This is a genomic window from Mesorhizobium sp. L48C026A00 (assembly GCF_000502375.1).
Lineage (GTDB): Bacteria > Pseudomonadota > Alphaproteobacteria > Rhizobiales > Rhizobiaceae > Mesorhizobium > Mesorhizobium muleiense.
In genome coordinates this window covers 1-115,343 of the sequence record NZ_AYWU01000012.1, presented here as the reverse complement: position 1 = coordinate 115,343, position 115,343 = coordinate 1, and the positions used below count along the sequence as shown (strand labels likewise).

General features: G+C 63.5%; 97 protein-coding genes, 8 pseudogenes and 1 riboswitch (1 of these 106 running past the window's edge). Of the genes and pseudogenes, 51 read left to right on the top strand and 54 right to left on the bottom strand.

The genetic code is table 11. The features are described 5' to 3' along the window. Positions 1-753: the 3' portion of an S-methyl-5-thioribose-1-phosphate isomerase gene (mtnA, locus tag X738_RS62435; protein WP_023800215.1), read on the top strand. Its footprint begins 342 nt before the window's first position; 753 of the gene's 1,095 nt are visible here — the last part of the coding sequence; its start codon lies beyond the left edge, outside the window; it ends in the stop codon at positions 751-753. 227 nt (positions 754-980) lie between these two features. Next, positions 981-1,808 (top strand): phosphogluconate dehydrogenase C-terminal domain-containing protein, encoded by an 828-nt coding sequence (locus X738_RS62430; RefSeq protein ID WP_023800214.1) that lies wholly within the window; start codon positions 981-983, stop codon positions 1,806-1,808. A 52-nt stretch (positions 1,809-1,860) separates the two neighbouring features. Here the strand turns inward: X738_RS62430 and X738_RS62425 are convergent, their stop codons facing one another. Together X738_RS62425 and X738_RS87155 are read right to left on the bottom strand one after the other, a co-directional pair. Continuing rightward, on the bottom strand, positions 1,861-2,619 hold the full coding sequence (locus X738_RS62425) for a hypothetical protein (RefSeq protein ID WP_031255366.1): 759 nt from the start codon (positions 2,617-2,619) through the stop codon (positions 1,861-1,863). Between the two features lie 62 nt (positions 2,620-2,681). Beyond that, positions 2,682-3,518 carry a hypothetical protein gene (locus X738_RS87155; RefSeq protein WP_245277699.1) on the bottom strand — a complete coding sequence of 279 codons (837 nt, stop codon included), beginning with the start codon at positions 3,516-3,518 and terminating at the stop codon, positions 2,682-2,684. A 39-nt stretch (positions 3,519-3,557) separates the two neighbouring features. Between X738_RS87155 and X738_RS87150 the strand changes: the two genes are divergently transcribed. After that, the gene (locus tag X738_RS87150) at positions 3,558-3,818 is read left to right on the top strand and encodes a hypothetical protein (protein WP_245277698.1); all 261 of its coding nucleotides are present in this window, start codon (positions 3,558-3,560) and stop codon (positions 3,816-3,818) included. 291 nt (positions 3,819-4,109) lie between these two features. Here the strand turns inward: X738_RS87150 and X738_RS89100 are convergent. After that, positions 4,110-4,364, bottom strand: a pseudogene (locus X738_RS89100) (polysaccharide biosynthesis/export family protein); the annotation flags it as partial. On the opposite strand from X738_RS89100, the gene X738_RS89095 reads away from it, so the two are divergent. The 7 genes and pseudogenes from X738_RS89095 to apnL all read left to right on the top strand — a co-directional run bounded on the left by X738_RS89095 (position 4,363) and on the right by apnL (position 12,206). After that, entirely contained in the window at positions 4,363-4,605 is a 243-nt protein-coding gene (locus X738_RS89095) for a hypothetical protein (protein WP_198032835.1), read from the top strand. The pseudogene X738_RS89100 and the gene X738_RS89095 overlap by 2 nt on opposite strands. Before the next feature lie 437 nt (positions 4,606-5,042). Continuing rightward, positions 5,043-5,984 (top strand): D-ribose ABC transporter substrate-binding protein, encoded by a 942-nt coding sequence (locus tag X738_RS62415; RefSeq protein WP_031255363.1) that lies wholly within the window; start codon positions 5,043-5,045, stop codon positions 5,982-5,984. A 93-nt stretch (positions 5,985-6,077) separates the two neighbouring features. Then, positions 6,078-6,722: a DUF2291 family protein gene (locus X738_RS62410; RefSeq protein WP_023800210.1), complete on the top strand. Its 645-nt coding sequence runs from the start codon at positions 6,078-6,080 to the stop codon at positions 6,720-6,722. After that, positions 6,719-8,275: a sugar ABC transporter ATP-binding protein gene (locus X738_RS62405; RefSeq protein WP_023800209.1), complete on the top strand. Its 1,557-nt coding sequence runs from the start codon at positions 6,719-6,721 to the stop codon at positions 8,273-8,275. Before X738_RS62410 ends, X738_RS62405 begins: the two co-directional genes overlap by 4 nt. Continuing rightward, the gene (locus X738_RS62400; protein ID WP_023800208.1) at positions 8,268-9,332 is read left to right on the top strand and encodes an ABC transporter permease; all 1,065 of its coding nucleotides are present in this window, start codon (positions 8,268-8,270) and stop codon (positions 9,330-9,332) included. Before X738_RS62405 ends, X738_RS62400 begins: the two co-directional genes overlap by 8 nt. A gap of 3 nt (positions 9,333-9,335) precedes the next feature. Continuing rightward, positions 9,336-10,370: a Gfo/Idh/MocA family protein gene (locus tag X738_RS62395; protein ID WP_023800207.1), complete on the top strand. Its 1,035-nt coding sequence runs from the start codon at positions 9,336-9,338 to the stop codon at positions 10,368-10,370. Then, positions 10,367-12,206, top strand: a pseudogene (gene apnL, locus X738_RS62390) (D-apionate lactonase). The gene X738_RS62395 and the pseudogene apnL overlap by 4 nt, the downstream one beginning before the upstream one ends. 1 nt (position 12,207) lies before the next feature. Here the strand turns inward: apnL and X738_RS62385 are convergent. Continuing rightward, the gene (locus tag X738_RS62385) at positions 12,208-12,921 is read right to left on the bottom strand and encodes a transcriptional regulator NanR (RefSeq protein ID WP_023800204.1); all 714 of its coding nucleotides are present in this window, start codon (positions 12,919-12,921) and stop codon (positions 12,208-12,210) included. A 140-nt stretch (positions 12,922-13,061) separates the two neighbouring features. Between X738_RS62385 and oiaX the strand changes: the two genes are divergently transcribed. The 8 genes from oiaX (at position 13,062) to dhaL (ending at position 22,571) form a co-directional block, all read left to right on the top strand. After that, positions 13,062-14,312, top strand: a complete 1,251-nt coding sequence (oiaX, locus tag X738_RS62380) for a 3-oxo-isoapionate-4-phosphate decarboxylase OiaX (RefSeq protein WP_023800203.1) — start codon at positions 13,062-13,064, stop codon at positions 14,310-14,312. Positions 14,313-14,316: 4 nt separating this feature from the next. Then, the gene (locus tag X738_RS62375) at positions 14,317-15,651 is read left to right on the top strand and encodes a four-carbon acid sugar kinase family protein (RefSeq protein WP_023800202.1); all 1,335 of its coding nucleotides are present in this window, start codon (positions 14,317-14,319) and stop codon (positions 15,649-15,651) included. A 168-nt stretch (positions 15,652-15,819) separates the two neighbouring features. Beyond that, a complete protein-coding gene (locus tag X738_RS0142000) occupies positions 15,820-16,704 on the top strand; it encodes a helix-turn-helix domain-containing protein (RefSeq protein ID WP_031255358.1) in 885 nt (294 codons plus the stop codon). Between the two features lie 90 nt (positions 16,705-16,794). Beyond that, complete coding sequence (locus X738_RS62370; protein ID WP_031255357.1) at positions 16,795-17,454, top strand: 2Fe-2S iron-sulfur cluster-binding protein; 660 nt, start codon at positions 16,795-16,797, stop codon at positions 17,452-17,454. Positions 17,455-17,457: 3 nt separating this feature from the next. Further along, a complete protein-coding gene (locus X738_RS62365; RefSeq protein WP_023800199.1) occupies positions 17,458-18,444 on the top strand; it encodes an FAD binding domain-containing protein in 987 nt (328 codons plus the stop codon). A 9-nt stretch (positions 18,445-18,453) separates the two neighbouring features. Further along, entirely contained in the window at positions 18,454-20,739 is a 2,286-nt protein-coding gene (locus X738_RS62360; RefSeq protein WP_031255355.1) for a xanthine dehydrogenase family protein molybdopterin-binding subunit, read from the top strand. A 173-nt stretch (positions 20,740-20,912) separates the two neighbouring features. Then, the gene (locus X738_RS62355; protein ID WP_023800196.1) at positions 20,913-21,920 is read left to right on the top strand and encodes a dihydroxyacetone kinase subunit DhaK; all 1,008 of its coding nucleotides are present in this window, start codon (positions 20,913-20,915) and stop codon (positions 21,918-21,920) included. Positions 21,921-21,932: 12 nt separating this feature from the next. Then, positions 21,933-22,571: a dihydroxyacetone kinase subunit DhaL gene (gene dhaL / locus X738_RS62350; RefSeq protein ID WP_023800195.1), complete on the top strand. Its 639-nt coding sequence runs from the start codon at positions 21,933-21,935 to the stop codon at positions 22,569-22,571. 112 nt (positions 22,572-22,683) lie between these two features. Here dhaL and derI read toward each other — a convergent pair whose 3' ends face one another. The 3 genes from derI to X738_RS62335 all read right to left on the bottom strand — a co-directional run bounded on the left by derI (position 22,684) and on the right by X738_RS62335 (position 25,006). After that, complete coding sequence (gene derI / locus X738_RS62345) at positions 22,684-23,127, bottom strand: D-erythrulose-4-phosphate isomerase (protein WP_023800194.1); 444 nt, start codon at positions 23,125-23,127, stop codon at positions 22,684-22,686. A 246-nt stretch (positions 23,128-23,373) separates the two neighbouring features. Next, a complete protein-coding gene (locus X738_RS62340; protein ID WP_084833758.1) occupies positions 23,374-24,159 on the bottom strand; it encodes a triose-phosphate isomerase in 786 nt (261 codons plus the stop codon). 79 nt (positions 24,160-24,238) lie between these two features. Beyond that, positions 24,239-25,006, bottom strand: a complete 768-nt coding sequence (locus tag X738_RS62335) for a DeoR/GlpR family DNA-binding transcription regulator (RefSeq protein WP_023800192.1) — start codon at positions 25,004-25,006, stop codon at positions 24,239-24,241. A gap of 291 nt (positions 25,007-25,297) precedes the next feature. Between X738_RS62335 and fba the strand changes: the two genes are divergently transcribed. Then, positions 25,298-26,362, top strand: a complete 1,065-nt coding sequence (gene fba / locus X738_RS62330) for a class II fructose-bisphosphate aldolase (protein ID WP_031255351.1) — start codon at positions 25,298-25,300, stop codon at positions 26,360-26,362. A gap of 43 nt (positions 26,363-26,405) precedes the next feature. Here fba and X738_RS62325 read toward each other — a convergent pair whose 3' ends face one another. The 10 genes from X738_RS62325 to X738_RS62280 form a co-directional block, all read right to left on the bottom strand. After that, on the bottom strand, positions 26,406-27,347 hold the full coding sequence (locus X738_RS62325) for a sugar phosphate isomerase/epimerase family protein (protein ID WP_023800190.1): 942 nt from the start codon (positions 27,345-27,347) through the stop codon (positions 26,406-26,408). Next, complete coding sequence (locus X738_RS62320) at positions 27,347-28,864, bottom strand: glycerol-3-phosphate dehydrogenase (RefSeq protein WP_023800189.1); 1,518 nt, start codon at positions 28,862-28,864, stop codon at positions 27,347-27,349. The genes X738_RS62325 and X738_RS62320 overlap by 1 nt, the downstream gene beginning before the upstream one ends. A gap of 49 nt (positions 28,865-28,913) precedes the next feature. Next, the gene (locus tag X738_RS62315) at positions 28,914-29,954 is read right to left on the bottom strand and encodes a 2-hydroxyacid dehydrogenase (protein ID WP_023800188.1); all 1,041 of its coding nucleotides are present in this window, start codon (positions 29,952-29,954) and stop codon (positions 28,914-28,916) included. Between the two features lie 10 nt (positions 29,955-29,964). Then, positions 29,965-31,518 carry an FGGY-family carbohydrate kinase gene (locus X738_RS62310; RefSeq protein WP_023800187.1) on the bottom strand — a complete coding sequence of 518 codons (1,554 nt, stop codon included), beginning with the start codon at positions 31,516-31,518 and terminating at the stop codon, positions 29,965-29,967. Continuing rightward, positions 31,518-32,642: an ABC transporter ATP-binding protein gene (locus X738_RS62305; RefSeq protein WP_023800186.1), complete on the bottom strand. Its 1,125-nt coding sequence runs from the start codon at positions 32,640-32,642 to the stop codon at positions 31,518-31,520. The genes X738_RS62310 and X738_RS62305 overlap by 1 nt, the downstream gene beginning before the upstream one ends. Then, entirely contained in the window at positions 32,639-33,757 is a 1,119-nt protein-coding gene (locus X738_RS62300; RefSeq protein WP_023800185.1) for an ABC transporter ATP-binding protein, read from the bottom strand. Before X738_RS62300 ends, X738_RS62305 begins: the two co-directional genes overlap by 4 nt. Positions 33,758-33,762: 5 nt before the next feature. Then, positions 33,763-34,620, bottom strand: coding sequence for a carbohydrate ABC transporter permease (locus tag X738_RS62295; RefSeq protein WP_023800184.1), 858 nt, complete (start codon positions 34,618-34,620; stop codon positions 33,763-33,765). A gap of 9 nt (positions 34,621-34,629) precedes the next feature. Continuing rightward, positions 34,630-35,553, bottom strand: coding sequence for a carbohydrate ABC transporter permease (locus tag X738_RS62290; protein ID WP_023800183.1), 924 nt, complete (start codon positions 35,551-35,553; stop codon positions 34,630-34,632). Positions 35,554-35,741: 188 nt separating this feature from the next. Continuing rightward, on the bottom strand, positions 35,742-37,187 hold the full coding sequence (locus tag X738_RS62285; RefSeq protein ID WP_023800182.1) for an ABC transporter substrate-binding protein: 1,446 nt from the start codon (positions 37,185-37,187) through the stop codon (positions 35,742-35,744). A 44-nt stretch (positions 37,188-37,231) separates the two neighbouring features. Further along, positions 37,232-38,206, bottom strand: coding sequence for a sugar-binding transcriptional regulator (locus X738_RS62280; RefSeq protein ID WP_027152561.1), 975 nt, complete (start codon positions 38,204-38,206; stop codon positions 37,232-37,234). A 25-nt stretch (positions 38,207-38,231) separates the two neighbouring features. On the opposite strand from X738_RS62280, the gene X738_RS0141990 reads away from it, so the two are divergent. The 6 genes from X738_RS0141990 to X738_RS62255 all read left to right on the top strand — a co-directional run bounded on the left by X738_RS0141990 (position 38,232) and on the right by X738_RS62255 (position 46,092). Further along, positions 38,232-38,513: a hypothetical protein gene (locus X738_RS0141990; RefSeq protein ID WP_156942610.1), complete on the top strand. Its 282-nt coding sequence runs from the start codon at positions 38,232-38,234 to the stop codon at positions 38,511-38,513. Between the two features lie 310 nt (positions 38,514-38,823). Continuing rightward, positions 38,824-40,056, top strand: a complete 1,233-nt coding sequence (locus X738_RS62275; protein ID WP_245277696.1) for an SWIM zinc finger family protein — start codon at positions 38,824-38,826, stop codon at positions 40,054-40,056. Continuing rightward, positions 40,053-41,498 carry a DUF5691 domain-containing protein gene (locus X738_RS62270; protein WP_023800178.1) on the top strand — a complete coding sequence of 482 codons (1,446 nt, stop codon included), beginning with the start codon at positions 40,053-40,055 and terminating at the stop codon, positions 41,496-41,498. Before X738_RS62275 ends, X738_RS62270 begins: the two co-directional genes overlap by 4 nt. Before the next feature lie 18 nt (positions 41,499-41,516). Continuing rightward, entirely contained in the window at positions 41,517-42,596 is a 1,080-nt protein-coding gene (locus X738_RS62265) for an ATP-binding protein (RefSeq protein ID WP_023800177.1), read from the top strand. A gap of 6 nt (positions 42,597-42,602) precedes the next feature. Continuing rightward, the gene (locus X738_RS62260; protein ID WP_023800176.1) at positions 42,603-44,858 is read left to right on the top strand and encodes a DUF5682 family protein; all 2,256 of its coding nucleotides are present in this window, start codon (positions 42,603-42,605) and stop codon (positions 44,856-44,858) included. Then, positions 44,851-46,092, top strand: coding sequence for a VWA domain-containing protein (locus X738_RS62255; RefSeq protein WP_023800175.1), 1,242 nt, complete (start codon positions 44,851-44,853; stop codon positions 46,090-46,092). The genes X738_RS62260 and X738_RS62255 overlap by 8 nt, the downstream gene beginning before the upstream one ends. 83 nt (positions 46,093-46,175) lie before the next feature. Here X738_RS62255 and X738_RS62250 read toward each other — a convergent pair whose 3' ends face one another. Together X738_RS62250 and X738_RS62245 are read right to left on the bottom strand one after the other, a co-directional pair. Then, positions 46,176-47,102 carry a pseudouridine-5'-phosphate glycosidase gene (locus tag X738_RS62250; protein WP_036269942.1) on the bottom strand — a complete coding sequence of 309 codons (927 nt, stop codon included), beginning with the start codon at positions 47,100-47,102 and terminating at the stop codon, positions 46,176-46,178. A gap of 31 nt (positions 47,103-47,133) precedes the next feature. After that, a complete protein-coding gene (locus tag X738_RS62245; RefSeq protein WP_023800173.1) occupies positions 47,134-48,243 on the bottom strand; it encodes a carbohydrate kinase in 1,110 nt (369 codons plus the stop codon). 169 nt (positions 48,244-48,412) lie between these two features. On the opposite strand from X738_RS62245, the gene murQ reads away from it, so the two are divergent. The 3 genes and pseudogenes from murQ (at position 48,413) to X738_RS62235 (ending at position 50,636) form a co-directional block, all read left to right on the top strand. Continuing rightward, positions 48,413-49,336, top strand: a complete 924-nt coding sequence (gene murQ / locus X738_RS62240) for an N-acetylmuramic acid 6-phosphate etherase (RefSeq protein WP_031255346.1) — start codon at positions 48,413-48,415, stop codon at positions 49,334-49,336. Positions 49,337-49,369: 33 nt separating this feature from the next. Then, positions 49,370-49,499 (top strand): annotated as a pseudogene (locus X738_RS87140) (esterase); the annotation flags it as partial. 6 nt (positions 49,500-49,505) lie between these two features. Next, on the top strand, positions 49,506-50,636 hold the full coding sequence (locus X738_RS62235) for an anhydro-N-acetylmuramic acid kinase (RefSeq protein WP_031255345.1): 1,131 nt from the start codon (positions 49,506-49,508) through the stop codon (positions 50,634-50,636). On the opposite strand, the gene X738_RS62230 is transcribed toward X738_RS62235, so the two are convergent. Together X738_RS62230 and X738_RS62225 are read right to left on the bottom strand one after the other, a co-directional pair. Next, a complete protein-coding gene (locus X738_RS62230; protein WP_023800170.1) occupies positions 50,637-51,062 on the bottom strand; it encodes a GNAT family N-acetyltransferase in 426 nt (141 codons plus the stop codon). It lies immediately after the preceding gene. Positions 51,063-51,186: 124 nt separating this feature from the next. Continuing rightward, positions 51,187-52,365 carry an MFS transporter gene (locus tag X738_RS62225; RefSeq protein WP_023800169.1) on the bottom strand — a complete coding sequence of 393 codons (1,179 nt, stop codon included), beginning with the start codon at positions 52,363-52,365 and terminating at the stop codon, positions 51,187-51,189. A 48-nt stretch (positions 52,366-52,413) separates the two neighbouring features. Between X738_RS62225 and X738_RS62220 the strand changes: the two genes are divergently transcribed. Beyond that, complete coding sequence (locus X738_RS62220; RefSeq protein ID WP_023800168.1) at positions 52,414-52,953, top strand: Lrp/AsnC family transcriptional regulator; 540 nt, start codon at positions 52,414-52,416, stop codon at positions 52,951-52,953. A 71-nt stretch (positions 52,954-53,024) separates the two neighbouring features. On the opposite strand, the gene X738_RS62215 is transcribed toward X738_RS62220, so the two are convergent. From X738_RS62215 to X738_RS62185, 7 genes are all read right to left on the bottom strand, one after another. Beyond that, entirely contained in the window at positions 53,025-53,951 is a 927-nt protein-coding gene (locus X738_RS62215; RefSeq protein ID WP_023800167.1) for a manganese catalase family protein, read from the bottom strand. Positions 53,952-54,254: 303 nt separating this feature from the next. Further along, positions 54,255-55,091: a GNAT family N-acetyltransferase gene (locus X738_RS62210; RefSeq protein ID WP_023800166.1), complete on the bottom strand. Its 837-nt coding sequence runs from the start codon at positions 55,089-55,091 to the stop codon at positions 54,255-54,257. Between the two features lie 4 nt (positions 55,092-55,095). Beyond that, on the bottom strand, positions 55,096-55,842 hold the full coding sequence (locus X738_RS62205) for an aspartate/glutamate racemase family protein (RefSeq protein WP_031255343.1): 747 nt from the start codon (positions 55,840-55,842) through the stop codon (positions 55,096-55,098). A gap of 10 nt (positions 55,843-55,852) precedes the next feature. Then, complete coding sequence (locus X738_RS62200; protein WP_023800164.1) at positions 55,853-56,671, bottom strand: ABC transporter permease; 819 nt, start codon at positions 56,669-56,671, stop codon at positions 55,853-55,855. 4 nt (positions 56,672-56,675) lie between these two features. Then, positions 56,676-57,587, bottom strand: a complete 912-nt coding sequence (locus tag X738_RS62195) for an ABC transporter permease (protein WP_023800163.1) — start codon at positions 57,585-57,587, stop codon at positions 56,676-56,678. A 196-nt stretch (positions 57,588-57,783) separates the two neighbouring features. After that, positions 57,784-59,073 carry an ABC transporter substrate-binding protein gene (locus X738_RS62190; RefSeq protein ID WP_023800162.1) on the bottom strand — a complete coding sequence of 430 codons (1,290 nt, stop codon included), beginning with the start codon at positions 59,071-59,073 and terminating at the stop codon, positions 57,784-57,786. 33 nt (positions 59,074-59,106) lie between these two features. Beyond that, entirely contained in the window at positions 59,107-60,195 is a 1,089-nt protein-coding gene (locus tag X738_RS62185; RefSeq protein ID WP_023800161.1) for an ABC transporter ATP-binding protein, read from the bottom strand. A 259-nt stretch (positions 60,196-60,454) separates the two neighbouring features. On the opposite strand from X738_RS62185, the gene X738_RS62180 reads away from it, so the two are divergent. Further along, positions 60,455-61,168, top strand: a complete 714-nt coding sequence (locus X738_RS62180; RefSeq protein WP_023800160.1) for a GntR family transcriptional regulator — start codon at positions 60,455-60,457, stop codon at positions 61,166-61,168. A gap of 157 nt (positions 61,169-61,325) precedes the next feature. Here the strand turns inward: X738_RS62180 and X738_RS62175 are convergent, their stop codons facing one another. From X738_RS62175 to X738_RS62150, 6 genes are all read right to left on the bottom strand, one after another. Next, positions 61,326-61,928 (bottom strand): HupE/UreJ family protein, encoded by a 603-nt coding sequence (locus X738_RS62175; RefSeq protein ID WP_245277695.1) that lies wholly within the window; start codon positions 61,926-61,928, stop codon positions 61,326-61,328. Between the two features lie 37 nt (positions 61,929-61,965). Then, positions 61,966-62,499 (bottom strand): hypothetical protein, encoded by a 534-nt coding sequence (locus tag X738_RS62170; protein WP_023800158.1) that lies wholly within the window; start codon positions 62,497-62,499, stop codon positions 61,966-61,968. A 2-nt stretch (positions 62,500-62,501) separates the two neighbouring features. After that, entirely contained in the window at positions 62,502-63,710 is a 1,209-nt protein-coding gene (locus X738_RS62165) for an agmatinase family protein (RefSeq protein WP_023800157.1), read from the bottom strand. Between the two features lie 12 nt (positions 63,711-63,722). Continuing rightward, a complete protein-coding gene (locus X738_RS62160) occupies positions 63,723-64,532 on the bottom strand; it encodes an ATP-binding cassette domain-containing protein (protein ID WP_023800156.1) in 810 nt (269 codons plus the stop codon). Continuing rightward, positions 64,529-65,341: an ABC transporter permease gene (locus X738_RS62155; protein ID WP_023800155.1), complete on the bottom strand. Its 813-nt coding sequence runs from the start codon at positions 65,339-65,341 to the stop codon at positions 64,529-64,531. Before X738_RS62155 ends, X738_RS62160 begins: the two co-directional genes overlap by 4 nt. A 105-nt stretch (positions 65,342-65,446) precedes the next feature. After that, on the bottom strand, positions 65,447-66,511 hold the full coding sequence (locus tag X738_RS62150) for a putative urea ABC transporter substrate-binding protein (protein ID WP_023800154.1): 1,065 nt from the start codon (positions 66,509-66,511) through the stop codon (positions 65,447-65,449). 103 nt (positions 66,512-66,614) lie between these two features. After that, positions 66,615-66,729, bottom strand: a riboswitch (guanidine-I (ykkC/yxkD leader). 683 nt (positions 66,730-67,412) lie between these two features. On the opposite strand from X738_RS62150, the gene X738_RS62145 reads away from it, so the two are divergent. The 3 genes from X738_RS62145 to X738_RS80950 all read left to right on the top strand — a co-directional run bounded on the left by X738_RS62145 (position 67,413) and on the right by X738_RS80950 (position 74,876). After that, positions 67,413-68,567: a PIN domain-containing protein gene (locus X738_RS62145; RefSeq protein ID WP_023800153.1), complete on the top strand. Its 1,155-nt coding sequence runs from the start codon at positions 67,413-67,415 to the stop codon at positions 68,565-68,567. A gap of 16 nt (positions 68,568-68,583) precedes the next feature. Then, entirely contained in the window at positions 68,584-73,875 is a 5,292-nt protein-coding gene (locus X738_RS62140) for a sacsin N-terminal ATP-binding-like domain-containing protein (RefSeq protein ID WP_023800152.1), read from the top strand. Positions 73,876-74,168: 293 nt separating this feature from the next. After that, positions 74,169-74,876 (top strand): hypothetical protein, encoded by a 708-nt coding sequence (locus X738_RS80950; RefSeq protein WP_023800151.1) that lies wholly within the window; start codon positions 74,169-74,171, stop codon positions 74,874-74,876. 438 nt (positions 74,877-75,314) lie between these two features. Here X738_RS80950 and X738_RS62135 read toward each other — a convergent pair whose 3' ends face one another. The 4 genes from X738_RS62135 to X738_RS62120 form a co-directional block, all read right to left on the bottom strand. Continuing rightward, the gene (locus X738_RS62135; RefSeq protein WP_023800150.1) at positions 75,315-76,403 is read right to left on the bottom strand and encodes a hypothetical protein; all 1,089 of its coding nucleotides are present in this window, start codon (positions 76,401-76,403) and stop codon (positions 75,315-75,317) included. Then, a complete protein-coding gene (locus tag X738_RS62130; RefSeq protein ID WP_023800149.1) occupies positions 76,396-76,677 on the bottom strand; it encodes a hypothetical protein in 282 nt (93 codons plus the stop codon). Before X738_RS62130 ends, X738_RS62135 begins: the two co-directional genes overlap by 8 nt. 42 nt (positions 76,678-76,719) lie before the next feature. Further along, positions 76,720-77,400, bottom strand: coding sequence for a hypothetical protein (locus X738_RS62125; protein ID WP_023800148.1), 681 nt, complete (start codon positions 77,398-77,400; stop codon positions 76,720-76,722). A gap of 302 nt (positions 77,401-77,702) precedes the next feature. After that, positions 77,703-78,386: a GntR family transcriptional regulator gene (locus X738_RS62120; RefSeq protein ID WP_023800147.1), complete on the bottom strand. Its 684-nt coding sequence runs from the start codon at positions 78,384-78,386 to the stop codon at positions 77,703-77,705. A 297-nt stretch (positions 78,387-78,683) separates the two neighbouring features. Here X738_RS62120 and X738_RS62115 point away from each other — a divergent pair, with 297 nt between their 5' ends. The 9 genes and pseudogenes from X738_RS62115 (at position 78,684) to X738_RS62075 (ending at position 90,687) form a co-directional block, all read left to right on the top strand. Further along, on the top strand, positions 78,684-79,811 hold the full coding sequence (locus X738_RS62115; protein WP_023800146.1) for a BMP family ABC transporter substrate-binding protein: 1,128 nt from the start codon (positions 78,684-78,686) through the stop codon (positions 79,809-79,811). A gap of 22 nt (positions 79,812-79,833) precedes the next feature. After that, positions 79,834-80,994 (top strand): ABC transporter permease, encoded by a 1,161-nt coding sequence (locus X738_RS62110; RefSeq protein ID WP_023800145.1) that lies wholly within the window; start codon positions 79,834-79,836, stop codon positions 80,992-80,994. Continuing rightward, the gene (locus X738_RS62105) at positions 80,994-81,920 is read left to right on the top strand and encodes an ABC transporter permease (protein WP_023800144.1); all 927 of its coding nucleotides are present in this window, start codon (positions 80,994-80,996) and stop codon (positions 81,918-81,920) included. Before X738_RS62110 ends, X738_RS62105 begins: the two co-directional genes overlap by 1 nt. Before the next feature lie 25 nt (positions 81,921-81,945). After that, a pseudogene (gene biuH / locus X738_RS62100) lies at positions 81,946-82,669 on the top strand (biuret amidohydrolase). 9 nt (positions 82,670-82,678) lie between these two features. After that, entirely contained in the window at positions 82,679-84,208 is a 1,530-nt protein-coding gene (locus X738_RS62095; protein ID WP_023800141.1) for an ABC transporter ATP-binding protein, read from the top strand. Beyond that, on the top strand, positions 84,208-84,876 hold the full coding sequence (locus X738_RS62090) for a cysteine hydrolase family protein (protein WP_023800140.1): 669 nt from the start codon (positions 84,208-84,210) through the stop codon (positions 84,874-84,876). Before X738_RS62095 ends, X738_RS62090 begins: the two co-directional genes overlap by 1 nt. Then, entirely contained in the window at positions 84,869-85,219 is a 351-nt protein-coding gene (locus X738_RS62085; RefSeq protein WP_023800139.1) for a cupin domain-containing protein, read from the top strand. Before X738_RS62090 ends, X738_RS62085 begins: the two co-directional genes overlap by 8 nt. After that, positions 85,216-87,045 (top strand): allophanate hydrolase, encoded by a 1,830-nt coding sequence (atzF, locus tag X738_RS62080; RefSeq protein WP_023800138.1) that lies wholly within the window; start codon positions 85,216-85,218, stop codon positions 87,043-87,045. The genes X738_RS62085 and atzF overlap by 4 nt, the downstream gene beginning before the upstream one ends. A gap of 396 nt (positions 87,046-87,441) precedes the next feature. Further along, positions 87,442-90,687, top strand: a complete 3,246-nt coding sequence (locus X738_RS62075; RefSeq protein WP_023800137.1) for a hypothetical protein — start codon at positions 87,442-87,444, stop codon at positions 90,685-90,687. A 295-nt stretch (positions 90,688-90,982) separates the two neighbouring features. Here the strand turns inward: X738_RS62075 and X738_RS62070 are convergent, their stop codons facing one another. The 4 genes and pseudogenes from X738_RS62070 to X738_RS62055 form a co-directional block, all read right to left on the bottom strand. Next, a complete protein-coding gene (locus X738_RS62070; protein ID WP_023800136.1) occupies positions 90,983-92,161 on the bottom strand; it encodes a hypothetical protein in 1,179 nt (392 codons plus the stop codon). 55 nt (positions 92,162-92,216) lie between these two features. Further along, a complete protein-coding gene (locus X738_RS62065; protein WP_023800135.1) occupies positions 92,217-93,227 on the bottom strand; it encodes a succinylglutamate desuccinylase/aspartoacylase family protein in 1,011 nt (336 codons plus the stop codon). A gap of 9 nt (positions 93,228-93,236) precedes the next feature. Next, a complete protein-coding gene (locus X738_RS62060) occupies positions 93,237-93,581 on the bottom strand; it encodes a RidA family protein (RefSeq protein ID WP_023800134.1) in 345 nt (114 codons plus the stop codon). 44 nt (positions 93,582-93,625) lie between these two features. Beyond that, positions 93,626-94,933 (bottom strand): annotated as a pseudogene (locus X738_RS62055) (amino acid deaminase). Between the two features lie 76 nt (positions 94,934-95,009). On the opposite strand from X738_RS62055, the gene X738_RS62050 reads away from it, so the two are divergent. Beyond that, positions 95,010-95,951 carry an amidohydrolase family protein gene (locus X738_RS62050; RefSeq protein WP_023800131.1) on the top strand — a complete coding sequence of 314 codons (942 nt, stop codon included), beginning with the start codon at positions 95,010-95,012 and terminating at the stop codon, positions 95,949-95,951. Here the strand turns inward: X738_RS62050 and X738_RS62045 are convergent. From X738_RS62045 to X738_RS62030, 4 genes are read right to left on the bottom strand one after another with little or no spacing between them, the layout of a single operon-like run. Continuing rightward, positions 95,925-96,896, bottom strand: coding sequence for an ABC transporter permease (locus tag X738_RS62045; protein WP_156942609.1), 972 nt, complete (start codon positions 96,894-96,896; stop codon positions 95,925-95,927). The genes X738_RS62050 and X738_RS62045 overlap by 27 nt on opposite strands. After that, complete coding sequence (locus tag X738_RS62040; RefSeq protein WP_023800129.1) at positions 96,893-97,858, bottom strand: ABC transporter permease; 966 nt, start codon at positions 97,856-97,858, stop codon at positions 96,893-96,895. The genes X738_RS62045 and X738_RS62040 overlap by 4 nt, the downstream gene beginning before the upstream one ends. Then, on the bottom strand, positions 97,855-99,363 hold the full coding sequence (locus X738_RS62035) for a sugar ABC transporter ATP-binding protein (protein WP_031255328.1): 1,509 nt from the start codon (positions 99,361-99,363) through the stop codon (positions 97,855-97,857). Before X738_RS62035 ends, X738_RS62040 begins: the two co-directional genes overlap by 4 nt. 19 nt (positions 99,364-99,382) lie before the next feature. Beyond that, complete coding sequence (locus tag X738_RS62030; protein ID WP_023800127.1) at positions 99,383-100,435, bottom strand: ABC transporter substrate-binding protein; 1,053 nt, start codon at positions 100,433-100,435, stop codon at positions 99,383-99,385. A gap of 237 nt (positions 100,436-100,672) precedes the next feature. Between X738_RS62030 and X738_RS62025 the strand changes: the two genes are divergently transcribed. Beyond that, complete coding sequence (locus tag X738_RS62025) at positions 100,673-101,473, top strand: IclR family transcriptional regulator (RefSeq protein ID WP_023800126.1); 801 nt, start codon at positions 100,673-100,675, stop codon at positions 101,471-101,473. 329 nt (positions 101,474-101,802) lie between these two features. Here X738_RS62025 and X738_RS62020 read toward each other — a convergent pair. Continuing rightward, positions 101,803-102,599: pseudogene (locus X738_RS62020) on the bottom strand (isopenicillin N synthase family dioxygenase). Positions 102,600-103,247: 648 nt separating this feature from the next. On the opposite strand from X738_RS62020, the gene X738_RS62015 reads away from it, so the two are divergent. Then, positions 103,248-103,856 carry an SRPBCC family protein gene (locus tag X738_RS62015; RefSeq protein WP_023800123.1) on the top strand — a complete coding sequence of 203 codons (609 nt, stop codon included), beginning with the start codon at positions 103,248-103,250 and terminating at the stop codon, positions 103,854-103,856. Positions 103,857-104,170: 314 nt separating this feature from the next. Here the strand turns inward: X738_RS62015 and X738_RS62010 are convergent, their stop codons facing one another. From X738_RS62010 to X738_RS62000, 3 genes are all read right to left on the bottom strand, one after another. Continuing rightward, positions 104,171-104,752 (bottom strand): DUF1349 domain-containing protein, encoded by a 582-nt coding sequence (locus tag X738_RS62010; RefSeq protein WP_023800121.1) that lies wholly within the window; start codon positions 104,750-104,752, stop codon positions 104,171-104,173. A gap of 77 nt (positions 104,753-104,829) precedes the next feature. After that, positions 104,830-106,350, bottom strand: coding sequence for a S10 family peptidase (locus X738_RS62005; RefSeq protein ID WP_023800120.1), 1,521 nt, complete (start codon positions 106,348-106,350; stop codon positions 104,830-104,832). A gap of 100 nt (positions 106,351-106,450) precedes the next feature. Beyond that, positions 106,451-107,548 carry a lactonase family protein gene (locus tag X738_RS62000; RefSeq protein WP_023800119.1) on the bottom strand — a complete coding sequence of 366 codons (1,098 nt, stop codon included), beginning with the start codon at positions 107,546-107,548 and terminating at the stop codon, positions 106,451-106,453. 156 nt (positions 107,549-107,704) lie between these two features. On the opposite strand from X738_RS62000, the pseudogene X738_RS87135 reads away from it, so the two are divergent. From X738_RS87135 to X738_RS61990, 3 genes and pseudogenes are all read left to right on the top strand, one after another. Further along, a pseudogene (locus tag X738_RS87135) lies at positions 107,705-107,842 on the top strand (amine oxidase); the annotation flags it as partial. Between the two features lie 3 nt (positions 107,843-107,845). Continuing rightward, positions 107,846-109,006, top strand: a complete 1,161-nt coding sequence (locus tag X738_RS61995; RefSeq protein ID WP_023800117.1) for a CaiB/BaiF CoA transferase family protein — start codon at positions 107,846-107,848, stop codon at positions 109,004-109,006. Beyond that, on the top strand, positions 109,003-110,151 hold the full coding sequence (locus X738_RS61990) for an extracellular solute-binding protein (RefSeq protein WP_023800116.1): 1,149 nt from the start codon (positions 109,003-109,005) through the stop codon (positions 110,149-110,151). The genes X738_RS61995 and X738_RS61990 overlap by 4 nt, the downstream gene beginning before the upstream one ends. A gap of 19 nt (positions 110,152-110,170) precedes the next feature. Here X738_RS61990 and X738_RS61985 read toward each other — a convergent pair whose 3' ends face one another. Then, positions 110,171-111,007, bottom strand: a complete 837-nt coding sequence (locus tag X738_RS61985) for an amidohydrolase family protein (protein ID WP_023800115.1) — start codon at positions 111,005-111,007, stop codon at positions 110,171-110,173. Between the two features lie 44 nt (positions 111,008-111,051). Further along, entirely contained in the window at positions 111,052-111,852 is an 801-nt protein-coding gene (locus X738_RS61980; protein WP_023800114.1) for an IclR family transcriptional regulator, read from the bottom strand. A gap of 150 nt (positions 111,853-112,002) precedes the next feature. On the opposite strand from X738_RS61980, the gene X738_RS61975 reads away from it, so the two are divergent. From X738_RS61975 to X738_RS61965, 3 genes are read left to right on the top strand one after another with little or no spacing between them, the layout of a single operon-like run. After that, positions 112,003-112,332, top strand: a complete 330-nt coding sequence (locus X738_RS61975; RefSeq protein ID WP_023800113.1) for an L-rhamnose mutarotase — start codon at positions 112,003-112,005, stop codon at positions 112,330-112,332. Then, positions 112,325-113,455 (top strand): Gfo/Idh/MocA family protein, encoded by a 1,131-nt coding sequence (locus X738_RS61970; RefSeq protein WP_023800112.1) that lies wholly within the window; start codon positions 112,325-112,327, stop codon positions 113,453-113,455. Before X738_RS61975 ends, X738_RS61970 begins: the two co-directional genes overlap by 8 nt. Continuing rightward, complete coding sequence (locus X738_RS61965; protein WP_023800111.1) at positions 113,404-113,862, top strand: MaoC/PaaZ C-terminal domain-containing protein; 459 nt, start codon at positions 113,404-113,406, stop codon at positions 113,860-113,862. The genes X738_RS61970 and X738_RS61965 overlap by 52 nt, the downstream gene beginning before the upstream one ends. Positions 113,863-113,952: 90 nt before the next feature. Here the strand turns inward: X738_RS61965 and X738_RS61960 are convergent, their stop codons facing one another. After that, the gene (locus tag X738_RS61960) at positions 113,953-114,621 is read right to left on the bottom strand and encodes a Vgb family protein (protein WP_023800110.1); all 669 of its coding nucleotides are present in this window, start codon (positions 114,619-114,621) and stop codon (positions 113,953-113,955) included. A 41-nt stretch (positions 114,622-114,662) separates the two neighbouring features. Further along, positions 114,663-115,343, bottom strand: a pseudogene (locus tag X738_RS61955) (helix-turn-helix domain-containing protein); the annotation flags it as partial.

Below are 115,343 nucleotides of genomic sequence, written 5' to 3'. Positions count from 1 at the left end.
CGCGCCGAGGCGGCTTACCGGCGCGCCGGCGAAATCGCCGACGAGGATGTCGGCCTCAACCGCGCCATCGGCGTCAACGGGCTTGAAATCATCAGGGAAATCGCAGCACGAAAAAAACCGGGCGAGCCGGTCAACATCCTGACCCACTGCAATGCCGGCTGGCTGGCCACCGTCGACTACGGCACCGCCACGGCGCCGATCTATCTGGCAACGGAAGCCGGCATTCCCGTTCACGTCTATGTCGATGAAACCCGCCCGCGCAACCAGGGCGCCCAGTTGACCGCATGGGAGATGGCCGGCCACGGCGTGCCGCATACGCTGATCGTCGACAATGCCGGCGGCCATCTGATGCAGCGCGGCCAGATCGACATGGTCATCGTCGGCACCGACCGCACCACCGCCGACGGCGATGTCTGCAACAAGATCGGCACCTATCTGAAGGCGCTGGCCGCCGCCGACAACGACGTGCCGTTCTATGTCGCGCTGCCGTCGCCAACCATCGACTGGACGGTGGGTGACGGGCTGGCCGAAATCCCGATCGAACAGCGTTCCAGCGACGAGGTCTCACTGGTCTGGGGCAAGACCGCGAGTGGCGAGATTGCGCAGGTCCGCATCTCGCCGGAGACGACGCCCGCGGCAAACCCGGCCTTCGACGTGACGCCGGCGCGGCTGGTCACCGGATTGATCACCGAACGCGGCGTCGCCAGGGCTTCGCGGGAGGGCTTGAAGGCGATGTTTCCCGGACGGGGATAATCCTGCTCCCGAATACTGCTGAAACGGTTGGCAGCGGACCCTAAACATCAAGACTGACGGCTCGCCGGGCCGCCACCAGCTAGCGCAGCCGACGGCGCGGGACTACGGAATTGGCTCTCGTGAACGCGTTCGTCCCAAACGGGTTGCCAACCCATGGTAGTGTGATTATACCAGTTACTAAGGTGACGATCGGCAGGGCCATCGTTGGAGATCAGGAGCACGGCTGGATGACAACGATTGCGCTGTTTGGTGCCGGCGGCAAAATGGGTTACCGCCTGTCGACCAATTTTCGCGGCTCTCCTTACATCCTACGCCATGTCGAGGTCAGCGACGCCGGCCGCGAGCGGCTAAAGACCGGGCTGGGCATCGACGCGGTCAGCGCCGATGAAGCCTTGAACGGCGCCGAGGTGGTTATCCTGGCGGTTCCCGACACCCATATCGGCAAGGTCGCGGCCAGCATCGAGGGCAAGCTTGCGTCCGGCACCATGGTGGTCGTGCTCGACGCCGCAGCGCCTTTCGCCGGTCATCTGCCGAAGCGGCCGGACCTGACCTATTTCGTCACCCATCCCTGCCATCCGCCTATCTTCAACGACGAGACCGACATGGCGGCCAAGAAGGACTATTTCGGCGGCGTCAAGGCCAAGCAGCATATGGTCAGCGCGCTGATGCAGGGACCGGAGGCGGATTTCGCCAAGGGCGAAGCGATCGCCAAGATCATCTGGGCACCGGTGATGCGGTCGCATCGCGTCACGGTCGACCAGATGGCGCTGCTCGAGCCGGGCCTTTCGGAGACCGTCTGCGCTTCGCTGCTGGTGGTCATGAAGGAAGCGGTCGACGAGGTCGTCGCGCGCGGAGTCGACCAGCAGGCCGCGCTCGACTTCCTGCTTGGCCATATGAATGTGCTCGGCGCCGTCATCTTCGGCGAGACCAAGGGCGTGTTCTCCGACGCCTGCAACAAGGCCATCGAGTTCGGCAAGCCGGTGCTGATGCGCGAGGACTGGAAGCGGGTCTTCGAGCCGGAAGAGATTGCAGCGAGCATCCAGCGCATCACCTGAAGGCGGAAGCCGCCTTTCCTTCTCCTCTCGTAGGAGAAGGTACAGGCGCGTCCTATGTCACCGCGGTGACTCTACCCGCCGCATCGAGGCGACAGCCGACTCGCGCCTGCCGAACCTCGACGCCGCCTTGTCTTGCATAGTGTATGCGCACCTCGATCGGCGCCGTGAGCGCGCCCCGACGTTGCTGCAACGGGCCCGCGCTTACCGCGTGAACAAGCACGGCGCCAAGCGGCGTGGCGGCCGACCCGATCGCCATGCGGCAGGCGCGCATTACAGCTGGTGGGATACCGGGTTTGGCTTTCAGTGGCGCCATAAACGGATAGCCATAGGTGATCCGCGCCGACGTGTTGCGATCAGTTCCGGAAGGCCTGAGCTTGCGCGGCAGGATGGCGAATTGACTCGCAGCCTTGGCCTTGGTGGTGGCTGGCGTGATGCCGGCATTGCTGCTCGCGGCTTGCCCAGCGCCCAGCGCCGGGTTGCCTGGCTTACCTCCTGGAGCGGTGCCCGATGCGGACGTAGGGTCGCCCACCCCGACACCTGTCGACAGGCCGCCGCTTGCGCCGCCGAGGTTGCCGCTGACGCCAAGTCCGGCACCGAGCGATCCCTTGCCCGCGCCGAGCGATCCGCCAAGGCTTGCTCCCCCTACTCCGTCGACGCTCGAGCCGCCCGCCACCGAGGCGCCTTTCGGGCCGGCGCTAAGGCCAGCACCGACCCCGACACCGCCAAGTTTGCCGCCAAGCCCCGCCTCAAGAGCCGAGGCAGGGCAAATTGCGATCGCGACGGTCAATGCGGCTGCGACGTATTTGTTCATCACCATATTCCTCCTGCGGCATGGATTCGGGCCACGGAAATGCCCTTCACGATCACCCCTCGCTAGGGAGCGCCGAGCTTCGGCGGTCGCGTCGGGAGCAACGCGTCGGGAAGCGCGATGGTCGCCACCAGAACAGGTCGCGATGGTTTTTTGGCCTTCACTTTGTGGTTTTCCCGCAACCCCGATTGACGGGCTGGTCGCGAGCGCACGGACACATCTGCACCCGAAGCTGCGACGGCACGCGCTTTCGGAACGCGGTTGATACGCTCGCTGCGACGCTCATCCCGGGCCTTTTCAACGTCAATCGCCTTTCGAGCGGCGCTGAGCTCGCGGGCCAGGCCGACGGCCTTGTTGCGCTCTTGCTCCAACGCCACGCTCAGCTCCATCGAGACGCGGCTCGCTTCCTGCCTTGCCGCGTCGCGTTCCCGCCGGGCGCTGTCGCGATCACGAGCAGCTGAATCTGCCCGTTCCCGCTCCAGTTCGAGTGCGTCGCCAGCTCGCTTCAAAGCCGCCTCGGCCACCTGTCGTTCCCTGATGGCGTTGGTGCGCGCAGCCGCAGCCAGATCCGCGCTTGTCTTAAGCGCGTCGATGGTCTGGCGCGCCGCGGTGAGTTCGCGTTCGAAGCGCTCAGCCTTGTGCCGCTCCTCATCCAGCGCTCGCTGCGCCTCTGCAACAGAGGCCGCCATGGAGTGACGCGCTTCAAGCATGGCGGCCTTCTCGTGATCGGCGAGAGTGGCTTTGGCCTTCAAGCCTTTCACTTGGCTTTGCGCCACTTCCAGATCGAGCGCGAGCTCTTCGGCCCGTCGCCGCTGCTGTTTTAGCGCCTGTGCTTGTTCAGCCATCATGTCGGCTACCGCACGCGCCTGCGCACTGGCATCGCGGGCGCCGCGCTGCATCACGGCCAGTTCGGCTCGCGCCGCCGCCAAATCGCGGCCGTCATGGTCATCCCGAGCTGGGTCACCGCGAGCCGGCTGCACGCTCTTCCTGAGCGCGTCGACTTCCCTCAGCGCCGCAAAGAGCTTTTGTTCCAGCGTACCGCGGTCAGTCCGCATCGCATCGAGTTCCCGCACCAAGGCGTCAGCCCGTTGACGCGCCGTCGCAAGGTTCTGATTGTGTCGCGCGGCATCGTTGCGACCAGTCTGGCGAGCCGCAAGTGCTTCCGCGCGCGCTGCCGCAATTTCCATGCGAGCGGCGGCTAGCTCATTCAGCAATGCCCCTTGCAGAGTTTGCTGCTGCTCCGCAGCAGGCTGCCGAGATGTGTGGGGACCGTGCACGCCCGGTTGCGCCTCGGCTTGGCCGTTCTCGACACTGGCGCGTTGCGAAGCCACGGCCGAAGAGCCGTCGCTGGCTGCGTCAGCCGGCGGTTCGGGCGCTTCTTGTTTGACCTCCACCGAAGCTGTGAGGTCCGAAGGCGAACTTTGTATCAGTTTGACGGTTATGTCAGCCCGTTCCTGACGGCCGCTCCTGGCTTGCAAGCGATCGGAAATCAGCTTTGCCAGCTCCTCCTCACGCAGACCTGCGGCGGCAATGCTGCCGATCAAGGGAAGGTCAAGCGTGCCAGTCGAGTCGATGGTGAAACTATGGTTGAGCTGCAACGCTTCCAGAACGCCGTCGCGCAAGGCAGTCCACTGCCAAACGTGCAGTTCGATCGTGTCTCGCGGAGCAAGTCTGTCGTCAGCCTTCGGCCGACCGTGTGCCGCAGATCCCAGCAGCAGGATGATACACAACGAAATGAGGCACAGCATGGCGCTGCAGCTCCTGCCGCGCATGCCACGCAATGAAGCCGAATGCCGTCGGTCAGCAAAGCTTGGCGCGGGGCTGCAGGATGGCGGCCTGAAACTCTGCACAAAAGTCATAGCTGAACCTCACCGGCAACGCGACCCTTGCCGCGAACGGATTTCATTAGAAAAACCGCGCGCAGGCTGGGGCAGGGAGAAATTCCACAACCACGACGCGACACTAGCAAAGCCTGCGCGTACCCGCTGAGCACCGAATAAGGCTTAGGAGTGTCTACTCCTTACTTAAATTATTGCGCCCTCACCCGCGTATCATACTCCTTAAGGTGGTGGTTCTCCGACCTGGCCAGATGCAGGCGCATCGTAGGGAACGAAGTATCGCTCTTGGTGGGCTGACTCTCCGATGGCGCTTGCTGCTCATCAGATACATATCATCTGAATTTGTGGTTGACTCATTATACCAGTTGGCTTAGCTGTTGGATTGGCTTTGGCCAGCCGAGGCCGGGCTGAAAATTGGGCAGGCGGCAGGTGGAGGGGCAGGCTGAAGACGGAACCGAGCCGGATGATCCGCCCGGGTGAGCCGGCAAATGACCCGATCCGCGACACCGGACGCGATCCGCCTGACAAACTGGAATGCATTTCAGCCTGGGCCGCGCAAGCACAGGCTTTTTCAAATGGGAGGAAATCATGAAACTCACTCGCAGAATGACATTTGCGGCTTTTGCCGGCATGCTGGCGCTGGGCACCGCGGCACCCGCCTATGCGGCGGATCTCATTGCCATCATCACGCCCTCGCACGACAACCCATTCTTCAAGGCCGAAGCCGTCGGCGCGGAAGCCAAGGCCAAGGAACTCGGCTATGAAACGCTGGTGCTGGTCCATGACGACGACGCCAACAAGCAGTCCGAGCTGATCGACACGGCGATCGGCCGCGGCGCCAAGGCGATCATCCTCGACAATGCCGGCGCCGACGCCTCGGTCGCCGCCGTGCAGAAGGCCAAGGACGCGGGCGTTCCGTCGTTCCTGATCGATCGCGAGATCAACGCCACCGGCGTCGCCGTTGCGCAGATCGTCTCCAACAACTACCAGGGCGCCCAGCTTGGCGCGCAGGAGTTCGTCAAGCTGATGGGCGAGAAAGGCAATTACGTCGAGCTGGTCGGCAAGGAATCCGACACCAATGCCGGCATCCGCTCCAAGGGCTATCACGACGTCATCGACGACTATCCGGACCTGAAGATGGTGGCGCAGCAATCGGCCAACTGGAGCCAGACCGAGGCCTATGCCAAGATGGAATCGATCCTCCAGGCCAACCCGGACATCAAGGGCGTGATCTCCGGCAACGATACGATGGCGATGGGCGCCCATGCCGCCCTTGCCGCCGCCGGCCGCAAGGACGTCATCGTCGTCGGCTTCGACGGATCGAATGACGTCCGCGACTCGATCGCCTCTGGCGGCATCAAGGCCACAGTCCTGCAGCCGGCCTATGCGCAGGCTCAGATGGCAGTCGAGCAGGCCAACGACTTCATCAAGAACAAGAAGTCTCCGGCCGAGGAAAAGCAGCTGATGGACTGCGTCCTGATCAATGGCGACAATGCCGCCAAGCTGGAAACCTTCGCGCTGACCAACTGAGCCGGTGTGACATCAATCGCAAGGGACGAGCTTCCGGCTCGTCCCTTGCTTCCATTTCCCGGGTGCCCTGACCGCCATGCCGAACAAGCCGACATGTTGAACAAGCTGACTTGGGCGACCGTTGCCGTGATATTTGGCATCAGCCTGACTGCCTGCAAGATCCTGCCGACACCGTCCGCGGAAGATGCCGGCAATGCACCGGCCTTCAATGCGGACAAGATGGTCGGCGATATCTGGGCTGCCAAAATGCTGCCCTATCTCCAGCAGAAGGCCGGATCGTTTCCCGAGGTTCATGCCCTGGCGAAAGCCGATCCTGCGGCTGCCGGCGCCAAGTATGGCAATCCGAAGAAGCAGGCGAATTCGCCGTGGACCTTCGCGGTTCGCCTCGAAGGCAAGATTGTTGCGGCGAACACACAATCACGCGCGGCAACCATGGATGTCGATGCCGACGGTGACGGCAAGGCGGATGCACGGGTGCAGATCGGACCCGCGATGCGTGGCACCGCGCTGCGCGACAGCCTCGACTTCATCCAGTTCAACGATTTTACCAATCAGATCGACTTCGCCCAGTTCGGCAAGGCGTTCAACATCCATGCCGACAAGACGGTGCTCTCCAAGCTGCCGCGCGAAGCGCTGGAGGGCCGCAGCGCCAGGGTTGTCGGCGCTTATGTCATGGGCAGCGGCCAGGACCTGCCGCTGGTGACCCCCGCGGAGGCAGAGGTGGAGCCGAAGCCATGACTGCCGCCGGCGATCATGATGTCATCCTGAAGCTGGAAGACGTCTCCAAGGTCTATTCGGGGACAGTCGCGGTCAAGCGCGCGAATTTCGAAGTGCGCAAGGGCGCGGTCAACGTGCTGGTCGGCGAAAACGGCGCCGGCAAATCGACGCTGATGAAGATCATCGCCGGTGTCGAACAGCCGACGCTCGGCCGCATCCTCCTGGAGGGCGAAGAGGTCTCCTTCTCCTCATCCGGCGACGCGGTGAACCGCGGCATCGGCATGGTGTTCCAGGAGCTGAACCTGTTCGGCAATCTGAGCGTCGCCGAAAACATATTTGCCACCCGCGAGATCACCAACCGGTTCCGCAAGATCGACAGCCGGGAACAGGAGCGCCGCGCGGCGGAATTTCTCGAGCGCCTGCAGGCCGGCATTCGGCCGGACATGCTGGTCGAGGATTTGCGCATCGGCCAGCAGCAACTGGTCGAGATCGCCAAGGCGGTTTCGCTCGATGCGCGCATCCTGATCATGGACGAACCGACCTCGGCGCTGAGTGCGGCGGAAGTCGAGATTCTGTTCAAGGTGATCGCCGACCTCAAGGCGCGCGGCGTGGCGATCGTCTACATCTCGCACCGGCTCGAGGAACTGATCCGCATCGGCGACTACATCACCGTGCTGCGCGACGGCCGCATCACCGGCCAGGAGAAGATGAAAAACGTCGACACGCAATGGATCGTGCGGCAGATGATCGGCTCCGACGCCAAGGACTTCGCCAAGGCCGACGGCCATGTTCCGGGCGATGAGATCTTCCGCGCCGAGGACATCTGCCTGCCGCGCGTGACCGGCGGGCTTGCGGTCGATCATGTCTCGCTGTCGCTGCGTGCCGGCGAGATCCTCGGCATATACGGCCTGATGGGCGCCGGTCGCAGCGAGCTGTTCGACTGCATCATGGGGCGCCACGGCCATGCCACCGGAACGATTTTCATAGCCGGCAAGAAGGTCAGAGAACGCGACACCACGCGGCGCATCCGACGCGGGCTGGCGCTGATCCCCGAGGACCGCCAGCGCGAAGGTCTGGTGTCGATCCTCTCGGTCGCCAGCAATCTGACGTTGGCCAGCCTGTCGCGGTTTGTGCGCCTGTTCCATATCAGCGGCGCCAAGGAGAACCAGGCGGTGACGCAGATGGTGCGGGAACTGGCGATCAAGGTCGCCGATCCGGCGCAGGAGGTCTCGTCGCTGTCGGGCGGCAACCAGCAGAAGGTGGTGATCGGTAAGGCGCTGCTCACCGGACCGAAGGTGCTGTTGATGGACGAACCAAGCCGCGGCATCGATGTCGGCGCCAAGGCCGACGTCTTTCGCACCATGCGCAAACTGTCCCGCGACGGGCTGGGCATTCTGTTCGCCACCTCCGATCTCGACGAGGTGATGGCGCTGTCAGACCGCATCGCGGTGATGAGCAATGGAAAACTGACCGGCATGTTCGATCGCGCCGAGGCGACGGAGGCGGCACTTGTCGCCGCATCGGCGCTTGGCCACGGGCCGGTCCCGCACATGGAGAGCCACGCCCATGACTGACATCCCGGCCAAGGCTTCGGTTGCCTCCGCCTCGAGCGGCTCCGTGCTGCTGACGCTGATGAAGGCGAGGACGTTCATTGCGTTGATCGCCGTCCTGATCTTCTTCTCGATCGCGGCGCCGAATTTCCTGTCGGCCGCCAACCTGATCCTGATGTCGAAGCACGTCGCGCTGAACGCCTTCCTCGCCATGGGCATGACCTTCGTCATCATCACCGGCGGCATCGACCTCTCGGTCGGCTCGATTGTCGGCCTGTGCGGCATGGTCGCCGGCTATCTCGTGCTCAACGGCATCGACCTGCAGGTCGGCTACACGATCTATTTCAACGTCTTCGAGATCGCACTGATCACGCTGGCGGTCGGTATATTGATCGGCGCCGTCAACGGATTGCTGATCACCAGGCTGAATGTCGCGCCGTTCATCGCCACGCTCGGCGTGCTCTACGTCGCACGCGGCCTGGCGCTGCTGTCGTCGGATGGTCGCACCTTTCCGAACCTCGTCGGCAAGCCCGATCTGGGCACGACGGGGTTCGGCTTCCTCGGCGCCGGCCGGCTGCTCGGCCTGCCGGTCTCGATATGGATTCTTGTCGTCGTAGCAGTTGGGGCGGCCTATCTGGCCAAATACACCCCGCTCGGCCGCCACATCTTCGCCGTCGGCGGCAACGAACGGGCGGCGCGGATTTCGGGCGTCAGGGTCAATATGGTGAAGATGTTCGTCTACATGTTCTCCGGCTTCTGCGCGGCGGTCGTCGGGCTGATCATCTCCTCCGAACTGATGGCCTCGCATCCGGCGACCGGCGAAAGCTTCGAGCTCAACGCCATCGCCGCGGCGGTGCTCGGCGGCACCTCGATGTCGGGTGGCCGCGGCACGATCGGCGGCACCATCGTCGGCGCCTTCGTCATCGGCATCCTTTCCGACGGGCTGGTGATGATGGGGGTGAGCTCGTTCTGGCAGATGGTGATCAAGGGCCTCGTCATCATCGTCGCCGTCGTCGTCGACCAGGCGCAGCGCCGGCTGCAGAGCCGGGTGACGCTGATGCAGATGGCAAAGGCGGGCTGACCCGTGGCGGAACTGCGAGGAGCGCTGATCGGCTGCGGCTTCTTTGCCGTCAACCAGATGCATGCCTGGCGCGACATCGACAGCGCGTCGATCGTCGCCATCTGCGACCGCGACCCGGAACGGCTCAAGGTGGTCGGCGACCAGTTCGGCATTGAGCGACGCTACACAGACGCGGCGGCACTGTTTGCCGGCGAAAGCCTGGATTTCGTCGATATCGCCACCACCGCGCCGAGCCATCGTTCGCTTGTCGAGATGGCGGCACAAAACCGCGTTCCGGCGATCTGCCAAAAACCGTTTGCGCCGACGCTTGCCGACGCCAAGGCCATGGTGAAGGCATGCAGCGATGCCGGCGTGGCGTTGATGGTGCATGAAAATTTTCGCTGGCAGTCGCCGATCCAGGCGGTGCGCGCCGTTCTCGACAGCGGCGACATCGGCACGCCCTTCTTCGGCCGGATCTCGTTCCGCTCGGCCTATGACGTGTTTTCCGGGCAGCCCTATCTGGCGACGGGAAAGCGCTTCATCATCGAAGACCTCGGCATCCACAGTCTCGACATAGCCCGCTTCCTGCTGGGCGACGTTTCGACGATCACGACCCGAACCGCTCGCATCAACCCCAACATTGCCGGCGAGGACGTCGCTACCATGCTGATGGACCACAAGAGCGGCGCAACGTCCGTGGTCGACTGCAGCTATGCGACCAAGCTCGCGACCGAGCCGTTTCCGCAGACGCTGGTCGAGATCGACGGCAGCGACGGCACGATCCGGCTCGAGCAGGATTACCGGCTCACCGTCACCGGCAGGAACGGAACGGCGGTCAGCGACGTCTCGCCGCCGCTGCTGCCCTGGGCATCGCGGCCGTGGCACAACATCCAGGAAAGCGTCGTCGCCATCCAAAAGCACTGGGTCGCCTGCTTGGCGAGCAAAACCGAGCCGGCAACCTCGGGCGCCGACAATCTCAAGACCTTGGCGCTGGTCGAGGCCGCCTATGCGAGTGCTGCGAGCCGTGAGCCGGTGCAGATCGACACGCTGCTGAGATGACCGCCGACGCCTTCCTCCTCTATGGCACGCGCGCTGTCCAGGCCGAGCCGGTCAGGCTGCGCGCCGGCGCACTCAGCGCCGACTTCGTCAACGGCAATCTGCGCACCATCCGCCATGGCGGCATCGAAGTGCTGCGCGCCATAGCCTATATCGTCAGGGATCGCGACTGGGGCACTTACGAGCCGACGCTTGCGGACCTGACTATCGACCAAGATGCCGACACTTTCTTCGTCAGCTATTCGGCAAGCTGTGTCGGGCCGGGAGGAAGCCGGCTCAACTTTCGCGCGACGATCAAAGGTTCCGCCGACGGCCAGCTGGTTTTCGACGTGAGCGCGCTTCCCGAAAACGCTTTCGAGACCAATCGCTGCGGCTTCTGCATCCTGCATCCAATCGCCGGCCTGGCCGGCAGCCCGGTCACTGTCGAGCACACCGACGGCAGCGTCGTCGCAACGAAACTTCCTGAGCTGATCGACCCCTGGCAGCCTTTCAAGGATCTGCGGGCGATCACGCATGAGGTCCGGCCCGGCGTCACCGCGGAATGCCGGATGGAAGGCGATGCGTTCGAGATGGAGGACCAGCGCAATTGGTCGGACGCGTCCTACAAGACCTACGTCCGGCCGCTGGCGCTGCCTTGGCCCTACATGCTGCCCGCCGGCCAGACTGTGCGCCAGACGGTCAGTCTGCGTGTGACCGGCGACGGCAGGGCGCCGGCTGCCGCAGCAGCAGCCGAGCCGGTCCGAGTCGAACTCGGCGAAACCGGACCGCTGCTGCCGGATATCGGCGTGATCATCTATCCGGACGAGGTCGAGACGGCGCTGGCAAACCTGCCGACACTGTCCGCGCTCGGCCCGCAGCAGCTGATGTTCCATTACGATCCAACGCGGGGCCATGGCCTCGACGCCTTGCAGTCCTTTGCCCGGCTCCGCCGCAGCCTACCCGGTCGAGACCACGCTCGAATGCGTCGTTTCCTGCGTTGGCGATCTCGATGCCGAGCTCTCAGGCGTCGCCGGCATGGTGCGTCAGGCCGGGCTGAAGCTCTCGGCTATTGCCGTCTCGCCTTCGGTCGACCGGCAGTCGACGCCGCCGGGCAGCGCATGGCCTGAATGTCCGCCGCTTGAAGATGTCTATGCCGCGACGTGCCGCGCCTTTCCCGACATCCGCCTCGGCGGCGGCATGTTCAGCTATTTCACCGAACTCAACCGCAAGCGCGTTCCCGCCGATCTGCTCGATTTCGTCAGCCACTGCACCTGCCCGATCGTGCACGCCGCCGACGATCTCAGCGTCATGCAATCGCTGGAGGCACTGCCTTTCATCACCCGATCGGCGCGGGCGATCTTCGGAGCAAAACCCTACCGGATCGGCCCATCGACCATCGCCATGCGGCAGAACCCCTATGGCGGCGCGACCAAGGCCAATCCGCACAATCAGCGCATCGCCATGGCCGACCGGGATCCGCGCCATGCCGGGCTGTTCGCGGCAGCATGGACGATCGGCTATGGCGCGCGGGTCGCGCCGGCCGGGCTGGAGATGCTCACGCTGTCCAGCTTCAGCGGACCGTTCGGCGTGCTGGCGGCATCCGGGGAACCTGTCGACGAAGGTGAACCCCGGCCGATCTTCCAGGCCGTGCATGGGCTTTGCGAACTGGCCGGCTTCAGACAAGTGGCGGCGAGGACGAGCGATGAGACGCGGGTGGTCACGCTGGCCGGCCGTTCTGCCGCGTGCCAGACCATCATGTGGCTGGCGAACCTGACGGCGAGCGAAGTGACGGTTGATATTTTCGGGTTCGAACGACGCCGCCTTGTGATGACGCCTTACGCGATCACCCGGATCGGGTGAATCAGCTGCCGGAATTCATCACATAGAGCGCGCGTGAACGCTCAAGGTGCTTGATCATCGCCTTCTCGGCGCCGTCCGCGTCCTTCTGCTCGATGCGGCCGATGATCTCTTCGTGCTCGGTCAGCGTGAAATTTTCCTTGCCGCTCCAGATCAGCATCTCGGTGTGATATTCCTTCAGCCAGCCAAGCATCGCTTCGCTGACCGCGACATAGATCGGGTTGCCGGATATGGCCGCGATCTGGGTATGAAACTTCATATCGGCGGATATGAAGGCTTCGGAATCGCCGCGAAAGCTCCGCTGTTCGGCAACGGTTGCCCGCAACCGCTGCACGTCCTCGGCGGCGGCCTTTTCGGCGGCTTCCCTGACCATGCCGCGCTCGAAGAAGATGCGGGCGCTCTTGAGGTGCTCCAGCGTGTCCTTCGATGACGACAGGATGATCTTGGCGGCGCCGTCGACCTGCTTGATGATCGACTTGGCGGTCAGCTGAAGCACCTTCGCCCGCTCGCCATGCGAGATCGCGACAAGGCCCATATTGCTCAACGCCTGCATCGCCTCGCGGATCGCCGGCCTGCCGACCGCGAAGCGCTCCATCAACTCCCGCTCCGACGGCATGTCGTCGCCCGGCTGCAATTCGCCGCTGGTGATCAAGCGCTTCAGTCGCAAAAACACTTCGTCGGAAAGTTTGCGCCGGACGATCGGCTCCGAACGGTTCATCGTCGCGAATCACTCCTTGACCGGTTCTGTTTAGCATCGTCATCACGAATCTCGGAATGCTCGGCCGAGCAGGATATCGCTTGCAATACTTATGTACTCATTATACCAGATTTCGAAGATCAGGGAACTTTTTTCGGACTATGATCACCCTCACCTATCGCATCGAAACCCCAGGCAGCATCGACGCGCTGGCGGCCAAGATCGCCAGCGACCAGTCGACCGGAACCTTCGTCGCGCTGGCCGGCGAGACCGAGGAGCTCAAGGCCCGGGTAGCGGCGCGCGTATTGGCGATACGGCCTCTGCCGGACGCCGATCGCCCGTCCCTTCCCGAAGCCGGCGACGGGCCCTTCAATCGGGCGGATGTCGACATCGCATTTCCGCTTGATGCCATCGGCACCGATCTTTCGGCATTGATGACCATCGCCATTGGCGGCGTCTTTTCGATCAAGGGCCTGTCCGGCATTCGCGTCGTCGACATGAAGCTGCCTGAGGAATACCGGGGCGCGCATCCGGGTCCGCAATTCGGTGTCGCCGGCAGTCGCAGGCTGACCGGCGTCAGGGATCGCCCGATCATCGGAACGATCGTCAAGCCGGCGCTTGGGCTGCGCCCGCACGAGACGGCCGAAATGGTCGGTGAGCTGATCGACGCCGGCGTCGATTTCATCAAGGACGACGAGAAGTTGATGAGCCCGGCCTATTCGCCGCTGTCGGAACGGGTGAAGGCGATCATGCCGCTCGTCCTCGACCATGAGCAGAAGACCGGCAAAAAGGTGATGTATGCCTTTGGCATCTCGCACGCCGACCCGGACGAGATGATGCGCAACCATGATCTGGTGGCGAAGGCCGGCGGCAATTGCGCGGTGGTCAACATCAATTCCGTCGGCTTCGGCGGCATGGCTTACCTGAGAAAGCGCTCCAGCCTGGTGCTCCATGCCCACCGCAACGGCTGGGATATCCTCACCCGCCACCCCGGTCTGGGCATGGACTTCAAGGTCTGGCAGCAGTTCTGGCGGCTGCTCGGCGTCGACCAGTTCCAGATCAACGGCATCGCCTCGAAATACTGGGAGCCGGACTGGTCCTTCATCAGTTCCTTCGAGGCGGTGACCACGCCGATCTTTTCGCCGGAGGATTGCGCGCTGCCGGTCGCCGGCTCCGGCCAATGGGGTGGACAAGCCCCCGAAACCTACCGGCGAACCGGCCGAACGGTCGATCTTCTCTATCTCTGCGGCGGCGGCATCGTCAGCCATCCTGACGGACCGGGCGCCGGCGTACGCGCCGTGCAGCAAGCCTGGCAGGCGGCCGTCGATGGCGTACCGTTGGCGGACTTCGCCCTGAGCCACCCGGAACTGGCGCGGTCGATCGAGAAATTCGGCGACGGCAAAGCGGCCTGACGCCATGCAAAGCCTGCTTCTGAGCTATTATGGCGATGATCTCACCGGCTCGACCGACGTCATGGAGGCGCTCGAGCTCGGCGGTGTGCCGACCGTGCTGTTCATTCGTCAGCCGGACGAGGCCATGCTTTCGCAGTTCGGTCATTGCCGTGCCATCGGCCTGGCCGGCACCAGCCGAAGCGAGACGCCGCAGTGGATGGACATGCACCTCAACCGCGCCTTCGTCTGGCTGAAGACCCTGAACGCCGAGATCTGCCACTACAAGGTCTGCTCGACCTTCGATTCCAGCCCGACGATCGGCAGCATCGGCCGGGCCATCGAGATCGGCCGCTCGGTTTTCAGCCAGGACAGCGTGCCGCTGGTGGTCGGCGCGCCGCAGCTCAAGCGCTATACTGCCTTCGGCCATCTGTTTGCTGCCTACCGCGAACAATATTTCCGTATCGACCGCCATCCCGTAATGAGCCGCCACCCGACCACGCCGATGGATGAATCCGACCTGCTGATCCATCTGTCGCGCCAGACGGACCTCACCTCGGGACTGGTCGACCTGGCGACGCTGCAGTCGGCGTCCCGGTCGAAAGCGTTCGATCGCTTGCTCGCCGATGGCACCAACATCGTGCTGTTGGATGTCGACAGCCCGGAAAGTCAGGCGCTTGCCGGCAAGGAGATATGGCGCGTTCGCCGGCCGGGCCGCACATTCGTCGTCGGCTCTTCGGGCATCGAATATGCGCTGCTGGCCGAATGGGCCGCCAACCGGACCGTCCGTGCCGAGCCCAGCTTTTCGCCGCCGGGTGCGGCCGACCGGATCGCAGTGGTATCGGGCAGCTGCTCGCCGACGACGGAACGACAGATCCGGCATGCTTTGACGGACGGTTTCGACGGCGTCGCGGTGGACCCTGTCGAACTGGTTTCCGAGGCCTCCAGCGATGCGATTGCGCGCGCGGCAGCAAGCGGGCGTGCCAGCCTCGAAGCCGGTCGCAGCGTCGTCCTCTACACCGCCCTCGGTCCCGCAGCCGATCGGGGCGCCGAAATCGATCGGCAGGAAGGCGCCCGCCACAAGCTTGGCCGCGGCCTCGGCGAACTTCTTCGCGAGCTGACGATCGAACAGAAATTGCAGCGCGTGGTCATTGCCGGCGGCGATACGTCGAGCCATGCGCTCGGCCAGATGGGCGTCGATGCGCTGACGGTCAGGATGCCGCTGCCCGCCTCGCCGGGCTCGCCGCTTTGCGTCGCCCACTCGCGCGTCAAGGCGATCGACGGACTGGAGATTGCACTCAAGGGCGGGCAAGTCGGTACCGATCGCTATTTCTGCGCCATCCGCGATGGGCTCGGCGGGTGACAGCAGGCGCGCTGGATTTGGCTGATCTCACGACTTCTTGAACACGGCGCGGTTACCAACGCCAGATGCCTGCCCCACATAAGGCGCCGTACGCGCAGCGGCGGGGCGGCGTAAACGCTCAAGCGGGGCTGGATCACGGCTCCGCGAATGAACCAGCGGGATGCCGCGATGTCATTCAGACCATTGCTTGGAGACGGACGGGTTCGCAGCCAGGGGGAGAAGTCGGAGCCCCTGCAAACCGCGTCATGGGGAAGCTCCTCGATCGTTTTCGACAACCGGCGGTGGGCGTGCCGCGAGGCGGAGCTGCGCTGGACAGCCCCTCATCATCTGATCGTGCTGACCGAAGAAGGCGGAACTTCCCATACATCTATCCGGCACGAGGCAAAATCGCTGTACGACGGAATGGACCGTCCCGGAGCCCTCACCTTCGTCCCCGCAGGCGCCGAGCGGCAGGGCTTCTATCGCGATGTAGACCTGTCCTACTCAGCCCTGTGGATCGATCCCGATATCAGGCTTCCCGGCTGCGAACGCCTGAGAGACCTGCCGATCCTGGTGAACAGGAAAGACGTGGTGATCGCCACGCTGCTGAGTTCGCTTCGCGACGAGATGGCACTCGGCCACAAGCCGGACACCGCCTATATCGAGCATCTGGTCGCCCTGGTCAGCCTCCGCGTGGCCGCCCTGAACCGGGAGCAACACCCGTCAGTGCGTCACGGCTGTCTCAGCCGTCGCGCGCTTGGTCGAGTTCAGGCTTACATCGATGCCCATATGAATGCCGACGTTTCGCTAAGCGAGTTGGCAGCCGTCGCGGGCATGGCCGTCGACAGTTTTGCACGCCGATTCAAGGCGACGACCGGGCTTGCACCCTATGCCTATGTGATCGAGGAACGCGTGCGGCGAGCCGAGATACTGCTGCGCGAAACGGGTTTGTCGATCGGCAGCATTGCCTTTCGGCTCGGCTTTTCAAGCCAGAGCCACTTCACCACGACCTTCCGGCGTCTCAGGGGCATGACGCCTCGGGCCTATCGGGTGAATTCTTCTCCGGAATCCTGATATTGCCGCCGGTTTCTTGAAAGAAAGCCGCCGCGCGCCTTCCCACCTCCAAGGTCGATGAGTGACAGAACTGCGACTGGGAGATCATGCATGGCCAAAACAGACACAAGGAGCGGGCCGACTCGTCGAACGGTTCTGGAGGGCGGGGTGGCGACCGGCGTGCTGCTGGCTACCGGTTTACCGGTATACGCGGAGCCGGCCGGCGCCGTTGCGGCGGCCGCATCGCCGACGCCGGCGCCGACGATGCCGATGTCCCTGCGGATCAACGCGAAGGATTTTGCCGTCGAACTCGACCCGCGGACGACGCTGCTCGACGCGCTGCGCAACCATCTCGGCCTCACCGGCTCGAAGAAGGGCTGCGACCACGGCCAGTGCGGCGCATGCACGGTGCTGGTCGATGGGCGCCGGATCAATTCCTGCATGACGCTTGCGGCAATGCATGAAGGCGACGAGATCACCACGGTCGAGGGCCTGGCCGAGGGCGACCGGCTGCATCCGGTGCAGGCCGCCTTCGTTGCCCGCGACGGCTTCCAGTGCGGCTACTGCACGCCGGGCCAGATCTGCTCGGCGGTCGCTATGCTGGGCGAGGCCAGGGCCGGCTGGCCGAGCCATGCGAGCGCCGACGTGGCAGCGGTTTCCGTCGCCCTCACCGATGCCGAGATCCGCGAGCGGATGAGCGGCAACATCTGCCGTTGTGCCGCTTATCCGAACATTGTCGCTGCAATCCGCGACGCGGCAGAGGGGGCGTGAGCAATGCAGTCCTTCACTTATGAACGTGCGGCAAGTGCCGAGCAGGCAGCCGCCGCGGTCGCGGAGCGGCCGGGCGCCAAGTTCATCAGCGGTGGCACCAACCTGCTCGACCTGATGAAGCTCGAGATCGAGCGCCCTGCGCATCTCGTCGACATCAGCCGGCTGCCGCTCGATCGAATCGAGGAGACGGCGGCGGGCGGGCTGCGGGTCGGCGCCCAGGTCCGCAACAGCGATCTTGCCGCCGATCCGCGGGTGAGATCGCGCTATCCGATGCTCACGCAAGCGCTGCTGGCGGGAGCATCCGGCCAGATACGCAACAAGGCCTCGACCAGCGGCAATCTCCTGCAGCGCACGCGCTGCCCCTATTTCTACGACCGCAGCATGCCTTGCAACAAGCGCGAGCAAGGTTCGGGCTGCGCGGCGCTGCAGGGCTTCAATCGCATGCACGCCGTGCTCGGCGCCAGCCAGGCCTGCATCGCGGTCCATCCCTCCGACATGGCGGTCGCCATGGCCGGGCTCGACGCCAGGATCGAGACCATATCGCCCGGCGGCGGGACCCGCACGATCCCGATTGGCGATCTCTATCGATTGCCCGAGGCGACGCCGCATGTGGAAACCGTGCTCGACCACGGCGAGATGATCGCCGCCGTCACCCTGCCGCCGCCACCGCCCGGCCGGCAGGTTTACCGCAAGGTGCGCGACCGTGCCTCCTACGCCTTCGCGCTGGTATCGGTGGCGGCAGTCGTCGAGAAAAGCGGCGATCGTATCCAAAGCGCTCGGATCGCCATGGGCGGCGTGGCCGCCAAGCCCTGGCGCGCGACGGAGGCAGAGCGCACCCTCGCTGGAGCGGCGGCGTCCGACGGCGCCTTTACCGACTCGGCCGAAGCCGCGCTCGCCGGAGCCGTCGGATATGGCGGCAATGATTTCAAGATCCCGCTGGCGAAACGGACGATGCGGCACACGCTCGCTGCTGCCGCCGAGAGTGCATGAGGTGACATGATGACAGAGACGAAGACCTCAAACCATCCTCGCGAAACACGCAGCGGCATCATCGGGCGTCCATTCGATCGCATCGATGGTCCGCTCAAGGTGAGAGGCGATGCCACCTACGCCTACGAGAATACGCTGGAGGGTACAGCCTTTGGCTATATTCTCGGCGCTGCCGTCGCCAAGGGGCGCATTGCCGAGATCGACACGGCCGAAGCCGAACGGGCGCCGGCAGTGCTGCTCGTCATGACGCACCGGAATGCGCCGGCACAGCCGGATTTCGGCCCGGCGGTCACGCCGACGGTGCCGGAGGTCTTCACGCGCGCCCGGCCCGCGCTCAACAGCGAGCGGGTGCGCTATTACGACGAGCCCGTCGCGCTGGTCGTTGCGGAGACGTTCGAGGCGGCACGTGCTGCCGCCGGCCTCATCAAAGTGCGCTACGACGAGGAGCCGGGCCTCTACGATCTGTCGGGACATGTGGCCGACGCCTACGCACCAAAGCGGACCAATGCCGGCTTTGAGACCGACAGCGTGATCGGCGACTTCGAGAGCGCCTTTGCCGCGGCTCCGGTCAAGGTCGATGCCACTTACCGGACGCCCTTCGAACATCACAATCCGATGGAGCCCCATGCGACGCTCGCCGCCTGGTCAGGCAACGAGCTGACGATCCATACATCGGCGCAAACCCTGGCGAATTTCCGGGCGGGGGTCGCCAGCACGCTTCGCATCCCGCCCGAGCGCGTGCGCATCATCAGCCCGTTCATCGGCGGCGGCTTCGGCTCCAAGCTGATTGCCCATGCCGATACGATCCTGGCCGCGCTTGCAGCGCAGGTCCTGCAGCGTCCCGTCAAGATCGCGCTGACGCGACAACAGATGTTCGCCAATGCCGGTCATCGCGCAGAGATGATCCAACAGGTGCGTCTCAGCGCGGACACTGACGGGCGGCTCACCGGGATCGCGCACGACGTCTGGTCGGCAACGTCCAGCTTCGAGGAGTACTGCGAGCAAACGGCAGTTTTTGGCCGCTCGCTCTATGCGGCGCCGAACCGTGTCACTCGGCATCGCCTGGTTCCGCTGGATATCAACCGCGGCGAATGGATGCGCTCGCCCGGCGAAGCGCCCGGCATGCTGGCCTTCGAATGCGCCATGGATGAACTCGCCGAGCGGCTCGGACTGGACCCGATCGAGCTCAGGATCCGCAATGAGCCGGTCCAGGATCCCGAGCGCGGTGTGCCGTTCTCCACCCGCAACCTCGTCGCCTGCATGGAGGAAGGCGCCCGCCGTTTCGGTTGGGAACGGAGAAACCCGACGCCGGGCCGCGCCCGAGAGGGCCGCAAGCTCATCGGCTACGGCATGGCGGCGGCGATCCGTCCGAACTACATCGGCGCGGCGACGGCGCGGGTTGCGATCGACGGCGACGGTCGGGTGACGGCGCGGCTCGACATGACCGATATCGGGACGGGCACTTATACGATCCTGACCCAGATCGCCGCGGACAGCCTCGGCGTGCCGATCTCGTCCATCAAAGTGGAGCTTGGCGACAGCCGCTTCCCGCGTACCGCCGGCTCCGGAGGGTCCTGGGGTGCGGCCAGCGCAGGGTCGGCGCTGCACAACGCCTGCAACGTCCTTAGGGAACGGATATTGCAGGCGGCGCGGTCGAGCGAAGCCTCGCCGTTGCGCGGCGCTGGCGCCACCGAAGCGAGCTTTGCCGACGGCGAGGTCAGGCTCGGCCACCGTTCGGCAAGCCTGGCCGACCTCGTCCGGCGGATCGCTCCCGACGGGTTCGAGGCCGAGGGTTCCGTAACCGCCGGCGCAGCCACCCCGTCATACAAGGCTTACTCGCAGCATTCCTATGGCGCGCATTTCGCCGAGGTCGCTGTCGATTGCGATACCGGTGAGATCCGCATGCGCCGGATGCTGGCGGTGATGGGCGCTGGCCGTATCCTCAACCCCAAGACCGCGCGCTCGCAAATCATCGGCGGCATGACCTGGGGAATCGGTGCGGCGCTGATGGAGCAGACGGTGCTCGACCGGCGCTACGGCCACTTCGTCAATCACGATCTTGCCGAGTATCACGTCCCGATCAACGGCGACGTCCCGGAGATGGAGGTCGTCTTCCTCGAGGAACATGACGACAAGGCCAATCCATTCGGCGCGAAGGGGATCGGCGAACTCGGCGTCTGCGGTGCGGGGGCAGCTGTTGCCAACGCCATCTATAACGCGACCGGCGTGCGGGTGCGTGACTTTCCCATCACCCTGGACAAGCTGCTGCCTGCCTTGCCGGTGATCGCCATTTGACGCGGCAAGTCTTGTTCGGGCATTTCAAGCTCAAGGACAAAGCGGCTGCCAATCCCTGCGTGCAGGTACTGGCCGCGCCGGAACATATTGCCGCGTGAAATCTCCCTCCCCGGGTGGAAATTCCGGTAACACGCTGTACTATCTGCGAAATTACCGAAATCGGGAGGCTGCCGGTGCAGACCAAGAAGATCATCAACGACGGCAACCGCACTGTCGACGAGATGCTGGAAGGCATTCTGGCCGCGCATCCCCGCCATCTCAAAAGCATGGAGGGCAGCCCACGCTCGATCATCGCCCGCGATGGACCTCGCCAGGGCAAGGTCGGCCTCGTCATCGGCGGCGGCTCCGGCCACGAGCCGACCTTCCTCGGTTTCGTCGGCAAGGGGCTGGCCGACGCGGCGGCGATCGGCAATGTCTTTGCCTCGCCGCCGCCGGACCCGATCCTTGAATGCGCCAAGGCGGCCAGCGGCGGCGCCGGCGTGCTGTTCATGTATGGCAACTATGCCGGCGACGTGATGAACTTCGACATGGCCGCAGAGATGGCGGCGATGGATGACATCGAAGTGCGCACCGTGCTGACCACCGACGACGTGGCATCGGCGCCGCGCGACCAGAGGCAAAAGCGCCGTGGTGTCGCCGGCAATTTCTTCATCTTCAAGGCCGCCGGTGCCGCCTGCGAGCGGATGCTGTCATTCGACGAATGCGAGCGTATTGCCAGGAAGGCCAATGATCACACCTTCACCATGGGCGTGGCGCTGTCGCCCTGTTCGCTGCCGCAGACCCGCCGGCCGAATTTTGAGATCGGACCGGATGAGATGGAGATCGGCATGGGCATCCATGGCGAGCCGGGCATCGCCCGCGGAAAATTGAAAACCGCCGACGAGATCACCGACGAGATGCTGGACAAGATCGTCGACGAGATGGCGCCGTCACGCGGCGACAAGGTAGCCGTGCTCATCAATTCGCTCGGCTCGACGCCGCTGATGGAGCTCTACATCATGAACCGGCGCGTCAAACAGCGGCTCGATGACATCGGCGTGTCAGTTCACGCGACCTGGGTCGGCAATTATTGCACCTCGCTCGAAATGGCCGGCGCCTCGGTGACGCTGATGCATCTCGACGCCGAATTGCAGACGATGCTCGACCATCCTTGCGACTGCGCCATGTTCCGCGCCGGTTGAAAGGGTGCATCCATGACATCCATCGATGCAGCCGATCTGAAAAGAATGTTCGATGCGATCGCGGTGGCGATCGAAGTCGACAAGGACAGGCTCTGTCAGCTCGACGGGGTCATCGGCGACGCCGATCATGGCATCGCCATGGCGCTCGGCTTTGGGGCGGTGCGCGATGCGCTGGCGCCGCTGGAGTTCACGGCAACCGAGCCGACTGTTCTCCTCAACACTGCGGCGAAGTCGTTCCTCAACGCCGTCGGCGCCTCGTCGGGCCCGCTCTACGCGACGGCCTTCATGCGTGGTGCGGCTGCCGTCAAGGGCAAGGCGGCCCTGGCGGGCGCCGATGTCGTCGCCCTGTTCCAGGCGATGGCGCAAGGCATCCAGGATCGCGGCAAGGCGGAGATCGGCGAGAAGACGATGGTCGACGCCTGGCTGCCGGCGGCGCAAGCCGCGGCCGCTGCCCATGCCGCCGGCAAGACCCTGTCCGAAAGCCTGGCAGCCGCCCTCGAAGCAGCCGAACGGGGCGCCGAGGCGACCAAGGATATGATCGCCGCGAAGGGCCGCTCGTCGCGGCTCGGCGAGCGGTCGCTCGGACACATCGACCCCGGCGCGGCGTCGGCGGTCACCGTTATCGGCGCGATGCGAAAAAGCCTGGCTTAAGCGCATCGCATCAATGCGACGCGCTTAAGCTCCTGTTTTATACATGTCGTTATCCCAAAACCGCTGCGCACCCTCGGTTCACGCCCGAGGGCATGCTTTTGGGCGACATGCATTAGCCCAGCTTCGCCGCGTCGAGCCTGTCGATCGCCTGGACATTGCCGGCGGATGGCCCGTTTTCGTCGAACTCCGATGCGAGCCAGGCATCGACGATCGACTTGGCCAGTTCCGGGCCGATAACGCGGGCGCCCATGGTGATGATCTGGGCATTGTTGGATTTCGCCGCGCGCTCCGCCGAATAGGTGTCATGGGTGAGTGCGGCGCGAATGCCGGGCACCTTGTTGGCCGAGATGGAAACGCCGATGCCGGTGCCGCAAAACAAGATGCCGCGATCGTTTTCGCCGTCGAGGATGCTCTGGGCGAGCTTCTGCGACAGGTCGGCATAGTAGCCGGCCTGGCTGACGTCGCTGACGGAGAGGCCGGGCTTGGTGGCCAGGTGAGCGGCAATGACGTCGAGCAGCGGCTTGCCGGCGCTGTCGGCCCCAATGGCTATTTTCATTTTTTCTGTCCTTTCCTGTTCGATTGCTCTGGAGCCTGTTCCATCCCGATGGCATCGGGATGGGGCTCTAACTTTTGTTGGGCATGATCTTTTCCGAAAACCGGATTCCACTTTTCGGGATCATGCTATCTTTTGTTTGAGCATGATCTTTTCCAAAAAACCGGATTCCACTTTTCGGGATCATGCTATCTTTTGTTTGAGCATGATCTTTTCCGAAAACCGGATTCCACTTTTCGGGATCATGCTCTAGATCGCCGCCGAGGCGCGTTCGAGGATGTCGACATAGCCTTCCGCCTGCCAGGCGGAGCGGCCGATGAACAGCCCGTCGATATGAGGCTGGCCGATCAGCTCGGCGGCATTTTGCGGATTGACGCTGCCGCCATAAAGCACCGGCGGCATGGCCGGCAGAAGATCGCCGGCGATCTTCTTGATCAGCGCCTGCTGCCTGTCGGCGTAGTCGGCACTTGCCGGAATGCCCTTGTCGCCGATCGCCCAGACCGGTTCGTAAGCAAACAGGATCGTCGCCGCCTTGGCCTGGCCTTCGAGGTATTGCAGCGCGCCGTGCACCTGCAAGGCCAGCACCGCATCGGCCTGGCCGCTGTTGCGTTGCGCCAATGTCTCGCCGACGCAAATGAGCGGCACCAACCCGTGCTTCACCGCCGCTGCGGTCTTGAGACCAACCGTATTGTCGGTCTCGCCGAAATGCTCGCGCCGTTCGCTATGGCCGAGCTCAACGAGATCGAGCCCGCAGTCCGTCAGCATCACCGGCGAGATCTCGCCGGTCCAGGCGCCGGCGTCGGCCCAGTGCATGTTCTGGGCACCGACCTTGATCCGCGTCGATGCCAGCGCTTTCTTGACCTCGCGGACCGCCGTGAAGGGCGGGATGACGAAGGGCTGGATACGGTCGTTGAAACCGGGGACGAACCCCGCCAGCGCCCTGGCAAAGTCAGTCGCTTCTGCAAGCGTCTTGTTCATTTTCCAGCTTGTGCCGACCCAGTAAGCCACGCGTCCTCCTTCTAGAGCCTGTTCCATCCCGCGAGGCGGGATGGGGCTCTATCTTCTTCTTTGACCATGATCCCGAAAACCGGTTCCCACTTTTCGGGATCATGGTCTAGTCCTTCTCGACCAGTGTCAGCGAAACGCCGGCGCCATCCAGCGCCTCGCGCATCTGCGGTCCCAGTTCTCGACCGGTGAAGACGGCGTCGAACGCCTTGAGATCGGTCAGGAAATGCAGGGCGGTGCGGCCGAACTTGCCGTGATCGACCAGCAGATATTTGCGGGCGGCCGCGGCCATCATCAACCGCTTGGTATGGACCACTTCCTGGTCCTGGTGGAAGGCGGAAACGCCGTGGATGGCGGACGACGACAGGAAGGCGACATCGGCGCGCAACGATCTCAGCGTGTCCTCGGCAAGCAGGCCGAAGAAACCGTGGAATTTCTTGCTGTACTGGCCGCCGAGCGCGATCAGGGTGATACCGGCAACGCCGGCCAGATCCTGTATCACGGCCAGATTGTTGGAGATCACGGTCAGCGGGCGCAGATCCGCAAGGTGGCGCGCAATGCCGCCCGCCGTCGAGCCGTCGTCGATGATCACCGTCTGGCCCGGTTCGATGACAGCCACGGCGGCAACCGCCAGGCGCTGCTTCTCCTCGGCGGCCTGCTTCTGACGGTAGCGGAAATCACTTTCGAACAGGCCGCTCGGCTGAATCGAGGCGCCGCCGCGTATCTTGCGCAGGAAGCCGCTTTCCTCGAGCTCGTCGAGGTCGCGATGGACGGTCATCTTCGACACGCCGAAGCGCGAGGCAAGGTCATCGACACTGGCCGTGCCGGTGTCCATCAGAAAATCCATGATGCCTTGCCGCCGGCCGTCGCTCTTCATCGTCCAGCCTGTTTCCTTTAATTCGCGTCGCCGCGTCCGCCGTGGCAGAAACGGCTGATAGAAGCTATTATAACAGATAAAATCGCATGCATGCCAAATTTTTTGTGATGGTGTTACATTTCCTTGGGATATTCCTTGCTCCTGATCGCTGCCTTGTAACAAGAATTGCTCTCGCCGGCATGGCCAGAGGTTGCGGTTCTCCGGAAATCCGGCCAGAAGCATCAATGGGCTGAACGACGAACGGACAGCTCGCAAACCATAGGCTTGAAACCAAATACGGGAGACCATTGGGTGGCTCGCATCACATTGAGACAATTGCTCGACCATGCCGCCGAACACGGCTATGGCGTGCCTGCCTTCAACATGAACAATATGGAACAGGGCCTTGCCATCATGGAGGCGGCCGAGGAGACCAAATCGCCTGTCATCCTGCAGGCGAGCCGCGGCGCCCGCGCCTATGCGAACGACGTCGTGCTGGCCAAGCTGATCGACGCGCTGGTCGAGATCCATCCCGATATCCCGGTTTGCATGCATCTCGACCATGGCAACAACGAAGCCACCTGCGTGACCGCGATCCAGCACGGCTTCACCTCGGTGATGATGGACGGATCGCTGAAGGAGGACGGCAAGACGCCGGCCGATTACGACCATAATTCCGGCATCACGCGGCGCGTCGTCGACATGGCGCATTGGGGCGGCGTGTCGGTGGAAGGCGAGATCGGCGTTCTCGGATCCCTGGAGATGGGCGGCGGCGAACAGGAAGACGGCCACGGCGTCGAGGGCGCCGTCAGCCATGACCAGTTGCTGACCGATCCGGAGCAGGCGGTGCAGTTCGTCAAGGACACGCATGTCGATGCGCTGGCCGTTGCCATGGGCACCAGCCACGGCGCCTACAAGTTCTCGCGCAAGCCGGACGGCGCGGTGCTCGCCATGAACGTGATCGAGGAGATCCACCGCCGCCTGCCGAACATGCACCTGGTCATGCACGGCTCGTCCTCGGTGCCGGAAGAGCTGCAGGAGATCATCAACAAATATGGCGGCCAGATGAAGCCGACATGGGGCGTGCCGGTCGATGAGATCCAGCGCGGCATCAAGCATGGCGTGCGCAAGATCAACATCGACACCGACAACCGCATGGCGCTGACCGGCGCGATCCGCAAGGTGCTGACCGAGAACCCGAGCGAGTTCGATCCGCGCAAATATCTGACGCCGGCAATGGCCGCGATGAGGAAGCTGTGCAAGGAGCGGTTCGAGCAGTTCGGCACCGCCGGCAACGCCCCCAAGATCAAGCCGCTGCCGGTCTCGGAAATGGCCAAGCGCTACAAGTCGGGCAGTCTCGACCCGAAATTCGGCTGACGTACTCTGGTTCTGAACAGGAGCCGCATCGGCTCCTGTTCACCTATCCTGCTCGCGGCAGGAGTGCCGTCCTGCCGGTCTCGATGAACGGCGCCCAGTAGTCGACCGACTCGCGGATCATGGCGACGACCTGGTGGTCGACCGGCTCGCGTTCGCGGAACGACAGTTCGAGGCAGATCTCGTTGTCGACGCCGCCGCCGCGCCGAACCGTCTCCAAAAGCTTTTCCGGCGTGATGCGGCCGTCCTTGTTGTAGGCGGCGATGAACGGCCAATGGCCGCCCTTGTTCATCGACGACTGCTTGACGTGGATGATCGGCGATACCGTGGGAAAAGCTTCGACCCAGGCATAGGGGTCGATGTCGGCCGGGTCGCTCGAGGTGACGTCGCCATGGTCGATATCGACCATCATCTTCAACGGGATGGCCATGCCGGCTGCTTCGATCTCGTTGTGCAGGGCTCGGCAGCTGTCGATCGTGTGGCCGAATTCGCGGCCGACAGACATCGGCTCCCAGAACAGATAGGTCAAACCGGCCGCCCTGGCGTGCTCGGCGACCTCGCGCCAGCATTCCAGCGCGATCTCGAAAAGCCGCGCGCGACGCTCCGGATCGTCAAAATCCCTATGCGTGAAGATCGCGAACTGCGTGCCCATGCCGCTGGCGCCGAGCTCGGCCGAAATGTCGGCAAAGGTCTTGAACCAATCGACGTAGTAGCGGCGCACGTCGGCGTCGGGATGGCCAAAATGGTTGAGCCGCCCATAAGGGCCAGTCATGCCCGACGTCACGCGCACGCCGGTCCGGTCGAGCGCCGTGCGGAACAGGCGAACGAATTTCGAGATCGTCGCCGCCGGCCAGCCGGGATTGACGAATTCATGCGTGAGCTGCACGTCCCGGATGCCGATGTCGTAGGCGATCGCGTCGATCAGATCGTCCGGTTCGGCAAAACGGTTGACCAGCGGATTGGTGTTGAGGGAAAGCGTAAAAGTCATCAGCCTGCCCTCACCAGTCGGCCAACGCACCAGTCCTCGAAGGCGGCTCTTTCCGCGGCGGACAGATGCAGGCCGTGCTTGGTGCGCCGTTCGAGAATATCAGCAGCGGTCAGCGCCCATTCATGCTCGAACAAATAACTCGCCTCGCGTTCGAAAAAATCCTTGCCGAAGCACCGCCCCAGTTCGGTGAGCGACCTGGACGCACCGACCAGAACGCGCGTCCTGGTGCCGTAGAGCCGGCCATAGTGCTTGACCAGCGATGCCGGCATCCAGGGATATTCGCGGCCGAGATCGCCGAGAAACTGCTCGAAATCGGCGTTGGCGATATCGCCGCCCGGCAGGTAGCCTTTCGACGTCCATGGCTTGCCCATTTTCGGAAAGAACGGGGCGATCCGGTCCAGCGCATGCTCGGCCAGCTTGCGGAAGGTGGTGATCTTGCCGCCGAAGACGGAGAGCAGCGGCGCCTGCCCGACTGAGGCGTCGAGTTCGAAAATATAGTCGCGCGTCACCGCGCTCGGATTGTCGGCGTTGTCGTCATAGAGCGGCCTGACGCCCGAGAATGAGTAGATGACATCATCGCGGGCAAGTTCGCGCTTGAAGTAGCGGTTGACCACCTTGATCAGGTAGTCGACCTCGCTGGCATCCGCCGCTACGTCTTCCGGCCGCCCCTCATAGGGAATATCGGTGGTGCCGATCAGGGCCAGATCGTTCTGGTAGGGATTGATGAAGATCACGCGCTTGTCGCTGTTCTGCACCAGATAGGCCTGCCGCCCTTCCCAGAATTTCGGCACGACGATGTGGCTGCCCTTGACCAGCCGGACATTCCGCTTGGAGTTCTGGCCGGCCACGCGGTTGATAATGTCGTTGACCCAGGGACCGGCGGCGTTGATCAGCGCACGCGCCCGAACCGTGGTCCTGACGCCGGTTCGGCTGTCGCGCATCTCGACCGACCACAGGCCGTTTTCACGGCGGGCGGCGGTGCAGACGGTCCGGGTGAATATCCTGGCTCCCCGTTCCGCAGCGTCGAGCGCATTGATGACGACGAGACGGGCGTCGTCGACCCAGCAATCGGAATATTCGAAACCGCGCTTGAACGCATCCTTGATCGGTGCGCCTTCGGGCGCGGTGCGCAGGTTAAGCGTGCGGGTGCCCGGCAGCCGCTTGCGGCCGCCAAGATGATCGTAGAGGAACAGACCGAGCCGGACCAGCCAGGCCGGCCGGTCGTCCGGGCTGTGCGGCAGCACGAAGCGCATCGGCCAGATGATATGCGGCGCCGATTCAAGCAGCACTTCGCGTTCGATCAGCGCCTCGCGCACCAGCCGGAATTCGTAGTATTCGAGATAGCGCAGGCCGCCATGGACGAGCTTTCCCGATCGCGAACTGGTGCCTTCGGCGAGATCGTCTTTTTCGCACAGGATGACGGAAAGCCCGCGGCCGACTGCGTCGCGCGCGATGCCGGCGCCATTGACGCCACCGCCGATGACGAACAGATCGACGATTTCAGTGGCGCCGCTCATCTCGCCGGATCCTCTATGCCTGGATTGCGTTTCATGGCTGCCGCGACCTTCAGCACGGGTTGACCGGCGGGAGCCCGACGATGAAGCGGCGCACCTCTTCGGCCGCTTGCTCGGCCGCATAGGTCACCGTGCGCACGGAAGCGCCGGCGATATGCGGCGTCAAGGTGACATTCGGAAGCTGCAGCAGCGGCCAGTCGGCAGGCACCGGCTCGACCGCGAACGTCTCCAGCATGGCGCTGCCGATATGGCCTGAGACCAGCGCATCGTAAAGCGCGTCGTAATCGACCAGCGGCCCGCGCGCGGTGTTGACGAAGATCACCCCCGGCTTCATCCGAGAGATGATGTCCTTGTTGATGAGGCCGCGGGTTTCCTCGGTCACCCGGGAATGAAGCGTGACCACATCGGAGCGGGACAGGAGATCGTCCAGCGCGACCAGTTCGACGCCGTCATTGCGGTCTTCGGCGCTCAGTTGCACATAGGGATCGGTGACCAGGATGCGGCAGCCGAAGGCGCGCAGCAGGCGGACAACCTTGGTGCCGATATTGCCGTAGCCGATGACGCCGACGCTCATTTCGTTGAGCTCGCGGCCGGTACGGTCGGCCCGGTAGAGATCGCCGCGCCATTCCCCTTTGCGCAAGGCCTCGTGCCCGACCCGGATCAGCCGCGTCTCGGCAAGGATCGCACCGATGGTGAATTCGGCCACAGCACTTGCATTGCGGCCGGGCACATTGACGACGGTGATGCCGTGGGCCCTGGCGGCAACCATGTCGATGTTGATCGGGCCGCCGCGCGAGACCGCAACCAGCTTCAGCGCAGGCAGACGCTGCATCATGGTCTCGGACAGCGGCGCAAGCTGGGTGACGAATATCTCGGCGTCGCCAATGAAATCGACCACCTCGTCCGGATCGCCAAAATACTCCTTCACCTTGTCAAGGCCGAGCGCCGCATTGCCGAATTCCATCGGCTCGTCGGGCCAGGCCGCCTCAAGGGTGCGGATGTCGAGATTGTCGCCGCAGGCCTTCTCGATTTTCTCGCGAAAGACCTCGGGAAGCATGAAGCGGTCGCCAATGATTGCAATCTTCTTATGCATGCTCGACTTCTCAGTTTGCCCTGGACGCGGCCATCGACCGCCAGACCGGCCGCAGCGCCTCATGCGCCAATGTGTAGGACGGAACCGCCCGCTCATAGATCGCGGCAAGTTTTCGGTCGCTCGGTTCCGTCGCGCCCAGCAGCGGCGTGACCCATTCGCCGACGCATTCGTCCATCGAACTGTATTGGCCGACGCAGACCGCAGCGATCATCGCGGCGCCCGCCGCACCGGCTTCCTCGCGTTGGCTGGTGCGAATGTCGGCGCCGACGACAGCGCCGAGGATCTTGCGCAGAGCCGGGCTTCTGGCGGCGCCGCCGGTCAGCCGGATTTCGCTCGGCAGCGGCCCCATGGCGGCGTAGCAATCGCGCGACGCGAAGGCCAGCCCCTCAAAAACAGCGCGAACCATATCGGCATAACCGTGCCGCGACGAAATGCCGACGAAACCGGCCCTGGCATTGGCATCGACGAACGGCCCGCGCTCGCCGGCCTCCGACACATAGGGCTGATAGAGCAGCGAGGCCGGCTCCGATGACGATATCCATTCGTCGACCAGCGCGATCATCTCGCCATTGCTGCGGGTGATGCCTTGCGAGGCGAGTATGCCGGAGGCGAGGCTAAGGATCCAATCGATGTTGAGCGTCGCTGCCATGTTCGACTGCATCTGCGCAAAGACGCCGGGCACCGGCATCGTCATCGTGTAGCCGGTCCTGGCCTCGTTGAGCAGCACCTCGTCCGGCGTCTGAGCAAGCCGCATATGCATGCCGGTGGAGCCGATGATCGAGCAGCCAGGCTTGCGCTCGCGGTCGAGCAGGCCGGCGCCGAGCGCGGTGCAGGCCACGTCGACATAGGCCAGTACCACCGGCGTACCGGAAAGCAGCCCGGTCGCTTTGGCAGCCGCCGCCGACAGGCCGGCGTTATGCCTGGTGCCGTCGACGATCGGCGGCAGCAGATGCCTGAGGTCGGCGACGCCGAGCACCTCAAGCACCTCGTCGCAATAGCCGCGGGTGCGAAAGTCGCCAAAGGTGAAGGTGCCCTCGGAAGGATCGGTGGCGCGTTCGCCGGTCAGGTTGAAATAGAGCCAGTCCTTGCAATGGAACGCTGTCGCGGCGCCGGCAAGCCTGTCAGGCGCGTTGCGCTTCATGAAGGCAAGCTGCGGCCCCTGCTGGCAGGCCGCGAGCCCGCTGCCGGTCTTTTCGAAACGAAGCCGGTCATCGGGGCGCGCGCGGATCTCCTCGACGATGGCGGCAGCGCGCGCGTCTAGCCACAGCCAGCCCTTGGCGACCGGCTCACCGTCCTTGTCGATCAGCCAGGTGCCGTCGCCCTGCCCGGTCACCGCGATCGCAATGATGCGGCTGGCGAGGTCCGGCACCTTGTCGGCAAGCTGTCGCAATGTGGTCGCCGTATCAGTCCAGGTGCGTGCCAGATCCTGCTCGGCGCCGCCGCCCGGCAAGGTCTCGTACCGGTTCGGTACCGCCGCGGCCGCGAGCTGCCGGCCCGCCGTGTCGAAGGCGACGGATTTGATGACAGACGTGCCGGCGTCGATGCCGATCAGCACATCCCGCATCAGGCAAGCTCCATGCCGTGCGAAATGGCCATGCCGCTGGACTGATCGAAGACGTGCAGATTTTTCGGATCGATGCTGATGTTGATCGGCGCGCCAAGCTCCAGCCGGGTCCGGTCATGTTCGACCAGGACCAGCGAGCCGCCGGCGAAATCCGCCGCGATATGGGTCTGGTCGCCGAGCCATTGGTTGGCCGAAACCGTCGCCGGCACGCCGTCCTTCGAGCGGCGAACCGCATAGGGCCTGACACCGATGACGACCCGCTGCCGTTTGAGCAATTCGTCGCGAACCGAGCCGCTGAACGCGTCCTTGTCATAGTCGAGTGAAAGCCCGTCGGGCAGCCGCAGATTGATCTTGTCGGCGGCCGTGCCGACATAGGCCTCGAAGACATTCATCGGCGGCTCGCCGACGAACGTGCCGGTGAACAGGTTGGCCGGCCGCTGCTTGAGCATATTGGGCGTATCGAACTGCTGCAGCACGCCGCCTTCCATCACCGCGATCCGGTCGGCCAATGCATTGGCCTCGGTCTGGTCGTGAGTGACCAGGATCGCGGTCAAGCCGCGCTCCTTGATGAAGTGCTTGATGCGGCCGCGCAGCACCGCGCGAAGCTGCGGCTCGAGCTGGCCCATCGGTTCGTCCAGCAGATGCAGGTCGGCCTCGCGGATCAGTGCCCGGCCGAGGCTGGCGCGCTGCTGCTGGCCGCCGGAGATGGAACTCGGATAGCGCTCAAGAATGTCCTCGATCTCGAGCAGCTTGGCGATGCTGGCAACTTTCGCGTCGACCTGACTTTTCGGCAGCCTGGCCGCCTTCAGCGCAAACGCCATGTTCTCGCGCACGGTCAGCGGCGGATACAGCGAATAGCCCTCGAATGCCATCGCCACATTGCGCTTGACCGGCGGCAGCGTGTGCACCTTGCGGCCGGCAACCGAAATGCTGCCGCGCGAGACCTCTTCGAAGCCGGCGATCATGCGCAATGTCGAAGTCTTGCCGCAGCCGGACGAGCCGAGCAGTGCGACGATCTCGCCCTTGTCGATTTCCATCGTCAGATTCTGAACGGCGTGCACACCTCGGTCGATCGGGCCGTAGAATTTGTCGACGCCCGAAATGGTGAGTGCGCTCTGGCTCATGCCGCTTCTCCGCTGCGCAAATTGACGACATTTTTCGAGCCGATACGGTCGCCACTGGCACGATCGAACAGCAGGGCGCTTTTGCCGTCGACGGCGATATGGGCCCTGCCCTCGGTTTGACCCGCTGTTCCGGCCGGCCGGGAGACCAGGATTTCGCGACCGCGCACGGTGCGCACCAGCGTGACGATCTTTTCGTTGAGCGGCGTCTCCGCCTCGACGGTCACCGGAATGGCCGCGGGTGTTCCTTCGTCGACGAAGCGCAGCGCTTCGGGCCGCAAGCCGATCACGCAATCGCGGCCGACCATGGCGTCATAGGCGCCGGTCAGATGGACCTGGACATTCGACAGACCGACATAGATGCCTTTGGCATCGCGCGACGGCTTGACGTCGAGCAGGTTGATTGTCGGATCGCCGAACAGCCGCGCGATCTCGATGTTGGCCGGCTCGCGATAGATCTGTTCGGGCGTGCCGAGCTGCTTGATGACACCTTGCGACATCACCGCGATGCGATCGCCGAGCGCCATGGCCTCCTTGTAGTCCTGGGTGACGTAGACGACGGTCGCACCGCGATCTGCCAGCAGCCTTGGCAGTTCGAGCCGCATTTCGAAGCGCAGTTTGGCATCGACGTTGCGCAGCGGGTCGTCGAGCAGCAGCACCGGCGGCGAGCCGACCAGAGCGCGGGCGAGCGCGGTGCGCTGCTTCTGGCCGTTGGACAGCGCCCGTGGCTTGTGGCTGAGCACGTGGCCGATCTTCAGCAGCTTGGCGACGCTCTCGACACCAGCCTTCATCGCGCTTTGCGACGATCGCTTGGCCTGAAGCGGCGTGGCGATGTTGTCGAAGGCGGTCATGTGCGGAAACAGCGCGAAATTCTGGAATGCCATGCCGACGCCGCGGAACTCGGCGTCAAGATCGGTCATGTCCTCGCCGCCGATGAAGATTTTTCCCTCATCAGGGTCGATGACGCCGGCGACGAGCCGCAGCAGCACCGTCTTGCCGGCGCCGGACGGTCCGAACAGGACTAGGGTTTCGCCGTCGGCGACGCTCAACGACAGATTATCGAGCACAGTTTGGCTCTTGTAGCGCTTGACGACATTTCGCAGTTCGAGGCTGGCCATGAGAACTATCCCTTTACCGCGCCGAGCGACAGGCCTTCGACGAGATAGCGCTGCGCGTAAAGGGCGAGCGCCAGCGTCGGCGTGATCGACAGCACGATCGCCGCCGAGATCTGGCCGTACTGGATGCCGGAGGAGGTGATGAAGGCGAGCGCGCCGACCGTCACCGGCTGTTTGTCGGCCGAGGCGAGCACGAGCGCGAAGATGAAATTGTTCCAGGCGAAGATGAAGGCGAGCAGGCCGGCAGCCGCAATGCCGGGGCCGGCGAGCGGCAGCGCGATCTTGCGGAAGGTGGCGAACCAGGAATGGCCGGCGATGCGATAGGCATATTCGATATCGGCCGGGATGTCCTCGAAATAGCCGCGCACGATCCACAGGATCAGCGGCAGGCAGATCAGCTGGTACACCCAGATCAGCCCGATATAGGTGTTGGCCAGTCCAAGCTTCTGGAAATAGAGGGTGAGCGGCAGCAGCACCAGCAGCGCCGGCGCGAACCGGAACGACAGCAGCGTGAAGGCGATGTCCTCCGAGCCGCGGAATTTGTGCCGGGCAAAGGCATAGGCGGCGGGAACGCCGAGCAGCAGCGCGACGGCGACCGAGGTGACCGACAGGAACACCGAATTCCACAGGTTGCGCATGAAGGCGATGTCGAGCGTGCCGGCCGCCGTGGTCAGCTTCCCGGTGATCAACGCGGTGTAGTTGGCCAGCGTCGGCTTGAAGACAAGCTGCGGCGGAATCCGCAGGATGGTCTCGTTGGTCTGGAACGACATCATGAGGATCCAGACGATCGGGAACATGAAGAAGATCACGACCAGCGTCAGCGCTATGCCACGCAGGATGCGTTCGAGAAGCGAGGTGTGTTCCATCCCGGCCTCCTATGCCTGGCCGCGGGCGCGTTCGCGCAGCCGCAGCCAGTTTTTGATGAAAATATTCGAGAGGAAATAGGTGATCGCCCACAGGATGATCATCAGCGCCGCCGAGCGACCGACATTGGTCGACTGGAAGAAGTTGAGGTAGGCCTCAACCTGGAAAACGGTCAGCGTGTCGCCCGGACCGCCCTGGGTCATGGCATAGATGATGTCGAACTGCTGGATGGAATCCAGCAGGCGAAACAGCGTCGCCGTCAGGATGTAGGGCGTCAGCATCGGCAAGGTGATGCGGAAGAACACGAAACTCCGCGGCACGCCGTCAAGTGCCGCCGCCTCGAAGGGCTGCGTCGGCAGGCTGCGCAGGCCGGCAAGCAGCAGGATCATGATGAAGGGCGTGTAGACCCAGATATCGACAAGCACCACCGTGAAAAGCGCGGTCGACGGCGACGAGGCCCAGCGGAAATCCTGCAATCCGATCAGGCTGGCGAGATAGCTCAGCACGCCAAAGCTGGGATTGGTCATCAGCTTCCACATCAGCGCGGCAAGCGCCGGCGCCGTCATCAGCGGCATCAACAGCATGATCGAGATGAAATTGTTCAGCGTCGAGCGCTTCTGCAGCAGCATGGCGATGCCGAGACCGAGAAGCAGTTCGAGCAGCACTGTGATACCGGCATAGAGCAGCGATATCTCCAGCGTGTTCCAGAACCTCGGGTCGGTGAAAAACGAGATGTAGTTGTCGCCCCAGTTGAACTGCCGCGCCCAGGGCTGGCTCAGCCGGTAGCGCTGGAACGAATAGACGACCGATGTGAAGAACGGGATCAGGATGCCGATGCAGACGAGCAGGGCTGGCAGGCTGAGCACATAGGGCAGCACTTTCTTGCTGATCCTGAAGCCGGAAGGCCTGTTTTTTTGCATTGTCGCCGCAGTCATCGTGGCTCACCCGTCATCTTTGTTGCTTCGCCCTGCCGGCCGCCCAGGGAGCTAGGCGGCCGGTTGGGCGAGTGGCGGCACCGCCGTTGTTTAAGCATCGGATTTTCCCAAAACCGGTATCGACTCCGATGCTCTGAGCGGGCTTGAGGGTAGGAGAGGNCAGCAGCGGGCCAGTCGGCCGCCAGGACTCAGCCGAGCCCGGCTTCCTTGAGCTGGCCGTCGACGCTGGTGGCCAGCATGTCGAGGCCTTCGTCGATGGGCACTTCCTTGGCCACCATCTTCTGCAGCGTCGCCGCCCATTCGGTGGTGAGATCGAAGAACAGCGGCTGCGGGGTGAACTTGATGCTGGCGCCCGGCGCCGAGACGTCGAACATCTCGACATAGCCCGGATAGCTCTTGTTCAGCTTCTCGCGGAACATCTGGTCGTTCCAGACCGACTGACGCACCGGATTGACGAAGTCCATCTCGGTCGCACCGAACAGTGCATGCTCGGGCCCTGATGCCCATTGCATGAAGTACCAGGTGGCGTCCTTGTCCTTGGAAAAGTTGGACATCGACAGTGACCAGATCCAGATGTTGGGCGTCGGCGCCTTGGCGGCGGGATTGGCCTTGAAGGCCGAGAAGGCGAGTTTGCCGGCCATCTTGTTGTCGCCGCCGTTCATGAAATAGCCGAGGATGTCGGCGTCGAAGATCATCGCCGAGGCGCCGGCGCCAAGGTCGGTGCCGACCTGATACCAGGTGTAGGTCGACCAGTCCTTTGGGCCGCTCTCCTGGATCATCTGGACCCATTGCTTGTGGAAGGCCTTGGATTCGGCGGTGTTCATCGCGGCCGACAATTTGCCGTCAGCCGAGACGTTCAGGTCCTTCTGGTCAAAGTTGGCATAAGCCGACAGGAAGCCGGGATGGATCGTCGCCCAGGAGCGTGAACCGCGCACGCCGATGCCGTAGACGCCACTACCAACATCCTTGGTCAGCTTGGCCGCCGTAGCGACCATCTCGTCCATATTGCCGGGAACGCTGACCCCGACCTTGTCGAACATGCCCTTGTTGTAGGTGATGTTGTTCTGTTCGAAGCCCCACGGAATGCACCACTGCTTGGCATCGTCGGAACCGAGCACGCCGCCGGGCTGGCCGTTCCAGGCGCAGGACTTCCTGACGCCGGGCAGGAAGTCATCCCAGGCATAGTTCACATTGGTTTTGGTCGGATCCTTGATCCACTCGTTGAGGTCGGTGATCCAGCCGGCCGGGCCGTAGGTCCAGGTCATGTAGGCGCCGGTCATGAAGGCATCGTATTCAGGCGAGCTGGCCGACAGCGCAGCGGTGACCTTGTCGAAATAGACGTCTTCCGGAAACACGTCATAGATGACTTCCATGCCGGTCAACTTCTTGAAGTTTTCGAGGTTGGCAATCATCGCATCGGCATAAGGGTGCTTGTTGAGCAAGAGCTTGATGGTCTTGCCTTTGTGCGCCTGCCAGTCGAAATCCGCCGCCAGCGCACGGGTCTGCCCCAGATTGAGCAGCGTTCCGGCCGTGCCGGCGGCAAGGCCCATCGCGCCAAGGCCCTTGATCAGCCCACGACGATCGACTTGTCCGCGCAGGAACGCGTCGATCAGGTCTTTTTCTTTCTCATGCATTTGTCTTCTCCTCCACAGGGTAGTTTCAATCGAATGGCTGCCGGCTACCCGACCGGCGTCTGCTCCACGAGTTTTCGCGCCGTCCGCTCATCGGTGACCAGGCCCTTGAGATAGCGACCCTCCAACACCGATTTGATGGCACGAACCTTCACCTTGCCGCCGGCAACGGCGACAATCCTGCGATTGCTGATGTCTTCGCGCGCCAGCGCCAGCGCCCGGTTGGAAAGCGTCGTCTCGACCGCTTTTCCAGCGTCATCGAAGAAATGGCCGAGCAGTTCGCCGACACCGCCGTTGCGACGGATCTCCTCCATTTCGCCCTTCTCGATCATGCCGGTGGCGACCAGCGACGCCTCGCGCTCGGCGGTGCCGATGCCGGCGATAAGCAGGTCGGCGGCCTTGCCGAGATCAAAAACCTCGCTGATGCCCTTCTGCCCGAGCAGCACGGTTCGATCCTCGACCGTGTTGGCGAACATCGGCACCGGCATCACATAGGCTTCGGCGCCGGTCCGTTCGGCCAGGCGGTGAATGACGTCGTGCGGATTGGCCGAGAACTTGCGCGTCAGACCGCCGAGCAGCGAAACGAAGCGGGTCTTCTCGGCCGATATGCGCGGCAGATATTCGACGCAGGCGGCGAGCGTGCGCCCATGACCGACGCCGATCAGCGTGTCCTCGCCGCGTTCGATCTCACGCTTGAGGAACTGCGCGCCGGCGATGCCGAGCGCCTTGAGCGGCAAGTCCTCGCCATCGAAGTCGGGAACGACCTCGCAATAGTCGAGGCCGTAGCGGCTGGACAAATCGTCTTCAAGCGCGACGCATTCCGACACTTCGCCGTCGATATAGACTTTGACCAGCCCTTCCTGATTGGCCTTGGTGATAAGGCGATGCGCCTTGAGGCTGGTCAGGCCAAGCCGCTTGGCAACCTCCGACTGGGTCAGCCCGCCAGCATAATGGAGCCAGGCGGCGCGCGTCGCCATACTGGTTTCATCGTCACGCAGGAGGCCGTTTCCAAAACCAACCATTTCCGCCCTAAGATATTTTTATCAGGTGATGCAAAATTTTTCACAAGGTGTCGCAGGAGTCAAGCGCCGCAGCGTTCAAATCACCTTGAGAGGGCAAAAAAGGCCTGCTGAAGCAGCCATCGTGCAGGGCGGTGCCAGTCTGAAATGCCATGCCTGTCGACCTGAAGGGCAAAGGCTGAACGGCTCGCTCCAAGCGAACCAGTTGCATGGCCGCAAAGGCCTGCTCCCGTTCAATGAGCGCATAACTGGGCTGACCGACGCCAACCGCCGATTTGCTGAAAATGCTCTGCCCGCCGAATGGCGGTAGAGCTCGCTTGCGGATCAGGCGAATTCGGGCAAGGAGGACAGGGGCCGAGAAGTATCGATCTTCACATTGCGAGAGCTACAATAATTCTTCACGAACGGCTATCTATCCTTCCGACAGGTGTTTGGTTCGAGTCACGAGGGGCGCGGCTTGGAATTCGATTTGAGGACCATTGAGGCGCTTGCTCCCGATCAGGCGTCGCTGAGCGCCGCCTCCAAGCTGACCAAACGATCGAACTGGCCGCGAAAAGCATGAGCCCCAGGCGCTCATCTGGGGTGAATGCCAGGGCTCCGGCTCCAATCCATATCGGGTGGTGGTCGACACCGGCGATCACGGCTACAAATGCACCTGCCCGTCGCGAAAATTCCCGTGCAAGCACACGCTGGCGCTGATGTGGATTGCCGCCACCGCGCCAGCCAGTTTTGCAGCCGCTGAATCCTCGCCTGAATGGGTGAATGACTGGCTTGGCCGGCGCAGGAAGACGACGCCACCGCCAGCGCAACCGATAGAAGGTGTGGCAGCCAAAAGCATTGCTGAGGCTGCACGGACGGACGACAGCGCCGCCGTCGAAGACGGTGCGGCGGTGGAGCGTCGTGAGGCTGCGCAGCGCAAGCGGGCGGAAGACACACGACAAGCAGTGTCGGCGGCGCTCGATGAACTCGATCAATGGATCGCCGACCAGTTGCGGCTTGGTCTTTCCGGGTTTGTCGACGGCAGCAGCGACCGTTGCCGCCGGATTGCCGCGCGGCTGGTCGACATGAAGGCAACCGCGCTTGCCGGTCGCATCGACGAGATCCCTTCGCGGCTGATGGCGCTGCGCAGCGAAGAAAAACCGGATGCGGCGATCCGTGAGCTTGGCAAGCTTGTGCTGCTGGCCAAGGCATGGCGGGCGTCGCCCGACGACCCAGAGCTGAAGCGCCTCGTATCGACCTCTGAAACCCGCGAACAGGTTCTGGCCAATCCGGATGCAAGACAGGTCGAAAGCTTCTGGGAGGTTCTGGGCGAGAAGATCGAGAGCCGCCGTGACGGTCTCGTCAGCCATTCGACCTGGCTGCTCGATCTGAAGTGCGCTACCCCGGAATTTGCCGTGCTGCTCGATTATTTTCCGGCTTCTGCCGGACGCCGGTCCAACGCTTTTGCGCCGGGCGATCGTTTCGATGCCCGGCTGGTCTTCTATCCATCACGCAAGCCGCTGCGCGCACTGGTGGCAGAACGCATGGGTGAAGTGACGTCCGGCGCGTGGCCTGATTTCAGCTTTGGCGCTGCAAAGGACCCACTCGCCACGCATGCTTCCTATCAGGATGCTGCGCCTTGGATTACCGATTGTCCTCTCATACTGCCGCCTGGTGCGATCCTGGTTGATGACCGCGGCACAGGCTGGTGGCAGGCCGCGGATGATCCGCAAGGGATCGCCTTGCCGATCACAGGCGCTGTCAATCAAACATTGCTCGGCCTCGACCTTGCGGCCACGGCAGCGCTCTGGGATGGCGCCCGGCTTGACCTTCTGGCGGCTCAAAGCGGATTCGGGAGGCTTGGCCTGTCGTGAACGAGGGCGAGCAAACAGGCCTGGCGACAATGCGCGATTGCTGGATCACCGGCGGAGCCACCTTCGATCTGGCTCCGACCGCCTGGAAGACGATCGCCGGCGGTGCAAGTCCCGACGAGCAGGAGCGCCGGCTCCTGGCAATCGCAGCACAAGCGCTCGACGTCGCCCTGCGGCCGGCGGCGCCGAAGACGCTCAAGCGCCGGCCGCCGCTGCCCAGGCTTGCGCTCCCGATGCTGCCGGAGCGGTTGCGGCCGCTGTTGAGAGCCGCTCTGAAACATGCCGTCGACGCGCGACGCAAGACGCGCGTGGTGACGCTTGTCGCCAGCCGCGGCTTTGTGCTCCATCCGATGGACTGGATGCCCGTCGCGTCGGATCAGAACAGTCCGGACGTCTACGCCCCCTGGATCGACTGGCAAGCAAGCGTGGACGGGGAGAGACATGCCCCGCAAGAGAAACTGACGGCGGAAAATTGGGATGAGTTCTATCCCGCCGCGCGACGCATCGCGCTGGCAGACGCGCGCCGCAGTGAACCGGCTTCGGCTCGACTGCTGATCGAGGCCAAGGCGTCGGGCGAGCCCGCCGAGGTCAGGCTTGCGCTCGTCGAGCTCATGCGCTTCGGCCTGAATCCTGAGGACGCGCCGTTCCTTAAAAGCCTCTCCGCCGACAGGTCCGGCAAGGTGCGCGAACTGGCTGGCCGGCTGCTGGCAAGGTTGGGAGAGCACGGCCGTTCAAACGATGGCGGACCGGATGATCCCGCAGCTGAACTCGCCGCTTTCATCAGCGAAGGCAAATCCGGCTTCATCCGCCGCCGCAGCATCTACACGCCGGCGAAGTTCAAATCGCCGGCGCAGGAAAAGCGTCGCGCCGAATTGTTCGAGACCTGCAACCTGGTCGACCTGGCCGCGCGGTTCAGTGCTACCGAATCTGAGTTCATAGGAGCCTGGCAATTCGGCGTCGACAACAATGCCGACATCCTGATCGCACGAATGGTCGCCGCTTCGGGGAGCGACGCCGCGGTGACGCATATGGCCGACGCACTTGTCGCCGATGGCGGCAAGCCAGCGCTGTTCGTACTGCACCTCACGCCGCGCCTGGACAGTCGCAGAAAACGAGCCCTCGTCCGGCTGATCCTCAAGCAAGCGAATTACCTCAACGCGATCAATCTGGCGGAAGGCATTGATGCTGGCTGGCTGGAATGGGGCGATCTTTCGAATGGGTCGGCTGTTGCGGCGCTGCGTTCCGCCGTTGCGGGAAACGACGACGCCATGCGCCGAGGCGCCGACGATATACTGGAAACGATCGGCTTCCTTGCCACGGCGACCACGGCAGCAAAATTGATCGACGAGGTCGTCGCAGCCGGCATGCCGCCCGCAGCCCCATCACTCAGCGTCCTGCGTCTCAACGCGGCGCTGGCCGAACATCAGTCTAGAACCGACACATGATCAATCCGGAGAATTCATATGAACGCTGCCATCCGTCTCCCGGTCGAGCAGGCCTATGCCTCTGAATTGCAGGCGCTGGCGCGCGGTGACGACAGGCAAAAGCCTGCCGGCTGGAGCCTCTCGCCACAAGCTGTGCTGACTTATCTGCTGGGCGGGAAGGCCGGTGACGGCACGCCGGTAACGCCAAAATATGTCGGTCGCCGCCGACTGATGGAGACCGCGGTGGCAACGCTCGCCACCGACCGCGCACTGTTGCTGCTCGGCGTTCTCGGAACGGCCAAGTCCTGGGTGTCGGAACATCTGGCCGCCGCCATCATGGGCGACTCGACGCTGATCGTGCAGTGCACGGCCGGCACCGACGAGAACCAGATCCGCTATGGCTGGAACTATGCACAACTTCTGGCAAAGGGCCCGAGCCAGGAAGCATTGGTGCCGACGCCGCTGTACCGCGCCATGCAGACCGGCAAGCTCTGCCGACTCGAGGAACTGACGCGCATGGGCTCGGATGTGCAAGACACGCTGATCACCGTACTTTCCGAAAAGATGATGCCGATCCCGGAATTGAACACATCGATCTATGCCCAGCGCGGCTTCAACATCATTGCCACGGCAAACAATCGGGACAAAGGTGTGAATGAACTCTCCTCGGCACTCAAGCGTCGCTTCAATGTCGTGGTGCTGCCATTGCCGGAAGACATGGCTGAAGAGGTGGCGATCGTCTCCAAGCGGGTCGACGAGATGGCCGGCGGGCTCGACCTGCCGGTGCCGAAAAATGTCGGCGAGGAGATAGCCCGGGTATTGACCATCTTCCGTGAATTGCGGTCCGGTGCGACCGCCGACGGCAAGGTGACGCTGAAGACGCCCTCGGGCTCGCTGTCGACCGCCGAGGCGATCGCGACGATGGTTGGCGGGCTGAGCCAAGCGGCGTGGTTCGACAGCGGCAAGCTCGGCGCCGAAGGTCTCGCCGCCAGCCTTGTCGGCGCGATCGTTAAAGACCCGGTACAGGACAAGGCAGTGCTTGAGGAATATCTGGAAACAGTGCTCAAGAAGCGGCCTGACTATGCCGGCTACTATGCGGCCTTGAACGCAGCGATCTGACGCGTCATGGGGCACAGCGACGTCGCCTATTTCGGCATACGCCATCACGGGCCGGGTTCCGCCGACAGCCTTGTGCAGGCATTGCAGGATTTGCAGCCGGTCGCCGTGCTGATCGAGGGGCCGATCGATGCCTCCGCGCTGCTGCCGTTGCTGGCCCGCCCGGAGATGCAGCCGCCGGTAGCACTGCTTTGTTATCCGGAGGAGGATCCGGCTTCGACAAGCTTCTGGCCATTCGCCGAGTTCTCGCCGGAATATCAGGCGGTCCTTTGGGCCGTGGACAACAAGGCGGCGTTGCGCTTCATCGACCTGCCGTCGTCGGCGCGCTTCTCGGAAGCGGCGGTCGACGGCGCGGAAAAAGTCGATGCTGACGATGCGAAGGAATCAAGCGAGCGTGATGATGTGGCTCCGCATCGGCGTGATCCGATAGGCACGCTGGCCCGCGCCGCCGGCTATGAGGATGGCGAAAGCTGGTGGTCGGACATCATCGAGCAGAATCCGGAACCAGGCCCCATATTCGCCGCCATCTCCGACGCGATGATGGCGCTGAGGGATGGCGAAGGCTCGATCGCGCAGTTCGAGGCCCAGCGCGAAGCGCATATGCGGCTCGAAATCGCTGCGGCGCGCAAGGATTTCGACGGACCTGTCGCCGTCGTCTGCGGGGCGTGGCATGTGCCGGCACTGCAGGCGACACACATGCAGAAAAACGATCAAGCCCTGCTTAAGGGGATTGCGAGGCGCAAGAGCACGATGACATGGGCGCCGTGGACGGGACCGCGTCTGGCGCTGGGCTACGGCTATGGCGCGGGCGTCGTCGCACCCGGCTGGTGCAAGCATCTCTGGCGCACGCGCGGCGGGCGCGATGCAGCAACCTTGTGGCTTGCAATGATTGCAGCGGTGCTGCGGGTGAAGGGTCACCTGGTCTCGACCGCTTCGCTGATCGAAGCGGAGCGGCTCGCCCGCACGCTCGCCGCGATTCGCGAGCGGCCGAAACCCGGGTTTGAGGAATTGCGCGACGCCGCAATTGCGGCTCTGTTCAACGGCGAAGCGTTGCTGTGGGCCGTGGTCGAGGCCGAGCTGCTTCTAGGTGCGGACGTCGGCGAAATTCCACCCGACACGCCGTTGGCGCCGTTGATCGAGGATCTGCAGCGCAACCAGAAGGCGGCGCGGCTGAAACCTGAAGCGCTGGAGCGGGAACTATCCGTCGACCTGCGAAGCGACAGCGGGCTGTTTCGTTCGACATTGCTGCATCGGCTGAACGTGCTTGGTGTGCATTGGGGCAAGTTGACGGACGCCGGTCGCAGCCGTGGCACGTTCCGCGAGCGGTGGACCCTGGCCTGGGAGCCGGAATATGCCGTTCGCCTGGTGGAGAACCTGATCTACGGGCCGACCATCGAAAAGGCTGCCAACGGCCGCCTGATACAGATGATCGAAGCCGCAGCAACCCTCGATACGCTTGCGGCACTGGTCCAGGGCGCCATCACGGCAGGCCTGTCGGAAGCATCGACCGCCGGTCTCACGGCCCTGGAGGCGCGCGCGGCGCGCAGCAGCGAATGCCTGGAGATTCTGGCCTCGGTGCCGCCGCTCGCCGACATCATCCGCTACGGCGAGGCGCGCAAAACCGAGACGAACCGGCTTTCCGGCCTCATGGAGCGGCTGATCGTCGAAGGTGCGATCGCGCTTCCCTATGCGGCACGCGACCTGGATGAGCAGGCCGCCGCGACGCTGGTAAGAGCGATGCGCAAGGCCGATGAGGCGATCAGGCTGGTGGAGCCGGGGGAAGACGTGCTGAACGGATGGCGCAACGGGCTGGCTGCCGTTCTCGAGGGGTCGCGGGCGACGGCGCTATTGGCCGGATGCGCCGCGCACCTGCTCTACGAGGCCGGCCGCCTGTCCGCCGAAGCCGCAGCCGAGCTGCTCGGGCGACGCCTGTCGCCGGGCACGCCAGTCGCCGAGGCGGCGGGGTTCTTCGAGGGCTTCTTCAGCACAGCGGGTCAACGGCTGATCTATGACGAAGGTCTCCGCAGCGCGGTCGATTCCTGGCTCAAATCTCTCGACGAAGATGCTTTCATCGCGCACCTGCCGTTGCTGCGCCGCGTCTTTTCCAATCTGGACAGCATGGAGCGCCGGCGACTGATCGAAGCGGTTCTCGGCCGTGCCGCGCGCTTGCCGGCTGGCCTGACGCCGACGCCGGATGGCGAGGCATGGCGCCGACACCTGGAACGGCTTGGACCATCGCTGAGGGGAGGAAGCGGCAATGGATGACGAGGGCGAAATGAACGGGCCCGGCCGACTCACTGCAGATGCCGGAGGGGAGCGCCGCTGGCGCCTGGCGATCGGCGCCGATGACGAGGCGTCGGCGGCACTTTCCAGCGACGACAAACGACTTTCGGCGGCACTCGATGCTCTCTACGGCGATGGTGCCAGCGCGGCGGCCAGTGACCCGCGCAAGCGGCGTGGCGGGCTTGGCCGCTCGGCACCGCGCGTTGCGCAATGGATGGGGGACATTCGCTCCTTCTTTCCCGCGCAGGTCGTTCAGATCGTCCAGAAGGACGCTTTCGAACGGCTGGACCTGAAGCAGATGCTGATGGAGCCGGAGTTCCTCAAGGCGATCGAGGCGGGCGTCAACCTGGTCGCCGACCTGATTTCACTGCGTTCAGTCATGCCGGCCAAGACCAAGGACATCGCCCGCACGATCATCGCCGACATCGTCGCCAAGCTGATGCAGAAGCTGGAGCAGAAGACCGCCGAGGCGATACGCGGCGCGCTCGACCGATCGAAGCGCACCAAACGTCCGCGTGCGCGCGATATCGACTGGCAGCGCACCATCTCGGCGAACCTTCGCCACTACCAGCCCGAGCACAAAACTATCGTGCCGGAGAAGCTGGTTGGTTTCATGCGCAAGCAGCGTCGGCTAGTCGACCTTGACGAAGTCGTTCTCTGCGTCGACCAGTCCGGCTCGATGGCAAGCTCGGTCGTCTACGCCTCGATCTTCGCGGCAGTGATGGCCTCGCTGCCGGTCGTGCGCACCAAGCTCGTCTGTTTCGATACGGCCATCGTCGACCTTACCGAAGAACTCAGCGATCCCGTCGAAGTGCTGTTCGGCGTGCAGCTTGGCGGCGGCACCGATATCAACCAGGCCGTCGCCTATTGCGCCGACCGTATCGAGCGGCCAACCAAGTCGCATCTGGTGCTGGTCACCGACCTCTACGAGGGCGGCAATGGCCAGGAATTGCTGCGGCGGCTGGCGGCGCTGGTTCGATCCGGCGTCAATGTCGTCGTGCTTCTGGCACTGACCGACCAAGGCCGGCCCGGCTATGATCCGGCAATGGCAGGTTCGGTTGCCGCACTTGGCATTCCGGTCTTCGCCTGCACGCCGGATCTGTTTCCGGACATGATGGCGGCGGCATTGCGCCGCGAGGATATCGGCGCCTGGGCGGCGGGAGCCGACATCAAGCTGGTTCGCGCCGAGACCGAGGCGCCCAGGGCGGACGACTGAGCCCCATGTTCCAGAGGGTTGCCGAACTCCTGTCGCGGCTGGAAAGCGGCTGGACAGGTCAGCGATTGTGGCCGGCAGTTCCGCTATTTAATGTCCTTCAATCCCGCATGCGCCACGGCAATGCGGGCAGCGAGCGCCGCGTTGTTGCGGACCAGCGCGATGTTAGCCTTCAGGCTGCGGCCCTGCGAAAGCTCGTTGATGCGGGCGAGCAGGAACGGCGTCAGTTCCTTGCGACCGATGCCGCGTTTTTCGGCTTCCGCCACCGCCGCGGCGATCGTGCCATCGATGAAGGCTGGATCGAGCGCATCCAGTTGCGGAATTGGATTGGCGACGAGGATGCCTGTGCCCGAGCCGATCTGCTCGTGCAGCAGCATGGCCTGCGCAATCTCCTGCGGCGTATCGAGGCGGTGATCGGCTTTAAGTCCGCTGGAGCGCGTATAAAAAGCCGGAAAGTCGTCGCTCTGGTAGGCAATCACCGGCACGCGCTGGGTCTCCAGATATTCCAGCGTTTTTGCAATATCGAGGATCGATTTCACGCCGGCGCAGACGACGGTCGTGCCGGTCTGGCCGAGTTCGGTCAGGTCGGCCGAGATATCGAAACTGGCCTCGGCGCCACGATGCACGCCGCCGACGCCGCCGGTCGCGAAAATACCGATGCCGGCCAATGCAGCGATCCGCATCGTCGCCGAAACCGTGGTTCCGGCCGAGCCGCCGCCCACCATAATGGCGGCGAGGTCGCGCCCGGACGCCTTGACCACGTCCTTTGCCGCTGCCAGCTGCTCCAGTTCACGGTCATCGAGCCCGACCTTGATCTTGCCGGCAACCACCGCGATGGTGGCAGGCACGGCGCCATTCTCGCGCACCACGGTCTCGACGCCGCGGGCAGTCTCCAGATTGGCCGGATAGGGCATGCCGTGGGTGATGATCGTCGATTCCAGCGCCACCACCGCGCGGCCTTCTCGAAGTGCTGCCGCGACTTCGTCGTTCAGGTGGAGAAGGGAAGGTTTCATCGTCATTTCGCTTTCAGGGTTCGGCTCGCGTTCAGGCGGGAATGCGGTACATGCCGGCGGTGAGGAAGCGCGGCGACAGATCGGGATGGACGCTGGATTCGCTCTCGGTGGTCAGCGTGGCGAGCAACGCCCCGGTGCGCGCCGAGTCAAGCACGGGATCGCCCGAAAGCACCTTGTACAGGGTGCCGGCAATCATTGCGTCGCCGGCTCCGGTGATGTCGACGGCGCGGGCCGGGACGGAACGCATCGTTGCCACGCCGCCTTCGGTCGCGACCGCAAATCCGTGCGCGCCCATGGTCACGATCACCCCGCTGGCGCCGGCCGCGCGCAGCGCCGCCGCGGCCTCTTTCGGCTTCAGCCGCTTGTCGGCATCGGTGATGCCAAGCATCGTATTGGCCTCGTCATGGTTGGTGAATAAAAGGTCGATGCCGGTCAGGTCCTTGGGCAGGCGCGCCGATTTCGGCGACGACACCGTGTCGACGGCGAGCTTGAAGCGCGCGCCCTGCTTGCGTGACATCAGCGCTGCGATCGTCGCGGCCGGCAGGTTGCAGTCGATGAACACCCAATTCGCCGAAGCCAGATGCGGCCAGAAACGGTCGAGACAGGAGGGCGAAAACAGATCGAAGATCTCCATGTCGGCGATGCCGAGCACGAGATCGTTATTGAGGTCGAGGATCGCTGCATATTCCGCCGTCGGCCGCTCCGTGGTGGTGATGACCTGGCTGACGTCGGCGCCCAGGTCGCGCAGATGCCGCACCAGCGAGCGGCCGGTCTCGTCGTCGCCGACAATCGAAACGAAGCTTATGTCGACGCCGAGGCGGACAAGGTTCTCGGCGACGTTGCGGGCGACGCCGCCGAAGCTGCGGTAGCCGGCGACCGGGTTCGACGTCCCGAAGATCAGATCCTTCCTGGCGTGGTACTTGCGGTCGAGGACGGCGCCGCCGATGCAGATCATGCGCTTGGAGGCCGGCAAGACATAGCCGCGACCAAGAATGTAGCCCTTGTTGACGAGCTGCACGATGTGGGCCGCGACGGTCGAGCGGGCAATGCCGAGCGCGGTCGCTATATCCTGCTGGCCGGCGAACGGGTTCGCCGCAATGAGATCCAGCACTGCCTGTTCCTGTGCTCCAAGGTCGTCCATCGCCTCACCCCGGCCCGTGCAATTCATGCTGAACTTTGACCAACAACAGATGATGTTGTCAACATTTGTTTGGCCGGCGAGCCTGTCGATGCCAGCTCTGGGACTGGTCAACGCCCGGCGCCGCATCACATTACTTGTTGCCGATGGCAAGAAGTTTGAAAGCAGGCGGATGAACGAACAGGAGTTGATGGCGGAGCTGGAGCGGCTGGTTTCCGAGGATCGGAACCCGAGGACGATGGATATCGACCTGTTGCCGACCATCGAGATCCTGCGCATGATCAATAACGAGGACAGCGGCGTTCCGGCCGCCGTCGAGAAGGTCATTCCGGAAATTGCTGCCGCGGTAGACCGGATCGTTGGTGCGTTTCAAAAAGGCGCGCGGCTTGTCTATATGGGCGCCGGCACGAGCGGCCGGCTGGGGGTTCTCGACGCCTCGGAGTGTCCGCCGACATTTGGCGTGCCCGAGGGCATGGTGCTCGGTCTGATCGCCGGCGGCCCGAATGCGCTGGTGCGGGCTGTGGAAGGCGCCGAGGATGATCCGCAACAAGGCATCAAGGCACTGCAGGGCATCAAGTTGACCGCCGACGATGTGGTGGTCGGCATCGCGGTCAGCGGCCGCACACCCTACGTCATTGGCGGCCTGACCTATGCAAGGCAGGTGGGAGCAACGACGGTGGCACTTTCCTGCAACCCCAGGTCAGTCATTGCCGGCATTGCCGACATTGCCATCTCTCCGCTTGTCGGCCCCGAGGTTCTCGCCGGCTCGACCCGGTTGAAGTCGGGAACCGCGCAAAAGCTGGTTCTCAACATGCTGACGACAGCCAGCATGATCCGGAGCGGCAAGAGCTACCAGAACCTGATGGTCGACCTCAATCCCAGCAACAAGAAGCTGGTCGCCAGGGCGGTCGGGATCGTGATGCAGACCACCGGCTGCACAGCGCAGCAGGCACGACGGGCGCTCGACCAGACCGGCAAAGACGTCAAGCTGGCGATACTGGTGACAATCACCGGGCTGGGCATCGAAGAGGCGCGCAAGGCGCTCGACAATGCGGGCGGGTTTTTGCGAAAGGCGATCGGCGAAAAGACGGCGTGAGCTGTCTGGATACCGGTATACCAGTATACAGGATGGATCGACTTCGACAAAGGCAGGGGCATGGGAGACCTTGCTCCCCAAACGGATCCATCCGACACATCATTTCGACAGCGGGATTATCGAGATTCGCCCATCGGTCGGCGATCGCGCCAACGGAGCCTAACAAATGATGATTGCGAAAAGTGGCGAACCAATCTGGGCCGTCGGGCTGATGACCGGCACGGTGCTGGACGGCAATATCGATGTTGCGCTGATCAAGACCGACGGCGAGCGGATCGAGGATTTCGGCACCTACACGCTGGCGCCCTACCCCGGATCGATCCGGACGCTGCTGGAGGAGACGCTGGATCAGGCCAGGGCGTGGAATTTTTCCGGGCCGGAACCGGCGATCTTTCGCGAAGCCGAAGAAGCGCTAACGCGCGCCCAGTCAGCAGCCGTCAAGGACCTGGTCGAAAGCTACGGGCTGACGATGGCCAATATCGGCGTCGTCGGCTTCCATGGCCAGACCGTGCTGCATCGCGCCCCGCAAACCGGCCGGCTCGGCCAGACCCGCCAGCTCGGCGATGGGGCTTTGATGCATGCCATACTGGGGACCAAGGTCGCCTATGATTTCCGTTCGGCCGACATGCGCGCCGGCGGGCAGGGGGCGCCGCTGTCGGCCGCCTATCACGCCGCGCTGCTGCGCGATGCCGATATCAGCGGCGACACGGCGGTGCTCAATCTCGGCGGCGTCGCCAACATCACCTGGTGGGACGGCAAGGACAATGTCGTCGCCTTCGACACCGGACCGGCCAATGCGCCGCTTAACGATTTCATCAAGGCGAAAGGGCTGGGCGACATGGATCGCGACGGCGCGCTGGCGCGGACCGGCACCGTCAACGAAGCCAAGCTGGCCAAGCTCCTGCAGCATCCCTACCTGGCCAAGCCCTATCCAAAGTCGCTTGACCGGTTCGATTTCGGCGCAGCCATGGCGGACGGGATGAACGCTGAGGATGGTGCCGCACTGCTGACGGCCTTCACCGCTGCGGCCGTCGGCAAGGCGCTCGACCTCCTGCCGCACCGGCCGAAGCGGCTGGTGGTCAGCGGCGGCGGCCGCCACAACCCGACGATCATGGCCATGCTCGCCAGCCGCGCCGGCGTCGAAGCGGTGCCGGCGGAGGCGCTCGGCTGGAAGGGTGACGCGGTCGAGGCGGAGTGCTTTGCCTTCCTGGCGGTTCGCGTGCTCAGGGGCCTGCCGATCAGTTTTCCGACCACCACCGGTGTGCCACAGCCGATGCGCGGCGGACGCCTTGCCGGCTGATCAAGCCAGCAGTTTCTTCTGCAGGAAGACGCGGCTGCGACCGGCGGGAAAATCGGGAAGCACGCCGAACAGCCGATACCCCTGACGCTCATAGGCCTTGGCCGCCTGGGGATTGAAGGTGTCGATCAAGGCGCCATGACAGCCGCGTGCGACGGCCTCCTGTTCGGCTGCGTCCAACATCCTGCCGGCCATGCGCTGGCCGCGCAGCCGCTCATCAACCCACAGCCACTGCACATAGAGCCAGCCCCAGGCGGTGTATCCCGAGATGCCGCCGACAACCGCACGGTGCTCGTCGCGCACGAACACGGCGAGCACCTTCCTGTTGGCCGGACCGACTTCGCTGTCGTTGAACGCGCTGAGCCGCTCCCCGAGAAAAGCGAGTTCTTTCGGCGAAGGGTCGGCGGTGGTTTCAAGCGTCATGTTCATCGCTTGTCCAGACAGGCTCACAGCCGGATACCGGTATACAGCGCTTCCGACGCGTAGCACTTTCATTTGCATTTATCGAAGGAAAGGCGGGGAGCGCAAGCGCTGCCGCCGCGTGGCTCCGCGACTACACGGGCCGCGGCGAATGCCACGCCGCCGCCGCAGCGGCAACCAGCATGAGCAGCGCGGCGACCATTGCCGATGCCGCAAAGCCGAAGCTGGAATAGAGCGGTCCGAAGGCGGTGGTGCCGACAAACACCGCGAGATAGGTCACTGCGCTGTTCAGGCCCATGATCGTGCCGCGCCGCGCCGGATCGAGCGCCGAGAGGCGCATCACCAGGACGTTCAGCCCGAAATGATTGGCAAGGCCCCAGAGCGCGACCATGGCGATAGTCAGATGGAAACTACTGCCTGCCGCGGCCAGCGCGACATAGACGGCCGCGACGAGGAGATAGGCGAACGGCATGACACGTCGCGCGCCAAGCCGATCGATCACGCCGTCAAGCAGTGCCGCCATGCCAAAGCCGGCGCCATAAGCGAGCGCCGCCAAGCCGTTGGCGCTGACCGGCCGTCCCAAGCCATTGTGAAGGTGATCGCCAAGATAGCCATAGACGCCGTAGAATGCGGTCATGAAGGCGCCGCAGGCGACCAGGAGCGGCACTATGCCGGGAACGGCCAAGGCGCCGAGCGGCGTCGGCGCCGGGCCGCTTTTCCTGACATCGCTCAACGACGTCAGCGTAAGGCCGGTCAACGCGAGCGCCGCAAGCACCGCAACCGCTGCGAAAACGGCGCGCCAATGCACCAGATCGGCAAGCACCGCCGACAATGAGACGCCGGCGACCATGCTCAGGGTCCATCCGGTCAGCACGACACCGATGGTTCCACTTTCGCGGCCAGGCGGCGCGATCGCAGCGGCGCTGGCGTAGATTGCCGGCATGGCGATACCGGCGGCGATGCCGGCGAGAAGCTGGGCTGCAACCAGCGTCGTTACCGTCGGCGCGGCGGCGCTGGCGAGAAGCGCGACCGCCAGCAGCAGCAACGCCCCTTGCAGCATGCGGCGGGCGCCGAGCCGATCGATATGGCGGGCCAGGAACAGGGCGCTTGCCGACGTTCCAAGCCCGAACGCAGCGGACGCGATCATGACGGCCGGCACGCTCGTCGCAAACGATGCGGCCACCGCCGGCGCTATCGGACCGAGAACCAGCGAGTTCGAGCCGATCACCGCGATGCATCCGGTCAAGAGATAGGCGAGCGCCGGGATAGGCGGCCTTGCCGTCAATGTTGCGACTTGATCACTGTTCGACATATGGCGATAATCGCCGTATTAAATTCTGTATCAATAAGGAATTTCACCATGGATGAAGAAACAGATGGCATTCTGCAGAACAGGCCTGCTGCCCGCGATGTCGACGCAACCGACCGAAAGATATTAGGCGTTCTGGTCGACGACGCCACGGTCAGCTATGCCGAGCTCGGTGATCGTGTCGGCCTGTCGCCGCCGGCCGCGCATGAACGGGTGAAGCGGCTTCGGCGCAGCGGCGCCATCCGCAACACCGCGGCAATCATCGATCCCAAGGCGGTGGGCAAGCCGTTGCTCGCTTTCGTCCACATCGACACCAAGGGTTGGGGAAAGACCCCCGAACTGATGGCGATTTCCGAGCATCCCGAAGTCGAGGAGATTCATTCGGTGGCCGGCGACACATGCATGCTGATCAAGGTCCGCACCGAGGACACAAGGGCGCTAGAAGGCCTGCTGTCGCGTCTTTACGAAACGCCCGGCGTGACCTCGACGCGAAGCTATGTGGTTCTGTCGACCTATCTCGAGCGGCCGGTGCAGCCCGGGATCACGACGGAATGGCCGGCACCCCGGCACATGGCCAAGCCATTGTATTAGCCGGAGCGCGCGACCGGCTGGATGAGGGAGGTTAGCGGGCTTCGACAAGCTCGCTAACCGCTCGAGGTTCGCTACCGAGACGCCTTGTAAAGCTTGGTAGCAATCTCGTACATTTCCTCAGGCGCGTAGTCCGGTGTGAAAGCTGACGGCTCTCCCACCAACTCCTGGATCTTTCCGCCCTCTGGCATTCCCTCGACCACCTCCAATTCACCTGGAGGATCGTCCGGGAGGGCCATTTCGCCATTGCCCCAGATGCCGGCTATTTCACGGTAATCTTCGGGGCTGAATGTATAAAGGCGTCGGTGCGAGCCTTCCTCAAGATATTTCTGGCTCTCCGGGATGTTGGCCAGCGGAATGTTGGGCGTCGGAAGCATCTTCTCGATTTCGACACCCGTTATCTGTTTGAGCGCGAGGGCATAGGCATGGGCGTGCACCGATCCCCTTACCAGCAGATATCCGCAGACCTCCCGTCCGGTTGGGTCCGACAAGGTTTCGTAGACCCGCAGTTTGTGAAGGCGGGCTCCGCATTCGAGATGGAAATTGTGGAGGAGGTCGAAAATGACGTTGCCGGTCGTTGTAACGAAATCCTTGTTCCAGCTCAGGCCGTTTGAATCGATCGGCACGGCGCCACCACCATGCGACAAAAATCCGGCAGCCAGCCTCGCGTCCTTCATCATTTCGAACGGCGCGCCGGTGATATCTGTCGGACCTACCGTGTCAGCGCCGGGTTCATCAGGGCCGTTCGCAAGCATCGACACCCCGTTGCTGACCAATTCGACATGGCCAAGCTCTTCGGCGGTTATGGCCGCAACCAGGCTGTAGAACGGCCTCAACTTGCTCTTCGATCGGAAATTGAAGCTTTGGAAGAGGTAGTTACCGAGTGTGGACATTTCTCCGTATTTTCCGCCAAGCAACTCCTGGAGCGCTGAAGCGGCATTGACATCCTGTTGGGCCGGTGCCGGTAATTCGATCTGAAGCTTGTCGACGCGCAAGAACATGGCCTATCTCCGTTAGAGGAGCTGACCTAACAGCACTTCGACGGTATTGTTCCCGCCTTTAGAAGAGTATTTCTCCCGTCGACCGGCTTCTTTCCCAAATTGATGCGTTGGCGCGACTGGAACGCTGCACATCGAGGCGTGCGAACGTTTTAGCGCATGCGGAAACTTGGCGGCGCCTTCATCCCTTTCGGAGATGACTACACGACCGACTGGATGAGGCAGGCTAGCTGACCCCGCCGCAGGTAACATTGAATTCCGTTGCGTGGGCAGCCGGCACTGCGCACAAAAATCTGATGCCTGCCCTCAGCCAAGCTCCAGGGTCGTTATCGCAAAGACCCCGGACTGCATGAGCTGCGGCGCGCGCCCCCTGTACATTCGGGCAGTCTCGAAACCTGGTTGAAGACCGGCGGACGACAACAGACCTGCAAAACTGCCACTGGTCTCGGGAACATCGAGATGGACGTTTTCGGGACCCGACATGAGCGCGAGGGCCGCGAACAGGCGGCTTGCCGCGTCCAGGCTATTGGCAAAGAGCGGGCCGATCTTGCAACCGTCCCGGCAGCGGCGCGCGACGCCGTAGCCCGCGATGGCGCCATCCCTGACGATCGCAAGCGCGATGTGCGGCGGGCGCAGCCAGTGTTTTAGGAAGGATCGCCGCGGAGCGGGAAAGAACCGGCTGTCGTAGTCCAGAACGTCAGCCATGAGTTCCGCGCCTATGACGCAAATGTCGCTGTCGGCAGCTGCCGGACCGTTCGGCGACCCGACGAAACGGATCGTCCGATAAACCGGCGCAAAACCCATGCTGCGGTAATTGGCCTGCTGTTCGACGACACCATCGAGGCCGACCGTACGGTCGCCGAGCCGCGCCATGCCGGCATCCCAGACCGCCTTGCCATGGCCCTCACCGCGCCTGTCCGGCCGACAGATGTAGAGACCGATGAAGCCGAAATCGTCGCCATAGGCGACGGCCGAAATACCGGCCACCATCTCGCCATCGACAAAGGCGCCGATGAAGCCGTCTGGATCCGCCGCATGGAACGCCACGGCATCGCCAACACCGGGATTCCAGCCCTCCGCTGCCGCCCAGTCGACAAGGATTTTTACGTCTTCAAGTGCGAGCGTTCTGATCGTTCGGCGCATTGCCTCACTCGGTGGCTACGGTACCGGGGGCGAAGGACTTCAATGCGCCAAGATAGGGCTTTGCCAGCGGGTTTGCATAGGCGCCACGCTTGGACGTCGACAGGCCAAGCGCGATCAGTGCCTCGGCCTGCTTGACCGCGGCGCCGACGCCGTCGATGACCGGAACGCCGAACTCCCGCCGCAGCGCGGCGGCGAGATCGGCCATGCCGGCACAGCCAAGCACGATGGCCTCGGCGCGATCCTCGTCGAGCGCGCGCGCGATCTCGCCGCGCAGCTTCAGGATCGCATCGGAGGTTGGGTCTTCGAGCGCAAGAACCGGAATGTCGGCAGCGCGCACGCGTGCCCGTCCTGCCATGCCATAGCGCTGCACCAGCGCTTCGACCGGCACGCGCGAGCGCTCGGTCGTGGTGACGACGGTGAAGCGCTGGGCGATGAAAGACGCCGTGCTGAGCGCTGCCTCGCAGATGCCGATGACCGGAATGCTGGCCATGGCGCGCGCCGCATCCAGGCCGGTGTCGTCGAAACAGGCGACGATCGCGGCCTGCGCGCCCGAGCGTTCGCCGGCGGCGATCTCGATCAGCAAGCCCGGCACGGCAAGCGCCTCGTCGTAGTAGCCTTCGATCGACACAGGTCCCATCGACGAGGTGACGGCGACGATGTCCGTTCCGGCGGCGGCGACGAGCCGCGCCGCCGCTGCAATGGTTTCGGTCATGCTGGCGGTGGTGTTCGGATTGACGACGAGGATCTGCACTGCGGTTCTCTCAAGCTCGCGGCCGACGGCCGCCGACATAGGCGATTGCGCCGAGCGTCGCCAAAATCACCAGGAAGGAAAATACCGTGGTCACGGTACCCAGCGCATAGAGCACTGGCGTCGTCACATTCGTCGTCATGCCGTAGATTTCGAGCGGCAGCGTGTTGAACGTGCCCGAGGTCATCAGGGTGCGGGCGAACTCGTCATAGGACAGGGTGAAACCGAACAGGCCGACACCGATCAGGCTGGGCGCGATCATCGGCAGCACGACATGCGCGAAGGTCTGCCAGGAGGTCGCGCCCAAGTCCCGCGCGGCTTCCTCATAGGCCGGCGAAAACCGGTTGAAGACGGCGAACATGATCAGCACGCCGAAAGGTAAGGTCCAGGTCAGATGGGCACCAAAAGCAGAGGTGTACCAGGCGGGACGAAAGCCGATCTGCTGGAAGACGACGCCGATGCCGAGCGAGATGATGATCGACGGCACGACCAGGCTGGCGACTGCCAGATAGAACAATGCGGTGGCGCCGCGAAATTTTTGCCGAAAGGCAAGACCGGCAAGCAGCGACACGCCGACGGTGACGATCATCACCATCAGGCCAAGAATAAAGGAGCGTTTGAAGCTGCCGCCGAAATCACCGACCGCCTGGCGTTCGAACAGATTGGCGAACCAGTGCAGCGAAACGCCGTTCAGCGGAAAGGTCAGCCCGCCATTCTCGCCCTGGAAGGACAGGATCAGGATCGCCGAGAGCGGGCCGTAGAGAAACAGCACGAAAAGGGCGAAGAATGCCGCCAGCACGTAGAATTCAAGGGTGCGCTTGTCCCGGCTCATCGCCTCACAGCTCCTTGCGGATGTCGACGATGCGCAGGATGCCGGCGACCATCAGCAGCACCAGCACCAGCAGCACGACCGCGTTGGCGGCCGCTGCCGGATATTGCAGCAGCGACATCTGGTTCTTCATCATCAGCGCGACGGATGCGCTCTGTCCACCGGACATCACCTGCACCGTCGAAAAGTCGGCCATCACCAGCGTGACGACGAAGATGGTGCCGATCGCCATGCCGGGCTTGGCAAGCGGGATGACGACGTTCCACAACACCTGCCAGCCGGACGCGCCGGCATCGCGCGCGGCCTCGATCAGCGACTTGTCGATGCGCATCAGCGTGTTGAAGATCGGCGTCACCATGAACAGCGTGTAGAGATGCACCATGGCCATCACCACGGCGAATTCGGAATAGAGCAGCCATTCGATCGGCTTCGGGATCAGCCCGATCTCAACCAGCGTCGAGTTGACCAGGCCGTTGCGGCCAAGCACCGGAATCCACGAGATCATGCGGATGATGTTGGAGGTCAGGAACGGCACCGTGCAGACCAGGAACAGCACCATCTGCATGGCGGTGGTCCTGATATGGAAGGCGAGGAAATAGGCGACCCAGAAGCCGACGAACAGCGTCAGTGCCCAGACGATACCAGCGTATTTCAGCGTGTTCAGATAGGTTTTCCAGGTCACCCACGAGCCGAGCGTGTCGGCGTAGTTGATGGTCAGGAAATCCGGATACATCGCCGCGAAATCGTAGTCCCAGAAGGAGACCACGGCGATCATCAGGATCGGCAGCAAAAGGAACGCGCCGAGGATCAGCGCCAGCGGCGCCGCCTGCAGGTAGGGAACGAGGCGTGCGACCGAGACGCGGCGGCGTTTGGCCGGTTTGGCCTTGATCATTGCAGGACGTTCGAGCACTGCTGTCATCAACATCTCGGTAGGCTGCGAGGCGACCGGAGCTGCGTCCCTTCTCCCCTTGTGGGAGAAGGTGGATTGGCGCGCAGCGGCAAGACGGATGAGGGGTGTTGGAAGAAACTCAGCGTTGGCGATCCGTCCAACACCCCTCATCCGACCGAGCTTCGCTCGGCCACCTTCTCCCACAAGGGGAGAAGGCAAGAAGGCACTACGCCGCGATGAATTCGTTCCAGCGCCTCACCATGTAGCGGTCCTCGTCCATGACCGAGTTCCAGCAGGCGACCTTGCCCATGCGCTCGACGAAAGAGCCGCCGTCACGCACCGCGCCCGCCTTCTCCATGATCTTGCCGTCCGGCGCCATGATGTCGCCCTTGGCCGGCTTGCCGTCGACCCAGTAGCCCCATTCGTCCTCGGACATGAACTGCTTGGCCGTATCCATGGCGGCCGAGTAATAGCCCTGGCGGTTGAGGTAGGCGCCGACCCAGCCGGACAAGTACCAGTTGATGTACTCGTAGGCGGCGTCGAGCTCGGCGCCCTTGAGGTGCGCCGCCAGGCCGAGGCCGCCGCCCCACGAGCGATAGCCTTCCTTGAGCGGCTGGTACTTGCAGGCGATGCCCTTGGAGCGGACCGCAGCGACGGCCGGAGACCACATCGACTGGATGACCACTTCGCCCGATGCCATCAAATTGACGCTCTCGTCGAACGATTTCCAGAACGCCCGGAACTGGCCGTCCTGCTTGGCCTTGATCAGGAAGTCGATCGTCTTGTCGATCTCCTCCTTGGTCATGTTGCCCTTGTCGGCATATTTGATGTTGCCCATGGCTTCCATGATCATCGCCGCATCCATGATGCCGATCGACGGGATGTTGAGAATGGCGGCCTTGCCCTTGAAGGCCGGATCCATGATGTCGGCCCAGGTGGTGATCTCGCGGCCGACAAGATCGGGGCGAATGCCGAGCGTATCGGCATTGTAGATGGTCGGAACCATCGTCATCCACTGCGTCGGCTGCTCGGCGAAGGTCTTGGCGTCCTGCGCCTCGACGAAGCCGACCGTATGGGGCGCGGTGCCCTGGGCGATGACGCTGTCGGGCGTCAGCTTGCCGGTGATGAACAGCGGCACGATCTTGTCGTAATATTTCAGCTTCTTGACATCCATCGGCTGCATCACGCCGGACGGATACACCTTCTTGGCGATCCAGTATTCGATGTCGGCGATGTCGTAGCTGTCCGGCTGGGTCACCGCGCGCTGGGCGGCGGCGTCGGAATCGGTCGCGGTCATTTCCAGCGTGATGCCGAGGTCGGCCTTGCACTTGTCGGCAATGGCGTTGAGGTTCGACACGCCGGTGCCGAACTGGCGCAGCGTGATCGGGTTCTGCGCCCAGATCGTCGGAAACCCGGTGATGGCACCCGAACCGGCGGCAAGACCGACGGCGGCAGCACCGGTCTTGAGCAGCGAGCGGCGGGAAATTCCTGTCTTGTTGTCGGTGGCGTTGGTCATGTCAGTTCCCCTGTTTTGATTGGTGGTTCTGGTTCAGGAATCGAGACGGCCAAGGACGATCGCGTCCTCGGCGTCCCAGGCGATCGGCACCGCGTCGCCGACGGCGACCGGCTTGGCGAAGAAGCTGGTGTCGTCGACGATGACGGTAAAATCCTCGATGCCGGCGCCATTGACCGAGAGTTTTACGGTCGAGCCGCGGTATTCGACGTTGGAAGCGATGCCGGTGAAGCCGAGCCCGGTGGCCAGTGGGTCGCCGATCCGCACATGGTCGGTGCGAATGGCGATATCGATCGGCTCGCCGATCGCCCTGCCCTGCCCGCTGGCCGCAAGCGAGGCCCCACCCGGCACATCGAAGACAACCATGCCGTCGCGGCTGCCGCTGACGCGGCCGGAGACGACGTTGTGATCGCCCATGAAGCGGGCGACGAACGCGGTGGCCGGCCGCTCGAAGACGATGCGCGGATGCGCCGCCTGCTCGATACGGCCGTCGTTCATGACCACGATCAGGTCGGCGAGCGCCATCGCCTCCTCCTGGCTGTGGGTGACGTGGACGAAAGTGATGCCGAGCGACGTCTGCAGCTTCTTCAGTTCCGCCCGCATGCGGATCTTCAGGAATGGATCGAGTGCCGATAGCGGCTCGTCGAGCAGCAGCGCTTCGGGGTCGGTGATCAGCGCGCGGGCCAGAGCGACGCGTTGCTGCTGTCCGCCCGAAAGCTGCGCCGGGCGGCGGCCGGCGTAGCCCTCCATCTGCATCAGCTTCAGCATATCGAGCGCCCTGGCGCGGCGCTGTTCCTTGCCGACGCCCTTCATCTTGAGGCTGAACGCAACATTGTCGACCAGGTCGAGATGCGGAAACAGCGCGTAGGACTGGAACATCATGGCGGTGCCGCGCCTGGCCGGCGGCAGGTCGGTGACCACCGTGTTGCCGAGACGCACGTCGCCGCTCGATATGCTTTCGTGGCCGGCAATCATGCGCAGCGTCGAGGTTTTGCCGCAGCCGGACGGCCCGAGCAGGCAGCAATAGGTTCCCGCGGGGATTTTCAAGCTGATGTCTTCGACGGCAGTCGTTGCGCCATAGATCTTCGAAACGGACACGATGTCGATTTCGGCGGCTTTGGACATCCGGCTTCCTCTCTAAATCAACTTAAGCAAAGCATCATGCATGCCAGTTGCCCCAGATCGGCCTCAAACGATTGATTCCTTGGGAAAATCAGAATTGCTCCCGGCTGCCCCTCGAAACGGCATGCCTGAGAATGCACAAATTATAGGCGATCGCCAGCGATTCTCGCCAAATTGTATGCAATCTTTTCCGGCATCGTATTCACTTTGCCCCTCGTGCAAGCGACCCGATTCAGGGTAGAAAGGCGCAGGGACCACCATCATGAATATAGCCGACCAGACTTTCCCTGCTGTCGACAGTGCCAACGAGGATCGCGCCCAGGCGATCCGCGACCAGTTGCGCGACGCGATCGTCGACCGCCGGCTGGCGCCCGGAACCAAGCTGTCGGAAGGCGAGGTCGGCACTTTATTCGATGTCAGCCGCACCGTGGCGCGCGCGGCGCTGCAGATGCTCTCCTTCGAAGGCCTGGTACGGACCGAGCGCAATCGTGGCGCCTTCGTCGCCAACCCGTCGCCGGAGGAAGCGCGCCAGGTCTTCGCTTCGCGCCGGCTGATCGAGCCCGGCATAGCGATTGCCGCAGCCGGGCGGATGACGCCGGACCATGTCGCTGCCTTCAAGGCGCAGCTCGATGAAGAGGGCCGCTTCATTGCCGAACGCGGACCAAATGCAAGACGCTCGGAAATCAAGGCTTCGGGCGATTTTCACCTGCTGCTGGCTTCGGTTGCCGGAAACGCCATCCTCCAGCGCTTCATGGAAGAACTGGTGGCGCGGTCATCGCTGGTGATCGCGCTCTACGGCCGCTCGGGCGTCTCGAGCTGCGGCCATAGCGAACACATGAATATCCTGGAGGCGCTGGAAAATGGCAATTCCGAACGCGCCAGCGCCCTGATGCTGCACCACATCGACCATATCGAGGCCGACCTCGATCTGCGTGTCAGGAGCGGTCCGGCGCTCAGGCAGGCGCTCGAGTTCTGACGCTCATTTCGACCGGAGGGACGCGAATACCGCGCCCCTCAAAGCCGTTGGGCTCGGACCTTCAGGATCTGGTACAGCAAATCGCGGACGCGCCGCAGCCTCATCGACCACTTCTGGCTCATCTGCTTTCCAGTTCTGTTCGCCGACTGCCTACGTCTCAAAAAGCTTGGGCCGCCATGGCCATTCCAACCAGCGAGGTGGCGATTCCAGCGGTGCGGACCGTCGTCGGCCAACGAGCCAGCTTGACAGCGGACAGAATGCCGATTGCATGCAGCATCGACGTGGCGAGCATGAAGCCAGCGGCGTAGGCGATGCCGCCGGCGCTCTCGGGACTCTCAAGGCCGTGGGCGTTGCCGTGGAAGAGGCCGAACAGGGCCGTCAGTGCCGTCGCGGCGGCCAGCGGCAGCGGCCTGGCGAGGCCGACCATGGCGCCGAAGACCACAAGCGACAGCGCGATGCCGGTTTCAAGCGAAGGCAGGCCGATGCCGGCCATGCCGAGCAAGGCCCCTGCGACCATGGCCGAGACGAAGAACAGCGGCACAAGGACAATACTGCGCCCGCCGGCGCGAGCGCCGATGATGCCGACCGCGATCATGGCAAGCAGATGGTCCATGCCGAGGAGCGGATGTTGGAGACCGGGGAAAAAGCCGTGGACGTGAGCGCCGCCGCTATGGGCAAACGCCAGCGACGGTGTGAGGGCGGCGAGAGCTGAAAGGACGCCAAGTCTTGCAAATATCTTCATGCTTGCGAAAGTTTTCATGGTTGCACCTGTTTGATGAGAATGACGGGTTCTGGTTTCAGTGCCCGGGAACGGGGAATTGCGAAGCGGCGGAACGGTCTGCTAGGGAGCGCGCGGCGGCGAAGCCGAGCGGCTTTTGCTCGCTGCCATCGTGATAGATGAAAGCGAGGCGGCGGCGGTGCGATGTCAGGCGCGCCGGCAGCGGGTGATAGGCGACGCCGGTGCCGCCGACGAGCGGCATGACCGCGCCGACGTCGACCAGATCCTCGGTTTCGACGCGCAAGAGATGAAGCCGCACGCCGTTGGCCATCTCGCCGACAAAGGGTATGCCGGCCAGACGCAGAAAGCTGGATGGGTCCGGCGCCCGCGCAAAGCCTTCGAGGAAGGCGGTTTCGACAAGGTCGAGGTCGACCGATGCGGGATCAACCGGCGGCTCGTGAGCCTGGTCCGGCAGATGCGGCGTCTGCCATTGCAGCGGCTTGCCAGCGGGCCCATTGTGACCAGGGGCGTGCGGATGGTCATGATGACCGTTCGGTCCATGATGATGGTGGCCGTCGTCATGGCCATGATTGTGGTGTTGGTCATCGTGCATGGTCAAAAACTCACCGGTTTGTCGATGATCGATTTGTGCTTGCCGAGATTGCCGTGCGCGACCATCGAGCCAAGCGCCTCGACGACGACACGCACGCCGAATAGCGCGGTGATGTCCGACGTGTCGTAGGGCGGCGAGACCTCGACCACTTCCAGGCCGCAAATGCCGGGAGCCGTCACCAGCCCAAGCAGCTTGAGCGCCTCGCGCGGCAGGAAGCCGCCCGGCTCAGGCCAGCCCGTGCCGGGTACGAAACCGCAATCGAGGCTGTCGACGTCGAAGGAGATGTACACGGCGTCGGTGTCTTTCCATGCGAGTTCGAGCGCGATTTCCGCCGCCTTCTCAAGCCCCATCTGCTCGATGTCGGCAATGGTCAGCACGTTGGTGCCGCGTTTTCTCGCCTCGGCGACGCCGTAGCGGGGAACCTGCCAGCCGCCGATGCCGAGCTGCACGAGATTGGTCGCCGAGACGTTCGGCAGGTTGGTCGCCCAGTACCAGGGCGTGGTGTGCATGCGCTCGTCGAGATCCTTTTCCTGGATGTCGATATGGCGGTCGAAATGGATGATGCCGATGCGCTTCGAGGTCACGTCGGCGATGCCGCGCACGCAAGGGAAACCGATCGAGTGGTCGCCGCCCAGCATGATCGGCAGCGCGCCGGACGAAGCGACATGGCTGACGCCCTTGGTGATCTGGTCGAAGCTCTTTTCGAGGTTGGCGGGAATGGTGAAGACGTCGCCGGCGTCGCACAGCGTCATCTGCTCGCGCAAATCGACGCCGAGCTCATAGTTGTACGGCGTGTACAGCGCCGAGATGCGGCGAATGCCTTGCGGCCCGAAGCGGGTTCCCGGCCGGTAAGTGGTGCCGCTGTCGAAAGGAATGCCGATGACGGCAGCATCATATTTGCCGACATCGCGGACGTTCTCGACATAGGGCGCCTTGAGGAAGGTGTTGATGCCGGCGAAATGCGGCAGCTCGCCGCGCGCGAATGTCGGGATCGACTTGTCGACGATCGACTCCGACCCCGGCAGGCCCATGTCGAGCGCCCATTGCTGCTCCTTGCGCCAGCCGTTTTCCGGCAGCTTGCCCTCGGCCTCGATCGATTTCCAGCCCTGCGTGCCGCGGGCGTCGAAATCGGGGTGGTGAAAACGCTCCCTGGCCGCCCGGGCGACGAGCCCTGCCCGGCGGTGGCTGCGTTCGGGGATATTTCTGGACATTCAAACTCTCCGTTACGACGCCGTCGTCGCCATTGCTGTTTCCGGCCGGGTCGTCCCGACCATCGCGGCCACCTTGGCCAAGTGATGAGAGGAAGCCCGGGTCTTGCGATCGAGCCTCAGATCGTAGGTGATCGTCGCGCCGTAAGCCGACGGGAACTGCGGATCGTGGCGCAGCTTGTCGAAGACCAGCACACGGGTGCCGAGCTTGAAGGCCTCGCCGATATCGTGAGTGACCATCACCACCGTCATGCCATGCTCGGTCCAGAGCTCGGTCAGCAGGTCGTGCATCTCGACGCGGATGCCGGGATCGAGCGCCCCGAACGGTTCGTCGAGGAGCAGGATCTGCGGACGGCCGAGCAAGGTCTGCGCAATCGCCAGCCGCTGCTGCATGCCGCCGGAAAGCGATGCCGGATAGAGGTCGCGCGCATGGGCAAGGCCAACCCGCGCCAGCATGGCCTCGGCCTGTTGCCTGGCGTTTCTGCGCCTGGCGCCGAAGACGCGGCCAAACGGCCCGCCCGAGCGAAAGTCTTCGACCAGCAGCAGGTTCTGGATGGCGGTCAGATGCGGAAACACCGAATAGCGCTGAAAGACGATGCCGCGCTGCGGCGTCGGCTCGGGCACGATCGGGCCATCGCCGACGATGACGACGCCGCTGCTCTGCTGCTCCTGGCCGAGCAGAATGCGCAGGAACGTCGATTTTCCGCAGCCGCTGGCGCCGACCAGCGACAGGAATTCGCCGGCTTCGGCGGTGACGTTGACCCGCTCGAGCACGCGGGCATCGCCATAACTCTTTTCCAGCCCGTGAACGACGATGCGACTCATCTGGCCTCCACCGGATGCGCCCAAGGGGAAATTCCCCGCGACAGCCGCACCAGCAGCCAGTCGGTGATCACGGCAAGCAGCGTGATCCAGGCGACATAGGGCAGGATGACGTCCATCGAGAGATAGCGGCGGACGAGGAAGATGCGGTAACCCAGCCCTTCGGTCGAGGCGATGGCTTCGGCGGCGATCAGGAACAGCCAGGCCGGTCCGAGTGCCAGCCGCACGCAAGTGATGAGGCGCGGCATGATCTGCGGCAGCACCAGCCGCAAGACCGTGGTCCAGCTGTTGCCGCCAAGCGTTTGCGCCTTGGCCACCAGTTCTGGTGGCAGTTCCATCACCCGGTTGGCGATGTCGCGCACCATCACCGGCGCGACGCCGACGGCGATCAGCATGATCTTGGCCGTTTCGCCGAGGCCGAGCGCGATGAACAGGATCGGCAGCAGCGCCAGCGGAGGGATGACGCAAACGACGGTGACGAAGGGCAGCAGGAAAGCCCGCACCCGCGGGATGAAGCCGATGGCAATGCCGAGCGAAAGCGCGGCGACCGTGGCAACGCCCACGCCCGCGAACAGCCTGAGGAGACTGGCATAGGTGTCGACCCACAGGATGAGGTCGCCCGAGCGCTTGTCCGGCACCGTGGCAAGGTCAAGAAAGGCCGACCACATCTGTACCGGCGAAGGCAGCAGCTTGTCGCTGGGATTGACCGCCAGTCGTTGCGCCGAAGCGATCAGATAGGCGATCGCCACGAACAGGAACGGCAAGCCGCCGAGGAACAAGGCGCCGCCGCGCGAAACCTTCGCATTGATCATGCGAAGGCGCACCCTCGGCTTTGGCCGGGAAGGGCGCGTGGTGCCCTCACCGCCCGTCGCGGAGGCTTCATCCCTGGCACTCATTCCCTTGGCCAGCATGTCGGGTCAGGGCGTTGCGGTGGCCGCCTCGGCCATGAACGCTGGATCGAAACGCAGCTTGACGTTCTTGGCGTCGCCCAGCGTCGATCCGTCGGCAAAGCTCATGCCGACCACGTCGACGCTCGTCGCATTGGTGCCGAGAATGCCGTGGCTGAACAGGAAGTTGCGGACCAGATCCATCGTCTTCGGCAATTCGCTACCATTGGTGAACTCGACCGCCTTGGCGGGGTCGAAGAACATTGCCGTCGAGGCAAGCTGCGCGTCGAAGCCGGCGAGGTCGGTGCCGGACGCCTTGGCCATCTCCTCCTTGGCTGCCTTGCCTTCCGGCGTGTCGGAGGTCATCAGCTCCATCACCTCGTACCACGCGCCGACAAGCGCCTTGCCCAATGCCGGATTGTCCTTCAGCGTCTCGGTGTTGACGACCATCATGTCGATGATCTCACCGGGAATCTGCGCGGAATCAAAAACCTTGTGCGCACCCGGCATGGCGACGATCTCGGAAACCAGCGGGTTCCAGGTAACGACCGAGGTGACGTCGCTGGTGCCATAGGCGGCGACCATGTCGGCGTCGGACGTGTTGACGACGGTAATGTCCTTCTCGGCGAGCTTGACCGTGTCCAGCGCCCGCGCCAGCAGGTAATGCGAGACGGAGAGCTCGACGAGATTGACCTTCTGGCCGGCAATGTCGGCGAGCGCTGCCTTGTCCTTGAGGATCACCGCATCATTGCCGTTGGAGAAGTCGCCGATGATCAAGGCGGTGGTGTCGACGCCGCCGCCTGCGGGGATCGACAGCGCGTCCATGTTGGTCATCGAACAGCCGTCGAAACCGCCGGCGGTGTACTGGTTGATGCTTTCGACATAGTCGTTGATGCGGGTGATCTCGACATTGATGCCGTTTTTGTCGGCCCATTTCTTCATGATGCCGCTATCGGAGAGATAGCCCCATGGCATCCAGCCGACATAGATCGACCAGCATATCTTGAAGTCTTTCTTGGGCGCCGCGCCGGCGGCGGAAACGATGGGAAGGCTGAGTGATGCGGCTAGGATGATTGCGGCCAGCTTGCGAAGCATTGCGTACCCCTGTTCGCGATCCGGATTGCGACCGGACTTAATTAATGTTGGGGTTTGCGAGCGCGTATCCGGGAGAGGTTCGCGCCAGCAAACCCGTGCAGGGTTCTCCCGGGATTTTGGCCCGCCGTGTTCCGCCGGATGCCTCAGTGCATCCCTGGCGGTCGCATCTCTTGGACCAGCACCGCTGTGTTGCGGCCGGAACCCTAGACGCTCTGCACACCATCAACGAAGCAAGGAGCATGCCAAGCCTAATTGTGCCAAAAGGCCGGCATTTGTGGAGCTGTGCGGCTTCGAGCGTGCGCACGAGTGACGCGAAAATCATCGCATCGCCGACGGATTGGGCAGTTTGCCTGATTGCTAGTGGTCAAAATCTGGACGCTTGGTTCCGGGGCCGTTAGCCCGCTCAGGGTGGGAAGGAGACCTAACTCACCAGCTCTCCGACGGCGGGTGTGCGCCAAGAGCGGTCATCGCCGAACCACTCCTCAGACGTCGCGGTTGGCCGGAAGCGGTCGGGCAGCCTTTGGCGTCCAAAAAATGATAGCGGACGTTCAGCCCGGTGAGACTAAGTTACTCAGGACTGGTCTAAAGCAGAAGCTGGCCATGGTTCTCAAACATTCAGATGATTGACAGTGGGCAGCCAGAACGTCACGGCTATACTGGATTACTTGCAAACTCTTGCGGCTGCCAATGATTCGATAATGCTGCGGAGCGAAGCGCGAGACCAACCAAGGGTCGTTGGTCTGGCGAGTTGGGGGACGAACGGCCTATGCATGCCGATACGGAATATTGGGACGGAGACGAGTGGGAGAACCACGTTTTGCGGCTACTCCAAGACATGCACGGAGCAGAGAACATCCAGCCGGTACCCGCGAAGCATAGACGTTCTGAGAAATGAGCTCGCATGCCTGAGTTGCAGCAGACCGATGTTAAGGCGCGCATAGCTGACGGGACTATTTCAGCGATCTCGATCGATACCGCGATCTTCGACAAGTACGGGTGCAATCTCGCTCATGCGGTGCTCGCTCGCCTTGATCAGTTCAAGAAAGGCGGGGTCAATCTCATTCTCTCCGAGATCGTCGTCAAAGAAGTCACCAAACACATAGCTGTCGCCGCGGCAGAGACCCAACGCGAGCTGAACGCCGCATTGAAGCGGCATGATCGCCGGTGGGGCCTGGGCAAGAATCTCGCGGCCGCTAAGGCGGAATTCCAGCTCGATGTCGATCCAGTTAAGGCTGCTACAGAACAGGTAACCGATTATCTCGACGGTGTTGGCGCTGAGGTCATCCCGGGGGAGGGAGACGGGGACCTCGCGGCTGAAGTGCTACGACGCTACTTCGACGTTTTGACGCCATTCGAGTCGCGGGAGTCTAAAAAGCACGAATTCCCGGATGCGTTCGCTTTGCTCGGGCTCGATCAGGCGGCTGCTGCACGTAAGACACTCATCGTTTGCGTAAGCCCCGACAAAGGTTGGGCCGCGTTCGCCGCACAGTCGGAACACTTGGTGGTTGTCCCAGAGCTCGACGTGCTCTTGTCTTGGTTCAACGATCCTGGCCGGCACCTTGCGGAAAAGGTCGTTGCTGTTTGGGCGAAGGGCGAGGCCAAGGCCATCGAAGACGAGATCGACAGAGGTTTCGAATACTACCTCGATGGCCTCGACTTCGACATCAACGCGGACGCGCCGCTCGACTACGACGTGGAGCCGATCAGCGCGGTGCTGCAGTACATCTACAAGGACAAGATTAGCGCGCCTTCTGTCATTGCAGAGGACGAAGACCAACTGACTTTGTCCGTTAAGGTGGTCGCCAAGATAGGGTTCGAGGCCGCCTTTAGCTTCTATGCGCGCGACTCTATCGATGGGGACAATGTCTCCCTGGGCTCACGGACACCCTATACCGAAGACGACCTCACCTTCGATGTGACCCTGACAGTGTCGAGGGATATGGACGGCGACGTGATCGAGGTCCTGGAGGCAACGGTGACGTCGACCAAGGTGTCTGCAGACTTCGGCTACGTCGACCCTTTTCCAGACGACGATCCCACCCACGAGAAGTACTGAGCGGGCTACGAACGACATGGCTGATTTGGTCGAATCACCGGGTGAAGTGGCGATCTTTCCCGTGCTGGCGACTGCCGCCGACGCGATAGAAGCGCTGACGCTCTCTCAGTTGGAACATGCGCTCGACGCGCACCATCGCAAGCTCAAGATATACGAGAGCCTGAAGAGCCTAAACGACGTGATCGGGACCCAGTATGGGGAACGTGTCCTCTTCGAGCTGCTCCAGAACGCACATGACGCGCACGCCCCCGACGAAAAAGGCGAGATCGCGATCCGCCTTGTAATCGAGGGCCCCGACCGCGGCGAGCTCCTCGTCGCCAACAAGGGTCGTCCGTTCACGGACTCCAACCTTGAAGCGATCCGCAACATCGGGACGAGCGACAAGGAGATTGGCGAAGGCATTGGCAACAAGGGCTTGGGTTTCCGCAGCGTCGAGGCACTGACGGATGATGTCCACATCTTCTCGGCCGGGCGTCCCACATCCGCCCGCGAGTTCGACGGTTACTGCTTCCGCTTCGCCGCGGTCGACGAGATAGCGAACCGGCTGGTCGGCCTTGGGGCATCTGCGGACGTTGCGGCTAAGGTCGCGTCAAACGTGCCGCGCTATCTCGTCCCGGTCACGGTCCGCGAGCAATCCGCCGAAGTGCGCCGGCTTGCCGAGCAAGGCTATGTGACGGTAGTCGCCCTTCCGCTCGCTACGGCCCCGGCCATAGAGCTGGCCCGCAAGCAGTTGGCGGCAGTCCTCAGCGCGCCGGCGCCCGTCCTTCTCTTTCTGGATCGATTGTCGTCGCTCGACGCCGCCGTGCTCGCACCCGAGCAGCCGCCCGAGCGCACGCGGCTGACGCGCAAGGTCGCGCCGATCGAAGCCGAGCTTCCAGAGGGTCTCCGGATGGAGCGCGTGACCCTCGACGGGACCAACGCCTTCCTCGTCGTCCGGCAAGTCCTGCCGAAGCCAGAGGTCCTTGACGCGGTTCGCGCCAGTATCTCCGCCGCGCCCCCATTGAAGCGCTGGCTTTCCTGGAAGGGCGACGCCGTGGTTTCGGTGGCGGTCCCCCTTGGCTCGCCGATGCTCGCGTCACCACGGCTGTTCAACTTCCTGCCGATGGACGATCGCGCCGTGTCCCCGATGGCGGGGCACATCGATGCGCCCTTCTTCGCAGATATTGACCGGCGTTCGATCAAGCCGGACCTGCCCCTCAACAAACACCTGCTGGAGGCGGCGGCTAGGACCGCCGCGCAAGCTGCGCTCGCGATCGTCGATGGTGACCTCGGGTTGCCAGAGAATGCCGTCGTCGACCTCGCCGCGTGGTCCGGCGCCCACATGCCGAAGGTCGTCGAGGCCTTTGCCGCTCTCAAGCGGCCCTTGGCGAAGGCCGCCATCTGGCCCGTGGTCTGGGGCGGCGCTGCGCGCTGGGTCAGCTTCAGCGAACTATATGCGTGGCCCGACGTCCGCACGCACCAGTTGACGCCAGCCAAGCTTGCCAGTGTCGCCGATGCTGCGATCGTGCCCTCCTCGATCGGGGAGGGGCGCCTCGCGCGCATCCGTGCTCTCGCTGCCGCCGTTTGGTTGCCGCTCGCCCCGAGCGAGGACACCCTCTCCAACTGGGTTGAGGCGATCGCCGCGCATCTTGCGGGGAAGGGCCGGAAATTCCCCGGCCGATGGCGCGATTTCTACGATGATGTCGCGGCAGTCTACGCGGCCACCTCCCTCCGGCTCTCGTCCCTCGAGGGCAAGAAGCTATTCCCGGACAATGACGACAAGCTGCTCTCCGCAACCGCGAGAGGCCTCGATGGTGCCCCGCCGGTGTTCCACCGCATCGGCAAGGAACGCGGGAAGCGCAACGAGGGGCCGCCGAGCCCGCCCTCTTCGCTTTCCCGCAAGTTCCGCTTCCTAAACCAGTCGGTCGAGATTTCCGAGGCAAGCCTGCGTGCCTTCGAGAAGGCGGGCTTGCTGCGTCGGTACGACCCGGTGGAGGCACTTAACGGCCTCAAGGGGGGCCTCGGTAGCTCGCCGACCGAGATCCAGCGGCGCGAGGCGCTGGTCTGGGCGTATCGGGTCTGGCGGAACACGGGTGGCAAGGCGGTCGAGGACGGGCTTCGGGCCGCCGGCTTGTTCGTCCCCTGCCTCGCGGGCTGGTTCGCTGCGGCCGACACTTCCCTCTCGGCGTCGTGGAGCACAATCGGCCGGATGCTCGAGCTGTACCTGCACGAGGCTGCGCCCCAGTCGGCGGACGCCAACGACCAGAAGGGCAAGCTGGTCGCCAGCTTTACAGACTGGCCGCGCGCCGGATCAGATGACCGACGGGAGGATTGGTTGCGATTTCTTGGCGTGCTGGCTGTCCGCGACGGGTTGCAACCGATCGCCGGCACCCTTCGCAAGGCCGGGACGCCCTCTAACCATTGGAACAGCGTCCTGTTCTCCGGCCTTCCGAAGCTGGGCCTCGACGCCCATTGGACAGCGCACGCGCGGAAGGAGAGCTTCTCGTATCCGCAGACCGAATATCACCTCCGGGGTGAAGTGTGGCGCCTGCCGGGCCAGTTGGAGCACGCATCCTTGTCGCCCTCCGCACGGGAGGCGCTTTCCGACCTGATCGTCGCCTACCTCCGCGAAAATGGCGATGCTCATTTCACCTTCAGCATCGACCATTGGCGCGGCTTCCAGAGGATCGAGCTGCCAACGCCGCTTCAAGTTTTCCTTCGGGAGGGTTGCTGGCCAGCGAGCTTGCGGCGCGACGAGGCCATCTTCGAGACGCCTCGCCAGAGCTGGTCGACGACGGCCGTGCGCCAGATACCGCCCCGGTTCGTCCCGCGATTCTCGGCGGAACCCGGTAGCCGTGCCGGGCTTCTGGCAATCCTCTTCGACGAGCGGATAGGGGTCCGCGACTGGTCCGCCGCGGAGTCCGCTCCCGCCCGCCTGGCGTCCCTAGCGACAGCGCTATCCGACCTGTCGGCTGCGGAGCGGCGTGACCTGCGCGAGCAACTCCGTCGCGCCTGGAATGATGTCGCCGACCGACGGCTGGCGCTTGGGAAATCGCTCATGCTCGTCGTCGAGCGCTCGGGTGGCCTCGAGCTGCTCGCGCCCGATCCCGATGCGCCGCGCGTTGTCCACGTCACCACCGAGCGGCAGGGCTTCGCCGCGCGGGCGCTCGCCGACCGCGGCGAGGCCGTCCTCGACATCGGCGAGACCGACGGCGCGGCTGTCCGGGACTTGCTGGCGGCCACCGGCGGCTTTGCGCCAAGACTTGCCGATTCAGGAGACGTCCAGCTCTATGTCGACGGCGAGACGTTTCAGCCCCGTCCGACCGACTCCCATCTTGCTGCCGGCAACCTCGCATGGCTGAGCGACGTCGCGATCCTCGCCCACGAATATCTCGGCGACGCGCTCGAGCTTCGCACGCTGCCTACCGACGAGCTCGACCGCCGCCTCCGGCAAATCCGGCTAAGGCGATGCGGCCGCTTCGCGCTCCTGATCGACAATCAGGAAATCACGGCCCATGGCGACGATCGCGTCCAGGCGGTCCCGCATGCCCGGACCCCGACGCTGCTGGTCACCGGCGGTGAGTCGATGAGCGTCGACCTGCTGGTCGAGGCGGCACCGGCGATTACCAAGCTCGTCGGCTCGCGCCGCAACACGCTGGAGCCCATGCTGGGACGCCTGCTGCGCGAGGGATACTCGGATGCCTCCGTGGCGCCGGGCGAGGATATGCTCGCGCGCGCCATTCGCCGCGACATCGGCGTTGTCCGGGACCATTTTGCCGCGACGCGCGGCGGCGTGGAGCGGCGGGTGCGCGCTGTGCTGCCGATCGTCGCCTTCATGCGAGAGACGGACACGGCCGATCGCCTTGTGCAGCGGCACGACAGGCTCGGCCCGGCGCTGAAGCTGCGCGACTGGCTAGTCACCGAGCTGGGGACGGACACGGCGGGCAAAGCCCTTTCGGCGATCGATGACACTGACGACCAGGCCTTGATACGCCGGCGAATGGGCTTCGACTTCCAAGCCTACGGCCGGACCCTGGCCGAACTGGGCTATCCACCCCTCAACAGCGAGGCGGATTTCCGTCGCCTGTTTGGAGTGTTCATGGCCGAGCTCTCGCCGACGCTGGTCGATCGCGTGCGTCGGCGGTTCGCCAGCGACTGGCGCGCGGGCAGGGACCTTGGGGAATATGTTGCCCTTCGGAAGCTTGAGTTCGTCGAGTTCGACCCAGCTTGGCCGACAGAGCACGAGACGATCAACCGCGATTTTGTCGCAGGAGTTGCCTCCGCCGCAGCAGAGGCCCGCCTTGGTCCCGACGATCCGTCGGTCACTCTGCCCGACTTCGAAGCCGTCGTCGTCGCCAATCGAAAGCTCATCGCGTCGAACCACGCGAGGCTTGCAAGCCTGATCCGCGCTTGGTGCCGAAAGAAGGAGGTTGGTCGCCCTCCGCTGATGGATACAGCGGATCCCCAACCGCTCGTCCGGGCCCTCCATGACAAGGGACTTGTCGACTTCGACGCGGTCAGGGCAAAATCCCTTCCCGCCTTGTTGGGAAAGGTCGAGGCATGGCCGCGCGACATGCAGCAAACCGATGTGCTCGAGGATCTCGAACTGACCGAGGCCGACCTCCAGCACGAAGAGCGCGAGGCCCGGGAGGCGCGGCGCAAGGCGGAGGCCGAGAAGCGAACGATCAAGTTTAGCGGTCAGCCCCTCGACACGGGTGGAGACGACTTTGCGGCCCTATTCGAGCAGCTCGCGGACGCCGCGCTCGCCCAGGGCCCCGATTGGTTCAACCGGAGCCGGCCACCGCGGCTTGCCATCCAGGAGCAGTCCGCCGGCGAGCGCCGGCGCCCGGGTCCCGGCGGCGGGAAAGGCCAAGATTGGCGCAACCAGCCTCCGGATGCCGTTCGCCGCGCGATGGGAATCGCCAGCGAATGGCTCGCCCGCGAATATCTTCGCCGGCATCACCGCAGGGAAATGACCGACGATTGTTGGGTATCTTCGAACCGGGCGTCCTTTTGTACCGGCAGCGAAGGAGACGACAGCCTCGGCTATGACTTCCGCATCGAAACCGCACGGCACGAATATCTCTACGAGGTAAAGTCAGCGCTCGACGAAGGTGGTGAATTCGAATTGACCGCCCGGGAGCTCGAGATTGCCGGCAGCGCCAGCCTTGAACGCAAGCGGCGATTCAGGATCTTGTACGTGCCGTTTGTGTTCGAGCCCTCGCGCTGGCGCGTCCTGCCCCTGAGCAACCCGGTCAGCGCCGATACAAGGAACAGGTTCCGGGTCGTGCGAAGCGGCTCGGTACGGTATCGCTTCGAGAGGCGGTGACAGCCCTGCGAACAAGCGCGTTCTTCTCGGCGGCACCACATGCGTTACGACCCCGGTTTGGGGCAGAGAGTGGATCGACAGGTGTGGTCCTAATTTAGTTACAATCCTGCAAAAGTGGCTTGACGTTTTTGGCGCTGACTGCAACGTGGTGATGGCCTCCCGCACAGGCCTGTGTGCCCACCATGCAAAGCCTCGCAGTGCGCTTTCGCTGAGTCTTAATCAACCATTCCCTCTGGGACGGGTCTATCAGCAGTGGGCACATGTCGGATCCGTGACCTCGATAGGAATGGATCATGAGCAATAGCGATCAACTGAGAGAACTGAAGACCGCGGCACGGAACATCGCGCATGCCAAGCGGATTAAACACGTCGGCGCACTCGAAGTAGTTGCGCAGGCCTTGGGCTATCCACATTGGAACGCCCTCACCAATGCGGAAAAGAAAGGATGGCGCCCGTCTCCGGGGGATCTGGCCACCGCCGAGGCGCTGGTACTTGCCGAAAACCCGTTGATCTCCATCGACACTGATCCCTGGAGCGCAATTGGCGCTGACAGGTTCGAGGGCGAACTGCAGGGGCACAGCTATCGGGTGAGCACTCAGGCAGACGATGTTCGCATGTGGGGACGAGGTTGGGAACTCACGTTGCCTGAGGCCCCCTTGGCTCCCCCTCGCTTCCGCGTTACCGATCGTCGGCTTAAGGCAAACCCGATTGATGATACGGACTTCCGGAATGCCGCGCTCTATGTAGCCTCGGGTTGGCGCAAACTAATCCACGCCCGGATCGCCTCCGATTGGCCTCGCCGCTCAACCGTGCCGGACAGCGCGGGCCGAGCCGAGCACCCCTTAAGTCATGGGGTGAGCGACATCTGGTTTTGCTTGCACTGCGACCGATCGTCTACCGGAGTTGAGATCGCCGCGAACCTCTTTCACTGCCCGCACTGCCTGGCGTCACCGCTTGACATTCACGCGTCGCCCTGGTGGCTTGGCGCGGCAGCGAAGTAGGCACCCTCAACGAAGGCCGGGCTACTTTTGGAGCGTCAGATCTTGCTGCGCAATGACACCGCGCGGCGAGATCGCCTCGGCGGACTCAATGGACCGCAGCGCACAGGCACAGCCAACTAGTGCACGGCAATGTCGGCACGTACGGCAATCCTTGTAGGACATTAGCGGCCACCGTCGTTATTGCCGGGCTGCACGACGTTGAAGGAAGAAGCCACTCAGGGTCGAGAGCTGACGTCTGTTTCAAGATGCGGTGGATGTCTGAGGAACGACTGATCTGCGGCGCGAAGCAGTTGCTGCTCCCCACGACATGAGGGGCGATAGGCAAGATCTCTGTGCCCTCTTAGGCGTAGGGACGTCGTCGACATTTGTGGCGAGATGCAGGCTTACGTTCTAGAACTGGTAGCTTCCGTTCATCGCCAACGACCGACGTAACCACTGTCAGCGGTCCAGTGTTCGGCGAAGCAATGAAAGGGGGCCGAATATGGCGAGAATGGTCCAACCCAACAGACGGCACGCTCCTCGCATTAATATCCATGCAGGCTTCCATTGCTCAGGACGGAATGGGGCCGTCGGAGTGAATTGACCTGTGGGTTGCGTAAGGAATCGGTCCCAGAGACCGCCCTTAGCAAGTTGCTGGCGGAGATTGGCTTCCGTGAATACATCGGAATGGCCGAACTCCGCGCTTAGCTGGTTGAGGACCGCCGGGTCTAGATAGCCCTCCCGTCCGCTTGGGCCTGTGCCCGGAATCAGAAACTGGGCGAACGGCACGGCCCCGTCTTTGCCACCCACGTGGTTCAGCACTGCTTCGATCCGACGGTGTCGTATCAGTGAGGTCCAGTCGAAGTCGGGCCGGATGATGCTGCCGGCGGTGATGACGCGCCCGAACTTTAGATCCTTGAATTGCTCGTCCAGCAGCACAATCGAAAAGAGCCGGCTTCCGAAGCTGTGAACCAGAATGTCGGGAGCCTCTGGCAGGCCACGTTCGGTCGCGTATGTGACTGCGCGGCGAATCTTCTCGCCCAGTGCCTTCGCGCTCCGTCGGTGAAGCCACGTCGCAAGCACGTCGACAGTCGCCCATCCGTATTTGTGAATCAGAACTGGGGCCGAATATTTGAGCTTATTGGCGATCAGCCAGCTGAAGTCCTCTTGCCAAGCGCCGCGAGTGTTCATCCCGTGGACCACGATCATCCACCGGATGTCGCGGCTTGGCTCGCCAACGATACGATAGCGCGTCACAGGGATTGGCCTCTCGTCCTCTTCTGCGAATGTGAGGCCGCAGGAAGGACACTCGCCCGCCTGGAGCATGCCACTGTCGAGGACCTGATGACATGTAGGTGTGGGACAGAGATGGATAGCCAGGCGCTGAAGTATGCCTTGCGCGGCGTACTGATCAAGGAAAGCGAGCAGGTCCGGGTTCGGCCATGCAGAGCCGACCGCTTTGGCGAACGCGGCAGGATCGAACTCCAACCCGGTGCCGGCGGCTCGACGACTGTCTATTTCCGCAAACCAAGTCTCTGCGTCATCCATTGGGCTCGACCTCGCTGTGCATCATGAAATAAGCAATCACTGCATAGACGACGTCCCGCTTGCATTGCGCCCAGAGCCGTAGTCGGCCTTGGCTTCCAAACACTTGGACGGACATGGCCTCCTCGCCGTCCTCGTCGTATTTGACTGAGAACATTCCCTGAGCGCGTGCGAACTCGGTGTCATTCACGGCATTGCGGGCGTGCCGAACTGCCTCCACCTCGTCGATCCCGCCGTCCTTGAGTGTCGACACGAGCTCGATAAATCCGCCATCCACCTCGAGGCGCGCCTGCTTCGTGCCTTTTTGCTTGCTCGCCGATTAAACGGCTTCCGAGAGCGAAAGGCGGGCACACGGCTTTTCGCACAGGCCGAAACCCTGCACTACCTCCCACACGATCGCCATCGCCTGATCGTGGTCGATATCCTTGTTGCGGTGAATGAGGATGGCGCAGTGTTTGTCCGCGAATCGCCATTCAAAGCGAACCACGCTTCGGTCCATACGCTGTCGATATGCGCCAAATCGATATCGGTCCAGGCCGATCTTCTTCACGTAATCCTTGGACTTTGCGCGGTCCCAGCCTTCCTTCCCGAGATGCCAGATCAACGAAAGTCCCACCGCATCGCATACGATACTCGATAGGGTCAACTCTTCGGGAAAATCGAAGCTTTGCCCTTTTCCAACGAGATTCTTGTGATCACTGTCCGCGAGCAGGCCATCGACCTCTGCCGTTGCCACGGTCGGGGCCTCGAATAAGTACAGGTGCTGGTTGCCCCATCCCTCGACCTCTTCCAGCCACGTCTCGATCTTCTCCTGAGTGAGCGTCCCATCCTCAATGGCGTCTGCAATATTCTTCGCGAAATCCTTCTTGGTGGTACCGATCTTGATCGAATGCTGGCGCAGCAGTTCCTTGATGAAGTGGTTGCCCTGCGACAGGATGATCGTGCGAACTTGGTCCTTGAGGTCTTCCTTGGTCAGAGCTCGGTCGTCGTCTCCGGTCATTCCCCCTCCTAATAGTTCATTGCTCACTGCTCACTCGGCGTTGTGTCGGGACTGTCCACACTAATTAGCTCAGTTCTGATAGCCCCACAGACTCGACGATAATCGCGCGGCTTCGGGTCCGAAATAGTTTCCTGTTGTCAGCTGGAACTTGCGCAATCACTGAATGGCTGCTTTCAGGATCAACCAGCGCACAACGGTACGACCGACATCAGGCGCGAAGCGGCCATTCGCTACACGAAGACATAGGTCGCCTCGGGGTCAAAACGGTTCCGTTTCGGGTACCACGCGTCAGGTTTTGTCCACTAGGAAGATATCCCGATCGTATCCGCCGGTTTCATCGGGTCAACCGCGGCAAAGACGGCGCTCGCCTCGCTGACGATCGAAACGTGATCCTTGGCTGCATGCCCTGCGGCAGCGCCGTCGCCGCGCATGATCGCGGTAACGATGACGTCATGCTCCTGCCAGGATTTGGCCAGGCGGCCCGGCAGCATGAATTGCGCGCGCCGGAACGGCGCCAGCCGGCTGCGTGTCATGACGGTCAGTTCATAGATGTGCTTGCTGTGCGCGCCGCGATAGAGCCGGGTGTGGAATTCGGTGTTGAAATACTCGTAGTCCTCCTCCGCACCCAATTGCACGAGGCGCGCCGATGCCTGGTGCTCGGCTTCGAGCGCGCGGCGTTCGCCGGCGGTCATGCGCTCGGCCGAGAACCGCGCGCAGATCGCTTCAAGCTCGGCCATGCTCTCGAACATCGAGGCAAGATGCTCCTGCGTCACCACGGCGACGGTCGCGCCGCGGTTGGGCCGCCTTTCGACCAACCCCATGGCGCTCAGCCGGCCAAGCGCCTCCCTGACGGGGGTGCGCGACACATCGAAACGGGCAGCGAGCGAAGCCTCGTCGAGTTTTTCGCCGGGGCGCAGGAAGCCGGTGACGATCCGGTCACCGATCGCCCTCACCATCTGATCGACGGTCGTGCCCGACCTGATCAAGCTGCGCTTCCCCGACAATTCTCCTCCGTCAGTCTTTTTCGCGGCGTGCGGCAAGTGGCCCGCCGGAAGTTTCGACTCGGGCGCGCGCCCTCTATGCCTCTATTTTAATCTAGATGTCAAACTGGCTAATTGAAAGGCAAAAAGTGTATGCAATTGCCTTTCGCTTGAGCACGGCAAATCGGCCCGTCAACTGATTTAATTGGATAAATTCCATCTTTTGAACTGGCACGGCGATTGCATGCACTTTACGAGAAGGGAATTAATCGACCCGGAAAGGGTTCAACAGGGAGCATTCACATGACCGAGAGATTCATGCTTAGCCGCCGCGATCTGCTCAAGACCTCTGCCGCCGGAGCGGCGCTCGGCCTGGCCTCGGCGTCATTCCCGATCAGCAGGGCGTTCGCCGCTGCCGTCACTGTCGGCTTCATCTATGTCGGACCGAAGGACGACTACGGCTATAACCAGGCGCATGCCGAGGGTGCCGCCACATTGAAGGCCATCGAGGGCATCTCCGTGGTCGAGGAGGAGAACGTCCCCGAAACGGTCGATGTCCAGAAGTCGATGGAATCGATGATCAACCTCGACGGCGCCTCGCTGATCTTCCCGACCTCCTTCGGCTATTTCGATCCGCACATGCTGGCCATGTGCGCGAAATTCCCCGACGTGCAGTTCCGCCATTGCGGCGGCATGTGGAACAAGGACAAGCATCCGATGAATGCCGGTTCCTATTTCGGCTATATCGGCATGGGCCAGTATCTCAACGGCGTCGCCGCCGGCCACGCCACCAAGACCAAGAAGATCGGCTTCGTCGCGGCAAAGCCCATTCCGCAGGTCCTGCTCAACATCAACTCCTTCCTGCTCGGCGCACGCTCGGTCGACCCGGCAATCACATGCCAGGTGATCTTCACCGGCGAATGGTCGCTGGCGGTCAAGGAGGCGGAGGCCACCAATGCACTGGTCGATCAGGGTGCCGACGTCATCACCTGCCATGTCGACAGTCCGAAAGTGGTGGTCGAAACGGCGGCGGGGCGCGGCGCCTTCATCTGCGGCTACCATGCCAATCAGAGCCCGCTGGCACCCGAAAAATACCTGACCGGCGCGGAATGGAACTGGGCGAAGGTCTACAAGATGTTCGTCGACGACCTCGTGGCCGGCAAGCCGCTGCCCAATTTCACGCGCGGCGGACTGGCCGACGGCTTCGTCAAGATGAGCCCGCTCGGCCCCGCCGTCAGCGAGGCGGCGCGCGCACAGTTCGACGGCACGCTCGCCGAAATGATGAAGGGCGGCTTTTCGGTGATCAAGGGGCCGTTGAAGAACAACAAGGGCGACGTCGTCGCAACCGAGGGCCAGACCTTCGTCGAAGCCGCGATCGAGCTGGAAAGCATGGACTATCTCGTCGAGGGTGTCGTCGGCTCGACCGCTTGAGCATGGATCGGAGACGGGGGCCATGGCAGACACCGTGAGCAGCGCGAGCGTGCCAGTGATGCTCGGCGCCAAAAGCTATCCGACGGCGCTCGAATGGTCCGCCCGGCGGGCGGAAGCCCTCGTCATCCCGCTCGCGGCCCTGATTGTCGGCATGGCCCTGTTCAGCCTGTTCATCGCGCTGGTCGGCAAATCGCCGGCGCAGCTCTATGAAACGATGTGGCGCGGCGGCTTCGGCTCGTGGTTCTCGGTCCAGAACTCGCTGTCGCGGGCCGCACCCTTGCTGCTTGCGGCGCTCTGCGTGGCGCTACCGGCCCGGCTCGGCCTTGTCGTCATCGGCGGCGAAGGCGCGATCGTGCTGGGCGGCGTTGCCGCGGCTGCCATGGGCGTGGCCGCCAGCGGCGCCCCCGCCTTTTTCGTTATTCTTGTCATGGGCGTGGCGGGCCTGGCCGCCGGCGGCATCTGGATCGGTGCCGTCGGCGCGCTACGCCACTACCGTGCCGTCAACGAAACCATATCGAGCCTTTTGATGGCCTATATCGCCATCGCCCTGATGAACCATCTGGTGGAAGGACCGCTGCGCGATCCCGCCTCGCTCAACAAACCGTCGACCGAGCCGTTGGCTGAGGCCTACCGCATCGGCAACATTCCCGGCATGGACGTGCATTGGGGCCTGGTCGTCGGCATCATCGCCTGCATTCTGTCCTGGCTGCTGATCGAAAAGACCCGCTGGGGGTTCGCCGCTCGCATCGCTGGCGGCAATGTCAGGGCAGCCCAGGTGCAGGGACTTGCCGTTGGACCGCTGATTGTCGGTTTCACCGCGCTGGCCGGCGGCTTTGCCGGCCTTGCCGGCATGCTCGAAGTCGCCGCCGTGCAAGGCAGCGCCAACGCCTCGCTCGCCGCCGGCTATGGGTATACCGGTATCCTGGTCGCCTTCCTCGCCCGCCACAATCCGCTCGCCATCATCCCGGTCGCCTTCCTGCTTGGCGGCATCGACGCCTCCGGCGGGCTGATCCAGCGCCGCATGGACCTGCCCGACGCCACCGTGCTGGTGCTGCAGGGCATGCTCTTCGTCGTCATCCTGTTCAGCGAAACCTTCTACGGCCGCTTCAAGGCCTTCAATCCCGACCTCTGGCAGAGGGGCGATCTCTTGAAAAGGCCCGATCTCCTGAAGGGAACTGCCTGATGAACGCAACCGAGATCGGCCTCTGGGGCGTTCCGCTCGCCATGCTCGGCGGCGCCATCCGGGTGTCGACGCCCTTCATTTTCGTGTCGCTGGGCGAAGCCATCACCGAGCGTTCGGGGCGCATCAATCTCGGTCTCGAAGGCACACTGGTGTTCGGCGCGATGACCGCCTATGCCGTCGCGGTGATGACCGGCTCACCATGGCTCGGTCTGCTGGCCGCCGCAGCCGCCGGTCTTTGTTTCGGCCTGTTCCACGGCTGGATCTGCAGATTCCGTGGCGTTAACGACATCGCCATCGGCATTGCGCTGATGCTGTTCGGCTCGGGTCTCGCCTTCTTCTTCGGCAAACCGTTCATCCAGCCCTCGGCGCCCGACCTGCCGGCCATCCCGTTTGGCGGCTGGTCCGATGTTCCGCAGGTGCAGGCGGCGCTCAACGTCAACGTGCTGTTCCTGATCGGTGCAGCACTTACCGTGTTCCTGTGGTGGGCTTTCCGCAACACCCGGGCCGGCCTGATCCTGCGCGTGGTCGGCGACAGTTCCGACGCCGCGCGCGCCATGGGCCTCAACCCGAATACGGTGCGCCTCATCGCCACCGGCATCGGCGGCGCGCTGGCCGGAATCGGCGGCGCTTATCTGTCGCTCTACTATCCCGGCAGCTGGACCGAAGGCATTTCGTCGGGCCAGGGGCTGATGGCGGTGGCGCTGGTCATCTTCGCGCGCTGGAACCCGCTCGGCTGCTTTGCCGCCGCGCTGCTGTTCGGCGGGGCCGGCGCGCTGGGGCCGGCGCTGCAATCGGTCGGCGTCACGCAAGGCTACTATCTGTTCTACGCCGCACCCTACATTCTCACCCTCGTCATCATGATCGCCACCTCGTCGCCGAGCCGTTCGCTGGCCGGCGCACCGGGCGAACTGTCGATCACCAAATGACGTTTCCAGACTGGAGTTTTTCTCAATGAACGCCAGAGCCGAGATCACGCAGCGCTACATCGATGCCGATCCCTATCCATGGCCCTACAATGGCGAGCTTCGGCCCGACAACACGGCGCTGATCATCATCGACATGCAGACCGATTTCTGTGGGCCGGGCGGTTATGTCGATCATATGGGCTACGATCTCTCGCTGGTGCGGGCGCCGATCGAACCGATCAGATCGGTGCTGTCTGCCATGCGGGCGAAGGGCTACACCGTCATTCATACGCGAGAGGGCCACCGGCCCGATCTCGCCGACCTGCCGGCCAACAAGCGCTGGCGCTCGCGCCGCATCAATGCCGGCATCGGCGACCCCGGACCCTGCGGGCGCATCCTGGTGCGCGGCGAGCCGGGCTGGGACATCATCCCCGACCTCTATCCGGCCGAAGGCGAGCCGNCCCTACACGACGCTCTTCCGATCTATCGACAAGCCGGGAAAGGGCTCGTTCTGCGCCACCGACCTGGAGCTGATCCTCAACCAGCGCGGCATCGAAAACATCGTGCTGACCGGCATCACCACCGACGTCTGCGTGCACACGACGATGCGCGAAGCCAACGACCGCGGCTTCGAATGCGTAATGCTGGAGGATTGCTGCGGGGCGACTGACTACGGCAACCATCTCGCTGCGATCAAGATGATCAAGATGCAAGGCGGCGTGTTCGGCGCGGTGTCCAATTCGGCGTCCTTCGTCGCCCAGTTGCCATGAGGTTCGATCATGAGTGATCGCAGCAAAAGAGCGGTTGGCGTCGAGACGATCGGCATGAGCATGCGTTTCGACGCCTTCACCGCGCTGGACGACGTCTCCATCAAGGTGCCGGCGGGATCGTTTCATGCGCTGCTTGGCGAAAACGGCGCGGGCAAGTCGACGCTGGTCAAATGCATCATGGGCTTTTATCACCCGACCGCCGGCGAAATTCTGGTCGACGGCCGCGAGGTCGGGATCGCCAGTCCGAAGGACGCCTCGGCGCTCGGCCTCGGCATGGTCTACCAGCATTTTACCCTCGTCCCGTCGCTCACGGGTGCGGAAAACCTGGTCATTTCCCGCGAGAAGGTGCCGGGGATTATCGACTGGCGCAAGGAACGCGCCGCACTTGCCCAATTCATGGAGCGGATGCCGTTCAAGCTGCCGCTCGACGTCAAGGTGGCCGAACTCGCCGCCGGCGAGAAACAGAAGCTCGAAATCATCAAGCAGCTTTATCTCGGCCGCAGTTTTCTGGTGCTGGACGAGCCGACGTCGGTGCTAACCCCCGGCGAGGCGCAGGAAGTGCTGGGCCTTGTGCGCGGCATGACCAAGGCGGGCGATCTCACCGTGCTGATGATCTCGCACAAGTTCCACGAGGTGACGGCGTTTGCCGACGACATCACTGTGTTGCGCAAGGGCAGACTGACAGGAACGGGGAAAGTATCGGAGCTGTCTCACAAGCAGATGGCGGCGATGATGATCGGTGACCAGCCGATCGCCGCGCTCGACAGCCGCGCTCCGTTGCCGGTCGGCGCCAGGCAAATCCTGACGGTGAAGGCACTGAAGGCGCCCGACCGCACCGGCCTGAAAACCATCAATATCGGCGAGCTCGATGTGAAGTCCGGCGAGATCGTCGGTGTCGCCGGCATTTCCGGCAACGGCCAGAAGGAATTTCTAGAAGTCCTTGCCGGGCAGCGTACGCGTGATGCCGGCGACGTTCTGGTGAAGGGAACGCCCTACGGCGCCAGCCGCGCCGAGGCCCGCACGCTCAATGTGCGCTTCATCCCGGAGGAACCGTTGCGCAATGCCTGCGCGCCGAGGATGACGGTGGCGGAAAACATGGCATTCCGGACCTTCGACCTGAACGAGGCCGGCAAGCCGATAAGCTGGATCCGGATGAGCGCCATCAGGGACTATGCGACGCGGCTGGTCGAGCAGTTCAAGGTCAAGACAGCCTCGCTCGCCTCGCCGATTTCGTCGCTCTCCGGCGGCAACGTCCAGCGCGCTGTGCTCGCCCGCGAACTGACCGGCGAGGTCGATCTGCTGATTGTTTCGAATCCGTGCTTCGGCCTCGACTTCTCTGCCGTCGCCGAAATCCGCGCCCGCATCATGAAGGCGCGCAACGCTGGTGCCGCGGTGCTCTTGATGTCGGAGGACCTCGACGAATTGCTGGAGCTCTCGGACCGCATCTTCGTCATGTCCGACGGCGCGCTGGTCTACGCAACGCCGATCGCCCAGGCGAGCGTCCAGACGATCGGCGAGCAAATGGCGGGACATCACTGATGGCGGAGATCGACGCGCTGCCGTTTCCGTTTGCCTTCAAGCCTGAGGCGGTGGCGCTGGTCGTCATCGACATGCAGCGCGATTTCGCCGAGCCGGGCGGCTTCGGCGCCAGCCTCGGCAATGACGTCGGCCGGGTGGTGGCGATTGTGCCGACGGTAAAAAGGCTGATCCAGGGATTTCGCGCCGCCGGCCTGCCGGTGATCCACACGATGGAGTGCCACAGGTCGGACCTTTCGGACCTGCCGCCGGCCAAGCGCAATCGTGGCAATCCGTCGATCCGAATCGGCGATGTCGGTCCGATGGGCCGCGTGCTGGTCGTCGGCGAGCTGGGAACGGCGATCCTCGACGAGGTAGCCCCGCTGCCTGGCGAAATCGTCATCGAAAAACCCGGCAAGGGCGCGTTCTACGCTACCAGCTTCGGCGAGGACCTGAAGCGGCTCGGCGTGCAGCAGCTCGTCTTCGCCGGAGTTACGACGGAAGTCTGCGTGCAGACGACGATGCGCGAGGCCAACGACCGCGGCTACGAATGCCTGCTGGCGGAGGATGCGACGGAGAGCTATTTTCCGGAATTCAAGGCGGCCGCGCTGGCCATGATCAGGGCGCAGGGCGCGATCGTCGGCTGGACGGCGATGACGGACCAGGTGCTCAAAGGAATTGCCGATGCCTAACATTGCATACCCGGCTCTCATCCATGGGGGCTGGCGTGATCTGGCATTCGAGCATTTTCGCGAAGGCATCACGGTGCATTGGCTGCTCAGGGGCGGACCGGCCGAACCCTCCGTCGCGATCCTGAATTATCGGCCCGGCGCCGGCGTGCCGCGCCATCGTCATGTCGCACTGGAAACCATCGTTGTGCTGGAAGGCACCCAGAGCGACGAGAATGGCGACTATCTTCCCGGAAGCGTGATCCTGAACCCGGTCGGGACCGAGCATTCGGTGTGGACGAAAGACGGCTGCGTCGTGCTGATCCAGTGGAATCTGCCGGTGATCATTCTGGACGAGACGAAATGAGCGACATCCGCTTCGATATCGGCAGCCTGCACGCGAGCTATGCAACCGGCATGTCGGCCACTACCATTATTGAAACCGTGTTTCAGCGCATAGCGAAAGCGGACGATCCCGGCATCTTCATCCATCTGGCGAGCAGGGCGGACCTGCTCGCCGAAGCCGACGCACTCGGCGGGTTCGATCCCGTGGCAAAGCCGCTCTGGGGCGTGCCGTTCGCGGTCAAGGACAACATCGATGTTGCCGGCATGCCGACCACGGCCGGCTGCGCCGAATATGCCTACTTGCCGGCGAAAGACGCCACCGTCGTCGCGCGTCTGAGGGCGGCCGGGGCGCTGGTCGTCGGAAAAACCAATCTCGACCAATTCGCCACCGGCCTCGTCGGCGTGCGCACACCTTATCCGGTCCCCCGAAACGCGATCGATCCGAAACTGGTGCCGGGCGGTTCCTCGTGCGGCTCGGCCGTGGCGACGGCGCACGGCATTGTCTCTTTTGCGCTCGGCACCGATACCGCAGGATCCGGCCGCATTCCCGCCGGCCTCAACAACATCGTCGGGCTGAAGCCGACCGTCGGCGCGCTGTCGGCCACAGGCGTGGTGCCGGCCTGCCGCACGCTCGACTGCGTCTCCGTCTTCGCGCTCACCGTCGATGACGCCTACAGCGTCTTCAGGGCGGCGGCGGCCAAAGATGACGTCGATCCTTATTCGCGCGCTATCGCGGCGGCGCCGCTTGGTCCGTGTCCACCCGCGCTGACCGTCGGGGTTCCCGCAAAAGCGGATCGGGAATTTTTTGGCGACGCGGCCATGCAAGCGGGATTCGAAACGGCGCTGCGGACGCTGGAACAGCTCGGCTGCCGACTGATCGAGATTCCCTTCGGCGATTTCTACGCTACCGCCAACCTGCTCTACGAAGGCGCCTGGGTGGCCGAGCGCTATGCGGCGATCGCGGATTTCATGGACGTGAGCGAGGCAGCCATGCACCCGGTAACGCGCACAATCATCGGCGGCGCACGAAAACTTTCCGCGGCGGATGCTTTCAAAGGCCTCTATGCGCTGCAGGCCCACAAGGCCAGGCTCGCGCCTGTCATCGCCTCGGTCGACCTTTTCTGCGTGCCGACGGCGCCGACGCACTATTCGCTGGAGACTGTTTTGGCCGATCCGATCGTCACCAACAGCCGGCTCGGCACCTACACCAACTTCGTCAATCTGCTCGATATGTGCGGCATCGCCGTGCCGACGGGCAAGCGCGACGACGGTCTGCCGATGAGCGTTACCTTGCTTGCTGCCGCCGGCAAGGACGCCCTGACGGCGGCGCTCGCCCGTGATGTCCATCGAGCCAGCGGTCTCGGCCTTGGCGCGACTGGTTGGGCAATGCCTGCCTGCGTCGCCAAGACCCCTGACGTCGATGACGGCATGATCGAGCTCGTGGTCGTCGGCGCGCATTTGTCGGGGATGCCGCTCAATGGCCAGCTCTGCGCGCTTGGCGCGCGATTGAGCAGGGCCGCCAAGACGGTTGCCTCCTATCAGCTCTATGCGCTCGCCGGCCAGTCCGTGCCCAAGCCAGGGCTCGTGCGTGTTGCCGATGGCCACGGGAAGTCGATCGATGTCGAGGTTTGGCGGCTTTCACCAGACGCGTTCGGACGCTTCGTGGCCGCGATCCCGCCGCCGCTCGGCATAGGCACGATCGAGCTCGATGACGGGACATCGGCCAAAGGCTTTCTGGTTGAGACCGCCGGGTTGTCAGAGGCGATCGACATTTCGGCCTATGGCGGTTGGCGCAGCTTCATCGCAAAAGCCAGCGGAGAGCGACAGGAAAGCGTCCCGGCCGATTGAACGACCGGCCGTTCGCACCGGCAACGTCAGCGCGAGCTCAAATCGTAGCAGCGATGCTCGGCTTGCAGTTGGTACGGCGAGCCAGCACACCGAACGCCGTAAGCGATCCGCGTGCGGCGGTGCGGACGATCCGCGCGCGGGCCGCTGGAGCGGACTGTCGAAGATGGAATGCGGGATTCACCGGTCGCTCATTGCCGCTCGCAATTCGGCCGCGTGTGCTGCCTAATTTCGAGGTCGCGCAGGCATCCAGTCGACGCTTGCACTTGGCCGTTGCCGCTTCATCTGCGAAGCCCCTACGAATTGTCGCACGATTGCGCTACCCCAAGGTCAATCTGGGCTGCGGGACGGTCATCATGGCACGACCTGACGCTCGATGATTGGTTGAGCGGGAGCCCGATGACCGCCCCAGACGCCATTGACGCCGATGCGAGGCGCCCGCTCTCGGGCACAGGCAGGATCGCCAAGCTGGCGGCGCCGCGCAGCGCCAGGATATTGAGGCGGAACCGCGTTCTCGAAGCGATCGGCCTGAAATCGCGTTCGAGCGTATGCTGGGTGGCCGCGCCGGCCGGCTACGGCAAGACGACGGCGGTCATCGACTACCTCGAAAGCGTCGAGGCACCGCATGTGTGGTTCCGCATCGACGAGGGCGACCAGGATATCGCGCGCTTCTTTCAATATCTGGCGCAGTCACTCGCCTCACCCGCAGTTGGAAACTTGCCGGTCTTTGGGGTCGAATATGTCGAGCAGCCGAAGGAGTTCGCCAGGCGCTTCTTCAGAGCGTATTTTGCGCGGTTGAAGCCCGGCACCATTCTGGTCCTCGACGACTTGCACGACGCCGACACGCCCGAATTCCGGGCGGTGCTTTCGGTGATGTTTCGTGAACTTCCTGACACGGTCCGCTGCATCTGCATCTCGCGCACGCTGCCTCAGGAGGCACTGGGCGACCTCGTTCTCAAGGGCCAGATGGCCATCGTAGACAGGTTGGCGCTCGAATTCTCGACATCGGAAGCACGCGATTTCGTCAAGCTGCGGTCGAGGAACGGCGCCGTTCCAGTCGATGTCGAGGCGGCGCGCGGCTGGGCGATCGGGCTGGTTCTCCTCGCCGATCACGGCTCGGCGGTCGGCCCTGACGACACGACCGGGACACCCGGCGGGCAGAATGCCCTGTCGGACGTTCTCGGCCGCCATTTCTTCCTTTCCCTTCCCGCCGCCGACCAGGACATGCTGCTGAAACTCAATCTGCTGCCCGAAATCAGCGCCGAACTGGCGGACGTGATGATCGGGTCGAGCGAAGCGGGCAAGCTGCTCGACAGGCTCTACAGGCGGCAGTTGCTGGTCACGCGAACGGAAAACAGCCGCGACGTTTTCCACCTGCACGATCTCTTGCGGGACTTCCTCGACCGACGCTTCGCACAGCGTGTGACGGCAGAAGAGCAGAAGTCGCTCAAACAAAGGGCGGCAAAGGTGCTCGCCGACGCCGGTCGTCATGACGAAGCCATACACCTCGCCTTGCAGGCAGAGGACTGGGACCAGGCGAGCGGACTCATGCTGAGCCGGGCGGAGACCGTGCTGGCGCAGGGACATCGAACGACCTTCATCGAATGGGCCGGCCGGTTGCCGGAAGCGTTCATGAACGGCTGGCATTTCTATTGGCTGGGCGTGGCTCACATGCCGAACGACGCTGCGGCAGAGCACTGGCTGTCGAAGGCATGGCATGCCTTTGGCGAGGCCGAAGATCAGCGCGGGCTTTGTCTTGCGGTGTCGCGCGCGGTTCTGGTCAAGACGGACAGTTGGCGCACCTATGAGGGTCTTTCGGTCTGGACCCGCCGGGCGTTCGAAATCATCGAGCGCGGCCTGCCGGAACTGCCTTCCGAGGAAGCGATGCTGGTGCGCATCGGCATGGTGCGGGCGCTGAACTTCGGCGACGATTACTACCGCAACAGCCCGGCCGGGCAAGCGCTGGAAACCGAACTGCTGGAGCGGCTGACCCGGAATCCCGAGCACGACCCAAGCGGCTTACGGCTGCTTGCCAGCGAAACGCTGATCGAGCATTCCGTATCGGTCATGCGGGCCGATCTGTTCACCAAGGCCGTCGACAGCGTTGTCGAGGATTTGACCGACAAGGAGGTGCTGCCTTGGGTGCTCGGCATGTGGCTGGTCGAGTTCGGGGCCAAGAGCGGCCGTTACTTCCCGTATAAGAGACGGGGTTTTCCCTACCCGTCGGCCGAAGCGGCGTTGCGGGAGGCGATCGCGATCGGTGAGCGCGAGTCGCTCAAAGGTGTGGAGTTCGGTGGCCTGTATCATCTTCAGATGCAGATGAAGTTCCGAAACGATTTTGCCGAGCTCGATCAGCTGGTCGAACGCCTGACCGAGATCGCCGACAGCCGTTTCAGCACACAGGTCGCCATCGTCGCCAATTGCTATGCAGCGCTTCATGCCAGGCAAGGCGATTTCGCGGCCGCCTATGAGGATTGCGAGCGCTTCATGGCGGCGAGCGAGGCCGCCAACGAGCCGATGGTCGAGCGCTGGGCGCACTGCATCACGAAGTTCCAGGTGCTGCTCGCCGACAGGAAGCCGCGCGAAGCCGCCGCGCTACTCAGCTACTTGCTGCCGCGGCTGAACGGCGGCGCCCGCAAGCGAACCGAGATATGCATTCTTGCAGCGGCCGCGCTGGAGAGCCTGTGGGACCAGGGTCCACGCTACGGCGATCGGCTGAAGGTCTTCATGGAGGCGCTGCGCGACGTCAGCTGGCCAATGGTGCTCCTCAACGTTCCGGAATTGCTCGCCGAACTGCTTGGCGATGCGCTTGAGCGCGGCATCGAGCCCAAGCTTTGCCGGTCGCTTATCCGGGAACGCCGATTGGACGCGCCGCAACGGCGGCCCACGGCCTGGCCATGGCCGCTCAAGGTCCACGTCCTCGGAGGCTTTCGGCTCGAACTCGATGGAAACCCTCTTAATCTCGGCGCCAAGCCATCGACGAAGGCTCTCGACATCCTGCGGGTACTGGCGATCTCGAAAGACAACACCTGTTCGCTGGAGACCGTTCAGGACTGGGTGTGGCCCGACCTCGACGGCGACCAGGCGCGGGCGGCATGCGAGCAGGCGCTGCATCGGCTACGCAAGCTGCTCGGGCGGACCGACCTCATCGTTCAGCGCGAAGGCAAGCTTCGCCTCGCGTCGGACAAGGTCTGGGTCGACCTCGCCGACTGGAATGCACGGCTCAAATCCGTAACGACAGCCAATGGCGAGGCGGCCGGGCTGCGACCGGAAGCGGAAGCGCTGTTCCTCGCATTCCCCGGTCCGTTGTTCCTGCACGAGCGAGCCAGCTTCTGGTCGCTCGCCGCAGCTGAAAAAGTGCGTCGCGATCTGATCGATCTTGGATTGCGGACCGGCCAGCGGCTGGAGACAACCGGGAACGTCCAGGAAGCGCGCTCGATCTATTTGAGGGCGCTGGACCTCTATCCGGATGCCGGACCCGTCTACAAGGCGCTGATCAGGGAGCGGCTGTCGCGCGGTGATGTCGAAGGCGCGGTCGACGACTATGCCCGCTACGAACGGGCGCTGCGTGGTGCCGGCGAAGCGGCGCCAGCTGCGGAAATACGCGCCTTGGTCGAACCTTATCTTGTGCGGCACACGCGCTGAAGACGGTGTCTTGCGCTGTCTGGCGAAACACCGGGCTGTCGTCGGTCTGGCAGCCACCTCAATCTCTGAGCAGGGTGTTTGCTAAGGGCTGCCAGGTTCAGAACGAGGCCAGCGATCGCGTCCATCCGCTCGCTGCGCGTCAGCCCGGCCTGGATAGCACGAGGTGATGGAGCCGAGGGAAATGACAGGTCGCGAGGCAGGACAGCGCTGTCATGCATAACAATCACTTAAAGCGCCTCGCATGAATCCATTCAGCCGCGACGCGCTTTCGACTGCGGCACACGGATCGTTTTGTTCAGCCAGGTCGTGTTGCACGCACCCAATCGAGTCGTGCGGCGGGGACAAGGCCGTAATTGTAAAAATTGATACCGTCGACGTCCGGCGCCAGCGCCGGCTTCACCTTGGCGGCGAGAATTTCGGGGCCTGCCATTTCCGGATAAAAGAGCCGGTAGCCGGCGCCGAGGAATTTCTCTGCCCCGAGCGCGGTGCGGCCAGCCGCCATAAGGCCCGTCACGTCGCCGGCCTGCATGTCGTAGGCACAAAGGATCGCCCCGTCGCAGACCTTGCCGAGCGCTGCCAGATCGCAGCCGCCGAGCCAGCCGTCTCGCAGGTCGATGACGAGGACACGGGTCCCCGGATCGGCAACCTCGCGCAGTTCGGCGACAAGACTGGTCACCGGCTCGAACCGCCACAACAGATAGGCGTGGAGATGCGGCCAGGGCAAAAAGGTGTCGAGGCCACTTGCGGGAAATTCTGGAAAGCGCCGTTCAGGCACCGCGCGCTCGCACGCCTCGGCAATCCACTGCTTGACGAGGTCACGCGCCGCCTGGCCTTCGATGCCGGCACAAGCGGCGCGGGCGAGGCAGGACGGACAGAAGCACAGCGACAGAAGAAAGTCGTCTTCCGGCGTCAGCCCGACACCATCCTTCTCATGATGGTATTCATGGGCAAAGCCCATGAAAGACGGGCTTTCAAGTTCGATTCTGTCCGGCTTATAAGTGTGCGTAACGTCGGCGACGAGCGCACGGACATAATCGCGCGCATCCGGATGCGACGGGCACAGATTGTAATAATTGGGATCGCCAAAGGCGTTGCGGGTGACGGCCTGCGGATAAAGCATGCCGAGGCGGGTATTGTGCAGGCAGACCGTCCAGCACGACACCTGGAGGCCGCCTGCCTCGCGCCGTTGGATAAGTTCGGCCAGAACGTCGCCACCTTCCGTGATCATTTCGGCCACCTTCGGCTGGATCACGAGATCGGCCCATCGGGCGGCGGTTGGCTTGAAGTAGATCGTGCCGTCCTCCGGGAAATAGGCTTTGCGGCGCGGGCTGCGCGGCTGCAGGAAGCGACCGGCATGATAGGAGGTTGCGAGACTGATCATGTTGAGCCCGGCGCGCTCGACGAGATCGCGTTCGACGGCTTCCAAGCCCAGATCCTGGACATCCCAGGGGTAGGTCCACATCGAATGCTGCATGAAATATCCTCAGTTTTCTGCAATGTGGCGTGAGCAAACGCCGGTTGGTTTTCTGTCAGCCTTCCACCGGCTCGGCGACCTGCAAAAGGCAATCTCCTGCCTCGCACATCGTGTGTAGCCGGCGCGAAAGCACGATACCGCCTTCGGCGAAATGCAGGGCTTCCTCGGCAAGATCGAGCCGTTCGAGGTCGTGATACCAGCCGGCCAATTGTCCGGCGCTGACGCCGTCGCCGAGCCTGACGGCGGGTTCGAACCAGCCGCGGCGGGTGGCGTAGAGGCCCTGACCGTGCCGGGAGAGCGAGAGCAGTCGCGTCGGCGCCGAAGGCTTTAACTCCGGCGAAAGAACCGGCGCCTCGACCACGCCAACGGCGACCATCAGATTGTCGATCGCGCGAGCGGTAATCGCCATCGTATCGACTGTGGCGGTGCCGCCGCCGCCGAACTCGCCGCTGATGCCAATGGCGCCGGCCCGGCGGGCGGCGCCCATCGAGGTCGGCGAGGCCTGACCATTGTCGGCCACGAAGCCATACGGCATGCCGAGCGTCCGCATCAGTTCCACCCCGCGCCTGTGGCGGTCGGGATCGGTATTGCGCTCGACGAGTGCTGTAGGCAGATGTTCCATCGAGGTGCCCCCCGAATGGATGTCAAAGACGATGTCGTGGCGAGGGAACAGTTCCGTCTCGAGGAAACTGGCGAGCCGGCTTGTCGGTGTGCCCAACGGATCGCCTGGAAAGGCTCGGTTGAGATTGCCGCCATCGAGCGGCGAACAGCGTTTGGCGGCCATGACCGCCGGTGCGTTCGCCATCGGCAGGATGGTGACGCGGCCCTTGATCTGCTTGGGATCGAGCCGGCGGATCAGCTTTGCCAGAGACAGCTCGCCCTCATATTCGTCACCGTGATTGCCGGCCATCAGAAGCAGCGACGGCCGTTCACCGTTGCGTATGAGGCAGATCGGGACCTTGACCTGGAAATAGGGCGAACGGTCTATCGAGAATGGCATGCTGAGATGGCCTGATGTCTTGCCATCCCGGTCGAAATCGAGCGTATGGGTGAGGCCGGTGTGCATGGCGGAGACTCAGATGGCGGCGATCGCCGTGACCTCAATGCGGAGGTCGGGATCGGCGAGACGCGCCTCAACGCAGGCCCGTGCCGGCAGGCGTTGGGGATCCACCCAGGCATCGTAGATGCTGTTCATGGCGTCGAAGTCGCCGATCTGCGGCAGGAAGATATTGACCGCGACAAGCTTCGACTTGCTGCTGCCGGCCTCGACCAAAAGCGCCTCGATCTTTGAGAGCACATCGCTGGTCTGGCCTTCGATGCCGGCCTTGCGATCGTCGGCGACCTGGCCTGCAATGTGGACGAGGCCACCATAGACGACCGCCTGCGACATGCGGGAGCCGGACTGGAAATACTTGATCATATTGGATCCTTTCGAGGTTCTCTTGGGGCCACCACAAGATCCGGTCAGCCGAAATAGGTGGGAAAGGCGTGGCGGACATGCCCGGCCGCGTCGACGCCGAAGATCACGCGATGGCGATCGAGGCAGGTGCAGGGATGCGAGATTCCGAATTCAATGACGTCGCCAACGGCAATGTCGTCGTCCGGCGCGATTGTCAGGAAGGCGTGCTGGTCGTTCAGCTTGAAGACGTCGGCGCGCGCTACCGGCAGCGGCTTGCCGGTCCGGAAGACCGCGAGCACCATCGGAAGGCCCTGATCGAACGACACGTCGCGCAGGCCCGTGCCGCAGATTGCCAGGCCGGGCTCCGGCCGCGACAGCACCTCGGCCCAGAGGCGCAAAGCCGGCCGAAACGAATTTCGTGCGGAAACGCTGACGCCGCCGACCGCAAAGCCGTTGCGGGCGTCGAGTGCGCCAAGCGAGCGATCATAGACACCATGGTCGTGGAAGAAGATGGCGCCGCTGCGCAATACCAGCGTCGCATTGCCGTCCCTGGAAACGGCGGGCGAAAGCGCGGCGACCACTTTGTCGAAGAACACCGAGCCGCCGGCCGTGACGATCAGCGGCACGTCGCCGCCGACGCGGGCGCGCAGCCGCAGGAACATGTCGGCGGTCATCGCCAGCAGAGCCGAGATCACCTCCTCGGTGCGGCCGGGGTCGGGTTGCGCCGCGGCACCTTCGTAGGTCGCAACGCCGGCAATCAGCAGCCGTCCGCCGGCGGCATCAACTGCATCGGCGATCGCCTCGGCCTCACCAGTGGTCCGCGCGCCTGCCCTCCCAACACCGAGTTCGACGAGCACGCGCAATGGCGGCAGCTTCGCATTGACCCGCCAGGCTTCGGCGAGCGCATGCACGGCGGCGACAGAGTCGGCGAAGACGAAGAGTTCGACGCCTGGCCAAACGCCGACCAACGCCGCGAGCCGGTTCGCACCGCCTGATCCACCAACCTCGTTGGCGACGATCAGCCGTGTGAGGCCGGCCTTGAGCATCACCGCGGCTTGCCTGATATCGGCGACGGTCGTGCCCCATCCAAAGATCGGGCAAGATCCGGCGCCATCGGGGTCTTGGCATGCGGCGCGATCATGGCGCCCTGTTCAGCGCGCGTAGCGCAGGAACAGGTCACGATTGGCGATGAACGCCTCCTCGTCGAGGGTCAGCACCGGCAACGACATGCGCCCGGCAGCCGGATGCCAGCGCTGAGATGCGACAAGGCTGCTGTCCAGCCCGAAGGTGCCAGGCGGCACGCCGCGGATGCGATCGTCGAGCAGGAAATTTTCACGGGTCGCGAGCGCCGGCACGGGTGAGTTTTCGGTCATCCGATGCTAGTCCTTTCGCCTTCGCAGGGTGAAGCCCGGATCGATTCCGATGCCGGCCACAGCATGAGAGAGATGCGTGTCAAAGCCGTACTCCGGACCGATCATCGATGCCCACCATCATCTTTGGGATCTCGGCCTCGGCCGCCATCCGTGGCTCGCCACAACGGCTGGCGAGCGCGGCGGCCTGGGCGAGCTTGGCCCGTTGCGGCGAAACTATCTTCCTGAGGATTATTTGCGCGACGCCAGCCGGCACAATGTCGTCGCCACAGTTCATGTCGAAGCCGGATGGGCCGGCGACGACTGCGTCGGCGAGACGCGGTGGCTTGAAACGCTCGAAAAGTCGCGGGGCGTGGCGGCCCGCTACGTCGTTCACGTTCCGCTGGCGAACCGCCAAGCCCCGGCGCTGGTCGAGGCGCAGGCGGCGTTCGACCGTGTCGTCGGCGTGCGCGACATACTGAGCTGGGATCCAGATCCTGCCCGCCGTTTCGCTGCCCGTGACGGCGTCATGAGCGATCCGGCCTGGCGCGCCGGCCTGTCCCTGCTTGCCGACCATCGGCTGGTCTTCGATCTCATGGTGTTTCCGCGCCAGCTCGCTGATGCCGCGCGCCTCGCAGCCGCCTATCCGAACCAGCCCTTTGTCCTCAACCACTGCGGCAGCCCGATCGACCGTGACGCCGACGGAATGCGGGCGTGGCGCGAAGCGCTTCGGCTTTTGTCGGAGCGCGACAACGTCGCCATCAAGATATCGGATCTGGTAGCCTACGATCATGATTGGACGCTCGACAGCTTGAAGCCGGTTGTCATGCATTGCATCGACTGTTTCGGCACGCATCGCGCGATGTTCGGCAGTGACTTCCCGGTGGCCGGTCTGCACGCGTCGTTCGATGCCGTATATGACAGCTTCAAGGCCATTGCCGGGGAGCTTTCCGCAGACGAGCAGACGGCGTTGTTCTTCGGCAATGCGAGGCGCATCTACCGGCTGGACGATATGTCATCGGCGGGCCTGCTCCCGGCCTGAGAGAAGCAGCAGCCCCAGGATCAGCGAACCGAACAGGATGCTGCGCCAGCCGGGTGATGCGTTGACGACGGTGATCAGAGCCGTGATCGTGACCAGCAGGACGGCGCCGGGGATGGTGCCGGCATAGGTGCCGAGCCCGCCGAGGATCGAGGTGCCGCCGAGCACGACGGCGGCAATCGAGGCAAGTAGATAGGGATCGCCGATCCCGACATAGCCTTGTCCGTTCATGCCGAGCACCAGCACGCCCGCAAGCCCGGACGTGAACCCGCTGATGCCGTAGACCGCCAGGGTGGTCGAAGCGATGGGGATGCCGGAGAGCGTCGCGGCGAGCGGGTTCGCGCCCATCGCGAAGAGCCGAGCGCCAAAGGATGTTGCATGCATTGCGGCCAGAACGATCACGGAGACGGCCACCCACAAAAGCACGCCTGCGGGTATACCGGCCGGCCGCGCATTGCCGAGCCAGCGCACCAGCGGGTTTTCGGCGGTCACGGCACTGCCGCCGGCGATGATGATCAGCAGGCCCTGCAGGAATGTCGCCATGGCCAGGGTCATGATCATCGGATGAACGCGCAACAGCGCCACGCCCAGCCCGTTCACCAGACCGATTGTCGTCGTCAGCGCAAGGACGGCAAGGACGGCGGTGAGCCCGGTCGGATCCGCCTGCCACGACAGCAGCGGCAGGCTGACGGCGCTCACCGTGACGATCGCCGCGACGGAAAGGTCGATGCCGCCGGCGATGACCACAAAGGTCTGCCCGGCTGCGACCAGGCCAATGACCGCGGCCAGTTCGACCAGATAGCGCAAGTGGCCATAGGCGCCGAAGCCGCGCGAGACGAAGCTCGCCGCGATCCACATCGCGGCGACGATGGCCAGGGTGAGGAAGGGCCGGCTGCGCAGGATCGTCAGGGCGCGCCTGCCGCTCACGGTCTCTTTCCATCCTGTCATTGCTGCACCTTGCGGAATTGCGGGATGGCGACCGCCCCGATGATGATGAGTCCCTGGGCGACATATTGGGCGACCGGCGTGAAGCCGAGGAAGAACATGACACTGATCATCAGACTGAGCAGCAGGCTACCGGCAAGCGCGCCGCGCATCGTGCCTTGACCGCCGAGGAAGCCGATACCGCCGAGCACGGCGGCGGCGATGGAATTCAGCGTGAAGGCGGTGCCGATGACCGGATCGCCCGAACCTGTTTGCGCGGCGACGAACAGGCCGGCGCCTGTGCAAAGCAGACCGCTGATCGCGTAAGCCGCTACCCACGCACCATCGACCGGCACGCCGGAGCGATAGGCGCCGACCGGATTCTCGCCGGCGGCATAAAGGCTCAAGCCAAGCGGTGTGGCGAGATAGAGTTTCCACAGAAGGACGATGAGCACCAGCAGGACGAAGGCCGCGGGCGTGTTGCCGGCAAGCAGTTCCGACAGCCACTCCGGAATGGTGCCGCCGGGTCGCGGCAGGATGAGCAGCGCAGCACCGCCGATGACGAAGGAGCCGGCGAGCGTCACCACGATAGAAGGCAAGCGAAGTTTTACGACGATCAACCCGGTCGCGCCACCGATGCCGATGCCGGCCAGCGCCACCGCAGCGGCACCGCCGGCTACGCCAAGCGGCCCAGTCATCGTCGTCGCGGCGATCACCGCGCCGAGGCTGACCATTGCGCCGATGGCCAGGCTGATGCCGCCGGTAAGCATCAGGATCGCCTGGGCCATGGCGACCAGCGCCAGCGGAAACCAGCTCTGGGTGAATTTGGCGAAGCCGGAAGCGGTCAACAGGCCGGGAAACAGGAAGCCGTAGGCGACGAGGAACGCCATGACCACGGCGAACAGGCCGCGCACACCGACATTGCGGCGCAGCTGAACCGGCCAGTAGAGAGCGCCGGCTTGCCTCGAGGAGGCCGCCGTGCTCATGCCGCCACCTTCTGGTGTTCGGCGCCCATCGCGGCGGAAACGATCGCTTCCTCGCTCAATGCGCCGCGCTCGAGCATGGCAACGATTTGGCCCTCACGGACCACCGCGACGCGGTCGCAAAGGTGCACCAGTTCGGGCGTGTCGGAGCTGAGCAGCACGACCGCCTTGCCGGCGGCGGCGAAGTTGCGAAGCATCATGTAGATTTCGCGCTTGGTCTCGACATCAACGCCGCGTGTCGGATCGTTGAGGAGAAGCGCAAGCGGGTGGTGCGGCATCCATTTCGCCAGCGCCACCTTCTGCTGGTTGCCGCCCGAGAGGGCCTGCGCCGGCCAGTCGAGGTCGCCCTTGATGCCAAGCTGGGCAGCGAGACCTCTTGCCGTCTCGCGCTCGGCACGGCGGCTGCGCAGCTTCAGCGCCGGCAGTCTTGCGAAAGCGGGCAGCATTAGGTTGGTGATAATGGAATGGATCAGGTGCAGGCCTTCGCGCTTGCGGTCGGCCGGGACATAGGCGAGGCCACGCGCGTTGGCTTTCGGCACACCGCTGGGCAGACCCGAAGCACCGTTGACGGTCGCGGATGCCGTCCTGGCCGGAATGGCGCCGTAAAGGCCAAGCAGCAAATCTTCCTGCCCTTGCCCGACCAGGCCTCCAATGCCGAGCACCTCGCCCGTCCTGATGTCGAGATCGACGTCGCGCATCAGGCCGGCCGAAAAATTGCGAACCGAGATGGCGTTGGCAGCCGATGCCGAAGCCTGCCACTGCGGAAAAAGGTCGCCGGGGTCGCGGCCGACCATCAGCCGTACCAGCCCGCCGGCGTCGGTTCCTTCCAGGCTGCGATCAGCCGTGCAGGTGCCGTCCTTCAGGACGGTGACATGCTGGCACAGTGCCATGACTTCGTTCAGCCGGTGCGAAATGTAGAGAATAGCGATACCCTCGCCGCGCAGCCTCTCCAGCAAGTCCGTCAGGACTTTCGTTTCGGTTGCCGAGAGCGACGAAGTGGGTTCGTCGAGAATGAGAACGCGCGGCCGGCGGTAAAGCGCCTTGGCTATCTCCACCATCTGCCGGCGGCCGAGCGACAAATGTCCGACTGGTATCGAGAGCGGTTCGTGAAGCCCGATAAGATCGCATGCTGCCCTGGCCCGCACGGCGAGTTCGGGATAGTCGAGCAAACCGAACCGGCGCGGATAGGCGCCAAGGCCGATGTTCTCGGCGATGGAGAGGCTGGCCGTCAGGCTGAGTTCCTGCTGGACGACGGCGATCCCGGCCTGTTGGGCATAGGCGGGGGTCATGCGCGACACTGGGCGCCCATCGACCTCGATCGCCCCGCCCTCCGGGCGCAAGGCACCGGACAACAGGTTGATCAGCGTCGACTTTCCGGCGCCGTTCTCGCCGAGCAGCGCATGCACGCGGCCGGGCTGGAGAGCGATGGAAACGTCGCGCAGGACAGGGTTGCCGAAGAAGGACTTCGACACCCCCCGCGCGGCAAGAAGCGGAGCCGTGGCCACCAATTTCTGCGACCTTCCAAGCTTATTGTTCAGCCAGCAGCTTCTTGAACAATTCCTCGTCGTAGGGCGAATAGATGTAGCCGTCAGCCGGAAAATCGGCCGCCCGGGCGAGGTACTGATCGATGTTGGAATTGTCGATCACCGGCAGCGGGATCTTGACGAAAGCCGGCACATCCTTGCCCTCCAGCGCCTGGACGGCGGTGTAGGTGGCAAAGGCGCCGAGCCAGTTCGGCTGCATGGTCGCCCAGCTCTTGAGGCCCTTTTCCTTCCAGAGCTCGAGGAACTGACGGGCGTTCTCGCCGGTGATCGGCACTTGTTCGCGGCCCTGCTTGTCGAGGGCGAGTACCGCGCCCGCAGACAAGGCGCCGCCGAGCGACAGAATTCCATCGATCTCGGAATTTGCGAACAGCAGGCTGGTGACGGCTTCCTGTGCAGGCGCGACATTATAGGGTGTATTCGTCTCGGCAAGGACCGTCACCTCAGGATGGGCCTTGAGCGCCGCGTCAGCGCCTTTGCGCCGATCGTCGCTGACCGAAACGCCGGCCGGGCCGTTGAGGACGAGAATCTTGCCCTTGCCGCCGATGGAGTCGATCAGGAACTTGGCCGCCTGATCGCCCCACTGCGCGGAATCGGTGTTGACCTTGGCTGTGACCTGGTCGGTGTCGACGAGGCTGTCGAAGTTGATGATGGCGATGCCCTTGGCGCAGGCGTCCGCCAGCACACGCGCCGGCGCGGTCGACGAGCCGGCAATCAGGATGATGGCGTCGACGTCGGAATCGATCATCGACTGGATCTGCTGGATCTGGACGTTGGCGTCGCCCTGGGCGTCGGTCACGACAAGCTTGTCGACCAGCCCCTGCTTCTTCAGCGTCTCGACTTCGGCTTCGATGGTGCCCTGTGTCTGTTTCATCCAGGTCGGCACGGAATAGATGTTGGCCCAGCCGATCGTGTACGGCGCCTTGCGGTCGCCCTTGATGCATTTGGCGGCGGCATTGGCCTGCGAATCGGCGCCGAAGCTCAACAGGAGACCGAGGCAAAGGGCACTGGCGGATGCGAAAAACGATGATTTCGTCATGATTGTTCCCTTCTGAGGTTATGCCGGACGTGCGGGATCGGGACGAGAAACCCTCCGGTTGCCGCATCCGGAAACCGCCCGTTTTCTCGTCAGAACTGTCTGCGCCAGGCTCATTATTGTCTGATATTTCAGACAATGTGTCTGTATATCGGACAAATGGGATGCTAGACTGAGCCTTGACATCTTTCAAGCGTCTTGAGACGAGAGCCGAATTGATTTTTTTGGGGATGCGGCGACATGAGCGATGGCGCCACTGGTCTGATCGAAACGGAAGCCGGCGCCGGGCCGCGCAATGGCGAACGCCGCCGTGGCATCGACCGCGTGATCGTGCTGCTGGAAGCGCTTTTGCGGCACCGCGCGCCGATGCGCGTCGGCGACGTCGCCAAGATGATCGGCGCACCGCGTTCGACCACCTACGAAATCGTCAACAGCCTGCTCGAAGCCGAAATGCTCGAAAACGTCGGGACGGAAGGCTACGTCTATTTCGGTCGGGCCATGCATCTGTTCGGCTGGGCCTATTCGCATCACAACGCCCACTATCGGCGCATCATAGAGACGCTGGACAGGATGGCCGCGGAGGCAGGCGAGACCGTGCAGTTGTGCGGCCTGCGCGGGAACAAATACATCGTTCTCGATTGCCGTGATTCTTCCGGCCCTTTCCGGATTTCAAGCGATGTCGGGGTCGAGGTGCCGATCCCGTGGACGGCGTCCGGGCGGCTCCTGCTCGGCCATATGAGCGAGCAAGAAGTGAAGGACTTCATCCCGCCTGGCGACTACAAGCTTCCCGACGGCCGCATCATTGCGCCGGCCGAATTCTTCAGCGATGTCGCTCTCGCCCGCCAGCAAGGTTTCAGCGAGACCACCGCCCTCGCCGACCGCTTCACGTGGTGCATGGCCGCGCCCATCCGCGATAGCTACGGCGCCATCAACAAGACCCTTTGCTTCGTGTTGCCGGTCGACACGCCGGAAGCGCGGCGCAGCGAATTGCTTGGCCTGCTGTGCGAACGCGCCCGTGGATTGTCGTTGGCGGGAAGCTAACGCATGTCGCCCAAAATTGCGCGGCGGTTTTGGGACGACATGCATGAAAACAGGAACTTAAAGCGCGTCGCGTGAATTCTCATGACGCGCTTTTTGAAGAATCGGCTCTGACGCCTTCGCCAAAAGGGAGCGCGAAAAAATGGCCGGGCTCGAATACGGCCCAGCCAAAAGAAGGTTACAACCTTCGGAGGGGAACGCCGTTCACGGGAATGGGAGGAAACCGCCGAACGGTGTTACCTGTTTGAGCTTGTTTGAGCGGGTTGGCGACGAACAAAATTCCAAAAGCCGGCGGGATAGCGAAAATTCCTGTTCTATTTGCTCTGACCTCTTCAGACGGGTGATGCCATTGTCTCAAGGAGATCGGCATAGTGCCGGCGCGCCACGTCAGGATGCGAGCGCAGGCGACTTTTCAGCACGTTGGTTCCGACGTCGCGAAACAGCGGGTTGTCCGGATCGCTCGCCGGTCCGCGCGCCTCGGCAGCCAGTTCTTCAGGCAGGGTGAGCAACGGGATCGTCGCATCGAGCCGGGCGCTGAAGAAGAATGGAACGGAAATTCGCTCGGTACCGGCCGCGGCGTCACGACACGGTGAACCGTTGCCCTGAGATAGCCGTTCGATGCCAGTTCGAGGAGTTCGCCGATGTTGACCACCAGCGTTCCGGGGATCGGATCCACATTCACCCAGCTTCCGTCATATTCGACCTGCAGCCCCTTGTTGTCGTCCTGAAGCAGGAGCGTCAGGAAACCGCCGTCCTTGTGTGCGCCGACACCCTGGTCGCCGCCGGTTGTGTCGCGCCCCTTTGGTATGGGTCGACGCTCGACGCCGATGTCGAGCTGTTCGCGCCAATCGGCCTTGCCCTTGGTCAGTTCGCCACCGGTACGCGTGTAGCCGCGGAATTGCGGGGACCTGACCATTTCGATGGCCAGCTTGTCGGCTTCCGGCAAGGCAAAGAACCGGCGCGAGGCGTCGAGCACCTCGTCGATCTCCACAGCCGAAATTCCATGGCCGCTGAGACAGAAGAAGCCGACATCGCGGGCCGCCGTGCGCAGGTCGAACAGAAAGGTCCGACGCTCCGATGCGCCCTGCTCAAGACGGCTGAGATCGAGCACCGGTACAATCCTGGCCATGATCGACTTCCTCCTGCCTCAGGCTTGGGATCAGGCTTTTACGGTGACACGCAGGTCGTTGCGATCAAAGCAACGCTCGATCCAATCTCGATGCCATTGACAGAAAGTCAGCGCTGCGTTTGGCGGCCGGCAGGCAAATAACGACCGAACGGCTGTTCCATGGCACAATGGCATCACGGCCAGGCGCTGCAATGTCATTGCACCAAAAGTTTCTGCGGTCTCAGTTTCGCCGGCCGTTCGCCCTCTCTTCAGGATGCTTGATTGCGAACGCTCAGATCACACGACACGGCGACGACGCGCCATAGCCGCTTTCAGCATCAGCGCGCGTCTTGACAAAATATTTTGTCAAGACGAAAATGAGTATGCTTGAGCTTTGGCGGGCGGCCGCATCGGCTCGTAGTGGCGTCGTACCGCACCCGGCCCCGACCGTGAGGACGGCAAACCCTGAAAGGAGTTCCCATGCCGATCAAGAAAGATGAAACTGGAAAGCGTTGGGTCGAGATGGAATTCATCACACCCGAGCAGGTGTGGCGGGCCATTGCGACGGGTCCCGGCAACACTGCCTGATTCACAAAAACCACGATCGACGAGCATGTCGGCGGCAGGCTTCATTTCGACTTCGGTCCCAATGGCGCGTCCACCGGCGAAGTGACGATTTGGGAGCCGCCGTTCCGTTTCGGCTATGTCGAACGCGAGTGGAGCGAAGGCGCGCCGCCTGTCGCAACGGAGATCACCGTGACCAGCCGGTCGGGTGATCGTTGCGTTGTCCGCATGGTCCATTCGCTGTTTGCCTCGACCGACGATTGGGATGATCAGTTGGAAGGATTCGAGAGCGGCTGGCCCGGCTTTTTCGAGGTGCTGCGCATTTACCTTTCGCACTTCGCCGGCGAAAACGCCGCCAGTTTCAGCGTCATGGCCAGCACGAAGGCCGACCAGCTCTCGATTTGGAGGCAACTTACCGAGACGCTCGGACTGGCCGGCGCAAATGTCGGCGAGCAGCGGAATGGCCCGCAGCAGCCGGAGAGACTATCCGGCATAGTCGAACGCGTGCGGCAGGACGACAAGCAGGGCTTCATCGCGCTGCGCCTGACTACACCTGCTCCCGGCATTGCCCTGATCGGAACCTATGATATCGATGGCAGCGCAAACGCCAGCATGGCCCTGTATCTTTATGGCGAGGACGCCGAACAGCGCGCCGCCGAGGGCGAGCCCAAGTGGCGGAACTGGTTTGGCGAAACTTTCAAGCATCCGGGCTGACGGATGCTACTGGATCGGCCGGCCAGAAGGTCGGCCGCCTGCGCAAGGCTCCTACCATAGCGCATATACATCGGAGAGTCTGATGAAGGTCGCCAGTGAGGCAACAGCCTCGCTATCCGTATTCCTGCAGTAGTCGCGCGCAAACCTGCGCGCGAGGAATTACTGAAGCGGCTTCGCGCCTTCCGCGGCCGCCTTCCCGCCGATTTCAAGTTCGACCGGGATGAGGCGAATGCCCGGTAGCTTCTTCGACCGCACAATTCGGCTGTCGGAACGATACTGCTGTGAAAGCGGCCCCGATCCGCTGACAGGACGCGTCAGTCGTGGAGTTCCCTCGAGATCGCCGGACCGACTGAAAAATCGCTGAATGTGACTTCGAAACCTTCACGTTGCGGCGAACAGCACATCATGCCGACATCGACTGTTTTCGAGGGCGGGAAGTAGGCGAGCCGCACCGGCTTCCAGCGATGGTCGGAGGCATCGCGATACTGAACGCGGATTGTCTCGGCATGGCGGGTCAGCCGGATCCTGACTCCGTCCGGACCGGCCGGGATGCTGACCAACGACCAGTCGGAAGCATCATTGGTGACGACGACGGAAAAATAGGCGAGCCCGTCGGTGAACTCGATGCCGGCCTTGACCCAATGCGTCTCGCTCAGCCGGACCATCAAACCGGCCTGATCATACAGCACCTTGTAGTCGCCCTTGACGGTGACCTCGGCGCTGAAATCGCCCTCGATCTGCCGGTAGAGGAAGTGGCCATTGTCACGCCAGAAGTCATAAAAAGTCTCGCGCCAGAAATCGGTTTCCTTGCCGGTCCGAACATGCACGGTGCTGTCGCCGAAGGCATGATGCGGTGGCGGGTTGAGCCAGGTCAGTTCTGCAGGCTCGGATGTCATCGACTTGTTCGCCTCGCCGGTTCGTGTTGCGTCATCCGCCTCTCATGCGACGAGGCGGATTTGTCTCTTTTACGCGCTCATTTCAGCGCTTGGTAAAGCTCGGACGCGGCCTCTCTCAGCGCGCGCCGGCTCTCCGGCCTGAAATACATCATGTGGCCGCCTTCCAGCAGTTCGAGGCGGATAGGCTTTGCGCCGGGAAGCGAAGGAACCTGGCCGACAAGATAGCGTGACACCAGATAAGGTGTCACCAGGTCGGTGTAGCCGTTGACGATCAAAACACCGAGGCCGGGATTTAACGCGCGCGCCTGCTGAAGGTCATCCATCACGCCGGTATAGCCCTGACGCGTCGGGCTCGTCCCGTAATCCCAATTTCCGCTGATTTCACGGTTGAGAAGCCGATAGCTTAGATCGGTGCGGAATTTCAATTCCTCCCTGATATAGCTGACAAAGGCGGAAGTCAGCGCCGGCACGCTTCGGTCGAGCACCGGATCAGGACCGCTGGGCCTTGGACTTTCCGGGGCAACGTCTGCCGTTTCGATCGTGCCGTCATAGACGCTGAGAACATTGCCCCTTGCCCGCGCAAACTCCTTGGCGAAGAGCGCGGTGGGAATGCGTGCAAAGTTTCGTTTCACGATTTCGAGCGGCAGGCCGGTGATTTCGGCAACGCGCGGGCTCGCCAGACGCCCGCCCTGTTCGAGCCCGCTGGCAAGCGCGACGAGATAGTCGCCAAGCGCATAGCGTTCGACATCGGCCAACCGCTCCTGCAGTTCAGAACCGGTGACGCTTTGGCTGCGCAGGCGCACCGCCGCCAGCGACGGCAGCTCAAGCGCCCAGTGAAGCGGCTGGAACTCGTCGGGCCGCACGAGCGTGAATTCGAGCGCCGGCGAGATGAGCACGATGCCGCGAGGGCTGATGCCGATATCATCCTGGAGCGTCTTGGCGAGCAGTGCCGCCCGAAACCCGCCATAGCTTTCGCCGGCAAGAAACACCGGCGACGCCGTGCGACCCGCCTGTGCCAGATAGAGCCGGATGAATGCGCCCATCGCGGCGGCGTCCTGGTTGACGCCCCAGAAGCTGCGTGCCTCGGTGCCGGGTGCTTCGCGGCTGTAACCGGTTCCCACGGGATCAACAAAGACCAGGTCGGTCATGTCGAGCCAGGTGTTCGAGTTGTCCAAAAGCCGCTGCGGCGGTGGGAGAAAACTTCCATCGGCCGCTGTCGCCATCACGCGTGGACCGAGCGCGCCAAGATGCAGATAGGCGGAAGCCGCTCCGGGACCACCGTTGAATACGAAAGTGATCGGGCGGCGGGGATCAGGTTCCCGGCTTGGCTCGGGACGCAGGGTGTAGGCGACATGAAAGATTTCCGCGGTGACGTCGCCCTTGCCGGATAGCAATGACAGCGTGCCGGCCCTTGCCTGATAGTTGAGCGTGCGTCCCGCGATCACGATCGAATGATCTGAGACCTGGGGCGGCGGGAGCAGCGACAGAACGCCGCCCGAAGGCGACGTCCGCTCGGCCACTTGCGCATGGCCGGCTGGAAGGCCGCCGACCAGCAGCAGCAGCATAGCAAGGGTGATTTCTAGCAGCTTGGTACGCATGAAGACTCCGCAGCGGAACGACTGAAAGCTACCACGCTGATGGCTCAGCCGAAATCACAGGACCGTGCGCGCCCTCGCTGCTGGAAGAAGACCAGGGCTTTCAACGCACGATCTTCACGCACATCGGCGTGCCGATTTCGATAAACCGCCCGGTGTCGGCCAGCCGGCCCGTGGCCGCATCGCGTGCAAGAATCGAGATGCGGTCGGCGTTCTGGTTGGCCGAGAAGAGATGGCGACCTGAGGGCGTCAGTGCCAGATTGCGTGGCGTAGCGCCCCCGCATGGCGCATGGTCGACCAGCGCGAGCGTGCCCGTCTGCTGGTCGACAGAAAACACCACGACACTGTCATGGCCGCGGTTGGAGCCATAGAGGAAGCGGCCGTCGGGCGAGATCTGGATGTCGGCGCAATGATTGCCGTCGCGCGCCGCGGCCGGCACGGCCGGCTTCTTGTCGATCTCGGTGAGCCTGCCTGACGCTTCGTCCAGCGCAAGCGAGACGACCGTCGAATCCAGTTCGTTCATGACGAACACGAAGCGCCCGCCAGGATGCAGCGCCACGTGACGTGGCCCGGCGCCGGGCGCAAGCGCCGACTCCGCCAGTCTGGTCAGGCCGCCGTCAGGCCCGATGCGGTACGAGACAAGCCGATCGATGCCGAGATCGGCGACGATCGCCACGCCACCGGCAATCGTCTCGGTGACGCTGTGGGCATGGGGACGTTCCTGACGAACTGCGTCGGGACCAGTTCCGCTATGGGCAACGCTCGACAACGGCACGGTCAAGCCGCCATCGTCGCGCAGTCCGTAGACGACGAGCGAGCGATCGGGACCGCCTTCGCCCATGCCGTAATTGGCGACCAGGAGCTTCGTCCCGTCGCGCGTGACGGTGTTGTGCGCCGTGATGCTGCCAAGCGTCGGCTGCTTGTTGATGTAGGAAAGCGTGCCAGTTTGCCTGTCGAAGCGGTAGGCCGAGACCACACCTTCGCGCCAGGTGAACACTTCGGAGTTGGCATAGACATGGGAGCCGCCCGGCGTCACCGACAGGAAGGTCGGATTGTCGACGTCTCCCGTTTCGGCCAGTTTCCTCGTCTCCAGCGTCTCTTCGTCGAAACTGTAGACGCTGAGCCCGACGCCGCGCGCGCCCTGAAAATAAGGCGCCTCGCGGTTGAGGCTGCCGACGAAGACCAGACAGGCGTCCTGCATGGAAATCCCCCTTGTTCCGCCGACACCCAGCCGCAGCGGATCGCGGCAAATTTCGCTTGTTCACGCTTGAAATACAATCCCATATGTGAAAATGCTATTCACTAGAGAAGATCAACGCAGGGAACCGATCGTGCGATCCAATCTCGACACGAAACCCAATACAAGGAGATGGGGCTGATCCGCGCCAGCTATGAAGTCTTCAAGAGTGAAGGAGAGCTCGTGCTTTATTGCGAGCACCTGCAGACGGTGAAGTGCCGGAATCCGGCCGATTTCGCCGGCAAGACGGAGACATAGGCGATGGCTGCCATTGCCGAATTGCCGCTGACCGGGCTCGTCGTCGTCGACATGAGCCAGTTCCTGTCCGGGCCCTACTGCTCGCTGCGGCTGCTCGACCTTGGCGCCCGTGTCATCAAGATCGAGCGCCCCGATGGGGGTGACCTGTCGCGCCGGCTCTATCTCAGCGACACCGAGATCGGCGGCGATTCCACCAGCTTCCACGCCATCAACCGGGCCAAGGAAAGCTTTGCCATCGACCTCAAGGACAAGGCCGATCTGGCGGCGCTGCGCAGCCTGCTGGCCAAGGCCGACGTGCTGATCCAGAATTTCCGGCCCGGCGTCATCGAGCGCCTTGGCCTTGACTACGAGGCGGTGCGCAAGATCAATCCACGCCTGGTCTATGCCTCGATCAGCGGCTATGGCGAGGAGGGCCCCTGGGTCAAGCGTCCCGGGCAGGATCTGCTGGCGCAGGCGCGTTCCGGCGTGATGTGGCTGAACGGCGACGAGGACCAGGGACCGGTGCCGTTCGGCCTGGCGATCGCCGACATGCTGGCGGGCGCCGCCGCCGCGCAAGGCATCCTTGCCGCACTGGTGCGGCGCGGCGTGACCGGCACCGGCAGCCATGTCGAGACCAGCCTGCTCGAAGCGCTGGTCGATTTTCAGTTCGAGGTGCTGACCACGCATCTCAACGACGGACGCCGCGTGCCGCGACGATCGGCCTTCCGCAGCGCCCATGCCTATCTGTCGGCGCCTTACGGCGTCTATCCGGCCAAGGACGGATATCTGGCGATCGCGATGACGCCGATCCCGAAGCTGGCCGACCTTTTGGAACTCGAACAGCTTGCGCCCTTTCGCGATCAGCCGTCGACCTGGTTCACCGCCCGCGACGAGATCAAGGCGATCATTGCGCAAAAAATCGCGACGAAAGCCGTCGACGAATGGCTTGCCATCCTCGAGCCCGCCGACATCTGGTGCGCCAAGGTGCTGACCTGGCCGGAAATGATGGCCAGCGAAGGTTTTCAGGTGCTCGACATGCTGCAGACAGTGACGCGCGAGGACGACGTCTCGATCCTCACCACGCGTTCGCCGCTGCGGGTCGATGGCGTCCGCGCCAAGGTCGAGCGGGCGGCGCCGCGCATCGGCGAGCACAGCGCAAAGATCCGCGAAGAATTCGGGCTGTGAGCGACGTGACGCTCAAAGGCATGACCTGGAGCCATCCGCGCGGCTACGACCCGATGGTCGCCTGTTCGGGACTGTGGAAGCAGCAGACCGGCGTCAACATCGAATGGGACAAGCGCTCGCTGCAGGATTTCGAATCGTTTCCGGTCGAGGACCTGGCCCGTGCCTACGATTTGATCGTCATCGATCATCCGCATGTCGGCCAGATCACCGCCGAGACTTGTCTGGCGCCGCTCGACGTTGTGGGGCGTGAAGAGGAACGCGCGGCACTGGCGGCAGGCAGCGTCGGCCAGTCCTATCCTAGCTACAACTGGCAAGGCCGGCAGTGGGCGTTTCCGATCGACACGGCCAGCCAGGTGCAGGCGTGGCGGCCGGACATGCTTTCCGCCGCGCCGGCGAACTGGTCCGAGGTGCTCGACCTGGCGCGGCAAGGCCGCGTGTTGCTGCCGCTCAGGCCGCCGCATTCGCTGATGGTGTTCTACACGCTTGCCGGCAATCTCGGCAGGCCCGCCGTCGAAGAGCCTGGCGACCACATAAACCCTGACATCGGCGGCCGCGTTTTCGAGATGATGCGCGAGATCGCGGCTCTCGTCGATCCGACCTGCCTTGGCATGGACCCGATCGGCGTCCTGGAGGAGATGGCCAGCTCCGGCACGCGGATCGCCTGCGCGCCGCTGATCTACGGCTATGTTTCCTATGCCATCGCCGGATTCCGCAGCAGCCGCCTTGCCTTCGCCGACATTCCGCCTGCCGGCGACGCCGGTGTAGTCGGGTCGGCGCTCGGCGGAACCGGCATTGCCGTGTCGGCCTTTTCGAAGGCCACGCAAGAGGCCATCGACTTTGCCTACTGGATCGCCAGCGGCGAGGTGCAGCGCGGCCCCTATGCGTCGGCCGGCGGCCAGCCCGGCCATGCCGCAGCCTGGGACGACGCCGCCGTCAACGCAGCCGCCGGCAATTTCTACAAGGACACCCGCGCCACGCTCGAGAGGGCCTGGGTCAGGCCACGCCACGATGGCTACATGGCCTTCCAGCAGGCGGCCTCCGATCGTATCAATCTCGGCCTGACCGAAAGGCACGATGCCGGCCGCGTCGTCGCCGATCTCAATCGCCTGTTTGTGAAGAGTCTCCGGCACCCGGCGCTGAGATGAGGCAGAGTTCGCTAACTTCTCACAAACGCCAAAGCCGCTTCGCATTGGCGGAGAGCAGCTTTTGCCGTTCATCGATGCTTGCACCGCCGAGCAGTGCATGCGTCGCCGCAATCCAGGTCGCAAGCCCGCCGCCAAGCGTGCAGACCGGCCAGTCGCTGCCCCACACGACGCGGTCCCAGCCAAAGCATTCGATGGTGTGCTCGACATAGGAACGCAGCGTTTCGACAGCCCAGGATCCAGCGTCCGCATAGGCGACCACACCGGAAATTTTGCCGACGACGTTCGGGCGCCGCGCAATCTCCGCCATATGCTCGCGCCAGGGATGCTCACTGTTGCCCTTGATGTCGGGCACGCCGCAATGGTCGAGCACGAACTGCACGTCCGGCGCGAGGTCGGCAAGCGCAATCGCCTTGGGGATCTGATGCGGCAGGACGACGAGGTCGAATGTCAGTTTGGTGCCGTCAAGCCGCTTGATGTTTTCGCGAAACAGCACGCCTTCCGAAAGCTCGTCCGGCACGACGTGGAGCACACGGCGAAAACCCCTGACGAAAGGATCGGCGCGCTGGCGCTCGACATAGGCGGCAAAGCCCGGCTCTTCCGGACGGCAGGAGGCTATTGCCCCGCGCAGCAAGCTGTCCTTCTGGTGTGACAGCGCCTTTACGTGACTGGTCTCAGCCTCGATATCGGCTGGATCGACATCGACCTCCATGTGCAACGCGCCCTCTATGCCGGCGCGGCGAGCCTGGACTGCATATTCGTCGTAGGGGAAATCGCGGTTTAGTGCCGGCACGCCGGAGAGCCAAGGATAGCGCAGCGCCGACTGGTCGATCAGATGCAGATGGGTATCGAAGATCATAACGGCGCGCTCCTCTGCATTTTCCCGATCAGGAAATTCTTCGTTCAAACAAGACTCTGTTTCGCCTGCCTGGCCGCGGCTCCCGCCAGTTGCGATAGCTTTTCAGTCGCTGCCAGCAACAGTTCTATCGTCCCGGTGATATCGGGCGCCTTGGGTGCGTTGACCAGAGTTACGTAGGGGATCGACAGCGCCGCGATCGCCCTGCCGTCCGAGCCAAGCACGGGTGCCGACAGGTTGAACACACCGGCGGTCTGCATCGACGCCATCATCTCATAGCCGCGTTCACGAATCTGGTCGAGACGGGCAAAGAAGTCCGGCGATTGAGGCGGCTTGTGGGTGCTGCGCAGATGTTCGGAGATCATCATCCGCCGCTCTTCCCACGAGCGGAACGCCAGCAGCACATGTCCGGAGCCGGTGTCGAACAGGCTGACATGCGCGCCGACGCGTATCGAGATGCCCCAATAGTCCGGCGCCTCCTGCTGGGCGATCACCACCGCAGAACCGCGGTCGAAGACGACAAGCTGGTTTGACTGCTGCGAGGCCTCGGCAAGCTCACGCATCAGCGGCGTCGCATAGGAAACCAGCCGCCGCACCGGCGCGTGCAGTTGCGCCAGGCCAAACAGCTTGAGCGTCAGCGAGTAACGGTCGCCATCCAGCCGCGTGACGTAGCCGCGCCGCACCAGCCGGTCCAGCATGCGGTAGAACTCGTTGGGGCTGCGGTCGAGCTTTTTGGCGATTTCCGCCTGGGTCAGGCCGCCATCGACGCCGGCCAGAAGCTCAAGGATGTCGAGACCCTTGTCGAGCGCCGGCGCGCGATAGCGGTCATCGTCCTCGTCCTCCGCCATAGTCACTCCCCGTGGTCAGCATCCGAAAGGACCATCGGCTTGGTGATTGTGTAAATTATTTGTTTGTATGTAAATAGTGGGCAGATCACCGCCGGTGCAACGCAACACATCGCGGCATTCATAACGACCATAGTGAAACAGGAGCCGGACATGCAGCGGATGGCAATGGTGCTCGGCCTCAAGCCGGAAAAGATCGCCGAATATGTGCGGCTTCACGCAGCCGTCTGGCCTGAAGTGCTGGCGATGATTTCCGCCTGCAACATCAGGAACTATTCGATCTATCTCAAGGAGCCGGAGCACCTCTTGTTCAGCACTTTCGAGTACCACGGCACCGACTATGCCGCCGACATGGCGAAGATGGCCGCCGATCCCAAGACGCAGGAATGGTGGGCGCTGTGCATGCCTTGCCAGGAGCCGCTGCCGACCCGCAAGGAGGGCGAATGGTGGGCATCGATGGACGAAGTCTTCCATCATGACTGATGGCGTTTTCGACCCAGCCTGGCTCTCCCAGTCCTGGGCGAAGCCATCGAAGCCGCGGCCGATCGTGATTTTCGGCGCCGGCTCGATCGTCGGCGACGCGCATTTCCCGGCCTATGGGAAAGCCGGCTTTCCGGTCGCCGGGCTTTTCGATCCAGACCACGCCAAGGCGGAAAAACTCGCGGCCAACTGGGGCGTCACCGCTTACCGGTCGATCGAGGAGGCTACTTCAATCGACGGCGTCATCTTCGACCTGGCGACGCCGCCGGCTCATCATGCCGGCGTGCTCAGGGCGTTGCCCGACGGCGCCGTAGCGCTGATCCAGAAGCCGATGGGCAGCGACCTCAGCGAGGCGAGCGAGATCCTCGAAATCTGCCGCGCCAAGAAGCTGAAGGCGGCGGTGAATTTCCAGCTTCGCTTCGCGCCGATGATGCTGGCGCTGAAGGATGCGATCGCCAGGAGCTGGCTCGGCGACGTGGTCGATTTCGACGCATGGCTGGCGCTGGCAACACCCTGGCAACTGTGGGAATTCCTGCTGAAGGCGCCGCGCGTCGAGATCGCCATGCATTCGATTCATTATCTCGACCTGATCCGGCAATTGCTCGGCGATCCCAAGGGCGTTCACGCCAAGACGCTCGGTCATCCCGGCCATAAGGTCGCGCAAACCCGCACCAGCGCGATCCTCGACTATGGCGACACAGTGCGCTGTGCGCTGTCGATCAATCATGATCATAAATTTGGCCGAAAACACCAGGCCTGCGAGTTCCGCATCTGCGGAACCGAGGGCGCCGCCTATCTCAAGCTCGGGCTCAACCTCGACTATCCGCGCGGCGAGCCCGATATCCTTGAAATCTATCCGAAGGGCGGCTCAGACTGGGTCACGGTGCCGCTCGTCGGCGAATGGTTTCCGGACGCCTTCGTCGGCCGCATGGCCAATGTCCAACGCTACGCCTCAGGCGAAGACGCCGAGCTTGTCAGTTCCGTCGAGGACGCCTGGAGCACAATGGCGCTGGTCGAAGCTGCCTACCAATCGAGCGCGGCGCCGGCAACACCCGATCGCGGTGAGGCCCTGACATGGAGCAGACTGTCTATTTCGAGGATTACCAGATCGGCTCGTCGCGCATGACCAGCGGGCGCACCATCACCGAGACCGACTTCGTCGTGCATGCCGGCCATACCGGCGATTTCTTCCCTCACCACATGGACGCCGAGTTCATGAAGACGACGCCGTTCGGCCAGCGCATCGCCCATGGCACGCTGGTCTTCTCGGTCGGCGTCGGACTGACGGCAAGCGTCATCAACCCTGTCGCGTTCTCCTATGGCTATGACAGGTTGCGCTTCATCAAGCCGGTGTTCATCGGCGATACGATCAAGACCCGCACCACCATCTCGGCCAAGCAAGACGACCCAAAGCGGCCGGAGTCGGGTCGCGTCATCGAGCGCTGCGAGGTGATCAACCAGCATGGCGATGTGGTCCTAGTTGCCGACCACATCTACATCGTCGAGCGCCGCGACAAGCCCAACAGCGCTTAAGGGCTCCAGCGATCCGGTCCGCCGCATTGATGACCGCTCCCGGCGGACGGTTCGTCAAAGCGGAAAGCGCGCCCGCGAGGGCCGCTTCGGTTACTTGCTCGTCGGGTCGACCGGGGTTTTGGAGCCTCGCCTGGGTCGGCGGATGGCTCTCACCTTGCCGCTGTTTCCACCGCCGCAGAAGAACTGATCGCCACCATCGGACTCGAGCCCCGACACGCCTGTTCCAGGCGGCATATCAAGCTTCTCCAGGACCTTTCCGGTTTCAGGATCTATCCGCCTGACGTCGCTCTCGTCACCTTCCCAGGTGCCGTGCCAGAGTTCGCCGTCGATCCAGGTGACCCCTGTGACGATACGGTTGGAATCGATTATGCGAAGAACTGCCCCTGTCTGGGGGTCGATCTGATGGATTTTGCGACCGCGATTCTGCCCCACCCAAAGTGAGCCTTCGGCCCAGGCGAGTCCGGAGTCGCCGCCGCCACCTGGCGCCGGAATCGTGGCGAGTACGCGGCCAGTGTTGGGATCGATCTTCTGAATGCGATCTTCGGCGATCTGGAACAGGTGCTGGCCGTCGAAGGCCGTTCCTGCGTGCGCGGCGACATCGATCGCGCGCACCACCTTGCCGCTCGCAGGATCCAGGGCGTTCAGTCTGTCTCCTGACGCAAACCAGACGTGCTGACCGTCGAACGTAACCCCAGCCACCTGGTCGACACCCGGAAAGGGTCCATATTCGCGGAGGACTTCGGCTGCAGATCGTTTCATGCTTCTCCTCCAGGCTCAGATCTGTTGACTTGTCCACGACACTAGTAACCCGACAGTGAGCCGGGGAGTAACAAGATTGTCGGGAATCCCGGCACCGGCGGGGTCATCCAGCGGCGCGCTCGCCCGCGGCCGAACGACTGCACCTTGCCTGCTGCCGCAAGCTGCTCGAGCGAGCGCTGCACGGTGCGCGAGCTGGCTCCGAGCGCAATTGCGAGCGCCGAGCTCGACCACGACTCGCCGTCGGCGAGGAAGGCGAGCACCGCTGCATGCGGCTCGTCGGCGGGCGGCGCCAGCACCACGACATCGCGTGGGCGGCGCGGCTTAAGCGCAAAGCCTCGCTTGGTCGCGCTCACATCCGCCAGTGACCGCAACTCCACCCGAAGCCGACCGACTTCGACCCGCAACCGGGCGCGATGCGATTCATCGGCGTGCTTGCCGCCGAAGGCGCGTGCGACGAGCGTGCTCCGCGGCACGTCTGCGGGCCAGGCTTCGCCCAGCGTGCGCGCAAGCGCGAACAGGACCGGGCGCGTCGCGAGCGAGACGATCATGCCGGCGTCCCGCATGACATTGCGGCAGGCGTCGACCACGAGCGCCCCCGACGCCAGCAGCGCTTCGACCTCCTCGAGCAGGAGCGGGCGCTCCACACCGCGCGCGATCAGCCGCGCCGCGGGCGTGTTCATCACCAGGGATGCGCCTTCAACCTCGGCCGTCAGCGCTGGAAT

What these genes read in the sequence shown, in the direction of transcription:
- X738_RS62085 (WP_023800139.1), top strand. Translation starts at nt 84,869, where the DNA reads ATGCCTAACATTGCATACCCGGCTCTCATCCATGGGGGCTGGCGTGAT.
- X738_RS62200 (WP_023800164.1), bottom strand. Translation starts at nt 56,671, where the DNA reads ATGAGCCGGGACAAGCGCACCCTTGAATTCTACGTGCTGGCGGCATTC.
- X738_RS61970 (WP_023800112.1), top strand. Translation starts at nt 112,325, where the DNA reads ATGACTGATGGCGTTTTCGACCCAGCCTGGCTCTCCCAGTCCTGGGCG.
- X738_RS62095 (WP_023800141.1), top strand. Translation starts at nt 82,679, where the DNA reads ATGAGTGATCGCAGCAAAAGAGCGGTTGGCGTCGAGACGATCGGCATG.
- X738_RS61985 (WP_023800115.1), bottom strand. Translation starts at nt 111,007, where the DNA reads ATGATCTTCGATACCCATCTGCATCTGATCGACCAGTCGGCGCTGCGC.
- X738_RS62145 (WP_023800153.1), top strand. Translation starts at nt 67,413, where the DNA reads ATGCCTGAGTTGCAGCAGACCGATGTTAAGGCGCGCATAGCTGACGGG.
- X738_RS62405 (WP_023800209.1), top strand. Translation starts at nt 6,719, where the DNA reads ATGACTGCCGCCGGCGATCATGATGTCATCCTGAAGCTGGAAGACGTC.
- X738_RS62285 (WP_023800182.1), bottom strand. Translation starts at nt 37,187, where the DNA reads ATGCATGAGAAAGAAAAAGACCTGATCGACGCGTTCCTGCGCGGACAA.
- X738_RS80950 (WP_023800151.1), top strand. Translation starts at nt 74,169, where the DNA reads ATGAGCAATAGCGATCAACTGAGAGAACTGAAGACCGCGGCACGGAAC.
- X738_RS62075 (WP_023800137.1), top strand. Translation starts at nt 87,442, where the DNA reads ATGACCGCCCCAGACGCCATTGACGCCGATGCGAGGCGCCCGCTCTCG.
- X738_RS62165 (WP_023800157.1), bottom strand. Translation starts at nt 63,710, where the DNA reads ATGTCCAGAAATATCCCCGAACGCAGCCACCGCCGGGCAGGGCTCGTC.
- X738_RS62150 (WP_023800154.1), bottom strand. Translation starts at nt 66,511, where the DNA reads ATGCTTCGCAAGCTGGCCGCAATCATCCTAGCCGCATCACTCAGCCTT.
- X738_RS62180 (WP_023800160.1), top strand. Translation starts at nt 60,455, where the DNA reads ATGAATATAGCCGACCAGACTTTCCCTGCTGTCGACAGTGCCAACGAG.
- X738_RS61960 (WP_023800110.1), bottom strand. Translation starts at nt 114,621, where the DNA reads ATGAAACGATCTGCAGCCGAAGTCCTCCGCGAATATGGACCCTTTCCG.
- X738_RS62245 (WP_023800173.1), bottom strand. Translation starts at nt 48,243, where the DNA reads ATGGACGACCTTGGAGCACAGGAACAGGCAGTGCTGGATCTCATTGCG.
- X738_RS61965 (WP_023800111.1), top strand. Translation starts at nt 113,404, where the DNA reads ATGGAGCAGACTGTCTATTTCGAGGATTACCAGATCGGCTCGTCGCGC.
- X738_RS62070 (WP_023800136.1), bottom strand. Translation starts at nt 92,161, where the DNA reads ATGCAGCATTCGATGTGGACCTACCCCTGGGATGTCCAGGATCTGGGC.
- X738_RS62170 (WP_023800158.1), bottom strand. Translation starts at nt 62,499, where the DNA reads ATGCACGATGACCAACACCACAATCATGGCCATGACGACGGCCACCAT.
- X738_RS62005 (WP_023800120.1), bottom strand. Translation starts at nt 106,350, where the DNA reads ATGCGTACCAAGCTGCTAGAAATCACCCTTGCTATGCTGCTGCTGCTG.
- X738_RS62160 (WP_023800156.1), bottom strand. Translation starts at nt 64,532, where the DNA reads ATGAGTCGCATCGTCGTTCACGGGCTGGAAAAGAGTTATGGCGATGCC.
- X738_RS62250 (WP_036269942.1), bottom strand. Translation starts at nt 47,102, where the DNA reads ATGAAACCTTCCCTTCTCCACCTGAACGACGAAGTCGCGGCAGCACTT.
- X738_RS62030 (WP_023800127.1), bottom strand. Translation starts at nt 100,435, where the DNA reads ATGACGAAATCATCGTTTTTCGCATCCGCCAGTGCCCTTTGCCTCGGT.
- X738_RS62110 (WP_023800145.1), top strand. Translation starts at nt 79,834, where the DNA reads ATGGCAGACACCGTGAGCAGCGCGAGCGTGCCAGTGATGCTCGGCGCC.
- X738_RS0142000 (WP_031255358.1), top strand. Translation starts at nt 15,820, where the DNA reads ATGTCATTCAGACCATTGCTTGGAGACGGACGGGTTCGCAGCCAGGGG.
- X738_RS62335 (WP_023800192.1), bottom strand. Translation starts at nt 25,006, where the DNA reads ATGAAGAGCGACGGCCGGCGGCAAGGCATCATGGATTTTCTGATGGAC.
- X738_RS62220 (WP_023800168.1), top strand. Translation starts at nt 52,414, where the DNA reads ATGGATGAAGAAACAGATGGCATTCTGCAGAACAGGCCTGCTGCCCGC.
- X738_RS61975 (WP_023800113.1), top strand. Translation starts at nt 112,003, where the DNA reads ATGCAGCGGATGGCAATGGTGCTCGGCCTCAAGCCGGAAAAGATCGCC.
- X738_RS62255 (WP_023800175.1), top strand. Translation starts at nt 44,851, where the DNA reads ATGGATGACGAGGGCGAAATGAACGGGCCCGGCCGACTCACTGCAGAT.
- derI (WP_023800194.1), bottom strand. Translation starts at nt 23,127, where the DNA reads ATGAAAATAGCCATTGGGGCCGACAGCGCCGGCAAGCCGCTGCTCGAC.
- X738_RS62425 (WP_031255366.1), bottom strand. Translation starts at nt 2,619, where the DNA reads ATGAACAAATACGTCGCAGCCGCATTGACCGTCGCGATCGCAATTTGC.
- X738_RS62025 (WP_023800126.1), top strand. Translation starts at nt 100,673, where the DNA reads ATGAGCGATGGCGCCACTGGTCTGATCGAAACGGAAGCCGGCGCCGGG.
- X738_RS62400 (WP_023800208.1), top strand. Translation starts at nt 8,268, where the DNA reads ATGACTGACATCCCGGCCAAGGCTTCGGTTGCCTCCGCCTCGAGCGGC.
- X738_RS62125 (WP_023800148.1), bottom strand. Translation starts at nt 77,400, where the DNA reads ATGACCGGAGACGACGACCGAGCTCTGACCAAGGAAGACCTCAAGGAC.
- oiaX (WP_023800203.1), top strand. Translation starts at nt 13,062, where the DNA reads ATGATCACCCTCACCTATCGCATCGAAACCCCAGGCAGCATCGACGCG.
- X738_RS62040 (WP_023800129.1), bottom strand. Translation starts at nt 97,858, where the DNA reads ATGAGCACGGCGGCCTCCTCGAGGCAAGCCGGCGCTCTCTACTGGCCG.
- X738_RS62385 (WP_023800204.1), bottom strand. Translation starts at nt 12,921, where the DNA reads ATGAACCGTTCGGAGCCGATCGTCCGGCGCAAACTTTCCGACGAAGTG.
- X738_RS62190 (WP_023800162.1), bottom strand. Translation starts at nt 59,073, where the DNA reads ATGACCAACGCCACCGACAACAAGACAGGAATTTCCCGCCGCTCGCTG.
- X738_RS62295 (WP_023800184.1), bottom strand. Translation starts at nt 34,620, where the DNA reads ATGGAACACACCTCGCTTCTCGAACGCATCCTGCGTGGCATAGCGCTG.
- X738_RS62325 (WP_023800190.1), bottom strand. Translation starts at nt 27,347, where the DNA reads ATGACTTTTACGCTTTCCCTCAACACCAATCCGCTGGTCAACCGTTTT.
- X738_RS62210 (WP_023800166.1), bottom strand. Translation starts at nt 55,091, where the DNA reads ATGCGCCGAACGATCAGAACGCTCGCACTTGAAGACGTAAAAATCCTT.
- atzF (WP_023800138.1), top strand. Translation starts at nt 85,216, where the DNA reads ATGAGCGACATCCGCTTCGATATCGGCAGCCTGCACGCGAGCTATGCA.
- X738_RS62225 (WP_023800169.1), bottom strand. Translation starts at nt 52,365, where the DNA reads ATGTCGAACAGTGATCAAGTCGCAACATTGACGGCAAGGCCGCCTATC.
- X738_RS62290 (WP_023800183.1), bottom strand. Translation starts at nt 35,553, where the DNA reads ATGACTGCGGCGACAATGCAAAAAAACAGGCCTTCCGGCTTCAGGATC.
- X738_RS89095 (WP_198032835.1), top strand. Translation starts at nt 4,363, where the DNA reads ATGGCGCTGCAGCTCCTGCCGCGCATGCCACGCAATGAAGCCGAATGC.
- X738_RS62300 (WP_023800185.1), bottom strand. Translation starts at nt 33,757, where the DNA reads ATGGCCAGCCTCGAACTGCGAAATGTCGTCAAGCGCTACAAGAGCCAA.
- X738_RS62010 (WP_023800121.1), bottom strand. Translation starts at nt 104,752, where the DNA reads ATGACATCCGAGCCTGCAGAACTGACCTGGCTCAACCCGCCACCGCAT.
- X738_RS62415 (WP_031255363.1), top strand. Translation starts at nt 5,043, where the DNA reads ATGAAACTCACTCGCAGAATGACATTTGCGGCTTTTGCCGGCATGCTG.
- X738_RS62320 (WP_023800189.1), bottom strand. Translation starts at nt 28,864, where the DNA reads ATGAGCGGCGCCACTGAAATCGTCGATCTGTTCGTCATCGGCGGTGGC.
- X738_RS61995 (WP_023800117.1), top strand. Translation starts at nt 107,846, where the DNA reads ATGGCTGCCATTGCCGAATTGCCGCTGACCGGGCTCGTCGTCGTCGAC.
- X738_RS62360 (WP_031255355.1), top strand. Translation starts at nt 18,454, where the DNA reads ATGACAGAGACGAAGACCTCAAACCATCCTCGCGAAACACGCAGCGGC.
- X738_RS62235 (WP_031255345.1), top strand. Translation starts at nt 49,506, where the DNA reads ATGATTGCGAAAAGTGGCGAACCAATCTGGGCCGTCGGGCTGATGACC.
- X738_RS62375 (WP_023800202.1), top strand. Translation starts at nt 14,317, where the DNA reads ATGCAAAGCCTGCTTCTGAGCTATTATGGCGATGATCTCACCGGCTCG.
- X738_RS62175 (WP_245277695.1), bottom strand. Translation starts at nt 61,928, where the DNA reads ATGAAAACTTTCGCAAGCATGAAGATATTTGCAAGACTTGGCGTCCTT.
- X738_RS62065 (WP_023800135.1), bottom strand. Translation starts at nt 93,227, where the DNA reads ATGCACACCGGCCTCACCCATACGCTCGATTTCGACCGGGATGGCAAG.
- X738_RS62155 (WP_023800155.1), bottom strand. Translation starts at nt 65,341, where the DNA reads ATGATCAATGCGAAGGTTTCGCGCGGCGGCGCCTTGTTCCTCGGCGGC.
- X738_RS87150 (WP_245277698.1), top strand. Translation starts at nt 3,558, where the DNA reads ATGGTCATCCCGAGCTGGGTCACCGCGAGCCGGCTGCACGCTCTTCCT.
- X738_RS62340 (WP_084833758.1), bottom strand. Translation starts at nt 24,159, where the DNA reads ATGGAACAGGCTCTAGAAGGAGGACGCGTGGCTTACTGGGTCGGCACA.
- murQ (WP_031255346.1), top strand. Translation starts at nt 48,413, where the DNA reads ATGAACGAACAGGAGTTGATGGCGGAGCTGGAGCGGCTGGTTTCCGAG.
- X738_RS62115 (WP_023800146.1), top strand. Translation starts at nt 78,684, where the DNA reads ATGACCGAGAGATTCATGCTTAGCCGCCGCGATCTGCTCAAGACCTCT.
- X738_RS62195 (WP_023800163.1), bottom strand. Translation starts at nt 57,587, where the DNA reads ATGACAGCAGTGCTCGAACGTCCTGCAATGATCAAGGCCAAACCGGCC.
- X738_RS62305 (WP_023800186.1), bottom strand. Translation starts at nt 32,642, where the DNA reads ATGAGCCAGAGCGCACTCACCATTTCGGGCGTCGACAAATTCTACGGC.
- dhaL (WP_023800195.1), top strand. Translation starts at nt 21,933, where the DNA reads ATGACATCCATCGATGCAGCCGATCTGAAAAGAATGTTCGATGCGATC.
- X738_RS62230 (WP_023800170.1), bottom strand. Translation starts at nt 51,062, where the DNA reads ATGAACATGACGCTTGAAACCACCGCCGACCCTTCGCCGAAAGAACTC.
- X738_RS62410 (WP_023800210.1), top strand. Translation starts at nt 6,078, where the DNA reads ATGTTGAACAAGCTGACTTGGGCGACCGTTGCCGTGATATTTGGCATC.
- X738_RS62090 (WP_023800140.1), top strand. Translation starts at nt 84,208, where the DNA reads ATGGCGGAGATCGACGCGCTGCCGTTTCCGTTTGCCTTCAAGCCTGAG.
- X738_RS62060 (WP_023800134.1), bottom strand. Translation starts at nt 93,581, where the DNA reads ATGATCAAGTATTTCCAGTCCGGCTCCCGCATGTCGCAGGCGGTCGTC.
- X738_RS62260 (WP_023800176.1), top strand. Translation starts at nt 42,603, where the DNA reads ATGGGGCACAGCGACGTCGCCTATTTCGGCATACGCCATCACGGGCCG.
- X738_RS62045 (WP_156942609.1), bottom strand. Translation starts at nt 96,896, where the DNA reads ATGACAGGATGGAAAGAGACCGTGAGCGGCAGGCGCGCCCTGACGATC.
- X738_RS62280 (WP_027152561.1), bottom strand. Translation starts at nt 38,206, where the DNA reads ATGGTTGGTTTTGGAAACGGCCTCCTGCGTGACGATGAAACCAGTATG.
- X738_RS62140 (WP_023800152.1), top strand. Translation starts at nt 68,584, where the DNA reads ATGGCTGATTTGGTCGAATCACCGGGTGAAGTGGCGATCTTTCCCGTG.
- X738_RS62000 (WP_023800119.1), bottom strand. Translation starts at nt 107,548, where the DNA reads ATGCAGGACGCCTGTCTGGTCTTCGTCGGCAGCCTCAACCGCGAGGCG.
- X738_RS62185 (WP_023800161.1), bottom strand. Translation starts at nt 60,195, where the DNA reads ATGTCCAAAGCCGCCGAAATCGACATCGTGTCCGTTTCGAAGATCTAT.
- X738_RS62310 (WP_023800187.1), bottom strand. Translation starts at nt 31,518, where the DNA reads ATGCGGGATGTGCTGATCGGCATCGACGCCGGCACGTCTGTCATCAAA.
- X738_RS62265 (WP_023800177.1), top strand. Translation starts at nt 41,517, where the DNA reads ATGAACGCTGCCATCCGTCTCCCGGTCGAGCAGGCCTATGCCTCTGAA.
- X738_RS61980 (WP_023800114.1), bottom strand. Translation starts at nt 111,852, where the DNA reads ATGGCGGAGGACGAGGACGATGACCGCTATCGCGCGCCGGCGCTCGAC.
- X738_RS62215 (WP_023800167.1), bottom strand. Translation starts at nt 53,951, where the DNA reads ATGTTCTTGCGCGTCGACAAGCTTCAGATCGAATTACCGGCACCGGCC.
- X738_RS62105 (WP_023800144.1), top strand. Translation starts at nt 80,994, where the DNA reads ATGAACGCAACCGAGATCGGCCTCTGGGGCGTTCCGCTCGCCATGCTC.
- X738_RS62370 (WP_031255357.1), top strand. Translation starts at nt 16,795, where the DNA reads ATGGCCAAAACAGACACAAGGAGCGGGCCGACTCGTCGAACGGTTCTG.
- X738_RS62135 (WP_023800150.1), bottom strand. Translation starts at nt 76,403, where the DNA reads ATGGATGACGCAGAGACTTGGTTTGCGGAAATAGACAGTCGTCGAGCC.
- X738_RS62430 (WP_023800214.1), top strand. Translation starts at nt 981, where the DNA reads ATGACAACGATTGCGCTGTTTGGTGCCGGCGGCAAAATGGGTTACCGC.
- X738_RS62365 (WP_023800199.1), top strand. Translation starts at nt 17,458, where the DNA reads ATGCAGTCCTTCACTTATGAACGTGCGGCAAGTGCCGAGCAGGCAGCC.
- X738_RS62315 (WP_023800188.1), bottom strand. Translation starts at nt 29,954, where the DNA reads ATGCATAAGAAGATTGCAATCATTGGCGACCGCTTCATGCTTCCCGAG.